Here is a 97,758-nt window from a genome sequence, read left to right as displayed (position 1 = left end):
GAAGGAGGCGAGGACCGCGAGGACCTTGCCGAGGGTCTTGCCGTTCTTGCCGAAGCGCTCGGCCAGACCCTTGGGCAGGTAGTGCATCGGGCCACCGGAGACGGTGCCGTCGGCGTGCACCTCGCGGTACTTCACGCCGAGGGTGACCTCGACGAACTTCGTCGCCATGCCGAGCAGACCGCACAGGATCATCCAGAACGTGGCGCCGGGGCCGCCGATCGAGACGGCGACGGCCACACCGGCGATGTTGCCGAGGCCGACCGTGCCGGAGACGGCGGCCGTGAGGGCCTGGAAGTGGTTGACCTCGCCGGCCGACCCCTCCTCGTCGTACTTCCCGCGCACCACGTCGACGGCCAGCTTGAACTTGCGGAGCTGGACGAGGCCGAACCAGCCCGTGAACACCAGACCGGCGACCACCAGCCAGGCGACGATGAGCGGAAGGTCCGTACCCCCGACGGGGACGGAGTAGAAGACGACTTCCACGAGCCAGGTGGCTATGGGCTCGAAGAATCCGCTGACAGCTGTGTCGACGGACGTGGTGATGGAGTCGAGTGACACTGTGGCTACCTCGATGGCGCAGTACCGGCGCAGGGGAGGCTGCGCCGGGAAGATGTGCGGTCTTTGAGCGAACGCCGTTGTCCGATCGGCGACACTGGGTGTGCGATCCGTGGACGCGGACCGTGATCACCCTGGTCGTGCAGCCGGCGTGTGTGCCGACGCTCCGCCGGGCGGCGAGGGGTGGTGCCACCAGCGGAGTTGCGCAGTTCTACCACAGGCCTTACGAGATCTTTAGTGATTCAAATCACATAACGGTCAGTAATCTTCGAAAGTGCCAGCAAGCGAGACCACACCGTTATACGGAGAGCACGGTCCGTTCATCGGACACCTATGTCGCGGGCAGGCTGGCTCCGGATGAACGGTCCTTCACGCCGCCACCGCCCGGCCGAGCGCATGCCTGGACGACCCGGTGCTCCACGCGGCGGACCTCTCGTGATGAGCCCCTGACGCGCGGCACCAAGGGTGACATGCGGGGGTCAGGCGTCTGCGACCGGCATCAATGAAGCGTAAAGATTGCCGGTGTACGGCAATGCGAGCCGGCGTACCGCCCTGTCAACATGACCCTGCCCGGGCTGTTGCGTGAGACGCATGCCGGAGACCGGAAAGCAGCACGCCGTGCTGTGGAACCAGGGGGAGAGTGTCGTGGTCGAGTTTCTGCGTGTCATCGCCGGCTTCCCCGCCCTGCCGTTCACGGCGGCTCTCGTGGTCGTCGTCGGGTTCTGGCTCCTGGTCCTGCTCGGCGCCGCCGGCCACGACAGTTTCGACGCGGACGTGGACACCGATGCGCTGAACCTGGGCGGGGTGCCCGTCTCGGTGTCCGCCTCCCTGCTGATCGTCACCGCCTGGCTTTTCACCGTCACCGGCTCCGTGCTCCTCGACCGTACGGGGTGGCCGGATGCCCTGGCTCATCTCCTCGGCACCGTCCTGCTGTGCGCCTCCGTCTTCGGCTCCTGGCGTCTGACCCGTGCGGCCGTGCGACCGCTGTCCAAGCTCTTCCCCGATGAATCCGGGCCGTCCCGGAACGACGTCATCGGTCCGACTCACACCCTCCGCACCGGCCGGGTGGACGCGGACTTCGGCCGGACGGAGGTCGCGGCCAGGGACGGCTCCACCGCCGTCGTCTTCGACACGGCGCTCGACCGGCGCGGCTGAACCCAGCGCCCACCCACTTCAGCTCCCACCCTTAGATCCGGGGATTACTCATGGATGCCATCACTCTGGGAATCGGCGTGCTCGTCGCCGTGGTCCTGCTCAGCGCCGCCGCCATGCTGTTCGTGATCAGCCGGCTGTTCCGCAAGGTGGAGCAGGGCAAGGCGCTGATCGTGTCGAAGATGCGCAAGGTCGATGTGACCTTCACCGGCCAGGTCGTGCTGCCCGTGCTGCACAAGGCCGAGGTGATGGACATATCGGTGAAGGCCATCGAGATCACCCGGACCGGCAAGGACGGGTTGATCTGCCAGGACAACATCCGGGCCGACATCCGGATCACGTTCTTCGTACGGGTCAACAAGACCGTCGAGGACGTCATCAAGGTCGCCCAAGCCGTGGGGACGGCCAGGGCGAGCGACCGGAACACACTTCAGGAGCTGTTCCACGCGAAGTTCTCCGAGGCGCTGAAGACGGTCGGCAAGCAGATGGACTTCACCGACCTCTACACCAAGCGCGACGAGCTGCGGTACCGGATCATCGAGGTCATCGGCGTCGACCTCAACGGCTACCACCTGGAGGACGCGGCGATCGACTACCTGGAGCAGACGCCGCTGACCCAGCTGGACCCGGCCAACGTCCTCGACGCCCAGGGCATTCGCAAGATCACCGAGCTGACCGCCGCCGAGCACGTACGCACCAACGAGGCGCAGCGCACCGAGGAGAAGGAGATCACCCGGCAGAACGTCGACGCCCGGGAGGCCATCCTGGAACTGGAGCGCCGCCAGGCCGACGCCGAGATCAAGCAGCGCCGGGAGATCGAGACCGTACGGGCCCGGGAGGAGGCCGAGACCGCCCGCGTGGCCGAGGAGGAGCGGCTGCGTGCGCAGAGCGCCTTCCTGAAGACCGAGGAGCAGCTGGGCATCCAGCGCGAGAACCAGGCGCGCGAGGTCGCCGTCGCGCAGAAGAACCGCGAGCGGGTCATCGCCATCGAAAGCGAGCGCATCGAGAAGGACCGGCTGCTGGAGGTCATCGCCCGGGAGCGGGAGACCGAACTGACCCGCATCGCCGCCGCCAAGGAGGTCGAGGCGGAGAAGCGGGAGATCGCCGAGGTGGTCCGCGAGCGGGTCGCCGTGGACCGGACGGTCGCCGAGCAGGAGGAGTCCATCAAGAAGCTGCGCGCCGTGGAGGAGGCGGAGCGGCAGCGCCAGGCCGTGATCATCGCCGCCGAGGCGGAGGCGCAGGAGCGGCTGGTCAAGGACATCAAGGCCGCCGAGGCCGCCGAGCAGGCCGCGATCCACCGGGCGGCGGAGGAGCTGACACTGGCCGAGGCACGTCACAAGGCCGCCGACATGGACGCCCGCGCCAAGGTCCGCCTCGCCGAGGGCATCCAGGCCGAAGCCGCGGCCGAGGGCCTGGCCGCCGTCCAGGTACGGGAGAAGGAGGCCGACGTCATCGAGAAGGCCGGCCGTGCGGAGGCCGAGGCCACCGAGGCACGCCTGCGCGCGGAAGCGGCCGGTACCCGCGAGAAGGCCCTCGCCGAGGCCACCGCCATCGGCGAGAAGCTCAAGGCCGAGGCCGCGGGTCTCACCGAGAAGGCCGCCGCGATGGCCGCGCTGGACGAGGCGTCCCGTACGCACGAGGAGTACCGCCTGCGGCTGGAGGCCGAGAAGGACATCAGGCTCGCGGGGCTGGACGTACAGCGACAGGTCGCCGAGGCACAGGCCACGGTGCTCGCCACAGGACTGCAGAACGCGGACATCAGCATCGTCGGCGGCGAGTCCGTCTTCTTCGACCGGCTCGTGCAGTCGATCTCGCTCGGCAAGGCCGTGGACGGGTTCGTGGACAACTCGCAGACGGCCCGGACGCTGGCCGGGCCGTGGCTGGACGGCTCCGCCTCCTTCACCGAGGACCTGACGAAGGTGCTCGGCTCGGTCTCCACCGCCGACGTGCAGAACCTGACCGTCTCGGCCCTGCTGATGAAGCTGATGCCGGCCGGGTCGGGGCAGCTGGACGAGCTGATCGGCAAGGCGCGGCAGCTGGGCCTGGCCGACATGCCGGTCGCCGAACTCGCCGGTCTGAACGGGGCGGTCAAGAGCTGACAGCCCGTTGACACAGCATCCGGAGCTGCCGCGCGGGGGGCGGCGGCTCCGGAGACCAATCCACCGAAACGAGGAGCGGAACAGTGACAGGGACCGGGACGGAAAGCGGTCTGGACGCCGGTACGTACGAGGTGCTGCGCGATCGCCTCCGGGCCCGGGCCGCTGAGCTGGCGCGGCGTGCCGACGCCCTCAACACCGCACGCGCGCGGACCTTCGGAGCCACCGAACTCGCCCTCGCCGGAACGCGGCACATCCGCACCGAGCGGAGCCTCGCCGCCCGCGACCTCGTCGCCGTCGGCGACGCTCTGCTCGTCGGCTACGAGGCCCCGGCCGCCGAGGTCTTCGCCCTGTACGACCGTGACCTGAACCGTCTTCCGGACGGCGCCGTGCCCGGCCTGCTCGACGACCCCGATTTCGTACGGGAACACGCGGCTCTGCACCGCTACTTCCAGGGTGCGCGGCTCCTTCAGCTCCGCCGCGTGGAGGGCAGGCTGCTCGCCGTCTTCCGGACAGGTGAGCAGGCGGACGACATCCGCGTCCTGCGCTGGTCCCTCTCCCCCTCGGGCGAGGTCCGCTTCCTCGACGCCCACGGCGAGCGCGACGACGTCCTGCCCGCCTCGCACGACGTCACCTGGGTCGACACGACCCGGGACGACCACATTCCGGGCCGGCATCCGCACATCGCCGTCGCCGACGGCACGGTCTTCGTCTCCACGGTCGGCGGAGCGCTCACCGTGAAGACCGAGGACGACACCGAGACGGCCGACGGCATCCACAGCGAGCCGGTCGACGAGCCCCTGCAGTCCCTCGCCGACGCCGAGGTGGCCTACGCGGTCGTCGGCACCCTGGTGCTGCTGCGCGTCCGTCCCTACAAGGAGGAGACCTGGCGGCACCTGGTCTTCCACACGCTCACCAGATCCGTCGTCCGGCTGGACGGAATCGGGCGGTCGTGCCGTCGGCTCCCCGACGACCAGGGCATCGTCTTCCCCGGCGGCTACTGCCTCGCCACGGGCGCCGTGAAGGCCTTCGACACAGACGTCTCGGGCCTGGAGTTCGAGCGTGCGATCCGCTCGCCCAACGGCGAGGACGTGCTGTTCGCCTTCCATGCCCGCGCGGCGGGCCGCACCCTTCTGCTCCCGTACAACCTGATCCGCGAGGAGATCGCCGCCCCGCTCTCCTGCCACGGATACGCCCTCTTCGACGACGGCACCCTCATCCTGCTGCGCGCTGAGTCCGGCGAGCCCGCGAGGATGCACCCGGTTCAGGTCTGGAGCACGCCGTACGTCTCCGAGACCCACACCGCGACGGTGGCCGACGGACCACTCGCCCGCATCGGCAACGCCGACCTCGTGCGCGGTCTCTCCGAATGCCTCGCCGTCTCCCGGCAGGCCGCCGAGACCACCGCCACCGCCGAACTCTACGAGGCGCTGGTCGCCGCCTGCACCCGGGCCGCCGACCGCTTCCACTGGCTGGGCGACGCGGACGCCGGCGATCTGCGCACCCCGCTGGAGGAGGTCCGGGCCACGGCACAGCAGGTGCTGGCGGAGTTCGCGTCCGTACAGTCCCTGACCCGGCAGGCTGCCGAAGCGCTCGCGGAAGCGGCCGACGAGCTGCGGCGCCTGGTGCGCCGGGTCCGCGGGGAGGCGCCCGCCTCCGCCGGGGAGTGGATCGATCGGATCACCGAACTGCGCCGGGCACAGGGCCGCTTGCTGACGCTCAAGGAGATGCGGTACGCGGACGCCGACGCCATCGACGCACTGGCCGAGGACGCGGAGACCCACATCGTCTCCACCGCGCAGCGCGCCGTGGATCTCCTCCGCCGCGAGGACGCCTTCACCGCCCACCACGCGGAAGTCGAGCGGCTCACCACCGAGGCCGGGACGATCACCACCGCTGCCGGGGCCGCACCGGTCGCCGAGCGGCTGGACGCCCAGGTCCTCGGGCTGCAGACCCTCACCGAGGTCGTGTCCGGCCTGGACATCGGGGACGCCACCGTGCGGACCGCCGTCCTGGAGCGGATCGCCGAGGTGCTGGGCGGACTCAACCGCGCCCGCGCGACCCTCGCCGCGCGCCGCCGCGATCTCCTGGACCAGGAGGGGCGCGCGGAGTTCGCCGCCGAGTTCGCGCTGCTCGCCCAGTCGGTCACCGGCGCCCTGGCCGCTGCGGACACCCCGGAGACATGTGACGCGCGGCTCGCCCGGCTGCTGCTCCAACTGGACACCCTGGAGTCACGCTTCGCCGACCACGACGGTTTCCTCGCCGAGATCACCGACAAGCGCACCGAGGTCCACGACGCGTTCTCGGCGCGCAGGCAGACCCTCCAGGACGCCCGGGCCCGGCGCGCGGAGCGTCTCGCCGCGTCGGCCGGGCGCGTCCTGGAAACCATCGCCCGGCGCATGGCCGGCCTGGACAGCCTCGACGCGGTCAACACCTGCTTCGCCTCCGACCCCATGGCCGCCAAGGTCCGGCGCACCGCCGAGGAGCTGCGCGAACTCGGCGACCAGGTGCGGGCGGAGGAGCTGGAGGGACGGCTGAAGGCGGCCCGCCAGGAGGCCGGCCGGGCACTGCGGGACCGCGCCGAGTTGTTCGCGGACGGTGGTGACACCATCCGCCTGGGCCCCCACCGGTTCGCCGTGAACACCCGGCCTCCGGAGCTGACCCTCGTACCGCACGCGGACGGAGGCCTGGCGTTCGCGCTGACCGGCACGGACTACCGGCGCCCGGTCGCAGATCCCGGGTTCGCGGACACCAGCGCCTACTGGGATCAGGTCCTGCCCTCCGAGAACGCCGACGTCTACCGGGCCGAGTACCTGGCTGCGCGGCTCCTGGCCGAGCACGGCGCCGGGACCCTGGTGGGGGCGGACCTGGCGACGCTCGTACGGGAGGCGGCCGAGGCCGCGTACGACGAGGGGTACGAGCGCGGCGTCCACGACCATGACGCGACCGCCGTCCTCTCCGCGCTGCTCGGGCTGTACGAGCAGGCCGGGCTGCTGCGTTACCCGGCCGCCGACCGCGCCGCCGCCCAGCTCTTCTGGGCCCACGGGACGGCCCCCGAGGCCCGGGAGGCATGGGCGCGGGAGGCCGCCTCGCTGGTACGGGCACGGGAGACGTTCGGCACCGCACCGGCGCTGGAGGCGCTGCGTGCCGAACTGGCCGAGGCGGGGCAGCTGTCCCACCGCGCCGCCGAGTACCTCGTCGAGGAGCTGGCCTCCGGCGAGTCCTTCGCCGCGGGCCCGGCGGCCCGCACGCTGCTGGACAAGTTCCGCATGGCGGCCGGCTCGTCGCCGTACGACGAGGATGTCCGCGCCCGCCTCTCGGCGGGCGACCCGGCGTCCGCGCGGCGTCTGGTGGAGGGCTGGCTCGCCTCGTACGCCGCCTCGTGCGGCGAGGTGGTCGATGACGGGGACCTCGCCGAAGCCGTGGCGATCGAGGTCTCCCGCGACCTGGACCGCTACGACCTGGACGGGCCCGTCGCGGCGCGTGTGGAGGGCCTGCTCGGTGCCCATCCCAGGATCGAGCGCCGTGCCCTGCCCCTGCGTCTCGACGAGTTCCTGGCCAGGACGGCGGACTTCACCACCCGCGTCGTGCCCGGGTTCCGCGCCTACCAGCGGCGCCGGAACGCGCTCCTCACCGCCGAACGCCGCCGTCTGCGCCTGGACGAGTACCGTCCGCGCGTCATGTCCTCCTTCGTGCGCAACCGTCTCGTCGACGAGGTGTACCTGCCGCTGATCGGGGACAACCTCGCCAAGCAGCTCGGGGCCGCCGGGGAGGGCAAACGAACCGACAACCACGGTCTGCTGCTGCTCGTCTCCCCTCCCGGCTACGGCAAGACGACCCTCGTGGAGTACGTCGCCGACCGTCTCGGTCTGCTCCTGGTGAAAGTCGACGGACCTGCCCTCGGACACGGTGTCACCTCCCTCGACCCGGCCCAGGCCCCGAACGCCACCGCCCGCCACGAGCTGGAGAAGATCCACTTCGCGCTGGCGGCGGGCAACAACGTCCTGCTGTACCTGGACGACATCCAGCACACCTCGCCGGAGCTGCTGCAGAAGTTCATCCCGCTGTGCGACGCCACCCGCACCCTGGGCGGTCACGACCTGCGGGGCAAGCGCTTCGCCGTCTGCATGGCCGGAAACCCTTACACCGAGTCCGGGCAGCGCTTCCACATTCCCGACATGCTCGCCAACCGCGCCGACGTCTGGAACCTCGGCGACGTCCTGACCGGCAAGGAGGACGCCTTCGCGCTGAGCTTCATCGAGAACGCCCTCACCTCCAACCCGGTCCTTGCGCCCCTCGCCGGGCGTGACCGCGCCGACCTGGAGCTGCTGGTGCGCCTCGCCGCCGACGACCCGACCGCCCTGCGGGACCGGCTGGCCCATCCCTACTCCCCCGCCGAGCTCGACCGCGTCATCGCCGTTCTGCGCCACCTGCTCACCGCCCGCGAAACGGTCCTCGCCGTCAACGCCGCCTACCTCGCCTCCGCCGCCCAGGCCGAGGGAGCCCGCGCCGAACCGCCCTTCCGGCTCCAGGGCTCGTACCGCAACATGAACAAGATCGCGGCACGGGTCTCCCCGGTCATGAACGACGCCGAGCTGGCCGCCGTGGTCGACGACCACTACTCCGGCGAGGCCCAGACCCTCACCACCGGCGCCGAGGCCGACCTCCTCAAGCTGGCGGCCCTGCGCGGCTCACTCACCGGCGAACAGGCGACTCGCTGGGCCACCATCACGTCGGCGTACGTCCGCACACAGGCCCTGGGCGACTCCGGCGACGACGCCCTCGGCCGGGCGGTCGCTGCCCTGGGCCTGCTCGCCGACCGCGTCGCGGCCGTCGAAACGGCCATCACCCGAGCCACGGACCCCCGCCACCTGCTCAGCCGCCCACTCGGCCGGCATGCGGTTCGCCCCGAAGGCCACGCGGGCTGATGCCACACCCTCCGCGAACCGTGTGCTGCCGGGAGGCCCAGGCGTAACGAGACTTCTCCTGCCCGGGAGACGTCCCATGCCCCGGCGGCGCGGGCCGGTCGAGCGCCCTCGGCCGGACAGTCAGTGAGGGGGACGGGCGGGGAGGGCGCCGGAGGCGGCGCCATCGGCCTCGGCTGCGTCAGCGACGGCCCTGGCAGCGGCTTCGGCGGCCTGCGCCGCGTCGTCGGCTGCCTGGGAAACGGTGTGGCCCGCGGACCGCTCGCGGGTGGCCGATGACTGGGGCAGCACCTCGCTGAAGGCGCGGGACACACCTTGGAGCGCGGACGTGACCTCGCTGGGGATCACCCAGAAGGTGCTGCCCGGGCCTTGGGCGAGCTGGGGCAGCATCTGCAGGTACTGGTAGGCGAGCAGCTTGGGGTCGGGGTCGTTGCGGTGCACGGCCTGGAAAACCTCATCGATGGCTCGGGACTGTCCCTCGGCCTGCAGGATGGCAGCCGTACGGTTCCCCTCGGCACGAAGGACAGCAGCCTGCTTGTCGCCTTCGGCGGTGAGGATCTGGGACTGCCGTTGCCCTTCCGCTCCAAGAATCGCGGCGCGCTTGTCCCGCTCGGCTCGCATCTGCTTCTGCATCGCGTCCTTGATGGACTGCGGGGGGTCGATCGCCTTGATCTCCACCCGGTTGACTCGCAGCCCCCATTTGCCGGTGGCCTCGTCCAGCACGCCCCGGAGCTGGCTGTTGATCGTGTCACGTGAGGTGAGAGTCTTCTCCAGGTCCATGGAGCCCACGACATTGCGCAGCGTGGTGACAGTGAGCTGCTCAACCGCCTGAAGGAAATTGGCGATCTCATAAAACGCCGCTCGCGGATCGGTGACCTGGAAGTAGAGAACGGTGTCGATCTCGACGACCAGGTTGTCTTCGGTGATGACCGGTTGCGGCCTGAAGGAGACGACCTGTTCCCTCAGATCGATCACCGGGTGCACACGGTCGATGTAGGGGATGACGAGGTTGAGGCCGGGTTTCAGTGTCCGATGGTACCGACCGAGTCGCTCGACGTTACGCGCGCGGGCCTGGGGCACGATGCGTACCGCCCGCACGACGGTGAACACCGCAATGAGTGCGACGATCAGGCCGGCGATGAGGAGCCCTGAGTTTTCCATGGTCTCAGTCCCGGGGGTAAACGAGCGCGGTTGCGCCGTTGATCTCTATGACGTCGACGGTCGTTCCGGCGGGAATTTCCAGCGTCTCGTCGTACGCGCGGGCCGTCCATTCCTCCCCGTCGATGCGAACCCTGCCGCCCTGGCCCGTCACCTCTGAGATGACATAGGCAGCCCTACCGACCAGTGCGTCTACGCCGAATCGCTCCGCCTGGGGGCGACGCACATGACGCAGCGCGAGCGGTCGCACAAACAGCACGCTGATCGTAGCCACCACGGTGAACACCAGAAACTGGAGGGGTAGTGGCAGCCCGAGCGCCGCAACGGCCGCCGTGATCAATGCGGCCGCCCCCAGCATGCCAAGTGCAGCGGTGAGCGTGAGGATCTCCGCCACAGCAAATACCGCCGCGACGATCAACCAGATGAGCCATAGATCCATTGTCGACCCCTCCAGGGAGATGGGGGCACAAACGGCTCGTCAATCAATTTCCACTCAGAGGGGCGGCGCCGACGATCCCAGACCTCGCCGAACGAGCTGAGAGGTGTCGGCGCGACGGAGGCGACCTTCTCCTTTTGTAGAATTTTACCCGCTGCTCCCGAAAGGCGCTTCTTTGGCCCAAGGGGATTCCCTCTGCCCCCGCTGCAGCGCCCTCTGCGGGTCCGCGGACACCTGGTGGGCCGCCTCCGGGATGACCGGTTCACTGACGGTGAAATTCGAAGGCGCTGTCGCGCTGCTGCAGAGATTGCGCCGCTACATGGATCGGGTGTTTCGGAGTCGGTCGAGGCGTGTGATGACCGGGCCGGCCGTGACGCCGTGCAGTACGACCGAGGCCAGCACGGTGAAGGTGACCACGGCCCACAGCTCCCGCTCCGGGACAGCGAAACCGTGCTGGCCCAGGGCGTAGGCAAGGTAGTACAACGAGCCGATCCCCCGGACGCCGTAGGCCGCGACGACCCAGCGCTCCCGGTTGTGCAGGGAGCTACGCAGCAGTCCGGCCCAGCCCGACAGCGGTCGGATCACCAGCAGCACCACGCATGCGATGGCCGCGCCCCGCCACGTAAGCGCGGACAGGCCGCCCTGTGCGATGAAGGCGCCCAGCAGGAACAGCACGGCCGCAGTCAGCAGGCGCTCCACCTGCTCCATGAAGTCGTGCAGGACGTTGTGGTAGCCGTGGGCTCGCTCGGCGGCCCGTATGGAGCACGCGGTGACGAACACCGCCAGGAAGCCATAACCGCCGGCGAGCTCCGTCACTCCGTAGGACAGGAAGGTGGCGCCCAGCGCGACGAAGCCCTCCCGGTGCTGAGACAGCCGCAGCACTCTTGATCGCGCCCGGAAGAACAGCCAGCCGAGCAACCGCCCCGCCAGTAGTCCGCCCAGCACACCGGCAGCGCACTTGTACGCGACGTCCTGCGCGGCCCAGGGACCGATCCACTCAGCCGACCAGCCGCTGCCCGCGGCGGCGGCCAGCCCCACGGCCGCGTACGTCAGCGGGAACGCGAGTCCGTCGTTCAGGCCCGCCTCACTGGTGAGAGCGAATCGCACCTCGTCCTCATCGTGTTCGTCGTCTGTGGGCTCCCCCACCCGCACTTCCGCCGCGAGAACCGGATCGGTGGGCGCCAGCACGGCCCCCAACAGCAGCGCGGCGGCCGGCGGCCAGTCCAGCAACCACCAGGCCATCAGCGCGGTGGTCAGGAACGTCAATGGCATGGTGACACCCAGCAATCGCCAGGTCGCGCCCCACCGGTGCCGCCCGACGGGTCGGTTGAGCGCCAGCCCCGCACCCATCAACGAGATGATCACCACGACCTCGGTGACATGCTCGGCCACCACCCGGTCGTCCACCGGATCGATCACGGGCAGCGGCAGAGGCAGCAGATACACGCCGATGCCGCAGAGCAGGAAGACCAGCGGCAGCGACAGCGGTCGTCCGGCCAGGGCCCGAGGCAGCACGGCCGCGAGCAACGCTCCGACCCCCAGCCACGCGAAAACTGCGTCCGCGCTCGTCACGTGTATGGCCCGCCCTTCTCGTCACCATGGATCTTGGGTGTGCTCCGCTGGGTACCCGGCCGGATACCCCACATCGCGCACGTCATGGACGACGACCAGCGGCCAGGCCAAGCCGTCGGCCGGGAGAGACGGCGGCCTCGAAGGGATCAGGGGACAGCCGGTCCCACCTTTCACGGTGAGCCCGTCTTCCCTCCTCTCCGGGTGTTCATGCGCTCCCATTCCGCAGCCCATCGCGCCATACGGTGGCACTCAAGCCCCTGACGCGCCGCCCAGGCGACAGCCAGCACGGCCCCACTCGCCCCTGACGCCGCCAGCACGCCTCCTGAGATCGCGTGCCACCGGGCCTCCTCATGGGTCAGCGGCTCAGCCGCGATCTTGCCGTTCGGATCCGTCCACACCGTGACCGTGTGCCCGGCCGGGGTCCCGGACGGCACTCTCGCCTCGTCCGTGTGCGTGGAACCTTCCGGCGCCGTCCAGCGCACTGTCGCCCAGACCCGATAGCCGCTCGGTGCCCGTTCGGGCAACCGGTCCTCCGCGTCCTCGACGAGTACGGCCGAGACCTCACGCCGCTCCGCCCGCTGCCGCTCGGCAGACTCTGCTATGGCATCCGCCGCTGCCAGGCCCGCCAGCAGGCCGCCGACCAGTGCCACCACCCACGAGGCGAGGAGCACCCACGCTTCGACGATGTCACTGCGCCGCCGCAGCGGATTGCGCCGCCACCGCCACCACCGCACCCTTCCGCGCTGTGACGCTCCCATCGGCCGACACCCCAACCCCTGCCACCTTCACCGGCTTTCCGTGCTGCGGAGTGCCTGGCGCCGGACGATCCGGGAGATGTCATCCGCGGTGATGATGCCCACCAGGTTCTGTCCCTCGGTGACGAGAACGGGCAGGGCCCGGCCCGGGGAGAGCTTTTCGAGCACGTCCTGCAGCAGGTCCTCCGGGGCGCAGCTGGCACAGCGCGCCCAGGGGGTCGCCACGTCGCGTACCCGAAGCGTCTCTCGTTGTGCGGCGGGAATCCTCGCGAGCCGCGGGAGGTGAACCAACCCGCTGGGGCGCCCTTCGAAGTCGATCAGGACCAGTGCGGAGTGCCGGGTCCGCACGGCCACGTCATCGATGCAGCGTTGCACCGTCATCCAGTCCTGGCACGTCTCCACGGGGCTCGTCATGGCATCCGCCGCTCGCATTCCGCGCAGGGCAGGAGCGAGCCTCGCGCGCTGGTGTTCCGCCCCGGCGACGATCATGACGAAGAAGCCGATGACCGCCAGCCACAGCCCACTCAGGGCGCCCCGCAGGACGACGGTCCAGCCGAGGCCGATCAGCACGACTCCGAGGACCTGGCCGGCTCGTGCGGCCGCTCGCTCGGCGCGGTCCTGGTCCCCGGTACCCCACCAGGTCAGCGCCTGTACCACCCGTCCTCCGTCGAGCGGGGCGGCGGGCAAGAGGTTGAACACGGCCAGGACGAGGTTCACCCAGCCGAGCCAGAGCAGGACGGCTGCGGGCACCTCCGCCCCGGACAAGGTGTCCAGCCCGATGCCCGCTCCGAGCGCCAGCGCACCGGCGAGCAGGCTGGTGAGCGGCCCGCTGACCGCTACCCAGAACGTCGAGCGTGCCGTGCGGGGCTTGCTCATCTGGGTCATACCGCCCAGGGCCCACAGTGTGATGCTCTGGACAGGGATGCCCCTCTTACGGGCCGTGATCGCATGGGCGGCCTCATGGGCCAGCAGGCTCACCAGGAGCATCAGGGCCCCAGCCAGGCCGGCGACGGTGTAGGTGGCGTTCGACTGATCCGGGACCATGGCCGGGAGGGTCTGGCTGCCCAGGCTGTAACCGAAGAGCATCACGAGAAGGGGCACCGTCCAGTGGATGCGCAGTGGCGCCCCGAGAAAGCGGCCCATCCGTACCGAGTTGTTCATGGCTCTCTCCTGCGGGCCAGAGCGGGCAGCCCCACGCGGGAACCGATGTGCCGCGGGGCCCACGGGTGGGCACCAGCACGGGTTCCGCCTACTGCCAGTATCACTCGGCGTGAGTGGCCGGCGGCGGGAGTCGTTCCCCGCGGAGCCGGCCGACGCCGCGGGTGTGTTCCGACGACGATGCGGGCGGGCGGTGGCGCGTCCGGCTGCCCTTTGGAGTGGGCCGCCGACCGCCCGGTTGTCCGCAGCGCCCGAGGGACCGTCCGGGGCCGGGAACCTCGGCCGTGGGTAACGGATACGGCCGGAGCACGGTTGTCCGGCGACATTTGATCGTCGCCGGCCGAGGGTGGCCTGTTGAAGACCGCCGTGAGGATCAGCCCCGCGACGGCGACGACGGCGAGGACGAAGCCGGTCTTCCCGCGCCGGCCGAGGCGTACGCCCTCGTCACCAGGCGTGTTCTCGTGTGCGCTGGCTTCCGTGGAGGCGAGGGCATCGGTACCGGCCTGCTCCTCGGGGAACTGATCGTTCAGCTCGCCGGCGCCTCCCCCGACAAACGACGACTGCGCCGCGATGAGGTGGGGCCGGGGTGGCTGACCCGTCTGTCGCCCCCCCCTGTCCGAAGCCAGTACCCCTGTCTCACCAGCCCACCGGCAGGCCTGCGATGAACGACGTAAGCCGGTCGGCGATGAGTCGGTCGTCGTGTGCCGAGTAGTGCCAGTGGCAGCCCTGGAAGTCCAGCCCGGAGTGGTCGAGGAACCAGGAGCGGACCCGGTTGTCGCCCGTGTCGTTGCGGGCCTTGACCACCTGCTGGACATGGGCGGCGTACGGGCCGGCGCCGACTGCCACGATGGTGGTCGTGGCCCCGTAGCGCTCGCGCAGCTTCTGGAGGAAGTCGCCGTAGGCGGTGCGGTAGGCGGCCGCGAGGCTGTCGGGTGTCCACGGCTCGCCGGGGCTGACGGCGGTCGAGAAGTCGTTGGTGCCGAGGTTGACCACCACGAGCTGGGGGCGCCAGGTGCCCGGGTTCTGCCAGACGTCGCCGGACACGTTCAGCAGGGCGCGGTCGTAGTAGGTGCGGTACGTGATGTCCGGCGAGCCTCCGTTGTAATTGCGCACCATGCCGAGGCCCGAGTAGCCGTTGATCTGGTAGTCGGCGTTCAGCCGCCGGGCGGTGAGGGCACCGTAGCTCAGGTCGGAGTTGGTGGTCCGCCTGAGCTGCTCCCCGGTGCAGTCGCGGGAGGTCGAGAGGTTGCCGTAGCCCGCGGTGAGGGAGTCTCCGATGAACTCGATCTGGCGGTCGCGGGCCCTCGGCCTGCTCAGTACGGCTCCGCCGGGCGCGGCCACGAAGCCTCCGAACGTGCTGGTGTCCCCCGGACTGTCGTTGCGCTTGACGAGCCGGACGGTGTGCTCACGGTTCTGCAGGCCGTTGATCCAGTGCGTGGTGTCGCCGGGCGTGACGAGTGTGGCGACGGTGGACCCGTCGATCTGGACGTCGTAGTCGGCGGCCGAGTCGTCGAGCACGATGCCCACGCCGGTGCCCCTGACGACGCCCTCGAAGTACACACCGGGCCAGCTGTACTGCACCGTGTCTCCGCCGTCCTTGACGCGGCCCGCGGTGTGTACCTGGGCCAGCACTCCGGTGGCGCGGACCAGCCGCCACTGCTGGTTGGTTCCGCCCCCGTCGGTGTGCTGCACGACCTTGGCGCCGTCCGCGGCGGAGGCGCCCTGGACCTCGACGGCCTTGCCGCTGTCGCGGTTGATCAGCCGGACGTGCCCGTCGGGGGAATCGGCCAGCCGGAACTGCTGGTTGGTGCCGTCGAGGTCGTTCCACTGCACGATGCCCGCACCGTCGGCGGTGGAGTAGTCGTAGACGTCCAGGACCTTGCCGGAGTGCTGGGCCTTGAGCCGGTAGTAGCCGCCGCCCGAATGCACGAACCGGAACCGCTGGTTGGCCCCGTCATGGCGGGTGTACTGCTGTATGGCCGCGCCGTTGCCGGTGTCCGCGCCGGACACGTCGAGCGCCTTGCCGCTGGCGCGGTTGACCAGCACGTACCAGGTGTTCGTGTCCACGGTGGCCGCCTGCGCCGTACCCACGGTCCCCAGCGCGGTCAGGAGCACCGCCAGTGACGCGGTCACCGTGACGAGCACCGCTGTCGGCCTCCGCCGGCTCCGCCACGACGCCCTGAGGGAGGCCGTCACGGACGCGGTGACCGTCAGCGCGGCGGCTGCGAGGAGGCGGAGCAGTCCGCCTGGTCGTCCGGGCACCTGGAACTCCTTTTCTGGGAGGGCGCCACACGGAAAAAGCGTACGAAATTTCGGACATCATTCGGAAAATCGCGCAGTCACGGATAGTAGAGGGGGGAGCGGAGATGTCAACACCTGCCACCGAATCGCCGCTTGACCTGGAGAGGCCCAGAAATCGAAGGGCCGAAACTTTCGATGACAGCGGCGAATCCCGCGAGAGGGATTGACGGCACCGACCGCCCGCCGTTATCCAGGTTGCTCAGACATTCGATCCATGTTCGACATCCCGAACCAGCGAGCCGCACCGCAAGGAGTACGCCGCCCATGGATCTGTCATGCTCTCGCCATTACCTGTCCCGTCGTCACGCGCTGACGGCCGCCGCCGGCCTGGCCACCGGAGCGATCCTGCCCCTGGCCGGAACCTCCCGCGCGGCCGCCGCGCAGTACGCGAACCCGGTGATCTGGCAGGACTTCGCGGACATCGACGTCATCCGGGTCGGCAACACCTTCTACGCCTCGGCCTCGACGATGCACTACTCCCCCGGCGCGCCCGTCCTGCGCTCGTACGACCTGGTGCACTGGGAGATCGCCGGCCACTCGGTGCCGGTCCTGGACTTCGGCGCCAAGTACGACCTGAACGGGGCCCGTGGCTACGTCAGAGGGATCTGGGCGTCGTCGCTGGCCTACCGCCCGAGCAACAGGACGTTCTACTGGCTCGGCCAGATCGACTTCGCCCGGACCTACGTCTACACCGCCACCGCGGTCGAGGGGCCGTGGAGCAGACTCACCACCATCAGCACCCCCTACTACGACGCGGGACTGCTGGTCGACAGCGACGACACCCTGTACGTGGCGTACGGCAACACCACGATCAGCGTGGCCCAGCTGTCGCCCGACGGCCGCACCCAGGTCCGCGCGCAGCCGGTGTTCACGGCCCCGTCGAGCGTCGGCACCCTTGAGGGCTCCCGCTTCTACAAGATCAACGGGCAGTACTACATCTTCCTGACCCGCCCCGCCAACGGCCAGTACATCCTCAAATCGTCGGGCGGTCCCTTCGGTCCGTACACGATGCGTCAGGTGCTCCTCGACCTGCGCGGGCCCATCCCCGGCGGAGGCGTCCCGCACCAGGGCGGACTGGTGCAGACACAGAACGGCGCCTGGTACTACCTGGCCTTCGTCGACGCCTACCCCGGCGGCCGGATGCCCGCGCTGGCACCGGTCACCTGGACCCCGGACGGCTGGCCCGTGGTCCAACTGGTGAACGGCGCGTGGGGAGCCTCCTATCCCAGCCCCGCTGTGCCCCCTCCTCCCCGACAGGTCACCCCCATGACCGGCGTCGACACCTTCGAGGGCACGACTCTCAAGCCGAGATGGGAGTGGAACCACAACCCGGACAACACCAAGTGGTCGGTCGGCGACGGCCTGACCCTGAGCACCGCGACCGTCACCGGCGACCTCTACTGGGCCCGCAACACCCTCACGCACCGCATCCAGGGCCCCACGTCCACCGCCACGGTCCAACTCGACCACTCCGCGATGCGGGACGGCGACCGGGCCGGACTCGCGCTGCTGCGTGACTCCTCCGCGTGGATCGGCCTCAAGCGCGACGGCGGCGTCACGCGGGTGGTGACGGTCAGCGGACTGACCATGGACACCAACTGGAACACCACGGGCACCGGCTACGAGCTCGCGAGCGCGGCCGCTCGGGGCAGCCGCATCTGGCTGCGCGCGAGCGCGGACATCCGCCCCGGCGCGGCACGTCCCGCAACCTTCTCCTACAGCACCGACGGCATCACGTTCACCCGCCTGGGGCCCGACTTCTCCCTGGGCAACGACTGGCGGTTCTTCATGGGATACCGGTTCGCCCTCTTCAACCACGCCACCCGGGCACTCGGCGGCGCGGTCCGCGTGACGCGGTTCGAGCTGTCCACGCCATGAGCCAACTCGACCTGATGACCGACGTGGAGCTCCCGGCTTCGACCCGGGGGCCCGCTGCAGCCGTCAGGCGCTGGAGCGGACGACCAGGCGGGTGGGCAAAATCAGCGGGGTGGGGTCGTCCCCGTTGACGAGCGCGGCGAGCATGCGCGCCATCTCCCGCCCGAAGGCCTGTACGGGCTGATGAACGGTGGTGAGTGGCGGATCCGCGGCCTCAGCGACGGTCAGGTCGTCGAAGCCGACCACGGCGACGTCGGCGGGGACCCTACGGCCGGCCCCGCGCAACGTGCGCAGTGCTCCCGCCCCCATGTTGTCGTTGGCGGCGAACACCCCGTCCAGGCCGGGGTGTTCGGCCAGCAGTGTGGCCATGACGGCGGCTCCGCTGCGCTCGGTGAAGTCCCCCTCCTTCGGCGGGAACGGATCGAGCCCGGCCGCCAGCATGGCGTCCCGGTAGCCGCGATAACGGGCGCGCGCCACCTCGGTGTCCAGCCGCCCGCAGATCGTGGCCACGCGCGTCCGGCCGCGCGAGATCAGGTACTCGGTCGCCTCGCGCGCTCCACCGAGATTGTCGACGTCCACGAACCACCGGGGAGCCGCACCGACCGGGCGTCCGCCGAACACGACGGGCATCGCCGCGTCCTCGGCCATCCGGGCCAGGTGATCGTCCTCGCGCAGTGCCATCAGCATGACACCGTCGGCGCCCTTCGACCGCAAGAGCTCCTCCACCCGCTTGCGGCCCCGGTCGGTAGCGGCCAGACACAGCATCAGGTACAGGTCGGCCTCCTCCAGGGCGGCCGACGCCCCGACGATCACCTGGGCGAAGAACGGGTCGGCGAAGATCGAGGGATCCTCTCCCGAGACGACCAGGGCGGCTGCTCCTGTCTGCCGGGTGGCCAGAGCCCGGGCGGTCGGGTTGGGTACGTAACCGAGTCGCCGAACGGCCCGTTCGACCGCCTCGCGTTTGGCGCGGCTGACGTGCGGGGCGTTGTTGAGGGCGCGGGAGGCCACGGAGCGCGAGACGCCCGCGAGTTCAGCCACCTCGTCGAGCGTCGGCTGCCGACGCGGCACACCCTCTGCCATGAACCATGAACCCTTCCCACTCGACCGGACGGGAATCGTCTCACCTCGGCCCTGCCGCTTCCACCCGCCGGGGACCCCCACGCGACGAAGGACCGGGAGCGCTTCCAGTCCGATACCGCTCCAGCCGCCTCATCCCCGCCCGCGAGAACCCTTGACAGCTCAACTACCGCGCCACACCATACCGATCACACCCCAAGAACCTCCCAGCGCTTTTGGAAACGCTTCCAGTGGGAGCGCTCCCAGTCAGCTCGTACCACCGCACTTCCTTCAGCGCGTCGCACGCTCGGGACGAGAGCGCGCGACGCATCCCTGCCAGGAAACCGAGGTACCGTCATGCGCCGCAGACTCCGCACCGTCGTGGCAGCGCTCCTCGCTCTGCCGCTGGCGCTCGCCGCCGCACCATCCGCCCACGCGGCCGACCCGACCACCATGACCAGCGGGTTCTACGTGGACCCCGACTCCAGCGCCAAGCGGTGGGTCACCGCCAACCCCGGCGACGGCCGGGCACCCGCGATCAGCTCCGCCATCGCCAACACCCCGATGGCGCGCTGGTTCGGCTCCTGGAGCGGCACCATCGGAACCGCCACGGGTGCGTACGTGGGCGCCGCGGACCACCGGGACAAACTGCCCCTCCTCGTCGCCTACAACATCTACAACCGCGACTACTGCGGCGGGCACTCGGCGGGCGGTGCCGCCTCGCCGTCCGCCTACGCGAGCTGGATCGCCCAGTTCGCCGGTGGGATCGCCGACCGCCCTGCCGTCGTCGTTCTCGAACCGGACTCCCTCGCGGACTACGGCTGCATGACGCAGGCCCAGATCCGCGAACGCCAGGGCATGCTCACCGGCGCCCTCGCCGAGTTCAGCCGCCAGGCCCCCAACACCTGGGTCTACATGGACGCTGGCAACCCGGGCTGGGTGAGCCCCGCGACCATGGCCCAGCGGCTGCACGAAGCAGGCCTGCGCCAGGCTCACGGCTTCTCGCTCAACGTCTCCAACTACTTCACCACGGCCGAGAACACCGCCTTCGGCAACGCCGTCAACAGTGAGCTCGGCGCCCGTTACGGCTACACCAAGCCGTTCGTCGTGGACACCAGCCGCAACGGCAGCGGCTCCAACGGCCAGTGGTGCAACCCCTCGGGCCGCCGCATCGGCACGCCCACCCGGCTGGGCGGAGGCGCGGAGATGCTCCTGTGGATCAAGACGCCGGGCGAGTCCGACGGCAACTGCGGCGCCGGAACCGGCACCTCGGCCGGACAGTTCCTCCCCGAAGTCGCCTACAAGATGATCTACGGCTACTGATCCCCGGCCTCCCGTGGCCCACTGCATCCCGGCCGCCAGGCGGGCCACGGGCAGCAGCCACCCCAACGCCGCGGGTCCCCGCTCACGCTTCCCCTGCGGGGCTGCAGACAGCCCCGCGGGGGATTCCCGCACCCACCATCGACCAGGCGCGGTCATGCCATCACGCGGCCCACGGCACCGCGCGGGCGCGGTTGTCGCGGCACTCACCGCCTGCGCCGCCCTCCTCGCAACCAGGCGCAGGCCCAGGCCGCACCCCGCACGACGTGGTCACCCCGGCCACGCCCCCGCTCTCCGGCTGCCACATTCTTCAGCCGACCGGAACCGGCACACCGTCTGGTGCGGTCACCGCGGGGATCTCCCTCGATCAGGCATTCCCGCAGGTCAACGTACCCGCCCTCGGGGTTTCAGCGGTGTCGCCGGCAGCTCAGGGGCCGACAGCGGATCTCCGTCGTACCCCTTCACCACCCCGAACCGCGTCCCTTCCATCCAGTCCCGCCGCGCCTGTTCGATCTCCTCCTGCGTCCGTCCGATCCAGTTCCAGAACATGATCAGCTCCTCCTCGAACGGCTCGCCGCCCAGCAGCATGAGGCCGGCGTCCGAGTCGGCGCGCAGGGGGAGTTCGGTGCGGCCGCAGCCGAGGTAGAGCAGGGAGCCGGGGAGGACGGGGACGCCGTCGACGTGGGCCTCGCCGGACATGGCGAGGACGGCGTACTCGAAGTCGGGCTCCAGGGGGAGGCGTACGTCCGCGCCGCGGGTGAGGGCGAGGTCGGCGCCGACGATCGGCGTGTACGCGGTGCCGGGCGAGGTCGCGCCGTCGAGGTCGCCGAGGACCAGGGTGGCTCGCAGGCCCGGTGCCGTGACCACCGGGAGGTGCGCGTGGTGCTCGAAGCGCGGGTCGGTGTGGCGGTGGGCGTCAGGGAGGGCGACCCAGAGCTGGGCACCGTGCAGGAAGCGGGCGTGCGAGCGGGGGCTTTCCTCGGAGTGGCTGATCGCCCGGCCGGAGGTCATCAGGCCCAGTTCACGCGGGCGGATCGTCTGGAGGCTGCCGGTGGAGTCGCGGTGCAGGACCTCGCCCTCGTGCAGCCAGCTGACGGTCTGCAGGCCCATGTGCGGGTGCGGGGGCACCTGCATGCCGGGTTCGTCGGCGATGTCGTCGGGGCCGTAGTGATCGACGAAGCACCAGGCGCCGACCATCCGGCGGCCCAGGTTGGGCAGCAGCCGGCGGACCTCCGTGGACTCGCCGAGCCGGACCCTGCGCGGGCTGAGGAGTTCGCGTACGGGTTCCGCCACCACGAAGCCGCGGCCGCCGCACACGCTCGGCACCGCCTGACGGTCGAGATTGCTCATGCCGCTCAACCTAGCCCGCCGGGGGCGCCGTCAGCAGGCCAACGCCCCGGACCGGACCAAGTAGTGGAATGTTTAACCACCTGCCGCTGTTGCAGCGCCCGAAGGAGGTCACCAGTGGAGACCACGTACTACGGCCACGGGACACCGGCGGAGCGCTGGGAGCGCGCGCGGATGTTCTTCGACGCCAAGGACTACGCCGCCGCGGCGCGCGTGCTGGACGGGCTGGTCGAGGAGGAGCCGGGGCAGACCGGCCCGCGCCTGCTGCTGGCCCGCGCCTACTACCACTCGGCCCAGCTGCGCCGCGCGGAGGCCGAGCTGCGGGTCATCGTGGAGCGCGACCCGGTCGAGCACTACGCCCGGCTGCTGCTGGGCCGCACCCTCCAGCGCCAGGGGCGGCCGGACGAGGCCGAGCCGCATCTGCGGATCGCCTCCGCCCTGGCCGGTGACTTCGAGCAGCTCTGAGGCACCGACGGCCGACACACGTACGGGCCCGGCTCCCCCCTGTGGAGCCGGGCCCGTCGTCCGTGCCGCGCGCGGCGTGGCCGTTTACCTCGCCGCGTACGTCCGTCTCCCCCGCCGGTGGGCGATCTCGCCGAGGACGATGTCCACGGCCAGGAACGCGGCCAGCGGGATGCCGAGCAGCGGCACGAAGTAGCCGACGACCGCGACGGCGGCCAGCAGCGGGACCAGGATCTGCGGGGGCACCTCGGCCCAGGCGCCGCGCGGGACCGGGCGGCCGAAGGCGGAGCCCCGGCCACGCTGCCACCACATGCGGTAGCCCCACAGGATCAGCACGATCAGGGACACGGCGAGCAGCATCAGCGCGATCTGGTTGACCAGGCCGAACAGGACGCCGGAGTGCAGGTCGATCCCCCAGCGGGTCAGCTTGGCGAGGACCGGGTAGTCGGCGAACCGCAGCACGTCCAGGACCTCGCCGGTGGCCGGGTCGACCGCCACCGAGTCCTGCTTCTGGGGCCAGCTGCGCTGCACCTGTTTGACGACGTACGCGGAGGAGGCGTCGGCGGGCGGCTGGATCTCGACGGGGTCGGTCAGTCCCTCGGCGCGCGCCGCGGCCAGCACCTTGTCCAGGCCGACGCCGGGCGCGGCCCGCTCCCCGCCGGCGGGCGCGGCGCCGCCGTGCTCCGCGTGGTCGCCGGCCACCGCCGCCGAGACCGTCGGGGTGGCGCCGCCGAGCGAGGTGCGCAGTTCGTCGATGTTCGCCCCGGCGTACGCGGACCAGGTGAGGCCGGTCGCCGAGAGGAAGAGGAAACCGGCCGCGGCCCAGGCGCCGAGGGTGCCGTGCAGGCCGAGGGTGCGGCGCCGTCCGCTGGTGCCGTGCAGCCTGCGCAGGGCGCGGCGACGGGAGAACCAGAGCACCAGGCCGCCGGCCGCGATCACCCACAGCCAGCTGGCGGCCAGTTCGCTGTAGAGGCGGCCGGTCTCGCCGAGGTGCAGATCGCGGTGGAGTTCGTCGATCCAGGTGCGCACCGGCAGCGCGCCGGACGCGCCGTACTGTTCCAGGGCGCCTTCGACCTTGGCGGTGTACGGGTCGACGAAGACGGCGAGGGTGTGGTCCGGGTCGACGCCGGGGACGCCGGACAGCAGCACCCTGGTGGTGGCGTCGGCCTCCGGCGAGGGCCGTACGGCTGTGACGGTGCCCTCGGGGTGGGCCGCGCGGGCGGCGGCGACCTGCTCGGAGACCGGCAGCACGGTGTCGCCGACGGAGACGGTCAGTTCGTCGGCGTAGACGATCTTCTCCGCCTCGAAGGAGGCGGCGTACAGCAGGCCGGTGACCGCGGCGACGAGCAGGAAGGGGGCGACGAGCACTCCGGCGTAGAAGTGCAGGCGCAGGATCAGCGGGCGCAGCGGCGCCCAGCCGCGGGGCGGCGCGGTCGGCGGGGCGGCCTGGGCCGGCGGGGCCGGCGGGGCGGCCTCGTCCGGGTGGGGCGAGGGAGCGGTGGTCATCGGTGGGTCTCTCCGGGGACGCGTGGTGTTCGGCCGTGGTGGTCCAGTAGTCGGAGGGTGACGGCCTTGAGTTCCCGGCGAATTGGGTGACCTACGTCACAGGCGCGCGGGGGCGTGGCATGCTGACGGAATGCCTACTCCCAGCCCTCGGGCGCCCCTTGCCGAGCAGGTCGAGCAACTTCTCACCACCGACGGGCCGTTGCCCGTCGTCGCGGCGGGGGATCCGGTGCTGCGGCGGCCGGCCGAGCCGTTCGACGGGCAGCTGGACCCGGCGCTGCTGGCCCGCTTCGTCGAGGCCCTGCGCCGCACGATGCACGCGGCGCCGGGTGTCGGGCTCGCCGCGCCGCAGGTCGGGGTGGCGCTGCGGATCGCGGTCGTCGAGGATCCGGCGCCGGTGCCGGATGAGGTGCGGCGGGCGCACGGGCGGGTGCCGCTGCCGTTCCGGGTGCTGGTGAACCCGGCGTACGAGCCCGTCGGGCCCGCGCGAACCGCGTTCTTCGAGGGCTGCCTGAGCGTGCCGGGCTGGCAGGCGGTGGTGGCGCGGCCCGCCCGGGTGCGGCTGACGGGCGCGGACGAGGACGGCCGTGCCCTGGACGAGGTGGTCTCCGGCTGGCCCGCGCGGATCGTGCAGCACGAGACCGACCATCTCGCCGGCGTGCTGTACCTCGACCGCGCCGAGCCGCGTTCGCTGTCGTCGAACCAGGCGATGGCCGAGCGCTGGACCCAGCCCACGCCGCACGAGGCCGCGCGGGCACTGGGGTTCGTCCTGCCGGAGTGACCGGGGTGGACCCTCGTCCGTACGTCACTTGTCCCGGTACGCCTCCAGCAACCGCAGCCACACCTCGCTGACCGTCGGGTACGACGGCACCGCGTGCCACAGCCGGCCGACCGGCACCTGGCCGGCGACCGCGATCGTGGCCGAGTGGATCAGCTCGCCGACGCCGGGGCCGACGAAGGTGACCCCGCGCAGGATCTCGTCCTCCAGGTCGACGACCATACGGGCCCGGCCCCGGTAGCCCTCGGCGTACAGTCCCGCCCCGGCGACCGAGGAGAATTCGACGTCGACCGCGCGGACGCGGTGTCCGGCCTGTTCGGCCTCGGCCAGGGAGAGCCCGACGGCCGCCGCCTCGGGGTCGGTGAAGACGACCTGGGGGACGGCGGCGTGGTCGGCGGTGGCGGTGTGCGCGCCCCAGGGGCCGGCTTCCAGGGTCGTCTCTCCGGAGGCGCGGGCGGCGATGGCGGCGCCCGTGATCCTGGCCTGGTACTTGCCCTGGTGGGTGAGGAGCGCGCGCTGGTTGACGTCACCGACCGCGTAGAGCCAGTCCGTGCCGGTGACCCGCAGGCTGTCGTCGACCGGCAGCCAGTCGCCCGGCTCCAGGCCGACGGTGTCGAGGCCGATGTCGTCGGTGCGCGGGGCGCGGCCGGTGGCGAACAGGATCTCGTCCGCCTCGATCCGGTCGCCGCCGTCGGTGACGGCCACCACGGTGCCGTTCTCGCGGCTGACGGACTCCACGGAGGTGCCGGTGCGGACGTCGGCGCCGGCCTCGGCCAGTGCCTCGGCGACGAGTTCCCCGGCGAACGGCTCCATCCGGGAGAGAAGGCCCTTGCCGCGCACCAGGAGGGTCACCCGGGAGCCGAGGGCCTGCCAGGCGGTGGCCATCTCGGTGGCGACCACGCCGCCGCCCACCACGATCAGCCGTCCGGGCACCGCCTTGGCGCTGGTGGCCTCCCGGCTGGTCCAGGGCCGGACGTCGGCGAGCCCGGGGAGGCCGGGCAGCTGGGCGCGGCTGCCGGTGCAGACGGCGACGGCGTGCCGGGCGGTCAGGGTGCGGTGGGTCCCGTCGGCCCCGGTGACGGTCACCGTGCGGGGTCCGGCGAGGCGGCCGTGGCCCCGGTACAGGTCGGCGCCGATGCCGTCCAGCCAGCCCGCCTGCCCGTCGTCCCGCCAGTGCGCGGTGTGGTCGTCCCGGTGGGCGAGCACCGCGGGCGCGTCGAGGGGGCCCCGCACCAGATGGCGCAGCCCGGGGACGCGGCGGGCGTCCGCGCGGGCGATGACCGGCCGCAGCAGGGCTTTGCTGGGCATGCACGCCCAGTAGGAGCATTCGCCGCCGACCAGCTCGTTCTCCACGACCGCGGTGGTCAGACCGGCCGCGCGGGTGCGGTCGGCGACGTTCTCCCCCACGGGTCCGGCCCCGAGGACCACGACGTCGTACGCGATGGAATCCGTTTCCGTCATGGAGTCAGTCTGGTGGGTGGTGTGCGGCGTGGCCACAGGGGTACGCGCGCGGATGCGTGACGGTGCGCGCGGGGACGTATGGCCGTGCGCGCACGGAATAGCCGCCCGCCGGGCAGTGTTGTCCGGACGGCTCGCCCCCGCAGCGGGGCTCCGCCCCACACCAGGAAGAGGGATACGCCATGAGCGGCACCGTGGAGCTGACCAAGGAGAACTTCGACCAGACGGTCACGGACAACGATTTCGTCCTGATCGACTTCTGGGCGGCCTGGTGCGGTCCGTGCCGGCAGTTCGCGCCGGTCTACGAGAAGGCGGCGCAGGAGAACCCGGATCTGGTGTTCGGCAAGGTGGACACCGAGGCGCAGCCGGAGCTGGCGGCGGCCTTCGGCATCCAGTCGATTCCCACGCTGATGATCGTCCGGGACCGGGTGGCCGTGTTCGCCCAGCCGGGAGCGCTGCCGGAGGCGGCCCTCGCGGATGTCATCGGGCAGGCCCGCGAGCTGGACATGGACGCGGTCCGCAAGGCGGTCGCCGAGCAGCAGGCACAGGCGGATGCGCAGGCCGAGCAGAACGGCCAGTGACTCCCCCGGCCCATCGCTCCCCGGCCCTTTCGGCGCTTCCGCCCGCTGGCTCTCCTGCCTGCTCCCCTCCCGTTGCGCATCAGTGATATGACGTGTCGTCAGCTGGAGTCGCGGTGCACCACCGCGGCTCCCAGCACCTCTCGGCGCTCCAGTGCGGCGCCCGGGTCGCGGACCGCCCGGTCGACGAGTTCGGCGAGGTCGCGGCCCGACGGCAGCTCGATGTGCACGGTGCTCAGGCGGGGCCGCAGCAGCCGCCCCACCATGAGGTCGTCGGCGCCGATCAGGGCCGTGTCACCGGGGACGGTCACCCCCTCGTCCTGGAGCGCGCGCAGGAGCAGCATGGCGTACTCGTCGTTGTACGCGAACACCCCGTCGAGGCCGAGGCCCGGCCAGCGCGCGGCGAGCCGGGCCGCCGCCTCCTCCTGGTAGGCGAGCGGCAGCTCGGTGACGGTGGCGCCGGTGCCCCGCAGGGACTGGCGTACGCCGTCCAGGCGGGGCCGGGAGAAGATCTCCAGGCCGGGCTCCGCGGGGACGACGACGCCGATCCGGCGCCGGCCGCGGGCGAGCAGATGGGCACCGGCGGCACGGCCGACCGCCGCGTGGTCCATGAGCAGGGCGTGCGCGCCCGGCACCGCCGCCGGCCCCAGGGTGACCACGGCGCGGGCGCCGGAGCGCTTGAGCAGGGCCACGCCCTGCGGGCCGAGGTCGAAGCCGGGCGCCAGGACGGCCACCGGACGCAGCTCGGCCCAGGCGCGCGCGGCGTCGTCGCCGGCCAGGCCGAGGCTGCCGTACTGCACGACCGTGTAGTCGAGGCGGCCGAGGGCCTGCTGGAGTTCGTTGATGAACCGGCTGTAGAGCGGTCCGACCGGTATGGCCGGGGCGGGCATCAGGACCATCCGGCTGTGCCCGGCGCGCAGACTGCGCGCCGCCGCGTGCGGTACGTATCCGAGTTCCTCCGCGGCCTCGCGGACCCGGCGCCGGGTGGGCTCGCTGATCCGTACGGCGCTGGTGTTGTTCAGGACGTAGGAGACGGTCGCCCGGGAGACGCCGGCCAGACGGGCCACATCGGCACTCGTGGGCACGGAGCGCTGCGCGGGCGCGGGCGTTTTCGGTATCTGCACCATGACGTACGGCATCTTGGCAGAAGCCGGGACGCCGGGATCGGGCACCCCCGGGAGCCCCTGGGCGCCCCAGGCGTCACCCTCGATGATCTCCGGTCGCGGCCGGTTCGGCGCCCGTGATCCGGGTGACCAGGTCGGTCCAGCCCGCCTCCAGGCGTTCCAGGGGCATCCCGCACTGCCGGGTGAGGTGCTGGACGGCGACCGGGTCGAGATAGCCCATCAGCGTCAGGGCGAGCAGTTCGCAGTCCGCGTCGGGGACCACCTGCCGCAGCAGCATCATGACGTGGCCACGCAGCAGCCGCCGGGGCGGTGCGGTGAAGCGGCGGTCCGGAGCGGGCTCGGCCGCGATCTGGAGTTCCAGCGCCTCGATCGCGTGGCGCAGGGTCGCGTGGCCGAAGGCGTTGAGCCGGTCCACGGGCGGGGCGCCGGGACCGAGCGGCGGGGGGCCGCTGAGGAACGAGGCCTGGAACTTGCGCTCGGAGTGGTCGAGCAGCGCGGTGAGCAGGCCGACCCGGTCGCCGAAGCGCCGGAAGACCGTCCCCTTGCCCACCTGGGCCGCCGCGGCCACCGCCTCCATCGTGACGCCGGCCGCGCCGTGCTCGGCGATCAGCCGGGCGGCGGCCTCCAGCAGCCTGGCCCGGTTGCGCGCGGCGTCGGCCCGCAGGCAGGGGTCCTGCCCGGGAAGGCCGAGTTCCAGCAACTCGGGAGCGGCGGGGGGCTCCTGGGGCGGCGGGAAGGGGGGCAGGGAGGCGGACATGAAGACAGCGTAAAGCATCGGGAATGAAACTGGACCGCGGTCCGGTTACCTGCTACAACATAAGCGGACCCCGGTCCGGATAGGGAGCACCGGGCCGCCCACCGCCGTTTCTTGAGTCATCGGGAGTACCCATGTCCGTTCGCATCCTCGCGCTCGTCGGCAGCCTCCGCGCCGGTTCGCACAACCGCCAGCTCGCCGAGGCGGCCGTGAAGCACGCCCCCGAGGGCGCCGACATCCAGCTGTTCGAGGGCCTGGCCGAGATCCCCTTCTACAACGAGGACATCGACGTCGAGGGATCGGTCCCGGCCGCCGCCCTCCGGCTGCGGGAGGCCGTGGCCGCCGCCGACGCGCTGCTGCTGTTCACGCCCGAGTACAACGGCACCATGCCGGCCGTGCTGAAGAACGCCATCGACTGGCTGTCCCGCCCGTACGGCGCCGGCGCCATCGTCGGCAAGACGGTCGCCGTGGTCGGCACCGCGTTCGGCCACTACGGCGGTGTCTGGGCGCACGACGACACCCGCAAGTCCGTCGGCGTCGCGGGCGCCAAGGTGCTGGAGGACGTCAAGCTCTCCATCCCGGGCTCGCTCCAGCGTTTCGCCGAGACCCACCCGGCCGATGACGCCGAGGTCGCCGCTCAGCTGACCGAGGTCGTCGCCCGGGTGCACGGCGAGGCCGTCGCGGCGGCCTGACCGCCCCCGCGCCCACGGCGAAGGGCCGGAGCCGACGCTCCGGCCCTTCGCCGTGCCGACCGCCTGGACCCCGGCGTCAGGCACCCGCCCCGGACTCCGCGGCGGACCGCGCCCCGAATCCCGCCGCCCACTCCGAGGTCGCCTTCAGACCGCCGAAGGTGTAGAAGTGCACCTTCAGATCGCCGTGCACCGCGGGGTCGTACCCGGCGTCCAGGGCCCGCAGGAACCGGTCGGGGCCGGCCGTGGCCACCAGGTTGGTGAGGGAGAACCCGTATTTGCGGGCGATGGAGGCGCTGGTGCCGACGCCGAAGCGGGTGGCGTACGCCATCAGCCGCCGGACCCCGGCCGGTCCGGGCACGCCGATCCGGACCGGCAGGTCGATCCCGCGCCTGCGCGTCTCGGCCACCCAGGAGAGCACCGGGTCGACGTCGAAGCCGAACTGGGTGATCACATGCCCGCCGAGCCGCCGCCGCGCGAGCGCCGCGGTCTTGTCGGCGAGCGCGGCCCACAGCACGGGGCCGGCGATCGCGGGGTGGCCCTCCGGGTAGCCGCTGACGCCGACGTGGCGGACGCCGTAGCGCTCCAGCAGCCCGGTGCGGATGACGGCGAGCGCGTCCTCGTACGGACCGTGCGGCCGGGAGGGATCTCCCGCGACCACGAACACGTGCTCCCCGGTGCCGTCGGCGCGCAGCCCGTCCAGGAACTCCTCCAGCGCCGCCCGGGAGGCCAGCCGGCGGGCCGAGAGATGCGGGACCGGCACGAAGCCCAGCCGTTTCACGGCCCGCGCGGCGGTCAGGCGCGTCCGCAGATCCTCGTTGCCGAGGAAGGTGACGTTGATGCGGGTGCCCGGCGGGATGAGGTGGTGGGCCTCCTCCAGGTGCGGCACGTCCTTGCCCGTCATCTCCAGGGAGAAGTCGTCCAGCAGTGCGGTGCGCACGGCACAGGGCGCGGTGGGGCCGGGGTTCATCGGGCTCCTTCGGCGTCGGGTACGACGGCTCGCCGGGCCGGGCGTCGCCTTGTGGGCGGCGTCCCGCCGGTACCGCGGACAGCGTACGCGGGCGACGCCACGGCCTCCGCCGCGGGAGATCTGCCGGAACTCGCCGTGACCCGCGTTACTCTGCGCCCGTCCGACGATTCACCCCCTTCATCCCGTTCACCCGGTTCCGGGAGGTCTCATGCCTTCGCGTCTCAATCCGTACCTCAGCTTCGACGGCGATGCCCGGCAGGCCATGGAGTTCTACAAGGAGGTGTTCGGCGGCACGCTCACGCTCAACACCTTCGCCGAGTTCGGCCGGGCGGACGCTCCGGAGGCCGACAAGATCATGCACGGAATGCTGGAGACCCCGGCCGGCTTCACACTGATGGGTGCCGACACCCCGCCCGGCATGGAGTACACCCCCGGCAAGGCCTTCGCGGTGAGCCTGAGCGGCGACGACGACGCCGAGCTGCGCGGCTACTGGGAGAAGCTGTCCGCCGGCGCCTCCGTCTCCGTGCCGCTGGAGAAGCAGATGTGGGGTGATGTGTTCGGCATGTGCACGGACCGCTTCGGAGTCTCCTGGATGGTGGACATCACGGAGCCACCGGCGAACGGCTGACGCGGATCTTGGACTGGCCGTGGGGCCGCCGCTCCCAGTCCTCCATGAACCTGCCGTGCAGACCGTGGCGGCGGGCGAGACCCAGCAGGGTGTCGGTGCGGTAGTAGAAGTCCTCGCGCAGGACCTGGTGTTCGGTGCCCTCGGTGCGATCGAAGGTGAAGTCGAAGAAGCCGTCCGGCTTCAGCACCCGGCCCACGTGCGCCAGGCACTCCTCGATGACCTCCAGCGGCGAGTGGGAGAAGACGCTGTGCGCGTGCACGACGTCGAAGTGCTCGTCCGGCAGGAAGTCCAGCGTCAGGTCCCCGGTGATGGTCAGGTGCGGCAGCTTGTCCTGAAGTCCGCGCTCGGCGAGGGTCTTCTTCGCCGCGATCAGGATGTCCGGGGAGATGTCGATGCCGTAGTAGTTGCCCGCGTCCAGATAGTCGATGAAGCGCCAGCCGCCGCGCAGGTTGCCGCAGCCGATGTCGAGCATCCGGTGCCCGGGCCGCAGGCCGTGCTCCAGGAGGTAGTCGAACTGCATCCGGCCGAGCGCCAGCCAGCGGTCGTGACTGCGGCTGCCGACCGCGGCCTCCGGGTCGCGGCGGGTGTCGGAGGCCATGACCGCCCGGTAGTAGCCGACGTGGTCGGGGTGCTTCAGGCGCAGCCAGGCGTCCCGGCCGGCCCGGCGCACATAGGGCGCAATCCGGCCGGGGTGACGCAGCGCGTAGCCGACCTTGTGGGGCAGCGCGGCGCGGTTGCTGCGCAGCTTGCTCGAAGAGGTGGCGTGCTGTGGCATGGCGGTGTGCCCTCCGTCCGACGGCTTCCACACCATTCTGGGATCAATCGGTCACAGCGCGCCATCGGGCCTCCGCTCCCCGGCGGGCGGAGGCTCCGGTCATGCCCAGGCCGTCACCGGCACGAACGAGCTGTCCTGGCGGAACAGGCCGGTGCCGTCGGAGGGGTCGACCCGGAGCTGGTAGTCGTAGTGGCGCAGATAGTGGCCCGGATAGTTGTACGACTCGAAGCGCACCGAGCCCGACGCGGTGCCGGTGCGGGCGATGAAGGTGGCGTCGCGGGCGAAGGCGGCCGTGCCGTCGTTCGGGTCGAGCCGGGCGCGGAGGCCGTAGTGGCGCACGTAGTTGCCCGCGGAGTCGCGGAACGAGCAGGCACCCGCGTCGGCCAGGCCGGGGACGACGGTGAAGGTGGCCGCCTGCTTGTCGGCGGTGGTGCTGGAACCGGTCACGACAGGCAGGTTCAGCAGGCCGGACTGCCGCTGCCAGTGGCGGGTGGGGAAGTTCGCCGAACGCAGGGAGCGGGTGACGTTCCTCGCGAGGGCCACTCCGCCCGGCACGGTTTCCTTGACCACGGTGAAGTGGCGGGCGGTGCCCGAGATGCCGGGCAGTCTCCTGGGGGCGGTCCACGTGGCGAAGGTGTCGTGACTGTCGCTGTAGTAGTAGCCGCCGTCGCCGTAGCCGTCGAAGAAGATCCGCCAGCCGCCGTTGTCCAGTGGGACGAGCGCGGGGCCTTCGCGGTAGCTTCCCCAGCCGGCCCAGTCGCCGGTGCGGCGGATCGTGTAGGGACCGGCGAGGCTGGTGGCGGTGGCGTACTCGATGTACTTGGTCGTCTCGTTCTTCGGAAAGGCATGGTAGGTCGAGCCGGTCCGCACGATGAACGTGTCGATGTGGTTGGCGCCGATGCCGGACAGGGGCACGGGGGCGGTCCAGGCGGTGAGCGCGGAGTTGGCGGCCCGGAGCAGATACGGCGTGAAGATCCACTCGTCGTCGGTGGTGGAGCAGGAGACGATGAGGTGCACGCTGCCGTCGCCGTCGACGAACCACTCCGGCGCCCAGGCGCGGGAGAGGCGCGCGATCGGCACCGGGTGGTCGTAGAGGAAGGTCCAGTTGACCCGGTCGGCGCTGCGGGCGAAGCCGATGGTGGTGCTGGGGTCCTGCCACGTGTGGGTGGTGTAGGTGAGGTAGTAGTAGCCGTCGGTGTGCCGGAGGATGCTCGCGTCGCGGATGCGGTTGCGCGGCGGGGTGTAGGCGGAGGTCTTCACCGGGCGGAAGTCGGTGGCGTCGTCGGACTGGTAGACGTCGACGGTGCCGTCGTCGCTGTTGCGGAACGGGACGATGGTGTACCGGGTGGCGGAGCCGGCCGGCGGGGCGGCGGCCCGGGCGGCGCCGAGGAGGCCGGGGGCCGGGCCGAGGACGGCCGCGGCGGCGGGCAGCGCGGCCAGCGCTCTGAGCAGCGTGCGGCGGGCCGGGGCGGCGGGGGGACGTGCGGGCATGGCGCGGCTCTCCCTCGACTCGGGGGTGGGGATTCGATACAGGTGTTGCGGCATGTTCGACGAGTCGAACCTGGTTCGGGAAGTCGGTCAGAAAGTAGGGGCGGGACAGGAGCGCGTCAATGGTTTGGACAGGGCCGTTCGCGCCTACCGGGAACGCCGTGGCGCGCGGTGAACGGCCGCTCCCCGCAAAGGCGTTCCCTGTGCGGCCACAAGGGGTTACCGTTCGGTAGACAACGCTCCCGGAGGTGTCCGCGCATGACGCTCGCCCCTGCCGCAGGCCTGGCGGAGACCGCTCGCGCACTGGCCGCCGGGGAGGTGACGTCCCGTACGCTCGTCGCCGAGGCGCTGGCCCGCGTCGAGGCGAGCCAGGCGTCCCTCAACGCCTTCCGGATCGTCCGCGCCGAGGCGGCGCTCGCCGAGGCCGAGGCGGCGGACCGGGAACTGGCCACGGGCGTGCGCCTGCCGCTGCTCGGGGTGCCCGTCGCCGTCAAGGACGACATGGACGTGGCGGGCGAGCCGACCGCGTTCGGGTGCCGGGGGACCTTCCCGCCGGCCGCCGAGGACGGCGAGGCGGTACGGCGGCTGCGGGCGGCCGGCGCGGTGATCGTCGGCAAGACCAACACCTGTGAGCTGGGGCAGTGGCCGTTCACCGAGGGACCCGCGTTCGGCGCGACGCGCAACCCGTGGAGCCTGGACCACACGCCGGGCGGCTCCTCCGGCGGCAGCGCGGCGGCGGTCGCGGCGGGCCTGGTGCCGGCCGCGCTCGGCTCGGACGGGGCCGGTTCGGTGCGCATTCCCGCCTCCTGGACCCATCTGGTCGGCATCAAGCCGCAGCGCGGGCGGATCTCGACCTGGCCGCGCGGCGAGTCGTTCCAGGGCATCACGGTCAACGGCCCGCTCGCCCGCACGGTCGCGGACGCGGCCCTGCTGCTGGACGCGGCGAGCGGCAACCACGCGCGTGACCCGCACCGGCCGCCGGCGCTGCGGATCTCCGAGGCGGCCGGCCGCGACCCCGGCCGGCTGCGCATCGCCCTCTCCCTCAGGCCGCCGTTCACCGCGCTGCCCGCCCGGCTCGACCCGGAGATCCGCGCCCGGGTCACCGAACTGGCCGAGAGGCTGGGCGCGTTGGGCCACACGGTCGAGGAGGCGGACCCGCCGTACGGGCAGATCGGGCTGGCCTTCGTCCCCCGGGCCACCGCGGGGATCGCCGAGTGGGCGCGCGAGGCGCCCGATCCGGCGCTGCTCGACCCGCGCACCCGGAGCGCCGCCCGGCTCGGCCGGGTGCTCGGCGGGGCTCCGCTGAAGACGGCGCGGCGGGCGGAGGCGGTGCTGCACCGCCGTATCGGCCGGTTCTTCACGGCGTACGACGTGGTCCTCGCGCCCACGACGGCCACTCCCCCGCCCCGGATCGGCGCCCTGCTCGGGCTGGGTCCGCTGGCCACCGACCGGGCGATCATCGCCGCGTGCCCGTACGCCTGGCCGTGGAACGTGCTGGGCTGGCCCGGTGTCGGTGTGCCCGCCGGTTTCGTCCGCGGCGGGCTGCCCGTCGGGGCGCAGCTGCTCGGCCCCGCGCACAGTGAGCCCCTGCTGGTGTCGCTCGCCGCCCAGCTGGAGGCGGAGCTGCGCTGGCACGAACGGCGCCCGCCGCAGCGGTCGGTGACGGAGTCCCCGGCGGTGTGAGCCAGTCGGCGCCGCCGTCCGGGCCGCCGCAAACGTGGCCCCGTGACAGCGCTGACCGACGACACCACCCCGGGCCGCCGCGGCCCCTTCGCGACCACCGAGGCCGATCCGCGCGCCCGTCGGCCCGGTGCGCACCGAGTACTCGCCCGCGCACGACGGGGATCCCGATCCCGGGGAGGTCGTGTGGACGTGGGTGCCGTCGAGGAGAACGACGGCCGGGGCAAGGACCGTCCGGTGCTGGTGGTGGGCCGGGAGGCGGCGGGGACGTTCCTCGCCGTGCGGCTGCCGAGCAAGCGGCACGACGGCCGGCGGGACTGGGTGCCGATCGGGCACGGGCCGTGGGACCGGTCGGGGCGGGACTCGTGGGTGGACGTGGACCGGGTGCTGCGGCTGCATGAGAAGGGCATGCGGCGGGAGGCCTGCGCGCTGGACCCGACGCGGTTCGGCCTGGTGCGGCAGCGGCTGCGGGAGCGTTACGGCTGGAGCTGACGCGGCGCGGCGGGGAGAGCGCCGCGCTCCCTGTATTGACCGTGCCCGGACAGGGCGCTAGCTTCCCCCTCACTGTAAGGAAACTTTCCTAACCGCTGTGCGACATCGGTCGACCCCCCAGGGAGGATGTCATGCGCAGAACAATCCGCACGGTCCCCACTCTCCTCGCCGGCGCCCTGATCGGCGCCCTCGGCCTCTCCCTCACCCCGCCCCCGCCCCCCGCGGCCGCCTCCGCCGCCGGCGCCACCGCCGGCACCCCCGCCGCGGTGAACGGCCGCCTCACGGTGTGCGGCGTCAAGCTCTGCAACCAGCACGGCAAGCCCGTCCAGCTGCGCGGAATGAGCAGCCACGGCCTCCAGTGGTACAGCCAGTGCCTCACCGACGGCTCCCTGGACGCGCTCGCCCACGACTGGAACGCCGACGTCCTGCGCATCTCCCTCTACGTCCAGGAAGGCGGCTACGAGACCGACCCGCGCGGGTTCACCGACCGGGTGCACCGGCTCATCGAGAAGGCCACCGCCCGCGGCATGTACGCCCTCGTCGACTGGCACCAGCTGACCCCCGGCGACCCGCACCACAACCTGGAGCGCGCCAGGACGTTCTTCACGGAGATCGCCCGGCGCCACCGCGGCAAGACCAACCTGTTGTACGACATCGCCAACGAGCCCAACGGCGTCAGCTGGTCACGGATCAGGTCGTACGCCGAGCAGCTCATCCCCGTGATCCGCGCCCAGGACCCGGACACGCCGATCCTGATCGGCACCCACGGCTGGGGCTCGCTCGGTGTCTCGGACGGCCGCGACGAGAGGGATGTCGTCGACAACCCGGTCCGAGCGAGCAACATCATGTACACGTTCCACTTCTACGCCGCCTCGCACGGCCAGGAGTACCTGAGCGCGCTCGACCGGGCCTCCGACCGGATCCCCGTCTTCGTCACCGAGTTCGGCACCCAGGAGGCCAGCGGCGACGGACCGAACGACTTCGGCCGCGCCCAGCAGTACCTCGACCTGATGGCCCGCAAGAAGATCAGCTGGGTCAACTGGAACTACTCCGACGACCACCGCTCCGGCGCGGTGTTCAAGCCCGGCACCTGCGCCGGCGGCGGCCCCTGGGCGGGGAAGACCTCCCTCAAGCCGGCCGGCGTCTGGATCCGCGACCGGATCAGGACTCCGGACGACTTCCCGGCGAACTGAGCGACGCGCCCCGGAGCCGGGGCTCCGGGAACGTCCGGGCGAACGTCTCGCGGACGACCGCGCCTCTCGTCCGGTCCAGCACCGCGAACACCACGTGCTCGAAGCGGTCCGCGAACCGGCCGCCGGGCCCGAGGAGGCCATGGAAGGCACCCGCCACCTGGTCCGGGTCGTTCTGGAAGACGCCACAGCCCCAGGCGCCCAGCACCAGGCGCCGGTACCCGTGGGCGGCGGCCGTCTCCAGGACCCGCTCGGCGCGGGTGGCGAGGGCATGGGGCAGCTCGGCGGCCCGGTGCGGTGCGGTGCGCCGGACGACTCCGGCGTTCGGCGCCGCCGCGGCCAGGAACCCGGCGGCGAACGGCTCGCCGAGCAGCCGGCCGCGGTCGTCGCGGAAGACGGGGACGGCGGGCGCGTGGACGACCCGGTCCGTGTAGAACGGGTCGCGATGGGTGCGGTGGTGGTCGTAGAACTCCGCGGCCCGCAGCAGGCAGGTGTACAGGGCGGAGGCGCGGCACAGGGCCTCCTCCTGGGCCTGGGCGCCGTTGAGATAGCCGCCGCCGGGGTTGCGGGCGGAGGCGAAGTCGAGCACCGCCGTTCCGGGGCCGAGGCGGCGGGCGGCCTGGAGGCTGCTCTCGCCGGTGACCTCGATCAGGGTGGTGTGCGTACCCGGCGCGGGCGGCACCGGCACCGGGTCCGGGCCGTGGGTCCGCGTGCCCGCCCGGGCCGCCTCGACCGCGTCCGCCAGGAACACCTCCCGGCCGTCCGGCGCCCGGTAGGCCCCCGCCGCCACGATCTGCTCCGTCTCGCGGGCGATGCCGCGCAGGCGCGCGCTCACGGCGCCACCCCCGTAGCCGCCGCGACCGCGCGCCCCGCGGCCTCCCCCGTCGTGCTCATGAACGCATCCTGAGCGATCCTGGTCCTGCGGTGCAACGGAGTTTCCCGGCCCCGGCAACAGCGGGCATCCCGCCGGAAAACGCCGGTTTCCGGCCCCGAACCGCCCCGACACCCGTCCCGGACCTCCGGATTTGCCCCCTTGTGCGAGCGAGCCCGAACGTCTTGGGTGGGACAGGTGTGCCGGCCCGGGCGCCCGCGGCCCCGGACCGGCGGCAGGAGGAACCTCAGAAGGGATCCCGATATGTCCGATGCGGCAAGCGACTGTACGCGGACCCGCGCCACCGTCACCGAGGCGGAGGTGGAAGGGCTGGTCCGCGGTATCTGCTTCAAGACCGGGCCGCCGCGCTCCGTCGGTGTCGAGCTGGAGTGGCTCGTCCACGAGCTGCGGCGACCGCAGCTGCCCCTGACGTCCGAACGACTCGAAGCGGCCTTCGCCGCCGCGCGTGCCGCGCCCCTGGCGTCCGCGCTCACCGTGGAACCCGGCGGCCAGCTGGAGCTGAGCTCGCCGCCCGCCGCCTCCCTCATGGAGTGCGTGCGCACCGTCTCCGCCGACCTGGACGCCGTCCGCGCGGCCCTGCGCGAGCGCGGCCTCGGCCTCGCCGGCATCGGCCACGACCCGTGGCACGCGCCCCGCCGGTTCCTGCGCGAGCCGCGCTACGACGCGATGGAGACCGCCCTCGACCGCACCGGACCGGCCGGCCGCGCCATGATGTGCGCGTCGGCCTCCGTGCAGGTCTGCCTGGACGCCGGGTACGAGGAGCCCGGCCCGCTCGGGCATGTGCGGCGCTGGTGGCTGGCCCACCAGCTGGGCGCGGTGCTGGTGGCCGCGTTCGCCAACTCCCCGATGGCCGGGCACCGGCCCACCGGCTGGGTGTCCACCCGACAGCTGCGGTGGGCGGAGATCGGCGCCGGACGGGCGGGCGCGCCGGCGCTGGACGCCGATCCGCGCGGTGCCTGGGCCCGCCGGGTCCTGGACGCGCCGGTGATGTGCGTGCGGCGCGAGGGCGGCCCGTGGGACGTGCCGGACGGACTGAGCTTCCGGGACTGGACCCGGTCGGGCGCCCCCCGGCCGCCGACCCCGGACGATCTCGACTACCACCTGACGACGCTGTTCCCGCCGGTCCGGCCGCGCGGCCATCTGGAGCTGCGGATGATCGACGCGCAGCCCGGCGACGACGGCTGGATCGTGCCGGTCGCCGTGACGACGGCGCTCTTCGACGACCCGGAGGCCGCCGAGACCGCCTATCGCGCGGTGAAGCCGCTGGCCGAGCGCTCCCTCGGGCTGCCCGCGCCGCACAATCCGCTGTGGCTCGACGCGGCCCGCCACGGGCTGGCCGACCCGGAGCTGCGCGAGGCGGCCGCGGTGTGCTTCGCGGCGGCGCTGGAGGCGCTGCCCCGGCTGGGCGCCGCGCCCGAGGTGACGGACGCCGTCGGGGCGTACCGCGATCGCTATGTGGTGCGGGGCCGCTGCCCCGCCGACGACCTTTTGGACCGGCTGCTCGGGACGGACCGCTCCGGGTCCGGGCCACGCCCGGCCGGCGAGCTGCCCCTGCCGCACGGGAAGGACCTGCGCTGATGACCGACACCGCCCCCGAGATGGCCTCGGACATCGATCCGGAGGCGTTCCGCGAGCGGGCCCTGGCCTCGCTGACCACCGCCCGCGACCGCACCACGCTGCTGACCACCTGTGTCGACGAACCCGATCTGACCGCCCAGCACTCCCCGCTGATGTCCCCGCTGGTCTGGGACCTCGCGCACATCGGCAACCAGGAGGAGCTGTGGCTGCTGCGGGCGGTCGCCGGGCAGGAGGCGATCCGGCCCGAGATCGACACCCTGTACGACGCCTTCGAGCATCCGCGCGCGGAGCGGCCGTCGCTGCCGCTGCTGCCGCCCGCCGAGGCCCGCGCCTACGCCGCGCAGGTGCGCCGCCGGGTCCTGGACGTGCTGGAGGGCACCGCCCTCCACGGCACCCGGCTCACCGAGGCGGGGTTCGCCTTCGGGATGGTCGCGCAGCACGAACAGCAGCATGACGAGACGATGCTGATCACCCATCAGCTGCGCAAGGGCCCGCAGGCGCTCACCGCGCCCGACCCCGAGCCGGTCGCCGTGTTCACCGGGCCGTCCGAAGTGCTCGTGCCCGGTGGCCCGTTCACCATGGGCACCTCCTCGGAGCCGTGGGCGCTGGACAACGAACGGCCCGCGCACCGGCGGGAGATACCGCCCTTCTTCATCGACACCACTCCGGTCACCAACGGTGCCTACCTGGCGTTCATCGAGGACGGCGGCTACGAGGACCCGCGCTGGTGGACGGCCGAGGGCTGGACGCACATCCGCCGCCACTCCATCTCGGCCCCGCTGTTCTGGCGCCGGGACGGCGGGCAGTGGCTGCGCCGCCGGTTCGGGGTGACCGAGGTGGTGCCGCCGGACGAGCCGGTGCTGCACGTGTGCTGGTACGAGGCGGACGCGTACGCCCGCTGGGCCGGGCGGCGGCTGCCCACGGAGGCCGAGTGGGAGAAGGCGGCCCGGTACGACCCCGTGACCGGTGGCTCGATGCGCTACCCGTGGGGCGACGCCGACCCGGGGCCCGAGCACGCCAACCTCGGCCAGCGCCATCTGCGCCCGGCCCCCGCCGGGAGCTATCCGGCCGGCGAGTCCCCGCTGGGCGTACGGCAGTTGATCGGTGACGTGTGGGAGTGGACGGCGAGCGACTTCCTGCCGTACCCCGGGTTCCGGGCGTTCCCGTACAAGGAGTACTCGGAGGTGTTCTTCGGGTCCGACCACAAGGTGCTGCGCGGCGGTTCGTTCGCCGTGGACCCGGTGGCCTGCCGGGGCACCTTCCGCAACTGGGACTATCCGATCCGGCGGCAGATCTTCTCCGGCTTCCGCACGGCCCGCTCGCAGGACGTCTGATGTGCCGACATCTCGCCTACGTGGGCCCCGCCGAGCCGCTCGGCGCCCTGCTGGTGGCGCCGCCGCACGCGCTGTACCGGCAGTCGTGGGCGCCGCGGCACCAGCGGTACGGGACGGTCAACGCCGACGGCTTCGGCGTGGGCTGGTACGCCGACGGCGACCCCGTACCGGCCCGCTACCGGCGCGCCGGGCCCATCTGGGCCGATCTGTCGTTCGCGGATCTGGCCCGGGTCGTGCGCACCCGGGCCCTGCTCGCCGCCGTACGGGACGCCACCCTGGCGGGCGCCGACGCCGAGGCCGCGGCCGCGCCGTACACCGCGGGCCGGTGGCTGTTCAGCCACAACGGTGCGGTGCGGGGCTGGCCCGGGTCCCTCGCCGCGCTCTCCCGGAGCCTGCCGCCCGAGGATCTGCTGTCCCTGGAGGCCCGCAACGACTCGGCGCTGGTCTGGGCGCTGGTCCTGGCCCGGCTGCGGGCCGGGGACGACCCGGGCCGGGCGCTCGCCGACACCGTCCCTGAGGTCGCCGCGGCGGCCCCCGGCTCCCGGCTCAACCTGCTGCTGACCGACGGCACGTCCGTCACCGCCACCACCTGGGGCGACACCCTGTGGCACCTGGTCCGGCCGGGCGGCGGCACGGTCGTGGCGTCCGAGCCCTACGACGACGACCCCCGCTGGACCGAGGTCCCGGACCGCACCCTGGTCACCGCGAGCCCCACCGAGGTGCGCCTCGCCCCGCTCAAGGAGCCGAGCCACTCCCCGGCCCCCGCACCGCTCAAGGAGCCCCACACGTGAGCCCGTTCCATCTCACCCGCACCCTCCCCGAGGACGCCACGGACGCCGCCCTGCGCGCGGACGTCCTGCACGGCCTGACCGCCGACCCCAAGACGTTGCCGCCGAAGTGGTTCTACGACGCGCACGGCAGCGAGCTGTTCGAGCGGATCACCGAGCTGCCCGAGTACTACCCGACGCGCGCGGAGCGGGAGGTCCTCATCGCCCGCGCCGCCGACATCGCCGCCGCGACCGGCGCCCGCACCCTGGTGGAACTGGGCTCCGGATCCTCCGCCAAGACCCGGCACCTCCTGGAGGCGTTCCCCGGCCTGAACGTCTATGTGCCGGTCGACGTCAGCGAGAGCGCCCTCACCCAGGCCGGGCAGGCACTCGTCGCGGAGCGGCCCGGCCTGGCCGTGCACGCGCTGATCGCCGACTTCACCGCCCGCCTGGAGCTGCCGGATACACCGGGGCCCCGGCTGCTGGTGTTCCTCGGCGGCACGATCGGCAATCTGCTGCCCGCCGAGCGGGCCGAGTTCCTGGCCTCGGCGCGCGCCCTGCTCGCCCCCGGCGACGCCCTGCTGCTCGGCACCGACCTGGTCAAGGACGAGGAGGTGCTGGTCCGGGCGTACGACGACGCCGCGGGGGTGACGGCCGCGTTCAACCGGAACGTGCTGTCCGTCGTCAACCGGGAGCTGGGCGCCGACTTCGATCCCGGCGCCTTCGAGCATGTGGCGCTGTGGGATCCCGAGCGGGAGTGGATCGAGATGCGGCTGCGCTCCCGGCAGGCGCAGACGGTGAAGATCCCGGCGGTCGGCCTGGCCGTCGAGTTCGCCGCGGGCGAGGAGCTGCGCACCGAGGTGTCGGCGAAGTTCCGCGAGGAGGGGGTGCGCGCCGAACTGGCCGCCGCCGGGCTGGAGCTGACGCACTGGTGGACGGACGGCGAGGGCCGCTTCGCGCTGTCGCTGAGCGTCGCGCGGTAGGCCGGGAGTCCACGCGCCGGGCCGGGCCCGTGCGGCAGGCCGTGGGTTCAGCTCGCGGGAACCGTCAGCGCCTCGGTGATCCGCTGCGAGGCGCGCCGGGCCTCGGTCGCCGGGTCGGCGCCGGTGAGCACCTTGGTCATGTACTCCTTGATGGGGTTGTCCGCCTCGACGTTCGCCCAGTCGGGTGTGGCGGGCGTCGCCCGTCCCCGTGCCGCCCCGGCGGCCATGGCGGCGACGCCCTCCTCGGCGGCGACCCGGCCGGCCAGCGTGGTCTTGTTGGGCACGTAGTTCATGGTGCGGGCCAGCTCGGTGTTCCACTCGGCCCCGGCGAGGGCCTCCACGACGGCGACCGCGCCGTCGCGGACGTCGGTGTTCTTCGGTACGACGAGGTCGGAGCCGCCGGTGAAGACGGCGCCGGGCCGGCCGGCGCTCTTGCCGGGCACGGGGAAGAAGCCGAGCTTGCCCTCCAGGCCGGGGTTCTGCCGCACGACGGCCCGGGCGAGCCCCGGCACCGCGACGATCTGCGCCACCCGTCCCCCGGCGAACACCCCGGCTTGCGGCGGGTGTTCCTCGTCGGCGTCGACCGGGCCCGCGCCGAGCGCCTGGAGGCGGCGGTAGAAGTCCATGCCGCGCAGGGCGGCCGGGGTGTCGAGGGAGCCGCGCCAGCTGCCGCCGTTCTCCTCGGCCAGGTCGCCGCCCTCGTCCCAGATGAGCCCGGCGAGCGTGTACCAGTCCTGGCCCGCGAGGTAGATGCCCTGGTCGCCGCCGGAGTTCAGCTTCCGTGTGACCTCCAGCCACTCCTCGCGGGTCCTGGGCGGGGCGGTGATCCCGGCCTGCTCGAAGAGGTCCTTGCGGTAGATGACGACGCGGTTGGCGGCGTACCAGGGGATGCCGTACTGCGCCGACAGCTGCTGTCCGGGCTCGGCGAGGCCGGGCAGCCAGTCGCGCATGCCCCAGTCCCGCATCGACTCCAGGGTGAGGTCGAGCAGCCCGCCGCCCTCGATGTACTGCGGGACCTGTGTGTTGCCGACCTCGATCACATCGGGCGCGTCCGCGGCGTCGGACTCCAGCGCGGTGTGCACCTTCTCGCCGATGCCGGTCCACTCCTGGATGCGGATGTCCAGGTCGAGGTCGCCGTGGGCGCGTTCGAACTCCTCGGTGAAGCGGTCCAGGAACTCCTCGGAGGCGCTGTCCTTCATCAGCCAGACGACGACGGTGCGCCGCTCCTGCCCGGTGTCGCCCGGCAGCACACCGCAGCCGGTGACGAGCGAGGCGGTCAGGGCGCCGGAGAGGGCGAGCAGGCGGCGACGTCTCACGAGGGGTCCTGTTCTGTCTGGGGACAGGGCTCTGTCCGGGGACAGGGCGACGGAAGCCCGACGTGGGGGGACGAGCCGGGGCTCGTACGGGTGTGCGTGGGATTTTGGTATGGACCAATGCGGAGGTCAAGGGATTGGCGGCGGGAGTCCGACGCCTCGCGGTCCGCCGCGGCTTGGGGCACGGTGGAGTGACGCGTGACACAGCCGTCACGGCGGAGAGGAGCACTCCATGTCGAACCACACCTACCGGGTCACCGAGATCGTCGGCACCTCCCCCGAGGGCGTGGACCAGGCCGTCCGCAACGGCGTCTCCCGCGCCTCACAGACCCTGCGCAATCTCGACTGGTTCGAGGTGACCCAGGTGCGGGGGCAGATCGAGAACGGGCAGATCGCGCACTGGCAGGTGGGCCTGAAGGTGGGCTTCCGGCTGGAGGACGCGGACTGACGCGAGGACGCGGACCGACGGGCCCGGGGCCCGTCAGGTCCGCCCCTCCCGCTCCTGGGCGGCCTTCAGCTCACCGGAGGGGGTGGCCCAGCGCGCCCGCAGGACGGTGAACCCGGCCCGCTCGGCGTCCTCGCACACCAGTTCGTCATCGTCGACGAGCACGCGGATCTCACGGGTCCGGGCGAGGCGGCGCAGGACGTCCAGCTTGGTGAAGCGGGCGGGCCTGCGGTCTCCCCTCCCCCCGCCCTCCGGCCCGGCGTCCCGCCGCATGTACACCCGCCCCTCGGGCAGGCCGTGCGCGGCCAGCCAGTCGAGCGTGTCGCGGCGGCACCGCTCGGGCCGCCCGGTCAGATAGACCACCTCGCACTCGCGGGCGCTCTCCAGCGCCAGCGCGACCCCCTCCGGGAGCGGCGGGTCCTGCGGCGCGGCGGCGAAGAAGGCGTCCCAGTCCCGGGGCCTGCGTTCCAGGAAGTGCTGCCGGTGCGCGGTGTCGGCGAGGGTGTTGTCCAGGTCGAACACGGCCAGCGGAGCCTTGGTGCGGTGCGTCACGCTCTCCACCCTAGACACATCGGGAATGCGCGCGCGGCGCAGGCGTTGAACCGGAGGTGAGCTCCGTGATCGCCGCGACCCGTTTCTCCGTGCTCGACCGCTCCCGCACCCGTGAAGGGCGCCCGGACGGCGAGGCGCTGCGCGACACCGTGCGCTTCGCACGGGAGGCGGAGCGGCTGGGCTACCACCGCTTCTGGGTGTCGGAGCACCACGGGGTGCCCGGCGTCGCCGGTTCCGCGCCGACCGTGCTGGCCGCCGCCGTGGCCGGCGCGACCCGGACCATCCGGGTGGGCACCGGCGGCGTGATGCTGCCGAACCACCGACCGCTCGTCGTCGCCGAGCAGTTCGGGGTACTGGAGTCGCTGTTCCCCGGGCGGATCGACATGGGTCTCGGCCGCTCGGTCGGCTTCACCGACGGGGTGCGCAAGGCGCTGGGCCGCGACAAGGGGGACGCCGAGGACTTCGCGGCCCAGCTCCAGGAGCTGCTGGGCTGGTTCCGCGGCACGTCGCCGACGGGCGTGCGGGCCCGGCCGTCCGAGGGGCTGAGCGTGCCGCCGTTCGTACTGGCCATGGGCGAGGGCGCCACCATCGCGGCCCGCGCGGGCCTGCCGATGGTCATCGGCGATCTGCGCGACCGGGAGAAGATGCGGCGCGGCGTCGACCACTACCGCGCGCACTTCCGCCCCTCGCCCTGGGCGAGCGAGCCGTATGTGGTGATCTCCGGCACCGTCGCGGTCGCCGCCACGCCCGAGGAGGCCCGGCGGCTGCTGATCCCCGAGGCCTGGTCGATGGCGTACTCCCGCACCCACGGCACCTTCCCACCGCTGCCGCCGGCCGGGCGGGTGGACGCGCTGGAGATGAGCGCGAAGGAGCGGGGGTTCTACGAGTCCGGTCTCGCCGGACAGCTCGCGGGCACCGAGGAGGAGGTCGCCCACGAGCTGGAGACGGTGCTCAAGGAGACCGGCGCGCAGGAGGTGCTGGTCACCACCAGTACGTACGACCGCGAGGCGCTGCTGGACTCCTACCGGCGGCTGGCCCGGATCGCCGGAATGTCCCCGGCGTGGAATCGCGGGGTTTGTCCCACCCAGACGCGCACGGAGTTCCCCGGATGACCAGCCCGCACGATCCGTACGTCCGCGTCCGCGGTGCCCGCGAGCACAATCTGCGGGACGTCGACGTCGACATCCCCCGGAACGTGGTCGCGGTGTTCACCGGCGTGTCGGGCTCCGGGAAGTCGTCGCTGGCGTTCGGCACGGTCTACGCGGAGGCACAGCGCCGTTACCTCGAGTCGGTCGCCCCGTACGCCCGCCGGCTGATCCACCAGGCCGGCGCGCCGAAGGTCGGCGAGATCACCGGACTGCCGCCGGCCGTCTCGCTGGAGCAGCGCCGCTCGGCGCCCACCTCCCGCTCCTCCGTCGGCACCGTCACCCATCTCTCCAACTCGCTGCGGATGCTGTTCTCCCGGGCGGGCGACTGTCCGCCGGGCGCCGAGCGGCTGGACTCGGACGCCTTCTCCCCCAACACGGCGGCCGGAGCGTGCCCGGAGTGCCACGGGCTGGGCCGGGTGCACCGGACGACGGAGGAGCTGCTGGTCCCCGACCCCTCGCTGTCGATCCGGGACGGCGCGATCGCGGCCTGGCCGGGCGCCTGGCAGGGCAAGAACCTGCGGGACATCCTCGACACCCTCGGCTACGACGTCGCCCGGCCGTGGCGCGAGCTGCCCGCCGAGCAGCGGGAGTGGATCCTCTTCACCGACGAGCAGCCGGTGGTCACCGTCCACCCGGTGCGGGACGCTGACCGTATCCAACGGCCCTACCAGGGCACGTACACGAGCGCCCACCGGTACGTGATGAAGACGTTCGCCGACTCCAGGAGCCCCACCCTGCGGGCCAGGGCGGAGCGGTTCCTGACCAGCGCGCCCTGCCCCGGGTGCGGCGGCAGCCGGCTGCGCCCCGAGGCACTCGCGGTGACGTTCGGCGGCCGCACCATCGCCGAGCTGGCGGCGCTGCCGCTCGCGGAGCTGGCGGGCGTGCTGGACGGCACCTCGCAGACCGCGCGTGTGCTCACCGGCGACCTGAAGTCCCGTATCGCGCCGGCGGTCGAACTGGGCCTCGGCCATCTGAGCCTGGACCGGGCGACCCCCACCCTCTCCGCGGGCGAACTCCAGCGGCTGCGGCTGGCCACCCAGCTGCGTTCGGGGCTGTTCGGCGTGGTGTACGTCCTGGACGAACCGTCCGCGGGACTGCACCCGGCGGACACGGAGGCCCTGCGCACAGTGCTGGAGCGGCTGAAGGCGGCCGGGAACTCGGTCTTCGTGGTCGAGCACCACCTCGACGTCGTGCGGGGCGCCGACTGGATCGTGGACGTGGGCCCGCGCGCGGGCGAGCACGGCGGGCGGGTGCTGTACAGCGGGCCGGTGGCGGGACTGGCCTCGGTCGCCGAGTCGGCCACGGCTCGTTTCCTCTTCGACGGCTCCCCCGCCACGGCGCGCCCGGTGCGGGAGCCGCGCGGGCGGCTGAAGGTCGGTCCCGTCACCCGGCACAATCTGCGCGGTGTGACGGCCGAGTTCCCGCTCGGGGTGTTCACGGCGGTCACCGGGGTGTCGGGTTCCGGGAAGTCGACGCTGATCGCCGAGATCACCGAGGAACTGCCGGGCGTCGGGCGGCTGCTGTCGGTCGACCAGAAGCCGATCGGCCGGACCCCGCGCTCCAACCTGGCGACCTACACCGGACTCTTCGACGTGGTGCGCAAGGTGTTCGCGGCGACCGACGCGGCCCGGGAGCGGGGGTACGGCGTCGGCCGGTTCTCCTTCAACGTGGCGGGCGGACGCTGCGAGACCTGCCAGGGCGAGGGGTTCGTCAGCGTCGAGCTGCTGTTCCTGCCGGGCACCTACACCCCGTGTCCCGACTGCGGCGGGGCCCGCTACAACGCGGAGACGCTCCAGGTGACGTACCGCGGCCGGACCATCACCGAGGTGCTGGACCTGACGGTCGAGGCGGCGGCGGACTTCTTCGCCGACACCCCGCCGGTGGCCCGCAGCCTCGCCGCCCTGCTCGACGTCGGCCTCGGCTATCTGCGGCTGGGACAGCCCGCGACCGAGCTGTCCGGCGGCGAGGCCCAGCGCATCAAACTGGCGAGCGAACTCCAGCGCGGGCGCCGGGGCCCCACCCTGTACCTCCTCGACGAGCCGACGACCGGACTCCACCCGGCCGACGTCGAGGTGCTCATGCGGCAGCTGCACGGCCTGGTCGACGCCGGGCACACCGTGATCGTCGTCGAGCACGACATGTCCGTGGCCGCGGGCGCCGACTGGGTGATCGACCTGGGCCCGGGCGGCGGCATCGAGGGCGGCCGGATCGTGGCGGCGGGACCGCCGGCGGAGGTGGCGCGGACCCCGGAGAGCCGGACGGCGCCGTACCTGGCCCGCGCACTGCCGTAGGCCGCCTCACGCCACCAGAGCCGCATGCGTCCAGCACGGCTGCGCGGTCCGGACCGGCTGGGCGGCCCGGGCCAGGGAGCGGCGGTCCGGATACGCGCCGGGCGGGACGAGAGGACGTACGGCGACCTCGGCCACCACGTGCCGGGCCGCGGCCACCCGCCACAGGGAGGCGAGCAGCGAGTCGTCGCCGACGAAGGCCGGGGCGGTCGTGGCGGGGCCGTCGGCGAGGCGGTAGCGGATGCCGACCGGCTGGACGGGCACGCCCGCGTCCAGCGCGGCCTGGAAGACGGCCCGCCGGAACTCCCCCTGCGCCCGCCCGCACCAGGTGCTCCCCTCGGGGAAGACCCCGACCGCAGCCCCGGCCCGCAGGGCGCCCGCGATCCGGGCCACCGTCTCCGGCAGCGCGCGCAACCGGTCCCGCTCGATGAACAGCGCCCCGCGCGCGGCCAGCGGCCCGGCGACCGGCCACCGCCGTATCTCCGTCTTGGCGAGCATCCGGGCCGGGCGGACGGCGGCGAGCAACGGGACGTCCAGCCAGGAGATGTGGTTGGCGACCAGCAGCAGCCCGCCGTCGGGCGGTGCGGCCCCGGTGATCCGGACCCGCACCCCCGCCGCCCGCACCAGCGCCCGGCACCACCGGCGCACCAGGCACGCCGGAACGCGGCCGCCGAGCGGGGACAGGGCGATCCCGGCGAGCAGCAGGGCCGTGACCGCCGTGAGCCGCAGCACGGCGCGCGGTACGGCCCGCAGGCGGGCCGTCGCCTCCACGCAGGCGCCCGGGGTGCACGGCGCGCTCGGCAGCCAGGCGCTCATCAGGCCGGGACGAGGGAGAGGAAGTGCCGCAGATAGCGCGGGTGGATCCGGCGCATCGACAGCAGCACGTACAGGTCGGCGACACCGAAGGCCGCGTCGTGCGCGGGCTCCCCGCACACCCAGGCGCCGAGCCGGACATAGCCGCGCAGCAACGGCGGCAGCTCGGTGCGGCCGGCGGGGCGGGCCACGCCCTCGGCCGGCCAGGGCAGCAGCGGACGTATCCGGTACTCCTCGGGCGCGAGGTGCCGCTCGCGCACGCGGTCCCAGGCGGCCGCCGCGAGCGCGCCGCCGTCGGCCAGCGGGATCGAGCAGCAGCCCGCCAGCCACTCGTGGTCCCGGTCGGCCATGTAGCGGGCGATCCCCGCCCAGATCAGCCCGATCACGGCGCCGTCGCGGTGGTCGGGGTGCACGCAGGAGCGGCCGACCTCGACCAGGCCGGGCCGGATCGCGGCCAGCGGGGCGAGGTCGAACTCACCCTCGGAGTAGAGCCGGCCGGCCACCGCGGCCCGCTCGGGCGGCAGCAGCCGGTAGGTGCCGACGACCTGGCCGGTGGTCTCCTCACGGACCAGCAGATGGTCGCAGTAGGCGTCGAAGGCGTCGATGTCCAGGCCCGGCTGCGGGCTGGTCAGCAGGGCACCCATCTCCCCCGCGAAGACGTCGTGCCGCAGCCGCTGCGCGGCCCGCACGTCCTCCTCGTCACGGGCGAGGGACACGGCGTAACGGACGGACGCCGCGGGCTGCGGGGGACGGTCGAGCGTGGACACACCGGTCATGGCTCACTCCTGGTGGGGCCGGAAGGGGGGACGGAGGTGCTACCCCCGTTTCTTCCGGGCCCGGTTGGCGTGCACGTGACCGGCCGCTGAACGCGCCCCGAAGGGGCGCGGGGCACTGCGCGACCGGCCACACCGGTCCCGCGCACCCCGGCGACGGCCGCACCCCCACGGCGCTACCGCTTCACCTTCCGCGTGGCCCGCAACCACTCCTTGTTCATGCCGGTGATGGACATCAGCGGAATGCCCTTCGGGCAGGCGGTCGCGCACTCGCCGGCCAGCGTGCACCCGCCGAAGCCCTCCTCGTCCATCTGCGCCACCATGTCCAGCACCCGCGTCTCCCGCTCGGGCGCGCCCTGCGGCAGCACGTTGAGGTGGTTGACCTTCGCCGAGGTGAACAGCATCGCCGCGCCGTTGGGGCAGGCCGCCACACACGCCCCGCAGCCGATGCACTCGGCGTGCTCGAAGGCGAAGTCGGCGTCCGGCTTCGGCACCGGCGTGGCGTGCGCCTCGGGCGCGGAGCCGGTCGGCGCGGTGATGTAGCCGCCGGCCTGGATGATCCGGTCGAAGGCCGAGCGGTCCACGACCAAGTCCTTGATCACCGGGAACGCGGCGGCCCGCCACGGCTCGATGTCGATGGTGTCGCCGTCCTCGAAGGACCGCATGTGCAGCTGGCAGGTGGTGGTGCGCTCGGGTCCGTGCGCGTCACCGTTGATCACCAGCGAGCACGCGCCGCAGATGCCCTCGCGGCAGTCGTGGTCGAAGGCGACGGGGTCCTCCCCCTTGAGGATGAGTTCCTCGTTGAGGGTGTCGAGCATCTCCAGGAAGGACATGTCGGGGGAGATGCCGTCCACCTCGTACGTGGACATGGCGCCATCGGCGTCGGCGTTCTTCTGCCGCCAGACGCGCAGGGTGAGCTTCATGCGTAGCTCCGCTGGGTGGGGTGGACGTACTCGAAGACCAGGTCTTCCTTGTGCAGAACGGGCGCCTCGCCGGTGCCGGTGAACTCCCAGGCCGCGGCGTAGGAGAACTCCTCGTCCTTGCGGGCCGCCTCGCCGTCCGGGGTCTGGGACTCCTCGCGGAAGTGGCCGCCGCAGGACTCGGTGCGGTGCAGCGCGTCGAGGCACATCAGCTCGGCGAGCTCCAGGTAGTCGACGACGCGGTTGGCCTTCTCCAGCGACTGGTTGAACTCCTCGCCGGTGCCGGGCACCTTGATCCGCCGCCAGAACTCCTCGCGGATCTGCGGGATCCGCTCCAGTGCCTTGCGCAGCCCGGAGTCGGTGCGGGCCATGCCGCAGAACTCCCACATGAGTTCGCCGACCTCGCGGTGGAAGGAGTCGGGGGTGCGGTCGCCGTCGACGGCGAGGAGCAGGTTGATCCGGTCCTCGGTCTCGGCCAGCACCTCCTGCACGACGGGGTGTTCGTCGGTCACCTCGTCCTGGTGCGGGTGGCGGGCGAGGTAGTCGTTGATGGTGGCCGGCAGGACGAAGTAGCCGTCGGCGAGGCCCTGCATGAGCGCCGACGCGCCGAGCCGGTTGGCGCCGTGGTCGGAGAAGTTGGCCTCCCCGATGGCGAACAGTCCGGGGACGGTGGTCTGGAGGTCGTAGTCGACCCACAGGCCGCCCATCGTGTAGTGCACGGCCGGGTAGATCCGCATCGGGACCTCGTACGGATCCTCGTCGGTGATCCGCTGGTACATGTCGAAGAGGTTGCCGTACTTCGCCTCGACGGCCTTGCGGCCCATCCGCTGGATGGCGTCCGCGAAGTCGAGGTAGACGCCCTGCCCGCCGGGGCCGACGCCGCGCCCCTCGTCGCAGACGTTCTTCGCGGCGCGGGAGGCGATGTCCCGCGGGACCAGGTTGCCGAAGGACGGGTAGATGCGCTCCAGGTAGTAGTCGCGCTCGTCCTCGGGGATCCGGTGCGGCGGCCGGGTGTCGCCCTTGGCCTTGGGCACCCAGATCCGGCCGTCGTTGCGCAGCGACTCGCTCATCAGGGTGAGCTTGGACTGGTGGTCGCCGGTGCGCGGGATGCAGGTGGGGTGGATCTGGGTGAAGCACGGGTTGGCGAACCAGGCGCCGCGCCGGTGCGCCCGCCAGACGGCGGTCGCGTTGGAGTTCATGGCGTTCGTCGACAGGTAGAAGACGTTGCCGTAACCGCCGGAGGCGATGACGACGGCGTCCGCGAAGTACGTGTCGATCTTCCCGGTGATCAGGTCGCGGGCGACGATGCCGCGCGCCCGCCCGTCGACGACGATCAGGTCCAGCATCTCGGTGCGCGGGTGCATCTCGATGTTGCCCGCCGCGATCTGCCGGCTCAGCGCCTGGTAGGCGCCGAGGAGGAGCTGCTGGCCCGTCTGGCCGCGGGCGTAGAAGGTCCGCGAGACCTGGACGCCGCCGAACGAGCGGGTGTCGAGCAGGCCGCCGTACTCGCGGGCGAACGGCACGCCCTGCGCGACGCACTGGTCGATGATCTCGACGGAGATCTGCGCGAGCCGGTGCACATTGGACTCGCGGGCGCGGAAGTCGCCGCCCTTGACGGTGTCGTAGAAGAGGCGGTGGACGGAGTCGCCGTCGTTGCGGTAGTTCTTCGCCGCGTTGATGCCGCCCTGCGCGGCGATCGAGTGGGCGCGGCGCGGGGAGTCCTGGTAGCAGAACTGGACGACGTGGTAGCCCTGTTCGGCGAGGGTGGCGCCGGCCGAGCCGCCCGCGAGCCCGGTGCCCACGACGATCACCGTGTGCTTGCGCCGGTTGGCGGGGTTGACCAGCTTGGCCTCGAAGCGGCGCCTGTCCCAGCGCTCGTGGATCGGGCCGGACGGGGCCTTGGTGTCGGCGACCGGCTCGCCGGTCGGGTAGTCGGCGTAGGTAGTCATGGTCAGTTCACCACTCCGGTCATGACGCCCACGGGTACGGCGATGAAACCGGCCGTGAGCAGCAGCGCGAGGACGTTGGCGATGGTCTTCAGGGCGCGGTCGCGGGTGCGGCTGCCGACACCGAGGGTCTGGGCGGCGCTCCAGAAGCCGTGCCGGATGTGCAGGCCGACGGCGAGCATCGCGACGATGTAGATGACGTTGCCGTACCAGGTGGAGAAGGTGTCGACGACGTTCTCGTAGGGGTGGCCCGCCTGGAAGCCGCCCGGGTGGACGTGCCCGGTGGTCAGGTCCAGGACGTGCCAGACGATGAACAGGCCGAGGATGATCCCGCCCCAGCGCATGGTGCGCGTGGCGTAGGAGGCCCGCGGCTTCTTGTGCACGTACTTGCCGGGGCGCGCCTTGATGTCGCGGCGGCTGAGCTGGTACGCGGAGACGGCGTGGGCGACGACCGCGACGAGCAGGACGATCCGGACGAGCCAGAGCGTCCACTCGTAGTGCATGAACGGTTCGCCGACCGTGCGCAGCCAGTGCCCGTAGTGGTTGAACTCCTCCGGGCCGAAGAAGATCTTCAGGTTGCCGATCACGTGGGCGACCAGGTACAGCAGCATGATCACGCCGCTGACGGCCATCACTGTCTTCTTGCCGACGGAGCTGTCCCACATCGCGCGTGCCATGGACGGCCGTCGGCCCGTCCGCGTTGCCAGAGCCATGTGACAGCACGCTAGGCGGGGCACCCCTGATCGGTCCAAGACATGGTCCGGCTCGTTCCCATAGAGCGGGCCTATGCTGAGAGGATGCAGTTCCAGCAGCTCCACTACTTCGTGGCCGTCGCGGAGACCCGGCACTTCACCCGGGCCGCCGAGCTGGTGCACGTCGCCCAGCCCTCGCTGTCGCAGCAGATCAAGGCGCTGGAGCGGGAGCTGGGCGCCGATCTGTTCCTGCGGGCGCGGGGCAACATCACGCTGACGGACGCCGGGGAGGCGCTGCTGCCGCTGGCCCGGCGGATCCTCGCCGACGCGGACACGGCGCGGCACGAGGTGCAGGAGCTGGTGCAGCTGCGGCGCGGCCGGGTGCGGCTGGGCGCCACCCCGAGCCTGTGCACGGGTCTGCTGCCCGACGTGCTGCGCGCCTTCCACGACCGCTACCCGGGCATCCGGTTGCTGATCGAGGAGGGCGGCTCGCACGATCTCGTACGGCATCTCGCGCGCGGCGCCCTCGACCTCGCCCTGGTCGTCCTGCCGCTGCCGACGGCGTCCCCGGCCCTGACCACGGTGGAGCTGCTGCGCGAGGACCTGGTCGTGGTGTCCTCGCCGGAGGCGCCCCGCCCGGGCGACGGGCGGCGCACCGTGCGCGTCGCCGACCTGGAGGGCGAACGTCTGGTGATGTTCCGGCACGGCTACGACCTGCGGGAACTCACGGTCGCCGCGTGCCGTGCCGAGGGCTTCGAACCGGATTTCGCGGTGGAGGGCGGGGAGATGGACGCGGTGCTGGGGTTCGTGCGGGCGGGCCTGGGCGTGGCGGTCGTACCCCGGATGGTGGCGGCGCGGTCGGGGCGCGGGCTGCGGGTCACTCCGCTGGCTCGGCCGGGGCTGCATCGGACGATCGCGCTGGCTCACCGCAGCGATGTGGCTCCGCCTCGGGCCGCCAGGGAGTTGCAGCGGATGTTGCTTGAGCGGTGAGCGTTCGAGCGGTGAGCGTTCGAGGCGGTGCGCGTCGGCGCCGTCGCGGGTCGGCGCCGACGCGGGTCGGCGCCGACGCGGGTCGGCGCCGACGCGGGTCGGCGCCGACGGCGTCCGCGGGTTCGTCGGGGTTGCTCGCGCAGTTCCCCGCGCCCCTTACGGCCGGCGGTGTGCCGCCGCCTGCCGGATCTCCCCCAGCGGGATCTTCGCCTGTTCACAAAGGGTGGCCAGGTCGAAGTAGATGGCCTCGCCCGCCATCAGCCCGTCCCGGAAGGGGACGACGTTGGCGAAGGGCACCTCGAAGGACCCGCCGCCCGGGGGGACCCCGAGCCAGTCACCGCGGCTGGTGCCGCGCAGCGTTCCCCAGACGGCGATGACGTCGTCGCCGTAGGCGATGCCCTCGTCCTCGGGGGCGAGGTCCGGGAACGCGGTGAAGTACTGCTGCTGGTAGGCGGCGCGCACGGCGTCCGTGCCCTGGCTGCGCAGCCCGAGCGCCTTCGTCTCCAGGAAACAGCCGCTGACGAACGTCCTGAGGATGCCGTCGATGTCCCGGGCCGCCTCCGCGGCGCGATGGGCCTCGAAGAGGCGGCGCATCTCGGTGGTGTCCATACCCGTGCTCCCAGCCGTGCCCCGTCGGGTCCTCTCCGTCGATCGTAGGAAGCGTCCGCCGGGGCGACCACCGGGCCGGCGCCACCGTCCTGCCGCTCAGCCCGTCGTGTCCGCCATCGCCAGTTCGTGCAGGCGCTCCGGCGGGCCCGGGCGGGCGTAGTACCAGCCCTGCGCCGTGTCACAGCCCAGTATCCGCAGTTGTTCGGCCTGGACGCCGGTCTCCACGCCCTCGACCGTGACCGCGAGGTTCAGGCTGTGGGCGAGGGAGACGATCCCGTCGACGATCTTGAGGTCGACGGGATCGGCCGGGAACTGCTGCATGCTCTGGGTGAAGGAGCGGTCCAGCTTGAGGATGCTCACCGGGAGACGCCGGAGGTTGGCGAGGTTGGAGTAGCCGGTGCCGAAGTCGTCCAGGGCGATGTCCACGCCCATCTCGGCCAGCCTGCGCAGCGGCTTGAGCAGATCGTCGTCGGCGCCGATCAGAGCGGATTCGGTGACCTCCAGGCAGAGCGCGTCGGGGTTGACGCCCGCCGTCTCCAGGATGTTCACCGTGTCCTGGACCAGCCCGGGGTGGGTGAGCTGGCAGGGCGAGAGGTTGACGTTGATCCGCAGCGGGGCGGTGGCCGTGCCGGCGTAGCGTTCGCGCCACTCCTTGGCCTGCCGCACCGACTGCTCCAGCACCCAGCGGCCCAGCGGCACGATCAGGCCGGTGTGCTCGGCGAGCGGGATGAACCGGTCGGGGCCGAGCACGCCGTGCTGCGGATGCAGCCAGCGCACCAGGGCCTCGGCGCCCCGCACGCTGCCGTCGCCGAGGTGGACCAGCGGCTGGTACTCGATGAAGAACTCGCCGCGCTCCAGGGCGGTGGGCAGCGCCGTGGTGAGCCCGTGCCGGGTGATGGCGCGGGCGTCGGCCTCGGCGTCGGCCAGCTCGAAGCGGTTGCCGCCCGCCGACTTCGCCCGGTACATGGTGATGTCGGCGCTGCGCAGCACCTCCGCCGCGCTGCGCTCCCCCGCCGGGCCCTCGACGATGCCGATGCTGCCGCGCACGGTCAGCTCCCGGCCGTCGACGCTGATCGGGGCGACCAGCGCGTTCATGATCCGGGAGGCCAGCTCGTCGACCTCGCGCTGGGTGTCGGGGCCGGTGGTCAGCGCCACGAACTCGTCGCCGCCGAGCCGGGCGACCATCTCACCGGGCGCGGTGGCGCAGGACTGGAGCCGGTCGGCGACCTCCACGAGCAGCCGGTCACCGGCCGCGTGGCCGAGGCTGTCGTTGATCGTCTTGAAGCCGTCCAGATCCAGGTAGCACAGCCCGAAACGCTGCCCGGGGCCCGCGTTCAGCACCTTCTCCAGGCGTTCGAAGAACAGGGTGCGGTTGGGCAGCCCGGTGAGGGCGTCGTGAGTGGCCTCGTAGCGCAGCCGCAGGTTGAGCAGCCGGCGCTCGGTGGTGTCCTCCATCAGCGCGAGCTGGTACTGCGGGTTGCCGTCGGCGTCGCGCAGCAGGGAGACCGTGAGGTTGGTCCACAGGACCGTTCCGTCGGGCCGGTAGAAGGCCTTCTCCACGTGGTAGTGCTCGCGTTCGCCACGCACCAGCTCCTCGTAGAGCCGCCACAGGTGGGGCGAGTCCTCGGCGTGCGTCCAGTCCCGGACGTTGCGGCCACGCACGTTCTGCTCGCCGCCGCCGAACATCCGCAGCAGGGCGCCGTTCACCTCCAGCACGTTGCCGTCCAGGTCGGCGATGCCGATCCCTATCGCCGCGCCCTCGAACACCGCGCGGAACCTGGCCTCGCTGGCGTGCAGCGCCTGGGCGACCACGCCCTGGGCGCGCAGCGCGGCCTGCGCGATGGACTCCTGCTCCGCGAGGGTACGTTCGCGCAGCGCTTGGGCGAACCCGGCGGCCATGGCGTGCTGGAGCCGCGCCGAACGGGCCCGCAGGTCCTCCTGGTCCCCGCCCTCGCCGCAGTAGAGCACCAGGTAGGCGTCCACGCAGTCCAGCGTGCGGCTCAGCGCGTCCGGGTCGGTGCAGTGCGCGGCGACGAGCGCGGCCCCGACGGCCTTGCCCTCGGCCGCGTCGAACGCCCTGGCCCGCAGCGCCCGGCTGAGCCGCCGGGCGAGCGGCAGCAACCGCTCCTCGAACTCCGGCCGGGTCAGGGACGTGAGGGTCACCGGGAAGACCGCCCGGCTCCAGATCGTGGCGAACCGGCGAAGTCTGTCCTCCGGCCCGTCCGGCTCCGCGCTCACGCCGTACGCCCCACGCCCGCGAAACCGGAGAAGGCATACGGATCCTCGTCCTCCGGTGCGGTGTCCGGCCGCCAGTGCGGCATCGGCACCAGTCCGGGTTCCACCATGTCGTACCCCTCGAAGAACTGCGCGATCTCGTCGCGCGAGCGCATGATCAGCGGGTTGCGAATGTCCTTGTATACGTCCACCGCGCCCCCTGCCCGCTCCGCCGTCAGGGGGATTCCCTCGTACGAGGCATGCGTGAGTACCAGCATGCTGCCGGGCGCCAGTGCGTCGCTCAACTGTGCCACCGCGGCGTACGGGTCGTCCGCGTCCTCCACGAAGTGCAGTATGGCGACGAGGAGCAGGGCCACCGGCCGGTCGAGGTCCAGCAGCCGGTCGACCTGGGGGCTGGTCAGGATGTCCTGCGGCTTGAGCAGATCCGCGGCGGCCACGTCCGCGTGCGCGTTGCCCTCGAGGACCGCCTGGCTGTGCGCGACGGCCACCGGATCGTGGTCGACGTAGACGACGCGGGCGCCGGGACTGGCCGCCTGGGCGACCTCGTGGACGTTCCCGAAGGTCGGGATGCCGGAGCCGATGTCCAGGAACTGGGTGACGCCCTGGTCCACGGCGTAGCGGACCGCGCGGCGCATGAAGGCGCGGTTCGCCTGCATGATCTTGGGGAGGCCCGGCATGAACTCCATGGCCCTGCGGGCCGCTTCCCGGTCGACCTCGAAGTTGTGCGAACCGCCCAGGTAGAAGTCGTAGATGCGCGAAACGCTCGGCACCGAGATGTCGATGCTCCGTGGGGCCCAGGCGGGACGCTCCATCTAGCTCTCCAAGGCATAGGCGATCCGGTGTTCGAGCAGAGGCTACTGATCGCCCGCCAAACGAGCGAGCTGAAACGGAAATTGACCATCCGTTCCCGGTCACTGCCTGCTTCACGTGCCGAATCGCGGGTCCGCGAACCTCTACGCGACGTATCAGACGCATTCCGGAGAGTTCCCATGCCGGGAGAAAGAAGACGAGAGGACGGAGATGGGTCCGCCCCCGCCGCGGGGAGCGGCGGGGGCGGACCGGTGGGGCGCGGCGGACCGGGGCGGGCCGTTGGGCCGCCGGTTCTCGTGGGCGCTACTCCTTCTCCGGCGCACCGATCGGCTTGCCGTCGGGCGCCACGGCGAACCAGGTGCCGCCCACGCCCTGCCCGTTGGTGTCGCCGGGGGCGTTGTCACCGCTGAAGGTGTAGATCGGCCAGCAGTTGACGGTCTGCTGCTTGGTCCCGTCCGGGCGGGTGAAGCTCATCAGGCCCTTCTTCTGCACCCCTTCCGTGTCGTTCGCCTCGACCGGCGCGACGGCCGGCCAGTTCTCCAGGCAGGCACCGGTGCAGGCGGAGACCGGCTCGGGCCAGGCCTCGTCCTTCATGAACCGGTAGACCGTCATGCCGTTCTTGTCCACGACGATCTCGCCGAGCTTGGGGTCCTTGCGGGTGGACAGTCCGGGCAGATCGGCGAGCGCGGCCTTCTTGCCGTCGGGGGCGAGGGCGTACCAGGTGCCACCGACGCCCTGGCCCTTGGTCTCACCGGGGCCGACATCCTTGGCGTAGCGGTACGCGGGCCAGCCGCCGACGGTCAGCTGCTTGGTGCCGTCGGCGCGGGTGACCTCGCCGAGCAGGCTCTTGTCGATGCCCGCGCCGGCCGAGGCGTCGTCCGCGGGGACCGGGGGCCAGGCGGTGGCGCACTCGCCCTCGCAGTTCGACTTGGGGGGCTCGGCGGTGTCCTCGTCGAAGCGGTAGAGGGTACGGCCGTCGGCGTCGGTGAGGACCCGGCCGAGTTCCGCGTTCGCGGAGACGCCCAGCTCGCCGGCCGGGGCGGCCGGGGCCGCGGCGCCCTGCTGATCCGCCGCCTCCGCACCGGCACCCGCCCCCGCGCCGTTGCCGATACCCGTGCCGCCGTAGCCGCCGGCCGCGGCCGTCGCGCCGACGTTCTGACTGGCCGGCTGGGTTCCGCCGCCGTCCTGGCCGCACGCCGTCGTCAACGCCAGCACGACCACGGCACCCGCCGCGAGTGAGGCGCTCCGCCAGGAGGTCTTCATTGCCAACTCCCCATCATCACCAGGCTTTTGCAGTCACAGCGCCTGCTGCGCCGCCGCTCGACAAGGGGTACGGGCGCGGGTGCGGGTGTGTTCAACGGGCGGGCGGTTTTCTTCCCGGGCGGGTCGGACCCGTACGACCCGCTCGAGGGAATTCGAACACGCGACGGAACGGGCGTCCGAACCCGCGCGAGGCGGCTTCCCTCCTTCGGGGTATTCCCCCGGCCCCCTGGCGTGTCGATGCCGGGCAGGCCTCATGATCTCCGGCGTGCATGGATCCATACCGACTCATTTCCCCGTGACCTCCAGGGTGTTGGCTCTGACGGCGCTGACGTGGGCCCTCGTCGGCGCGCCGAGCGGCGTCGCGGTCGCCGACGCCTGCGCCTGGGCCTCGACCGGGCCGGGCGGCACGGAGGCGGTGTCGGTCGCGGGAAGTCTCACGTGCCCGACACCGGCCCCGACCCCCACACCGACGCCCACCCCGACCCCGACGCCCACCCCCGAGCCACCCCCACCGAAGCCCACCCCCACTCCGCCCCCCACACCCAAGCCGCCCCCACCGAAGCCCCCACCGAAACCCGCCCCGAAACCACCCCCGGAACCAGCGCCCCCACCTGCGCCCGAGCCACCGCCCCCACCGCCACCACCGCCGCCACCACCGCCACCACCGCCACCACCACCGCCACTGACTCCTCCCCGGCCCGTGCCGCCGCCCGCACCGGCGCCCCCGCACTCGCCCGGCCCCACCCCGAAACCCACGCCGCGCCCCTCCGCAACCCCGGTGACCTACCCGGAGTACCGCACTCCGCCGCGCCCGCGGCAGACCCGGCACGCTCCCTCGCCGGTCACCTATGTCCTGCTCATCACCGTCCCCGCGGTGGTCGCCGTCGCCGCGCTGCGTCCACGCTGATCCTGGAGGAATCCGTTGCCGGAATGGCTTGTTCTCACCCTCGCGATGGTGGCCGCCTGCGTGGTGGTGGTCGCCATCACCCTCGTACGCCATCGCGCCGCGAGCGAAGACGAGGATCCCAGCGAGACGCCGGACGTCATCGAGTACATGACGATGTGGATCGGCGTGATCTACGCCATCGTGCTGGGCCTGGCCATCGCGGGTGTCTGGGAGGCGCGCGGCGCCGCGCAGGATCACGTGCGCGCCGAGGCCCAGGCGCTGCACGAGATCTCGGAGCGGGTGCGGGTCTATCCGCCCGAGGTCCGCGACCGGATCCGGGAAGATGTCAACACCTACGTCGGACACGTCGTCACCACCGAGTGGAAGGCGATGGCCGACCAGGGCAAGGTCACCGAGCGCGGTGACGAGCTGCTGCGGCGCATCCGCGTGGACCTCACCGACTACCAGCCGCGCAGCGACTTCGAGGCCCAGGCCTACCAGCCGCTCATCGACCAGATCAGCGCCGCCGACCAGGCGCGCAACGCCCGCGCGGACTCGACCGAGCCGACCATGCCGGGCGTGGTGTGGTTCGGCCTGATCACCGGGGCCGTGATCACCATCGGGATGATCCTCGCCCTGCAGATCCGGCGCACCCCCCGGGAACTGATCCTGGCCGTGCTGTTCTCCGCGCTGATCGCCTTCATGCTGTTCCTCATCTGGGATTTCGACGCGCCGTACAGCCGGGGCATCACGGCGACGGCGGACCCGTTCTTCGACCTGTTCCCGGGCGCGGGACGCTGACGGGACCGCAAGGGCCCGCGACCGGGGGACGGCGACCGCCACGCCGATGCTGTCCCCCGGTCGTGGGAACGCGATTCCCCTGAGCGGCCCACCCGCGTGCCCCATTCGCGCGCCTGCGATCGCGCCCTCGTACCGCTGTTCCTACCGTTTCGGTCATCGAGGTGCATTTCTGGCACGAGCGGAAAAGGTCCGCAGCTGCTCCTCGGGGACCGGAGGATTCACCATGCGCGCGATACGCGTCGCCTCGGCCGCACTGCTGGGCCTCACCGCCCTCGGCCTCACCGCTCCCGCCGCGCACGCGCGCGGTGACGAGACCGGCTTCCAGGGCGCCGTGCTGCCCCAGACCATCGCGGCCGGCGGCCAGGTGACGCTGCAGGCCGTCGGGTGCACCACGGACGTCCGCATCAGCTCGGGCATCTTCGAGGACGTCGTCATCCGCAAGGGCGAGTCGTCGGCCAAGGCCGTCGTCGACTGGGACGTCAAGGTGGGCGCCAGCTACGAGATCACGTTCTACTGCGGCACCTTCTGGCAGACGACGAACGTCACCATCGCGGGCGGCCGGCACAGCCACGCCCCCACCCCGGCGCCCATCGTGCCCAGCCGGGGTGCGCACGCCGGTGAGGGCGGCACCGTGGCCGGATTCGACCTGAAGGAGGTCGGGCTGGGCGCCCTGCTCATCACGGGTTCGATCGGCGCCGCGTACCACCTCTCCCGCCGCCGCACCGGCGACGACGGCGCCTGACCGCCCCAGCCCCCCGCTTCCAGGCCTTCGCCCCGGATCCCTGAGGGACCGGGGCGAAGGCCTGTGCACGTGCGCGTCGTCCGGACGGTGCCGTCCGAGGGGGTGCGGCCGGATCCGCTCGCCGGATCAGATCCGCTTCTCGGAGCGGCGCCGCATCCAGAACAGCCCGCCGCCGACGACGGCCGCCGCGACCAGCCCGCCGCCGATGGCGATGTCGGTCGGCGTGGCGCCGCTGGAGCTGCTGCCGCCGATACCGCCGCGGACGCCGCCGAGGACGGTGAAGGCGGCCGGCCGGGTCAGGGTCCGGCCGGAGCAGTGGACCGTGATGTCGTACGAGCCGGGGCGGGCGTTGCTGTGGATCGTGGCGGTGCCCCGGGCGGTCTCGTTGGCGCCGTGGATCGGGGTGAGGGTGGTCGACGGGAACGCGGCCGACGTGGCCGTGCCGCCGCGCGGGCAGCCGTCCACGGTGATCGTCATCTGACCGCCGCGGGCGATCACGCTGGGCAACGCGACGATGTTGCTCGGGGACTTGCCGTGATGGTCCCCGTCGCCGCCCTGGCCTCCACCGTTGCCGCCTTGGCCACCACCATTCCCACCCGGGCCACCGCCGTTCCCACCCGGGCCACCGCCGTTCCCGCCCTGGCCACCACCATTCCCACCCTGGCCACCGCCGTTGCCGCCCCAGTTCCCGCCCCAGTTGCCGTGGCCGCCGTTGCCGCCGCCGTTGCCGCCACCGTTGCCGCCTTGGCCGCCGCCTCCCTGGTTTCCGTCGCCTCCCTGGTTTCCGTCGCCTCCCTGGTGGCCGTTCCCGCCCTGGCCGTCACCCCCATTGCCGCCCTCGTTGCCGTTGCCGCCCCCGTTCCCGTTGCCGCCCCAGTTCCCGCCCGAGTTGCCGCCCGGGTTGCCGCCCGTGTCGTCCCACGCGACGGCCGCCGGGGCGGTGAGACCGAAGGCGGCGACCGCGGCAGCGGAGACCGCCAGGGCACGATAGTTACGCATGTGATCCTCCGCGGAAGACGCCCCGGGGCCCGTCCCCGGTCGATCGGCGAGAAAGCGCCTCCCGGGAAAGACCCTCAGTTGCCCTGCCGGGGCCCGCATTTCGGCGATGGTCCGTCCTGGTGAGGCAACACGCCGAACGAAAACCGCACAATCGGATATCGCCGCAGGTCACGGACTGTCAGAAAATTCCTGCTCACGGCAACTCGGATGGCTCACCTGCTCTTCTCGGGCGCCACCCGATCGCCACTGCCCCGTCGCCGGTTTCACGGACGGCACTTAGCGTTCTCGTATGCGCGAATGACGTGGCGACGGCCGCGTCGAGAGGGGATGGCGAATGTCTGCATCCGAGCTGTCCGCCGAGCTGGCCGAAGAGGAGGAGCGGCGGAAGAAGCGCGCCCCGTGGGGCGTGATAGCTCTTGTTCTGCTGACCGGTCTCGCGCTCATCCGGAACGGTTCGGGGGAGTTCGACGTGGGCCCGCCCCAGCCCGCGTCGGCGGCGGCCGCGGACAGCGTCGTCACGCGTGACGCCTTCGGACAGGCCGTGCAGTCACTGCCGTACGCCGCCCCGGACCGGGTGCGGATCCCGGCGATCCAGGTCGACGCGCCGATGATCCCGGTCGGTCTGGACGCGGAGGGCTGGGTGGACGCGCCGCCGCCGGAGGACCCGAATCTGGCGGGCTGGTTCACCGGTGCCGTATCGCCCGGCGAGAAAGGCACCGCCGTTGTCGTCGGCCATGTCGACAATCAGCAGGGACCCGCCGTCTTCTACGGTCTCGGCGCGCTGAAGAAGGGAAATCACGTCGAAGTCGCGCGCGGGGACGGAAAGACGGCCGTATTCGAGATCTACGGCATCGAGGTCTTCGACAAGAACAACTTCCCCGGGGACCGCGTCTACGCCTCCAAGGGCGCCCCGGAACTCCGGGTCATCACCTGCGGAGGCGGTTTCTCCCAGCAGAACGGCTACAACGGGAACGTGGTGGCCTTCGCCCGCCTGGTCGAGGTCCGCTGAGACGGACCCCGGCCCGGCGGGCGGCGGGTCACACCTGGTGCCCGCGGGGGACGCTGATGCGGTAGCCCGCGTCCAGCAGTTCCGGCAGATACGAGCGCAGCGCCCGCACGCTCTGCGAACGGTCGCCCCCGGCGTCGTGGGAGAGCACCACCACCCCGGGGGCGGCACCGTCGGCCACTCGGTCGACGATGGTGCGCGTGCCGGGCTCGGTCCAGTCGAGGGTGTCGACGGTCCAGGCGAGGGGTTCCATGCCGAGTTCGGCGCCGATCCGGAAGGCCGCCCGGTTCCAGGCGCCGTAGGGCGCGCGGAACCAGCGGGGCCGGTCCCCGTAGGTGTCCTCGATGACTTCGCAGGTGCGTTCCATCTCGGTGCGGATCCGGCTGCCGGTGAGCCGGGTGAGCAGGGGGTGGGACCAGGTGTGGTTGCCGACGACATGGCCCTCGTCGGCCATCCGCGCGAGCAGCTCCGGGTGGGCGGCGGCCATCTCGCCGCAGACGAAGAACATCGCGCGCACGTCGTAGTCGCGCAGGGTGTCCAGGATGTCCGGGGTGTAGCGGGGGTCGGGTCCGTCGTCGAAGGTGAGCACCATGGTGCGGCCGAGGCCGGAGACGCTGAGCAGCGGCCTGCGCCGTACCGGGGGGCGGCGGGGCACGGCCCGTGGCGGGCCGTAGCCGGTCAGGGGCTGGAGGCGGTAGGCGGACGGTTTCAGCGGGCGCCGTGCCGGGGGGCCGAGGGCGGCGGGGGCGGCGGAGCGGACGGCCTCCTCGCCCGCGCCGAGGCCCAGCAGCCCGGCGGTGCCGGCCGCGCTCACCGCGGCGGCACCGGCGAGCAGGGCCCCGCGTCGGCTGAGCAACTGATCCTTCTTCATGACTCATCAGTCGCCCGGCCCGGCCCCGGCGCACCACGGCGGCACCGGTGCGGCGGCATGAAAACACCCGAGCGGCCGATGACGGACCGTCAGCCGGCCGCCGTCCGCGCCGACGGCGGGAATCCCTGGTTCCGGTAGCCTCGGGCCGTGACGGAACAGCACTCGAACCAGTTCGAACGGGGCACGGACGGGCCGAAGGTCGTCCTGGTCGGCGTGGACGGCTCCGACTCCTCACTGCGGGCGGCGGCCTACGCGGGCGGCCTGGCCCGGCGGCAGCGCGCGCTGCTCGCCGTCGTGTACGTGCAGCCGGTGCTGGCGGCGGGCGCGGCCCTCGGGGCACCGGTCGCCGCCACGACCGACGAGATCGCCGAGGATCTGGTGGCGCAGATCCGGGAGGCGGCCGAGCGGGTCAAGGGGATATTCGAGGTGCGGTGGGAGTTCCACACCTTCCGCGGGGACCCTTACAACGGCCTGGTGAAGGCCGCGGACGAGCTGAAGGCCGACGCGGTGGTCGTCGGTGCCTCCGAGCAGGCGGGCCACCGGATCGTGGGCTCGGTCGCGGTGCGGCTCGTGAAGGCGGGTCGCTGGCCGGTGACGGTGGTGCCGTAGCCCCCGCCGTTCCCCGCCGGTCCTCCGTGCGTGGCGCCTTCCCTCGGAATGTCGGCTGCGCCATCATGATCCGCCGTCAGCGTTTGCCGATCGCGAAGAGGTGAGGCGCATGGCCGGTCTCCGGGCGGGCGAAGGGATTCTCCGCCGCAAACCAATCGAACACATCGAGGAGACGGAGGTCGCCGAGGGCACCCGCCTGGACCGCTCCCTGGGACTGGGTCAGCTGACCGCGATCGGGGTCGGCGGCATCATCGGCGCGGGCATCTTCACGCTCGCGGGCACGGTGGCCAACGGCACGGCGGGGCCGGCGGTGCTCGTCTCCTTCCTCATCGCCGGTGTGGCGAGCGCCGCGGCGGCGCTGTCGTACGCCGAGTTCGCGGGTCTGATCCCGAAGGCGGGCTCCGCCTACACGTACGGCTACGCGGTGCTGGGCGAGCTGGCGGGCTGGTTCATCGGCTGGGACCTGCTGCTGGAGTACACGGCGATCGTGGCGGTGGTCGCGATCGGCATCTCCGGCTACTTCAGCTTCCTCATCGGGGAGATGGGCGCCGATCTGCCCGCCTGGATGCTGGGGGCGCCCGGCACCGGCGAGGGACACCGGATCGACCTGTTCGCGGCGCTGCTGTGTCTGCTGATCGCCTATCTGCTGACACTCGGCATCAGGAACGCGGCCCGCTTCGAGACGGTGGTCGTGATCCTGAAGGTGCTGGTGGTGCTCCTGGTCATCGGCGTCGGGGTGTTCCACATCGACACCTCCAACTACAACCCGTTCTTCCCGTACGGCGTGGGCGGCGCGTTCACCGGTGCGGCGACGGTGTTCTTCGCGGTGTTCGGCTACGACGCGATGTCGACGGCCGCCGAGGAGGCGAAGGACGCCCAGCGGCACATGCCGAAGGCGATCGTCTACTCGCTGGTGATCTCGATGGTGCTGTACGTGGCGGCCTGTCTGGTGCTGACCGGGATGCAGCATTACAGCGAGATCGACAAGGAGAGCGGGTTCTCCACCGCGTTCAAGTCGGTCGGGATGGGCGGGCTGGCGAATGTGATCGCGGTAGGCGCGATCGTCGGCATCCTGACTGTCATGTTCACCTTCATGCTGGGCGTGACGCGGGTGTGGTTCGCGATGTCCCGGGACGGGCTGCTGCCGCCGTGGTTCGCCAAGACGCACCCGACCCGGCATGTGCCGACCCGGGTGACCTGGATCGTCGGGGTGGCGTCGGCCGCCATCGCCGGGTTCCTGCCGATCGGCGAGGCGGCCGAGCTGACCAACATCGGCATCCTGCTGGCCTTCGTGGTGGTGTGCGTGGCGGTGATCGTGCTGCGCTACCGGCAGCCGGAGCTGCCCCGCACCTTCCGGACGCCGTGGATGCCGTTCGTGCCGGCCGTGGGCGTGGTGTTCTCGATCTGGCTGATCACGTTCCTGCAGTGGCAGACCTGGGCGCGGTTCGCCGTGTGGTTCGCGATCGGGCTGGTGCTCTACTTCGCCTACTCGTACCGGCACTCGAAGCTGGCGGGTGCTACAGAGAGCTGAGGAAGTCGAGCAGGACGGCGTTGTACTCCTGCGGCTTCTCCAGATTGAGGTAGTGGCCGACGCCCTCGAGGGTGACGGAGCGGCCGCCGGGTGCCGCGGCGGCGAGCCGCTCCGCCGCGACGAGCAGGTCGGTGGGCTCCAGGGTGCCGTTGACGGTGAGCACCGGAACCCGGATGCCGGGCACGCGGGGCCAGCTGCCGGTCGAGTGGACGAGCCAGTCCTTCTCGCCGGGCGTGTGCTTGGCGATCGTGTGCAGGGCCATCTCGCGCAGCCGGCGCGGGACGGCCGGGTCGAGCTGGTCGGCGGTGCGGTGCTCACCGGGCGCGATCCGGACGAAGGCGTCGAGCCAGCCCTCGATGTCACCGGCGCCCAAGGTGCGGGCGTACTCGGCCAGGACCTCCTGGTGCCAGGGGTCCGTGTACTGCCAGTCGGCGGTCGCGGAGCCGCTGACGACGGCCGCGCGCACGAGGTCCGGGTGCTCCAGCAGGGTGTCGGTGGCGATCGCCCCGCCCATCGACACCCCGACCAGGACCGCGGGCCCGGCGTCGAGGTGGCGCAGCAGGGCGGCCAGGTCGCCGGCCCAGGTGAACGGCCGGGAGGCGTTGGCCGACCAGCCGTGGCCACGGACATCGGGGGCGATCACCCGGTACCCGGCGGCCAGGGCGGGGATCTGGTCGTTCCAGAACCGGTGGTCGGTGAACCCGGAATGGATCAGGACCACGGGATCCCCGGAGCCCGTGTCGAGGTAGGCGAGGTCACCGTCGGCAGAAGGGAAGAAGCGGAGGCCCGCGGCAATAGTCATGACAACCAAGGTGTCATCATCCCCGCAGTTTGACAACCGAGGTGTCATAATGACGGAGTGAGTGACACCGGCGCACCCCTCCCTCCCGACGAACTCGGCCATCGCCTCACCGAGGTGTTCGACCTGGTCGGCCCGCTGTACCGGCGGGTGCAGCGCGCGGTCGAACAGGGCGAGGCCGTCGAAGGCCTGTCCGTCGGCGTGCGGGCCGTGCTCGGCCTGCTGCACAAGCACGGGCCCATGGCCGTCCCCCAGATGGGCCGCGCCCAGGCCATCAGCCGGCAGTTCGTGCAGCGCATGGTCAACGACGCGGCGGCGCGCGGCCTGGTGGTTAGCATGCCCAACCCCGCGCACCAGCGGTCCTCGCTGATCCGGCTCACGGACGAGGGCCGGGCGGCGATCACCGCCGTCCTCGCCCGGGAGCACACGGTGATGCGCGAGGTGGGCGGCGGGCTGACCGAGGCGGAGGTGGCGGCCTGCCTGCGCGTGCTCGGCGAGATGCTGAACGTGTTCGACCACGTGGACGTGAACTGAACCGCCGCCCGCCGCACTGGCCCCGCCGCACCGAGGCCCGCCGCACCGAGGCCCGCCGCGGGGCCTACTCCCCCATCACCAGCCCGTCCTCGGCCGCACCCCGGCTGAGCACCACATCCCGGATGCGGTCGCGTACCCCGCGCACGTCGGCCCCCTGGGCGAGGGCCCGGTTGAGGTCGACCACCCGGCCGGCGTCGATGTCGAACAGCTGGGGGACGAACTCCGCCCGGGTCACCTCCCAGCGTCCGCCCGGCCGGACGGGCGGGGCGAAGGTGAAGCGGCCGACGGTGGACTGGTTGCCCCGCGGGTCGGGGGCGCCGGCGTGGTTGTACATCTGGCCGGCGATCTGGTCGCCCATGCCGTAGACCACCCAGGTGCCGTTGACCTTCTCGTACGCCTGCGGGACATGGGCATGGGTGCCGAGGATCAGGTCGATGTCGGGGCGGCCCCGGGTGGTGGCGGCGGTGAGCCGTTCGGCCAGCGAGAGCTGCTGCCCGTCGGGCTCGTCCTGCCATTCGGTGCCCCAGTGCAGGGAGACCACGACCACGTCCGCACCCGCCTCGCGGGCGGCCCGCGCGTCGGCGAGGATCCGGCCCTCGTCGATCAGGTTGACCGCCCAGGGTTGTCCGACGGGCAGCGGGTGGCCGTTGGTGCCGTAGGTGTAGGCGAGATGGGCGACCCGCGCGGCACCGGCGTGGAGCAGCGTGACGGCGCGCGCCTCGGCCTCGGCGCGCGCCGATCCGGCGTGTCGTACGCCCGCCCGGTCGAGGGCGTCCAGGGTGCGGCGGATGCCCTCGGCGCCGTCGTCGAGGCTGTGGTTGGAGGCGGTGGAGCAGCCGTCGTAGCCGGTGGCGGCGAGCCCCTGGGCGATCTGGGGCGGGGACTTGAAGGACGGGTAGCCGCTGTAGTCGCCGTTCGCGCCGAACACCGTCTCCATGTGGCACAGCGCCAGATCGGCGCGGGTGACGACGGGGCGGATGCCGGAGAGCATCGGCCGGAAGTCGTACCCCTGGCCGCCCGCGTCGAAGCGCGCCCGGTCGATGACCGAGCTGTGCGGCAGGACGTCGCCGGAGGCGACGAGGGTGAATCCGCGGGGGTCGGTGGCGGAGGGCGCGGGGCGGCCGGGCCGCGTGGGCTGTTCCTGGTGCTGGGCCTGACAGGCGGCGCCCGCGGCGAGTAGGGCCGTCAGGGCCAGGGCCACCTGCCGTCTGCGTGCGATGCGTACGATCATCAGCTTCCCCAGTGCGGTGGTATTTACCCACAAATAGGTACGAAGCTGTACGAGACGGCAAACAGTCCCAGGGGTCCCTTTAACCCGTCCGGTGTGCGCGGTCGGACGCGCGGCGAGGCGTCCGGGACCGTTCGTCGAACCGTTCGTCGACGCGTTCGACCGTCCGTCGCAGAGCCGTGCGCGCGCCCTGTCCCGCGGCGGCGCCCTGCGATGCCATACGGCCATGACGGCCGGAACCACGCTCACCCACCAGACCACCGCCGAGCACGAGCTGGCCGCGCTCCAGCGGGAGCACGGCCGACCGCTCTTCGCGCTGCTGCTGCGGCTCTGCGACGGCGACCGGCAGCGCGCCGAGGACCTGGTCCAGGAGACCCTGGTGCGCGCCTGGCAGCACCCCGAGGCGCTGCGCGCCGACGACTTCGACTCCGTACGGCCCTGGCTGCTGACCGTGGCCCGGCGGCTCGCCATCGACGCCCGGCGGGCACGGCAGGCACGGCCCCCGGAGGTCGGGGACGCGGTGCTGGAGAACGCCCGGGTGATGTCCGATCACGCCGAACGGGCCGCGGCGATGCTGGATGTGCGGGAGGCTGTGAAGACACTCACTCCCGAGCACCGTGAAGTCCTGGTGCTGGTGTATTTCCAGGGGGCGAGTGTGGCGGAAGCGGCGCACACGCTGGGGATTCCGCCCGGTACCGTGAAGTCCCGCGCGTACTACGCGCTGCGCGCCCTGCGCCGGGTGCTTCCGGGCTACGCACCCGACCTGCGGTGAAACCGACGGCCGAGTCAAACCTCCGTAAAGCGCCTTGCCGACGACCCCCGTTGAGTAATCGGCTGTCCTCATCCGTGTTCCGGACGGGGACAGGTCCCGCGCGGGCCCGGGGTCGGGCCACGCGCACGCACCGGAGGAAGGCAGGAAGGGATGCTCCACAGAGGTCATCAGAGCACGGACGGCACCGGCGGCGGTGGGCTCACCGTCCCCATGGCCTGGTTGTACGCCGAGTACATCGCCGACGAACTGCTGCGGACCGGCGATCTCATGCCGCCGACGTCGTTCGAGTTCCGGGCGGGCCGGGACGCGCTGGCGCTCACCATCTTCCTGTCCGACATCGACGGTGAGCTGCCCGGCATCCGGGTCGTCTCCCAGTTGGACACCTGGCTCTCGCTGACCGCGTACGACCAGCCCTGGCAGGGCTGGGTGCGCGAGCGCATGGCGCAGGTCGCGGCGGAGGCCGCCGAGCAGGGCGGGCCCGCGCCGGACCTGGAACTGGCGGAGGCGGCCTGGCGCTGGCTGGAGGAGACCGAGCTGCTCGCGCCCGATCTGAACGCCGTGCCGGGCGGCGGGCCGGTGACCGGCGAGGACGACGGGCCCAAGGTCTGGACCCCCGCCTGGCAACTGGGCCTCCCCCTGGGCCACCTCGCCATCCACCTGTTCTAGCCTCTCGCCCCCTGACCCGCGCGGGGCTTACTCGACCCTCGCGAGCCGCGCAGGCCCCCCTCGCACACGGCCGGCGCCCGGCCCGGAACGCAGGAGCCGGGCAGGACGCGGTTCCTGCACCGCAGCCACCGGACCAAAAAAATCGCCGCTCGAACCAATCCTCGTGCCCGGTGGCTCCGAATCACCTGGCCGTGATTGCGGCCACGGCTTGAGTGATTCGGGCGTGGCGTGCGTACCGGTGGGAGCACGGAGTCACCCCACCCCCACCCCACGGCACGAGGATGCGGCATGTCCCTGGAGAGGCATCGCGACGTCGGCGCGTACGCGCTCGGCGTGCTGGACGAGGCGGAGGCCTTCCACTTCGAGGACCACCTCATGGAATGCTCCCGCTGCACGTCCCAGGTCACCGAATTCGGGCCGGTGACCCGGCAGTTGATGCTCTACCGGCGGGCGACCCCGCGCGCGGTGCACCCGGCGCCCGTGCCCGGTGCGCGGCTGCTGGACCGGCTGCTCGGCGAGGTGCGGGCCCGGCACCGCGCCCGGCGCCGCAGGACGCTGTACGCCGTCGCCGCCACGGTCGCCGCGGCGGTGGCCGGACCGTGGATCACGCTCGCCGCCCAGGCCGGGGGCCCGGCGGTGGCGCGGGTGGAGGCGACCGACGCGCGGTCGGGGGTGTGGGCTCGGGTGACCGCCGAGGACGCCGCGTCGGGCAGCCGGGTGCAGCTGAAGGTCGCGGACGGGGCGGGGCCGCGCGTCTGCCGGCTCGTCGCCGTCGGCCACGACGGCTCGGAGGAGACCCTCGCCACCTGGGCGGTGCCCCGGCACGACGCCCGGGAGACGACCGTGGAGGGCTCGGCGGCCCTGCACCCGGACGAGACCGACCGCTACGAGGTGCGGACGGCGGCCGGGGAACAGCTGGTGGTGCTCGACCCGCCGTGACCCGTCTCGCACCCCCCGGGCAGAGAGTTTCTTCCCGCAGCCGGGCGCGGGAAGCGCAGGTGGAGGAGGGCCCGCTCGCGGTACGGCAGCCGGCGCACGGCGTCCTTGACGCTCTCGCGGCCCACCACGAGCTGGAAGCCGTGGTCGGGTTCGCCGAGGAAGTCGGCCCGGCTGGTGCCGACGGCGTCGGGCTCGGCGTTCGAGGCCTCCGGGGACAGGGCGCTGTAGCTCTCCAGAGCCTCCACGCCTTCGCGGGCGGCCGGGTGCGGTGACACGGCGGGCCGGGCGGCGGTGGGGATGGAGGCCGGCATGGTGCATGTCCTCGACGTCGACTCGGTCCGGTGTCCCGGCGTACACGCACTGTGCGCACGGTGCCGCATTCGGGACTTCGGTCCCTTTGCGGCCGGGACCTCTCACCCGTGCGGCGGTGTCGCCGGTCCCGCCGCCCCGGCCGCCGGGCTGGCCGCGGGCGACGGTGTGAGACTGCTGAGGGACGCGACCCGACCGCGCCCGCGGTCCCGACGAGGGGAGAGACGTGGCGACGGCAGAGACCGGTGACGGTCTGCTGGAGGAGTTCCTCGCCGACCCGCAGACCCCGGCGCTGGACCTGACCGCCGCGGTGGCCCGCTGCTCCAAGGCGCTAGGGCTCCAGCACTCCGTGGTCTACCTCGCCGATCTCCAGCAGCGCCGGCTGGTACCGCTGACCGATGTCGCCTCCGCGCTGCCCATCGACGAGTCGCTGGCCGGCTGGGCGTACCGCACGCAGTCCCTGCGCGTGGAGGAGTCCGAACACGGCGGGATGACGGCGTGGCTGCCGCTGGTGGACGGCGCCGAGCGGCTGGGCGTCCTGGCGGTGCACCATCCCTCCCTCACCCCGGCCACGCTGCGCCGCAGCCGCAGCCTCGCCACCCTGCTGGCGATGATGGTCACCTCCAGACGGGCGTACAGGGACTCCTTCGTACGGCGGACCAGGACCGAGCCGATGCGGCTGCCCGCGGAGATGCTGCGCGCCTTCCTGCCGCCCCGCACGATCGGCACCGCGCACGTGGTGTCCACGGCCGTCCTGGAGCCCGCCTACGACCTCGGCGGCGACGCCTTCGACCACTCGCTCACCGAGACCACCCTGCACGCCTCGGTCTTCGACGCCATGGGCCACGACCTGGCCTCCGGGCTGACCACCGCGGTGTCGCTGTCCGCCTGCCGCAACGCCCGGCGCGTCGACGCCGATCTGCCGGAGCTGGTCAAGTGCGTCGACGACGCGCTGACGCACTGGCTGCCGGACCAGTTCTGCACCGGAGTGCTCGCCCAGCTCGACCTCGCCGGCGGACGGCTGCGCTGGGCCAACTGCGGGCACCCGGCGCCGCTGCTGATCCGGGACCAGCGGCTGCTGGTCGACGCGATGGAGCGGGAGGCGGATCCGCCGATGGGGCTGCCGTCCCTGTTCACCGAGCGGCAGCGGAGGCCCCATGAGATCGACCTCCAGCCCGGTGACCGGGTGCTGCTGTACACGGACGGCGTCACCGAGGCGCGCACCCGCGACGGCGAGCTGTTCGGTCTGGAGCGCTTCGCCGACGAGGTCATCCGGGCCACCGCCGCGGGCGAACTGGCGCCGGAGACGCTGCGCCGGCTGATCCACTCGATCCTCGACGCCCAGCCGGGCCGGCTGCGGGACGACGCGACGATCGTGCTGATCGAGTGGTGGCCGCCGACGCGGTGAGCCCGCCTCGGGACCGCTCCGGGCCCCGGGTCACTTCAGCAGCCGGGAGAGTCTGCGGTCGGCCAGCGGCTTGCCGCCGGTCTGGCAGGTCGGGCAGTACTGGAGCGAGGAGTCGCTGAAGGAGACCTCGCGGACGGTGTCGCCGCACACGGGACAGGGTTCGCCGGTGCGGCCGTGGACCCGCAGCCCGCTCTTCTTCTCGGCCTTCAGCCGTCCGGCGGCCAGGCCCCGGGAGCGTTCGACCGCGTCGGTGAGGGTGGTGCGCAGCGCCTCGTACAGCCGGGTGGTCTCCTGGGCGGTGAGGGCACCGGCCAGTTTGAACGGGGACATCTTCGCGGCGTGCAGGATCTCGTCGCTGTAGGCGTTGCCGATGCCGGCGATCAGGCCCTGGTCGCGCAGCGCTCCCTTGAGCTGCCGCCGCTCTCCGGCCAGCAGGGCGGCCAGGCGGGCCTCGTCGAAGTCGCCGGCGAGCGGGTCGGGGCCGAGCCGGGCCACGCCGGGCACCTCCTCGGGGTCGTGGACGACGTAGACCGCGAGCCGCTTCTGGGTGCCCGCCTCGGTCAGGTCGAAGCCGGCGCCGGTCTCCAGCGCCACCCGCAGCGCCAGGGGGCCCTTGCCGGGGCGGGGCGGGACGTCGGGCAGGCGGTCCTTCCACTGGAGCCAGCCCGCGCGGGCCAGGTGGGTGACGAGCTGCGGGCCGCCGTCCGTGGCGAGGGCGAGGAACTTGCCGTACCGCCGCACGGCGGTGACCTCGCGGCCCTGGAGGGCGGTGAGCGGTGGGTCGTACGTCTTCAGGACGCTGATCGCGACCGGCAGCACCCGGACGATCTCGTGTCCCACCAGGTGCTCGGTCAGGAAGTCCTTGAGCGCTTCTACCTCGGGCAGTTCCGGCATACGTCCAGACTGCCACCCGGCACCGACAGCCTCACCCCGGCCGGGACCGGTGTGCCCCGCTCAGCCCCGTTCGGCCCGGTCCGGCACGATGAACTCGCACCAGACGCACTTGCCTCCGCCGCGCGCCTCCACGCCCCACACCTCGGCCAGCAGGTCGACCAGGAGCAGTCCGCGGCCGGAGACCCCGGACTCCCCGGCCTCCCGGCGGCGCGGCAGGGCGCTGGAGGAGTCCTCGACCTCGACCCGCAGCCGGCGTTCGGTGCCGGTGAGGACCCTGAGGGTGACGATCGCGGCGCCCTCGGTGTGCATGAGGGCGTTGGTGATCAGCTCGTCGGCGACCAGTTCCACCTCGTCGGCGCGGTCCCCGGCGCCCCAGGCGCGGACGGCGGCGCGGATCATGTGGCGGGCGCCGGCCAGGGCCTCGGGGTCGCCCGGGGCGACATGCTGCTGGAGGCGGCCCCCGGTCCGGGGGGCCTCCACGCCGCGGCGGCGCAGCAGGAGCAGGGCCACGTCGTCGTCGCCGCCGCGCTCCTCGGCGACCTCGATCAGCCGGTCGGCGAGTTTCCGGACGTCCGGGGGGCCGGTGGCGACCAGTCCGATGAGGGCCTGCATCCCGTCGTCGAGGTCGGCGCCGGGGGTCTCGACGAGGCCGTCGGTGAGCAGCAGCAGGGTGTGGCCGGGGTCGAGTTCGAGGGTGCCGACGGGGTAGTCGAGGCTGCCGAACTCGGCGGACAGGCCGAGCGGCAGACCACCCTCGACCGGGACCCGGCGGCAGCTGCCGTCGGCGGCCCGCAGCAGGGGGTCGATGTGCCCGGCGCGCACCACCTGCACCACCCCGGTGGCGAGGTCGGCCTCCGCGTACAGGCAGGTCGCGAAGCGGTCCGTGTCCAGTTCGTGCAGGAAGACCGAGGCGCGGGCCATCACGGTGGCCGGGGTGTGGCCCTCGGCGGCGTAGGCGCGCAGCACGATCCGCAGCTGGCCCATGACGGCGGCGGCGTGCGTGTCGTGTCCCTGGACGTCGCCGATGACGGCGCCGACCCGGCCTCCGGGCAGCGGGATCAGGTCGTACCAGTCGCCGCCGATGTCCCGGCCGAGGGTGCCGGTGGCGCTGCCGGAGCGGTAGCGCACGGCGACGTCGGCGCCGGGGACGCTGGGGATGGTGCGCGGCAGCATGGCCTGCTGGAGGCCGGTGGCGAGGTCCTTCTCCTGCTCGTAGAACATGGCCCGTTGCAGGCTCTGCGCGATGCTGGTGCCGAGCGCGACGAGGATGTCCCGCTCCTCGGAGCTGAAGCCGCGCCGGTCGTCGTAGAGCAGGCCCATGGCGCCGATGGGGCGGGCCTGGACGATCAGCGGCAGATAGGCGGCCGAGGTGATGCCGAGGCCGGTGATGTGCGGCCACAGGATGGGGTAGCCGGCCGCGAACTCCTGCGGGGACTCGATGAAGCGGGGGCTGAGGGTGCGGACGACCTCGCTCATCGGGTAGGGCTCGTCGATCCGGGTGACGTCGGTGCCGGGCACCCGGCTGCCCACGGGGCCGTCGGCGATCAGCCGGATCCGGCCGGCCTCGACCAGTCCCATGACCAGGCTGGTGGCGCCGAGATGGGTGACGCCGTCGGAGTCGCTGAGCACGTCGATGACGTCCTGCACGGTGCGGGCGTGGGCGAGGGCGGCGGTGGTGGCCTGCACGACGGTGCCCTGGTCGGACCGTCCGCGCCCCGGGACGCCCCGCGGGGCCCGGGACTCCAGTTCGCGCAGCTCCATGGTGGCGTCCCGGACGATGCCGACGATCCGGCGCGGGCGGCCGGTGCCGTCGCGCCGGAGGTAGCCCTGGGTGTGGGTCCAGCGCAGGCGGCCGTCGCGGCAGCGGAGCCGGAAGTAGGCGCCGTAGTTCTCGCTGCCGTCCTTGATGGCCTGGGCGACCAGGGCGTCCAGGCGCAGCGCCTCGTCCGGCGGGACCCGGACGGACAGGGACTCGGGGCGGCCGTCGTACTCGTCCGGGCGCAGGTCGAAGACCTCGTGGGCCTGGGCGTCCATGTGGAACAGGCCGCTGTCCAGATCCCAGTCGAAGCTGCCCATGCGGTTGAGCGCCAGGATCGGATCCGGGTGGGCGGGCCAGTCGTCCGGGAGTGACAGGGCACTCGCTCCCCGATCAACCATGCGCCCACCTTGCCAGGAATCGACCGATTCTTCGACTTGTCCGTTCAGGCGACCGACGGGCCTCGTCAGCTGACGGACACATCCGCCGGACTGCCGAAGATACTGCCGGCGGCCTCCGTCGCCTCCGGGACCAGACCGCCGCCGTCGGGCACGTCCGCGGTGTCCGGAACCGTCTCGGGGCCGGTCTCCGCCGAGGAGCCCGAGGAGGACTCGGGCTCCGGCCGGGACCCCGGCTCGGACGGCGGCTCCGGCTCGGACGCGGGCGGGTCCGCGGTGACGGTGGCCGGTGGACAGCCGGCGGGGCCGGACGGGCCGGCCTGCGGGGGGAGACCGGGGGTGACCGTCACGGTCGGCGTGGCACAGTCGGGGAGCGGTTCGTGCGGCGCGGACTCCTCCCGCCGGGACGCGTCCGGGGGGACACCGGGCTCGCGGTCGCGCGGGTCGCGCCCGTGCGGGTCGCGCCCGGAGGGGCCGGCACTCGACGGCGGCGGGGTGGACGGCGACGGGCCCGTGGGAGGCGTGCCCGACGGACTCGGGGTCTTCGTCACCACGTCGGGCGGCCGTACGGCCTTGTCGTGGCGCGGGTCGTGGCCGATCCGCCGCTCGATCCAGGTGCTGTCGACGACGTCGATGATGGTGATCTCGGTGATCACCTGCGGCGCCGGTGTCACCACGATCACCTCGGCCGGCCGGTAACCGGGCCAGGGCGTGCCCCGGTGGCCGGGCGCGCCGTGCCTCCGCGTCTCCTCGCTCTCGGGCGGGGTGAGCGGGTTGCCGCAGGCGCAGCGCAGGCGGGGCACGCCTCGGTTGTCGACCAGGACGGCGGTGCCCGCCTGGAGCACGGACTGGTAGCCGGCGGCCCGGCCCTCGCGGTAACCGTGGTCGGTGACCCGGGTGTCGGCGCGCAGCGTGACCGGGGCCAGTCCCCGCACATAGGCCGGGACGGCGTCCTGGGAGACACCCACCACGTCGGCGAAGGCCCGCTGCTTGGCGCGGTCGGCGGTGAGGTGGCCGATCTGCCGCTCGACGTCGCAGCTGCCGGCGCGTTCGGTGCCGGCGTAGAGGCCGGGGGTGGATCCGGGGAAGGAGCGGGTGCCCTGGCCGGGCGGGGATGCGGTGGTGCCGGGCGTACGGCTCACGGGCGGCGGTGCGGCCGGGGAGGTGGCCGTGGAAGGGGTGAAGGGGTCCGGGCCCTCGGCCGCGAGGGGTTCGAGGACGATCTCTCCGCTTGCCCGGGTGTGCCGCTCACCGTCGCCGCCGCAGCCGGCGGCGAGGAGCGCCGCCGAGAGCGCGCAGGCCGTGGCGAGGGTTCCGGTGGATCTACGCGCCACGTTCACCACGTTCTCCCGCCTTGTCCGGGTCGGTGACCCTGTTCAGGGCAACTCGTCACCATTGTCTGCTTCACTCACTTGGGTCACGCAAGCGGAGCACGCGGCTACGGACGGTCGTCACCGCCGCCGCGCCACCATGGAAGGAGAGGAGTGTGCGAGGGCCGTGGACTGGTTCACCGCATCCGACTACTGGCTGAGCCGGCTGGTCTTCCAGCGGGCGCTGGCCGCCGTCTACCTGGTCGCGTTTCTCACCGCGGCCCTGCAGTTCCGGGCGCTGCTCGGCACCCGCGGGATGCTGCCGATCCCCCGCTTCGTCGCGCGGGTTCCCTTCCGGCAGGCGCCGAGCCTGTTCCAACTGCACTACTCGGACCGGTTCTTCGCCGGGTGCGCCTGGGCGGGGGCGGCGGTGTCGGCGGCGCTGCTCGCCGGGCTCGACGGGTGGCTGCCGCTGTGGGCGGCGATGCTGCTCTGGCTCGTTCCGTGGCTGCTGTACCTGTCGATCGTCAACGTCGGCCAGACCTGGTACGGCTTCGGCTGGGAGTCCCTGCTGCTGGAGACCGGGTTCCTCGCGGTCTTCCTCGGCAACGACGAGGTGGCCCCGCCGGTCGTGGTGCTGTTCCTGCTGCGCTGGATCCTGTTCCGGGTGGAGTTCGGCGCGGGGCTGATCAAGCTGCGCGGGGACGCCTGCTGGCGGAAGCTGACCTGCCTCGACCACCATCACGAGACCCAGCCGATGCCGGGCCCGCTGAGCTGGTTCTTCCACCATCTGCCGAAGCCGCTGCACCGGGTGGAGGCGGCGGCGAACCACGTCACCCAACTCGCCGTCCCGTTCCTGCTGTTCACCCCCCAGCCGGTCGCCACGGCCGCCGCGTCCCTGATGATCGTCACCCAGCTGTGGCTGGTGCTGTCCGGCAACTTCTCCTGGCTGAACTGGATCACCATCGTGCTGGCCCTGTCCGCGGTCCGCTTCCCCGCCGACCCGCCGCCGGTGCCCGGCGCCCCGCTCTGGTACGTGGTCGTGGTGCTGGCGGTGGCCGCGCTGCTGCTGTTCCTGAGCCACCGCCCGGTGGCGAACATGATCTCCCCCCGCCAGGTCATGAACCGTTCCTTCGACCCGCTCCACCTGGTGAACACCTACGGCGCGTTCGGCAGCGTCAGCCGCGTGCGGTACGAGGTGGTCATCGAGGGCACCACGGACGCCGTGCCGCGCGAGGACTCCGACTGGCGGGAGTACGAGTTCAAGGGCAAGCCCGGTGATCCCCGGCACTGGCCGCGCCAGTTCGCGCCGTACCATCTCCGGCTGGACTGGATGATGTGGTTCGCCGCCCTGTCGCCCGCCTACGCGGGGTCCTGGTTCGGCGCGCTGGTGGAGCGGCTGCTGGAGAACGACCGCGACACCCTGAAGCTGCTGCGCCGCTCCCCCTTCCCGCCCGGCGAGCCGCCCCGCCACATCCGCGCCCGGCTCTTCCGCTACCGGTACACCACCTGGCGGGAGCTGCGGGAGACCGGCGCCTGCTGGCACCGGACCCATGTGCGGGAGTACCTGCCGCCGACCCGGCTGGCGGGGGCGGCTCAGAGGCCGTAGACGCGGGTGGCGGTGGACCGGAAGACCGCGTCGCGTTCGGACTCGCCGAGCCCGGCGGTCAGCTCGGCGGCCGTCGCCAGCACCTCGCCGTAGGCCGCCGCCAGGGTGCACACCGGCCAGTCGGAACCGAACATCAGCCGGTGCGGTCCGAAGGCGTCCAGGACGGTCTCGGCGTACGGCCGCAGGTCGTCGACCGTCCAGGACACCGGGTCGGCCTCGGTGACCAGGCCGGACAGCTTGCACACGGTGTTCGGCAGGGCGGCGAGGGTACGTACGGCGCTCGCCCACGGTTCGGTCGCGCCGGAGGCGACGGGCGGTTTGCCGAGGTGGTCGAGGACGAAGGTGACCCCGGGGTGGCGGGCGGCGGCCCGGACACAGGCGGGCAGCTGGTGGGGCCGGACCACGAGGTCGTGGACGAGCCCGGCGTCCGCGAGGGCGAGCAGGCCGCGCCGAACGTCCGGACGCAGCAGCCACTCCGGGTCGGGTTCGGCCTGGACCTGGTGGCGAATGCCCTTGAGGTGGCGGCCGCCGGGGAGGGCGCGCAGCCGGGCCAGTTCGTCGGCGACGCCGGGGCGGGTCAGGTCGGTCCAGCCGACGACGCCCGCGATCAGGTCGTGCCGGTCGGCGAGGGCCAGCAGCTCCGGGGTCTCCTCGGGCACGGTGACCGTCTGGACGAGCACCGTGCGGCCGACTCCGGCGGCGGTCGTTTCGGCTCGCAGGTCATCGACGGTGAAATCGCGGCGCAATGGCGCGAGTCGCGGGCCGGTGATCCAGTCCTGGTCACGGACGGACAGGTCCCAGACGTGGTGGTGGGCGTCGACGATCACGCGCGGTCCGCGCCGGGGAGGGGGGCGTCGGCGGGCAGCAGACCGGTCTCCCGCAGTTCCTGCCAGAAGGCCGCCGGTACGGGGGTGCGGAACTGCTCGGCGCAGTCGTCGACCTCGGCGGCGGAACGGGCGCCGACGAGGACGGCGGTGACGGCCGGGTGCGCGGCGCAGAAGGCCAGGGCGGCGGCGCGCAGGGTGGTGCCGTGCCGCTCGGCGAGCGCCTTCAGCCGCAGGGCGCGCGCCAGCAGGTCCGCCGGTGCCCGCCGGTAGTCGTAGGCCGCCGTCGGCCCGGGGTCGGCCAGCAGGCCGGAGTTGAAGGGGCCGCCGAGGACGACGGACGTGCCGCGCTCCCGCGCGGCGGGCAGCAGGCCGGTGAGGGCGCTCTGGTCGAGGAGGGTGTAGCGGCCGGCGCACAGCACCACGTCCACGTCGGTGTCCCGGACGAAACGGGTGAGCATCGAGGTCTGGTTCATGCCGGCGCCGATCGCCCCGACGACGCCTTCCGCGCGCAGCCGCTCCAGCGCCGGATAGCCCTCGCGGAAGGCTTGTTCGGCGTGGTCGTCGGGGTCGTGGAGGTAGACGGTGTCGACGCGGTCGAGGCCGAGCCGGGCCAGGCTCGCGTCGAGGGTGCGGCGGATGCCGTCGGCGGTGAAGTCCCAGACGCGGCGGTGGGTGGCGGGCACCGCGAAGCCGTGCGCGAGGTCGTCGCCGGTGCCGTCGGCGGGTTCCAGCCGGCGGCCGACCTTGGTGGAGAGCGTGTACGCGGTGCGCGGGTGCTCGCGCAGGGCGGCGCCGAGGCGGCGTTCGGACAGGCCGAGGCCGTAGTGGGGTGCGGTGTCGAAGGCGCGGATGCCGTGGCGCCAGGCGGCGGCCACGGCGGCGTACGCCTGCTCGTCGGTGACCTCGGTGTACAGGTTGCCAAGGGCGGCGGCGCCGAGGGCGAGGCGGCTCATCGGGCCGCCGGGCGCGGGCGCAGGCCCTGCATGCCGCCGTCGACGGCGAGGGCGGTGCCGGTGGTGGCGCCGGACAGCGGGCTCGCCAGGTAGGCGATGGCGCCCGCCACTTCGGCCGCGCTGACCAGGCGGCCGGTGGGCTGACGGGCCTCCAGGGCGGCGCGTTCGGCGGCCGGGTCGTCGGCGGCGTCCAGGAGGCGGCCGATCCACGGGGTGTCCGCGGTGCCGGGGTTGACGCAGGTGACGCGGATGCCCTCGTGGACGTGGTCGGCGGCCATGGCCAGGGTGAGGGAGTACACGGCACCCTTGGTCGCGCTGTAGAGGGCGCGCCGCGGCAGGCCGGCGGTGGCGGCGATGGAACAGGTGTTGACGACGGCCGCGTGGGCCGAGCGGCGCAGATGCGGCAGGGCCGCGCGGGCGACCCGGACCATGCCGACCACGTTCACGTCGAGGACGCGGTGCCATTCGGCGTCGTCGTTGTCCTCGACGGTGCCCTGGGCGCCGACGCCCGCGTTGTTGACGAGGACGTCGAGCCCGCCGAGGTCCGCCGCGGCGGCCGAGACCGCCCGGCGTACGGAGATGTCGTCGGTGACGTCGGCGCGGTAGCCGAGCAGGGGCTTCTCGACCGCCGCGGTGTCCAGGTCGAGGACGGCGACCCGGGCGCCGCGCTCGGCCAGCAGGCGGGCGGTGGCCCGGCCGATGCCGGAGGCGCCGCCAGTCACCAGGGCCCGCAGGCCCTCGAAATCGCTCATGCCGGCTGTCCCTTCCGCGTGCGCTCGGTGAGATCGGCGGCCCAGAAGGCGCCGCCGGGGAACGTGTACCGCGCGATCGACTCGGGCCGCAGGGCCGCCGAGAAGCCGGGCGCGGTGGGGGCGGTGTAGTGCCCGTCCCGGATGACCACCGGGTCCAGGAAGTGGTCGTGGAGGTGGTCGACGTACTCGATGACGCGATCCTCTGCGGTGCCGGAGACCGCCAGCCAGTCGAACATCGCGAGGTGCTGGACGAGTTCGCACAGTCCGACGCCGCCCGCGTGCGGGCAGACCGGGACGCCGAAGCGGGCGGCGAGCAGCAGGATCGCCAGGTTCTCGTTGACGCCGCCGACGCGGGCCGCGTCGAGCTGGAGGACGTCGACCGCGCCGGCCTGGAGCAGCTGCTTGACGACGATCCGGTTCTGGGCGTGCTCGCCGGTGGCGACCTTCACCGGGGCGACGGCCCGGCGGATCGCCGCGTGGCCGAGGATGTCGTCGGGGCTGGTGGGCTCCTCGATCCAGTACGGGTCGAACTCGGCGAGGGCCCCGGTCCAGCGGATCGCCTCGTCGACGTCCCAGCGCTGGTTGGCGTCCACGGCCAGGCGGATGTCCGGGCCGACGGCGGCGCGCGCGGTGCGGCAGCGGCGGATGTCGTCGTCCAGGTCGGCGCCGACCTTCAGCTTGATCTGGGTGAAGCCGTCGGCGACGGCCCGGCGGGCGAGCCGGGTGAGCTTGTCGTCGTCGTAGCCCAGCCAGCCGGGCGAGGTGGTGTAGGCGGGGTACCCGCGCTCCAGAAGCCGGGCCCGCCGCGCCCCGGCGCCCTCCCGGCCGCGGCGCAGCAGGTCCAGCGCCTCGTCGGGGGTGAGCACGTCGGTGAGGTAGCGGAAGTCGATCTGGCCGACCAGCCACTCGGGGTCGGCGTCGGCGAGGAGCCGCCACAGCGGCTTGCGGGCGCGTTTGGCGGCGAGGTCCCAGACGGCGTTGACGACGGCGCCGATCGCCATGTGCATCACGCCCTTCTCGGGACCGAGCCAGCGCAGTTGGCTGTCGCCGGTCAGGTCCCGGTAGAGGGTGCCGGGGTCGGCGCACAGCGCGTCGACGGAGCGTCCGGTCAGGTGCCCGCGCAGCGCCTCGACCGCCGCGACCTGCACGTCGTTGCCCCGCCCGATGGTGAAGGCGAAGCCGTGGCCCTCGTGCCCGTCGGCGGCGTCGGTGCGCAGCACGACATAGGCGGCCGAGTAGTCGGGGTCGGGATTCATCGCGTCGGAGCCGTCCAGCTCGCGCGAGGTGGGGAAGCGGATGTCGTAGGTGTCTACGGCGGTGACGCGGGCGGAGGTCTGGGACGCCATGCCGCTTATTTATCAGACCACTTGACGAAAGGGACACCCCCTCACGTGAAAAGGGCGACCTTCAGGCCGGATTGGTCGGACCACTTCGCTGGCTAGACTGCGGCGCACCGACGACGGGAGCAGCAGGCGTGGACGGGACGGGGGCGGCCCCGCGGAAGGGCACGGTGACGCAGCGCGCCATCGAGCGGATCAAGGCGATGATCGCCGAGGGACGGCTGGAACCCGGCCAGCGGCTGCCGGCCGAGCGGGACCTCGCGTCGGACCTGGGCATTTCGCGCAGCTCGGTGCGCGAGGCGATCCGCGCGCTCACGGTGCTCGGCGTGCTGGAGGCGCGGCACGGCTCCGGCATCTACGTCACCCGGCTCCGGGCCGGTGATCTGCTGGAGACCTTCGGTGTGGTGGCCGACCTCTCCCGGGGCGAGCGGCTGGCCGAACTCCTGGAGGTGCGCCGGGTCCTGGAATCGGCGGCGACGGCGCTGGCCGCCGCCCGCATCACCCCGGACCGGCTGGCGGAGGCCGCGGAGCACCTGGCGGCGATGGACGCCACCGACGATCCGGACGAACTCCTCGCCCATGACCTGGCCTTCCACCGGGTGATCGCCGTGGCGGCCGGCAACGAGACGATGGCCGCCCTGCTGGAGGGCCTGTCCTCGCGGACCTTCCGCGCGCGCGTCCGGCGCGGCTACGAGGAGGACGGCGCGATCGCCCGCACCCGCCACGAGCACGCCGCGATCCACCGCGCGCTGGCCGCCCGCGACCCGGAGGCGGCGCGCGCGGCGGCGGCCGCGCACGTGGGCGGCGTGGAGCAGTGGCTGCGCGGGCGGCTCGGGTGGTAGCCGGGGGCGTCACCCCAGCAGCCGCCACCACACGGTTCGCGCATCTCCTCCGGGCCTTCGGGTCCGCCGCAGCCGCGGCGCCATGAGCTGGAACGGCCGCAGCCGTACGGTGATCCGCTCACCGTCACTCGGCGTACGCGCCGATGACCCCCGCCGTGGAACCTCGCCCGTGGCAGCGGATCGCGCCGCTCGGCTAGGGAGACTCGGCGCCGGCCGACCCGCGGGGCTCCCGCACCGGTCCCAGTGCCTTGTACATGATGTGCAGCCCCACCGGGCCGTGCCGGGGGTGGTCGAAGGCCTCCGGCACGGTGCCGAGGATGGTGAAGCCGAGGGACGTCCAGAGCCGCACGGCGGGGTTCGTCTCGACGACGGCGTTGAACACCATGCCCCGGTAGCCGTGTGCCACCGCCTCGGACAGGACGTGCTCGGCGAGGGCGCGGCCGATGCCGCGGCCGCCCTGGTCGGGGTCGACCATGAAGCCGGCGTTGGCGATCCGGGCGGCGGGTCCGCCGTAGTGGGGGGTGAGATACGCGGAACCGACGACGGCGCCGGAGGCGTCCTCGGCGACGTAGACGCGTTTGGCCGGGCTCATCCAGAGGGCGCGGGCCGCTTCCTCGCCGGTGTCGGGGTCCCAGCTGTAGGTCTCGGCGGCGGCGACGATGCGATGCCAGAACGGCCAGATGCGTGGCCAGTCGTCGGCGGTGGCGTCTCTGATCAGCATGGGCGTGAGTCTCGCACGCCCAGCTGACCGGTGATCGCGGCAGGCTGCCCGTCGTTCAGTCGACGCTGGGCAGGATGTGCGGCTCGGCGAGGTCGTCCTCGTAACCCGCGAGGCGGATCGGGGCCGAACGGGCCCAGACGTCGAGGCTGCCGATCTCTCCCGGGCGCCGGCCCGCGCGCTCGGCGCGCTCCTTGGGGCGCTGCTCGCGATTCTTCTTCTCCGGTGTCACCGCGCACTCCTTATGTGTCGGGTCACCCTCGGGCTCGCCGGTGGGTCCGCGGTCCGCGACCGACGCGCACTCGGGTCTGGGTGGAATCCGTCCGGACGCGGTGGCGTCGACAAGTCGCGGGAGGGCAGGCCGTTGTGCACCGGCTGATCCCGGGACGGACGATGGGTGTGGGTAGGGACCCGTGCTGCTGTCCGTCCGCTTCAGACTAACCACATGAGCGAGCGTCCGCTCGATGGCGCCCAAAACCAAGGGAGATCGGGGGTGACTGTGCCAAGTCATCCCTCATGCGCGACACAACCCCTTGGAGCGTTCTGCCAGATGATGCCCCGTTCGCACCTCACCCGCTCGGCCTAATGAGCCGTACAGATGTCCGGGCGGAGCGCGAGCAGAAGAGGGCGTCCGCCCCGGTACGCGCGCACCCGTTCGGCCGAACAGGCGTTGCGGGCGGCGAGTCGGTGGTGCATCGGACCGGGCGGCTGACGTCACGTCACCGGACGGCGCCGCCCGGCGCGGTCACCACTTGCCCGGCGCGTAGTCCTTCAGGAAGACGCCGTACAGGTCCTCGCCCGCCTCGCCGCGCACGATCGGGTCGTAGACCCGGGCCGCGCCGTCGACCAGGTCGAGCGGGGCGTGGAAGCCCTCCTCGGCCAGGCGCAGCTTGTCGAAGTGCGGTCGCTCGTCGGTGATCCAGCCGGTGTCGACCGACGTCATGAGGATGCGGTCGGTGTCGAACATCTCCTGGGCGCTGGTCCGCGTCACCATGTTCATCGCGGCCTTCGCGGCGTTGGTGTTCGGGTGCCCGGCGCCCTTGTAGCCGCGGCTGAAGACGCCTTCCATCGCCGACACGTTGACGACGTAGGAGCGTCCGCTGGACGCCTTCCGGGCGGCCTCGGCCATCGCCGTGCGCAACTTGCTGATCAGGATGAACGGCGCGGTGTAGTTGCACAGCTGGGTCTCCAGCAGCTCCACGGGGGAGATCTGCTCGATGGTCTGCACCCAGGTGTTGGTGTCCACGACGTCCGGCACCAGGCCGCCGGCGTCGATGGCGGTGCCGTCGAGGTGGCGGGCGACGCTGGCGTTGCCCGCCACCAGGGCGAGGTCGGCGACCTGCTGCGCGTCCAGGCCGCTGGTCCCGACGGGCAGCGCGGCCAGGCCGTCGACCGCGCCGGAGTTGAAGGCGCCGATGACGTGGTGGGCGGGCAGCTCGCCTGCGGGCAGCGGGGCGCTCTCGCCCTCGACCAGGGCGGCGTAGGCGGAGGGCAGCCGGCGCACGGTCTGCGTCGCGTTGTTGATCAGGATGTCGAGCGGACCGGCCTCGGCGACCTGGTCGGCGAGGGCCACGGCCTGGGCGGGATCGCGCAGGTCGATGCCGACGACCTCCAGGCGGTGGATCCAGTCCGCCGAGTCGTCCATGGCCTTGAAGCGGCGGATGGCGTCCTTGGGGAACCGGGTGGTGATCGTCGTGTGGGCGCCGTCACGCAGCAGCCGCAGCGCGATGTACATGCCGATCTTGGCGCGGCCGCCCGTGAGCAGCGCGCGCTTGCCGGCCAGGTCGGCGCGGGCGTCGCGCTTGGCCCGGTTCTCGGCGGCGCAGTCCTGGCAGAGCTGGTGGTAGAAGTAGTCGACCTCGACGTACCGCGTCTTGCAGACGTAGCACGAGCGCGGGCGCTGGAGTATGCCGGCGATCCGGCCCGCCTCGATCTTGGAGGAGGGCAGGATGCCCTCGGTCTCGTCGTCGATGCGCTCGGCGGAGCCGGTCGCGGTGGCCTCGGTGACCTGCCGGTCGTGGGCGGTCTTCGCGGCCCGGCGCTCCTGGCGGCGGCGCTGCTTGACCGTGCGGTAGAGGCTCGAGGTGGCCCGGCGCACCGTGATCGCGTCGGGGTGGTCGACCTCCAGCTTGTCCAGCTCTTCGAGCACGCTGAGGCAGATCGCCAGGCGCTCGGGGTCGATGCCGGGCCCGTAGACCACCTCGTCCGTGGTCTGGGTGCCGTCTTCTGTGACCGTCATCGCCCCTGCGTTCCCTGCTTCTGCCCTGGCGGCGCTCCGACTCGCGCCCGCATTCGAACGTCGGATTTTACGGAGCGCGGGGCCGCACCGCCAAACCCGTGCCGATCAGGGCGTACAGACCATGATCAGCGTGCGTACCTCGTCGGTGAGGGCCCGGGCGAGCCGGTCGAGGTCGGGGACGGCCTCGGCGTCGGCGACGAGCCCGTAGTGGACGGCGCCGCGATAGGTGGAGACGGCGACCGCGAGGGAGTGGCCGTGGGCCAGCGGGGCGTACGGGTAGACCTCGGCGAGCGGGGCGCCGCCGAGCCGCAGGCCGAGGGAGGGCAGCGGCACGCTGGTGACGAGGACGTCGAACCAGAGCCGGGCGGCCTGGGCGGCCAGCGGCCCGCCGAGCCGGTGGCCGAGGGCGGGCACATGGTCGGCGAGCAGGGCGACGGCACCCGCGCCGCGGTGCGGTCCGGCGTCCTTGTTGGTGTCCATGGCGGTGCGGACCGCGCCGAGCCGCAGCAGCGGGTCCGGTTCGCCGACGGGAAGCCGTACGAGGTAGCCGGAGAGCCGGTTGCCCTGCGGGTGCGCGGTGCGGGGGCGGCGGGTGGAGACGGGGATGAGGGCGCGGGGCGCGACGCCCTCGCTGCCGTCGCCGCGGTCGTCGAGCCAGCGCCGCAGGGCGCCCGCGACGACGGCGATCAGTACGTCGTTGACGGTACCGCCGACGGCCTTGCGGACGCGGTGGACGTCGTCGAGGTCGATGACCGCTCCGGCGGTGCGACGGGTGCCGGACGGCGCGCAGGCGAGGGCCGGGGAGGAGCGGACGTCCAGGGCGGAGCGGGCGACGCCGGCGCCGATGCCGAGGGCCCGGCCCGCGTCGGACAGGGCGCCGCGCAGCAGGGCGGGCAGGCGGCTCACGTCGGGCAGCGGTCCGGGGCTGCCGTCGAGGCCGGTCAGCGGGCGGCGCGCGGGCTCGGCGCGGCGGGGACGGGGCGGCGGCAGGTCCATCGGGTCGAGGATCGCCGCGGCGAGGGTGAGGGCGCGCAGCCCGTCGGCCAGGGCGTGGTGGAACTTGAACAGCACGGCGAAGGAGACCCCGTCCTCGCCGGGCAGCACATGCGCCTCCCAGGGCGGCCTGTCCCGTTCCAGGGGCCGTTCCATGAGCCGGCCCGCCGCGGCCTGGAAGTCGTCACCAGAGGTGTGCAGCCGGACGTGGTGCAGGGGGTCGAAGCCGGGGTCGGGCTCGCGGGCGGCGCCGCCGAACGACAGCGACGGCCTGAGGCCGGACGGGAAGGGCCGGCGGGGGTCGAGCGGCGTCCAGACGTCCCGGATCCGCATCCTGAGTCCGGGCACGGCGGCGGCCCGGGCGGCGAGCAGCTCGACGGCGTGGGCGCCCGCGGTGGGCGAGTGCGCGGTGAAGACGCCGAGGGCGCCCAGATGCATGGGGTGCCGCTCGGACTCGATGTTCCAGAACGCCAGGTCGAGGGGTGCGAGCAGGTCGTCCGAAGTCAATGGCTTGCCTCGCGTCGAGGACGGGTGGACAAGCAGTCAATCCCCCGCGAGCGATCACGGTCAAGGACCGTCCGGCCACACTCGGTTAACTTCCGATCAAGTTACGAGACGCGCTGCCCTTTCCCGAGGGCGATCACCCCGCCCTGGGAGACGGTGTACAGCTCCGCGTCCCGTTCGGGATTCACGCCGATCGTGGCGCCCGGCGGCACCTCGACGTTCTTGTCCAGGATGGCCCCGCGCACCACCGCGCCCCGGCCGATGTGCACGTTGTCGTGCAGCACCGAGCCCTGCACCACCGCGCCGGGGTCGACGACCACCCCCGGGGAGAGCACGGACCGGGTCACCTGTCCCCGGATCAGGCAGCCCGAGCTGATGATCGACTCGCCCGCGATGCCGCCGCCGTTGAAGCGGGCCGGGGAGAGCTGGTTGGAATGGGTGTAGATGGGCCAGCGGCGGTTGTAGAGGTTGAAGGCGGGGCGCTCGGCGATCAGGTCCATGTGCGCCTCGTAGTACGCGTCGAGGGTGCCCACGTCCCGCCAGTACCCCTGGTCGCGGGTGGTCTCCCCGGGCACGTGGTTGTCGCCGAAGTCGTACAGCTGGGCCTCGCCGCGCGCGGTGAGCTGGGGCAGGATCGAACCACCCATGTCGTGCACCGAGCTCTCGTCCCCGGCGTCCCGCTGAAGCGCCTCGATGAGGACCTTGGTGGTGAAGAGGTAGTTGCCCATCGAGGCGAAGACGCAGTCGGGGGCGTCCGGCAGGCCCGGCGGATCGGCCGGCTTCTCCAGGAACCGCTGCACCGTCCGCCCGTCCGAGCCGGGGGTGATCACCCCGAAGGACGGGGACTCGGCGCGCGGCACCCGGATGCCCGCGACGGTCACCCCGGCCCCGGAGTCGATGTGCTGGGCGAGCATCTGCCGCGGGTCCATGCGGTACACGTGGTCGGCGCCGAACACCGCGACGTACTCGGGCTGTTCGTCGTACACCAGGTTCAGCGACTGGAGGATGGCGTCCGCGCTGCCCAGGTACCAGCGCGGGCCGAGGCGCTGCTGGGCGGGGACCGGGGTGACGTAGTTGCCGAGCAGGCTGGACATCCGCCAGGTGGTGGTGATGTGCCGGTCCAGCGAGTGCGACTTGTACTGCGTCAGCACACAGATGCGCAGGATGTCGGCGTTGACGAGGTTGGACAGGACGAAGTCGACGAGCCGGTAGGTGCCGCCGAAGGTGACCGCGGGTTTGGCGCGGTCCGCGGTCAGGGGCATCAACCGCTTGCCCTCGCCTCCCGCCAGGACGATTCCGAGCACCGAAGGCCCCCCACGACGCATGGCCGCTCCCCTCACGCTGGTTGCCAGAAAACCTGCCCGGGCGCCGCCGGGACATTCCTGTACGCGGAGCGCCCCGGTGTATCACGTCCCGCCGGCGACCCGTTCGTAGAGCCGCGCCGTGCGCCGGGCCACCGTGTCCCAGCCGAACTCCCCGACCGCCCGCTCCCGCCCCGCCTCACCCATCCGCCGGGCGCCCTCCGGGTCGCCGAGCACCGCGTCCAGGGCCCGGGCGAGACCCGCCTCGAAGTCGTCGTCCACCGGCACCAGCAGGCCCGTCCTGCCGTCCGCGACGACCTCCGGGATGCCGCCGACCCGGGAGGCGACGACGGGGGTGCCGCAGGCCATCGCCTCCAGGTTGACGATGCCCAGCGGCTCGTACACCGACGGACAGACGAACGCGGCGGCGTGGGTGAGGAGCTGGATCACCTCGGGGCGCGGCAGCATCCGCGGGATCCAGTGCACGCCCTCGCGCACCCCGCTCAACTCCCGGTACAGCTCGCGGAACTCCCGGTCGATCTCGGGGGTGTCGGGCGCGCCCGCGCAGAGCACGACCTGGGCGGCCGGCTCGATGTCCCGGACGGCGCGCAGCAGATGCGGCACGCCCTTCTGGCGGGTGATGCGGCCGACGAAGAGGACGTAGGGGCGGGCGGGGTCCACACCCAGGCGGTGCAGCACGTCGGTGGCCGGATCGGGGCGGTACAGCTCGGTGTCGATGCCGTTGTGGACCACGTGGACCCGGGCCGGGTCCAGGACCGGATAACAGGCGAGGATGTCCTCGCGCATGGCGCCGGAGACGGCGATCACCGCGTCGGCCGCCTCGATCGCGGTGCGCTCGGCCCAGCTCGACAGGGCGTAGCCGCCGCCCAGTTGCTCGGCCTTCCAGGGACGCAGCGGTTCCAGGGAGTGGGCGGTGAGCACGTGCGGGACGCCGTACAGCAGTTTGGCGACGTGGCCCGCCAGGTTGGCGTACCAGGTGTGGGAGTGGACGAGTTCGCGGCCTTCGAGCGCGGCGGCGATCGCCAGGTCCACGGAGAAGGTGCGTAACGCGTCGTTGGCGCCGTCCAGGGCGGGCCAGGGGCGGTGGCGCACCACACCGGCCGCCCGCTCCGCCCGGGAGGCCTCGCCCCAGCAGTGCACCTCCAGGTCGACCAGGGAGCGCAACTCCCGGGCCAGGAACTCCACATGGACGCCCGCGCCGCCGTAGACGTCCGGCGGGTACTCCCGGGTCAGCAGTCCCACGCGCACCCGCGAACCCCCTGTCTCAGCGGCTGGTCCCCTCATGGTCACCCAGATGCGGCGCGCGGGGAAGACCGCGGTGGCCGGATGAAGCAGCAGTCGCCGCACACCCCGGAGCCGGGCACCCGGTAGTAGAGGCAGCAGCTGCGGCGCCGGAAGGCGGTGCCGGTGAGGGTGCCGGTGCCGGCGAGGAGCGGGTCGGCGAGCAGGCCGGAGGTGAGGGCGCGGGTCCGGGCGGCGACCTCGGTACGGCCGTGCGCCCGCGCCCACTGCTCCAGCGCGCGGGCGGCGCCGGCCAGCGCGGAGGCGGCGTTGCCGCGCAGCAGACCGGGGGCGAGCCGGTGCCGGGCGCGCACCGCGGCGGCCAGCGGGGCGAGATGCGCGTGCAGCACGGCGTCGGCGAGGGCCGCCGCGTCGGCTTCCCGCCCCGAGGGGCGCGCCTCGGGGAGCCACAGGTCGTCCGGGGCGCTGCCGTCGGGATCCCAGTGGAGCCGCCGAGGATCGAGCGCGGGGAGGCGGCCGTAGAGCGCGGCGCAGCCCAGGGCGACGGACCAGAGGCGGGCGGCGAGTCCCAGGTGGGCCACGGAAGCGGCGATCCGCGGCTCGGGGGCGCGCAGGGCGGCGGCGGCCTTCCGGACGCGGAAGTCCAGGGGATCGCTTTGAACGTCCCGGGGCCGCCCCGCGTACACCTCCGCGAGGGTCGGCAGTGGCCGGGGCGGTGTTTCGGCGGCGCGCAGCGGGAAGAAGCCGCCGAGCGGGCGGAGCGCGGCGAGTTCGGGGTCGAGGTCCACGAAGAGCAGTAGTACCAAGGCCCCTGGGGGTCCGTTCCCAGGGGTCTCCCCCGGGCACACCCGTCTTGGGGATGACCGCACGCCGTCCGTACTCCATCGGCAGTAGTACGCATTGCGTGCTCAAGTACGACGACGGGGAACAGGTCGGCAGGGCATCGTGTTGGCATGGATGCCGACCGCTTGCCGCGCCGGGCCCCGTGCCCCCGCCTCGCGCAGAGGAGCAGCTCATGAGCGCCCTCGCGTTGTCCGTTCTGCTGTCGCTGGTGTCCGCCGTCGCCTACGCGGGCGGGGCGATCGTGCAGGAGCGGGTCGCGGAGTCCTCGCCGGGCGGGCAGTACGCGCCGCTGCGGCGGCCGGGCTGGTGGGCGGCGGTGGCGCTCAACGGTCTCGGCGGACTGCTGCACGTGGTGGCGCTGGCTTACGGCCCGCTGAGCCTGGTGCAGCCGCTCGGCGCCCTCACCATCGTCTTCGCGCTGCCCATGGCGGCGCTGTTCGTCGGCCGCAGGGCCGGGGCGACCGCCTGGCGGGGCGCCGTCATGGCGGCCGTCGGTCTGGCCGGACTGCTGTCCCTGGTCGGCGCGTCCAGGGCCCAGTCGCTGGGCGGGCCGCAGCAGGTGGCCGTGTTCCTGGCGACCGCCGGGGCGGTGCTGGCCCTGATGATCGCGGGCCGGGCCGCGCAGCGGCACCCGGCGATGCGCGCCCTGCTGCTCGCCACCGCGTCCGGCATCGCGTTCGGCGTCTCCTCGGTCTTCACCAAGACGGTCGCGGTCGACTGGAGCGGCGGGGTGTCGGCGGCCGATCTGCCGTCGCTGGCCGCGATCGGCGTGCTCGCCACGGCCGGTCTGCTGCTGTCCCAGGCCTCCTACCGGGGCGCCGGGCTCGCCGCCCCGCTGGCCACGCTCACCGTGGTGAACCCGGTGGTGGCGGCGGCGGTCGGCATCACGATGTTCGGCGAAACCTTCCGCTACGGCATGACGGGCACCGCGCTCGCCCTGAGCTGCGGTGTGGTCGCGGCGGGCGGCCTGATCCTGCTGACCACCGAGCGCATCGCCCGCGACCGGAGCGGCGCCGAGCCGTCGCCCGCGGCCGGGGTGCCCGCCCCCGCGGCGTCCCCGGAGACGCTTTCGGCCGCGCCGGTGTCCGAGCCGGCCCCGCCCTCCCGGCCCGCGCCGAAGCCGCGCGCCGATCTCGTCGGCGAGCCCGCGGCGCGGCGGGAGGAGCCGGACTCCGTACCCCGCCCCAGGGCGGAGGACGGACACGACAACCGGGCACCGGCCGGCGGCCCGTTCCCGTACGCGCCGTACGGGAACTCGCTCCACGGCGTCTCCTACGTACCGCTGCCCGTCCTCGACCGGCACCGCATGCGGGTCAGATCCTGACCCCGCCGGCCCGGAGATAGGCCACCGGGTCGACGTCCGAGCCGAACCCCGGTCCGGTCCGCACCTCGAAGTGCAGGTGCGGGCCCGAGCTGTTCCCGGTGGAGCCCGCGCGGCCGATGCGCTGCCCGCCGCCCACCGACTGCCCGGCCTTCACGGAGATCGCCGACAGGTGGGCGTACTGGGTGTAGCGGCCGTCGCCGTGCCGGATGACCACCTCGTAGCCGAAGGAACCACCCCAGCCGGCGCTCACCACGCGGCCCGGCGCGACGGCCTTCACCGAGGTCCCGGTGGGCACCGGGAAGTCGACACCCGTGTGGTAGCCCTTCGACCAGCTGGAGCCCGTCGCCCGGTACGGAGTGCCGAGGGCGCCGCTCACCGGGGCGACGAGGGAGCCGTCCCGCTCCTGCGCGGCACCGGACGCCGTGCCCGGCGACGCCGGTCTGGGCTCTTCCTCGGCCTCTTCCCTCGGCTCGGCCGCGGGGGCGGTCGCCGCGCTGCCGGACGTCTTGCCGCGCAGGCTGAGCCGCTGACCGGGGACGATCAGGTCGGGATCCGTCCCGATGGTGGTGCGGTTCGCCGCGTACAGGCCCTGCCAGCCGCCCTTGACGCGCCGCTCCTCGGCGATCGCGGAGAGCGTGTCGCCGCGCACCACCGTGTACATCTCGGCCCGGCCTGCCCGGGACTGGGGCGTGGTCTGCGGCTGCACGTCGGCGACCGAGGTCCGCGCGGTCCGCGGCGAGACGCCGCCGTCGGGCCGGATGCCGGGACTCTCTCCGCCGCGCGTCAGCCCGGCCTCCTGCGAGCAGACCGGCCAGGCGCCCGGGCCCTGCCCGTCGAGCACCTTCTCGGCCACGGCGATCTGCTGGTCCTTGGTGGCCAGGTCCGCGCGCGGCGCGTACGCCGTGCCGCCGTAGGCCTCCCAGGTGGACTGGCTGAACTGCAGTCCCCCGTAGTGGCCGTTGCCGGTGTTGATGTTCCAGTCGTTGGTCGACTCGCAGGCGGCGACCTTGTCCCAGGTCGCCACGTCGGCCGCCTGTGCGGGGCCGGTACCGACGAACGGAAGGGCCATCCCGGCCCCGCCCGCCGTGACGGTGAGTGAGGCGCGGTTGATCCTGTTCGGCTGATACCGGCGGTGCCGGCCGCGTACGGCCATGAAGTGCCCCCCTAGACGCGCGTCAGGAGGGCCAAAAGTATGCGCCCGTAACAGGCCATGGCAAGACAGCAATCGGCCGCGTCCCGCCCGTCCGGAAGCACCCGCCGAAGAGGGATTTGACGCCGGGTCAGGCGCCCCGCCGGCCGTGCGCGCCCCGTCTCACTGAGCGTTCCGGCCTTCCCTCCCGTATCTGCCGAAGTCCCCCGCACGGCAAGCCCCCGGTGTGCGGTCGACGGACCGGCACGTCAGGATGGCCGGAGGCAACGTCGAGCACCACCGTCACCATCGATGTCGGACGACCAGGAGCCCAGCGTATGAGCATGTCAGCCCAGATCGGCGTCACGGGACTCGCGGTCATGGGCCGCAATCTCGCCCGCAACTTCGCGCGCAACGGCTACCCGGTCGCGGTGCACAACCGGACGGCGGCGCGGACCCGCGCGCTGGTCGAGGAGTTCGGCGGCGAGGGCGAGTTCGTCGCGGCCGAGACCGCCGAGGAGTTCGTGGCGGCGCTGGAGCGGCCCCGCCGGCTGGTCGTCATGGTGAAGGCGGGCGAGCCCACCGATGCCGTGATCCAGGAGTTCGCCCCGCTGCTGGAGCCGGGCGACATGATCATCGACGGGGGCAACGCGCACTTCGCCGACACCCGGCGCCGGGAGGCCGAACTGCGCGAGCGTGGCATCCACTTCGTCGGCACCGGCATCTCCGGCGGCGAGGAGGGCGCGCTCAACGGGCCGAGCATCATGCCGGGCGGCTCGAAGGAGTCGTACGCCTCGCTCGGCCCGATGCTGGAGAGAATCTCCGCGAAGGCGGCGGACGGGGCGCCCTGTGTGGCCCATGTCGGCCCCGACGGCGCCGGGCACTTCGTGAAGATGGTGCACAACGGCATCGAGTACGCCGACATGCAGCTGATCGGCGAGGCGTACCAGTTGCTGCGCGATGTCGCCGGGTACGAGCCGGCGCGGATCGCGGAGATCTTCCGCACCTGGAACACCGGCCGGCTGGACTCCTACCTGATCGAGATCACCGCCGAGGTGCTGTCCCACGTGGACGCCGCCACCGGCCGGCCGTTCGTGGACGTGGTGATGGACCGGGCGGAGCAGAAGGGCACCGGCCGCTGGACCGTTCAGATCGCCCTCGACCTGGGGGTACCGGTCTCGGGGATCGCGGAGGCGGTCTTCGCGCGGTCGCTGTCCGGGCACGCGGCGCTGCGCGCGGCCTCGCGCGGGCTGGCGGGCCCCACGCCGTCCCCGCTGGGCGAGGCGGACGCCGCCGCCTTCGCGGACCGGGTGGAGCAGGCGCTCTACGCCTCCAAGATCGTCTCGTACACCCAGGGCTTCCACGAGATCGCCGCGGGCAGCGAGGAGTACGGCTGGAGCATCGACCTCGGCCGGGTCGCCGCCATCTGGCGCGGCGGCTGCATCATCCGCGCGGCCTTCCTGGACCGGATCCGCTCGGCGTACGACGCCCGCCCCGGCCTGCCGAACCTGCTGTCCGACGAGACGTTCGCGCGGGAGATCGCGGCGGCGCAGGACGACTGGCGGGACGTGCTGGTCGCGGCGACCCGGCAGGGGGTGCCGACGCCGGGGTTCGCGGCGGCGCTGGCGTACTACGACGCGCTGCGCGCGGAGCGGCTGCCCGCGGCGCTGACCCAGGGGCAGCGTGACTTCTTCGGGGCGCACACGTATCGGCGGATCGATCGGGAGGGGGCGTTCCACACACTGTGGGGCGGGGATCGGTCGGAGGTTTCCGCCTAGGGTCCGGGGGCCCTCGGCCGTGTGGCGGGTGCGGGTGAGCGGGGGAGGTCTCGCGCGCTTCCCCGCGCCCCTTGGGGAGGGGTGGTGGGCGGTGTCCATCACGCGCCCGTCGCTCTGAGGGAGTCGCGGTGGGCGGTGTGCCTCACGCGCCCACCGCTTTCTCCCGTCCTGCTCAGCTCAGGGGTGGGCCGGGTTCCGGGTTCGGGACCGGTTCCGGACCCGGCGGGATGGGGGACGGGTCGGGCCCGGGGACGGGTCCGGGTCCCGGCGGCGGGCCGGGCGCGGGGGGCTGCGGGGCCGGGCCGGGGCCGGGAACCGGGCCCGGAGGCGGCTCGGGCGCCGGGGGCGGCTCCGGTGCCGGTACCGGGCCCGGAGGCGGCTCGGGGGTCGACGGATCGGGGCCTGGGGTCGGCGGGGGCTGTACGGGATCCGGATACGGGTTGGTCACGGTGGTCCTCCAGCCAGTCGGTGAACGGTGGCTCTGGACTATTGCCCCGCATACCCGGCCTCCGGTCCGGCACTCACCCGGGGGCGTCAATACGGCGGTCCAGGTGGGCTCACCCGGCGAGCGCCGCCTCGGCAGCCGCCGCGAGGCCCGGACGCGGACTGGACAGGACGGGCACGGCCGTCGTGGTCAGCCGCTGGGCCGGCGCCATGGAGGCCTGGGCGAGCACGATCGCGTCGGCGTCGGCGGAGGTCAGCGCGTCGGCCGCCGCCGCCACCCGCCGGGCATACCCCTCGGTGTCGCCCGCCTCGAAGCGGGACCAGGCGCCGTCGACGAGCACGGTGCGCACCGCGACGACGCGTCCGGCCCGGCGGGCCTCCTCCTCGATCAGCCCGGCCGTCGGCCCGAGCGTGCTCTCCAGCGCGGCGAGCACCACCACGCGCGGGCCCTCCGCCACCGCGGCGGCCGCCATCGGACGGTCGACGCGCAGCACCGGCACCCCGGCATCGGCGGCGGCCGCCTCCGCGACGCCGCCGATGGTCGAGCAGGTGCACAGCACCGCGCGGCCCCCGTCACCGGCGGCCCGCGTCAGCACGGCCCGCACCTCGTCGGCCACCGCCTCGGGACCGTCCCGCCGGGCCCGGTCCAGCAGATCCTCGCGGACCAGGTGGCGCAGCCGGAGACCCGGCAGGTCGGCGTCGCGCAGCGCGTCGAAGACCGGGATGTGGACGGGCGAGGTGTGCAGCAGGGCGAGCACGGTGCGGGCTCCCCGGCTCAGAACCGCTCCGGGTGGGCCGCCAGCCACTCCTTCGCCGCGCGCAGCAGCTCCGGGTCGGCCGGGGGCGCCTCGTCGGGGTGGCGTTCGGCCCACTTGACGACGTACGGGCACAGCGGGGCGACGGGGACGCCCTCCCGCTCGGCGAGACCGTACAGCTCACGCGCCAGCGAGCCCGCGATGCCCTTCCCCTCGTGGGCCGGTTCCACGAGGGTGTGGACGGGGACCAGGGCGCGGGCCGGCGAGTCGAGGACGAAGTACTCGATGTGCCCGACGACCTCGCCCTCCCCGAAGGCCTCCAGGCGGCCCGCCGCCCGGTCGTCGCGGATCTGTGTCTCGCTCATGGCACGCTCCTGGTGCGTCGGTCAGACCCGCACGGCCTGGGGACTGCGCAGCTGGTCCGAGCCCGGCACCGGCTCGCCCGGGTCGCTGCCGAGGTCCACGATCCGGTTGTCGCGGTCCACGTGCACCACCCGGGGCTTCAGCGCCCGCGCCTCGGCATCGGTGACCTGAGCGTAGCTGATGATGATCACCAGGTCTCCGGGGTGGACGAGGTGCGCGGCGGCCCCGTTGATCCCGACGACCCCCGAGCCTCGCTCACCTTCGATGACGTACGTCTCCAGACGGGCGCCGTTGGTGACGTCGACGATGTGGACCAGCTCCCCGGGGAGCAGGTCGGCGGCGTCGAGCAGATCCGCGTCGATGGTGACCGATCCCACGTAGTGCAGGTCGGCCTGGGTGACGGTGGCGCGGTGGATCTTGGACTTGAACATTGTACGCATCATCGAGGTACTCCTGGAGCTAGGCTCCCTGCCTGCGTTTTGCAGGTCAAGGGCGTTTCCCTACCTTATGACGAGTCGCATGTCCGGTCAGCTTTCGCCAGGTTTCTGAGGACTGATGCTGACCAATTGCCGACTTTTCTGACACACCGTCAGGTGTTGCAGGAGAGCTTTCGCCGGCCCTCCTGGACCTCACCGCGATGACTGCACAAGCCTACGCAGCAGCCTCCGAAGGGTGTCCGTGATCACCGTCACTCTGG

Annotated in this window: 86 protein-coding genes and 3 pseudogenes; 37 read left to right on the top strand and 52 right to left on the bottom strand. The window is 72.7% G+C overall.

The window, feature by feature from the left end:
- Positions 1 to 558: alanine:cation symporter family protein (locus VE614_RS09355; RefSeq protein ID WP_324934617.1), on the bottom strand; the 558-nt coding region annotated here is incomplete at its 3' end.
- Positions 559 to 1,146: 588 nt separating this feature from the next.
- Here VE614_RS09355 and VE614_RS09350 point away from each other — a divergent pair.
- From VE614_RS09350 to VE614_RS33705, 4 genes and pseudogenes are all read left to right on the top strand, one after another.
- On the top strand, positions 1,147 to 1,710 hold the full coding sequence (locus tag VE614_RS09350; protein ID WP_324934616.1) for a hypothetical protein: 564 nt from the start codon (positions 1,147 to 1,149) through the stop codon (positions 1,708 to 1,710).
- A 50-nt stretch (positions 1,711 to 1,760) separates the two neighbouring features.
- Positions 1,761 to 3,806, top strand: a complete 2,046-nt coding sequence (locus tag VE614_RS09345; protein ID WP_324934614.1) for a flotillin family protein — start codon at positions 1,761 to 1,763, stop codon at positions 3,804 to 3,806.
- 83 nt (positions 3,807 to 3,889) lie between these two features.
- Positions 3,890 to 5,212 (top strand): annotated as a pseudogene (locus VE614_RS33710) (DNA repair ATPase); the annotation flags it as partial.
- A gap of 1,860 nt (positions 5,213 to 7,072) precedes the next feature.
- Positions 7,073 to 8,731, top strand: coding sequence for an ATP-binding protein (locus VE614_RS33705; RefSeq protein WP_414719550.1), 1,659 nt, complete (start codon positions 7,073 to 7,075; stop codon positions 8,729 to 8,731).
- A gap of 120 nt (positions 8,732 to 8,851) precedes the next feature.
- Here VE614_RS33705 and VE614_RS09335 read toward each other — a convergent pair whose 3' ends face one another.
- From VE614_RS09335 to VE614_RS09310, 6 genes are all read right to left on the bottom strand, one after another.
- Positions 8,852 to 9,889, bottom strand: a complete 1,038-nt coding sequence (locus VE614_RS09335; RefSeq protein WP_324934610.1) for an SPFH domain-containing protein — start codon at positions 9,887 to 9,889, stop codon at positions 8,852 to 8,854.
- A gap of 4 nt (positions 9,890 to 9,893) precedes the next feature.
- Positions 9,894 to 10,325: an NfeD family protein gene (locus VE614_RS09330; RefSeq protein ID WP_324934607.1), complete on the bottom strand. Its 432-nt coding sequence runs from the start codon at positions 10,323 to 10,325 to the stop codon at positions 9,894 to 9,896.
- Between the two features lie 312 nt (positions 10,326 to 10,637).
- The gene (locus VE614_RS09325) at positions 10,638 to 11,894 is read right to left on the bottom strand and encodes a cation:proton antiporter (RefSeq protein WP_324934605.1); all 1,257 of its coding nucleotides are present in this window, start codon (positions 11,892 to 11,894) and stop codon (positions 10,638 to 10,640) included.
- Positions 11,895 to 12,064: 170 nt separating this feature from the next.
- On the bottom strand, positions 12,065 to 12,652 hold the full coding sequence (locus tag VE614_RS09320) for a hypothetical protein (protein WP_324934603.1): 588 nt from the start codon (positions 12,650 to 12,652) through the stop codon (positions 12,065 to 12,067).
- A gap of 27 nt (positions 12,653 to 12,679) precedes the next feature.
- Positions 12,680 to 13,810: a site-2 protease family protein gene (locus VE614_RS09315; protein ID WP_324934601.1), complete on the bottom strand. Its 1,131-nt coding sequence runs from the start codon at positions 13,808 to 13,810 to the stop codon at positions 12,680 to 12,682.
- 633 nt (positions 13,811 to 14,443) lie between these two features.
- Entirely contained in the window at positions 14,444 to 15,940 is a 1,497-nt protein-coding gene (locus VE614_RS09310; protein WP_324934623.1) for an RICIN domain-containing protein, read from the bottom strand.
- A gap of 432 nt (positions 15,941 to 16,372) precedes the next feature.
- Here VE614_RS09310 and VE614_RS09305 point away from each other — a divergent pair, with 432 nt between their 5' ends.
- Complete coding sequence (locus VE614_RS09305; RefSeq protein ID WP_324934599.1) at positions 16,373 to 17,986, top strand: glycoside hydrolase 43 family protein; 1,614 nt, start codon at positions 16,373 to 16,375, stop codon at positions 17,984 to 17,986.
- A 63-nt stretch (positions 17,987 to 18,049) separates the two neighbouring features.
- Here VE614_RS09305 and VE614_RS09300 read toward each other — a convergent pair whose 3' ends face one another.
- Entirely contained in the window at positions 18,050 to 19,063 is a 1,014-nt protein-coding gene (locus VE614_RS09300) for a LacI family DNA-binding transcriptional regulator (protein WP_324934597.1), read from the bottom strand.
- A 333-nt stretch (positions 19,064 to 19,396) separates the two neighbouring features.
- On the opposite strand from VE614_RS09300, the gene VE614_RS09295 reads away from it, so the two are divergent.
- On the top strand, positions 19,397 to 20,362 hold the full coding sequence (locus VE614_RS09295; RefSeq protein WP_324934595.1) for a glycoside hydrolase family 6 protein: 966 nt from the start codon (positions 19,397 to 19,399) through the stop codon (positions 20,360 to 20,362).
- A 381-nt stretch (positions 20,363 to 20,743) separates the two neighbouring features.
- Here VE614_RS09295 and VE614_RS09290 read toward each other — a convergent pair whose 3' ends face one another.
- On the bottom strand, positions 20,744 to 21,709 hold the full coding sequence (locus VE614_RS09290) for a pirin family protein (RefSeq protein ID WP_324934593.1): 966 nt from the start codon (positions 21,707 to 21,709) through the stop codon (positions 20,744 to 20,746).
- Between the two features lie 114 nt (positions 21,710 to 21,823).
- On the opposite strand from VE614_RS09290, the gene VE614_RS09285 reads away from it, so the two are divergent.
- Positions 21,824 to 22,171: a tetratricopeptide repeat protein gene (locus VE614_RS09285; protein ID WP_324934591.1), complete on the top strand. Its 348-nt coding sequence runs from the start codon at positions 21,824 to 21,826 to the stop codon at positions 22,169 to 22,171.
- An 84-nt stretch (positions 22,172 to 22,255) separates the two neighbouring features.
- On the opposite strand, the gene VE614_RS09280 is transcribed toward VE614_RS09285, so the two are convergent.
- Complete coding sequence (locus VE614_RS09280; protein ID WP_324934589.1) at positions 22,256 to 23,674, bottom strand: PepSY domain-containing protein; 1,419 nt, start codon at positions 23,672 to 23,674, stop codon at positions 22,256 to 22,258.
- A gap of 130 nt (positions 23,675 to 23,804) precedes the next feature.
- Between VE614_RS09280 and VE614_RS09275 the strand changes: the two genes are divergently transcribed.
- Positions 23,805 to 24,452, top strand: coding sequence for a peptide deformylase (locus VE614_RS09275; protein ID WP_324934587.1), 648 nt, complete (start codon positions 23,805 to 23,807; stop codon positions 24,450 to 24,452).
- Between the two features lie 24 nt (positions 24,453 to 24,476).
- Here the strand turns inward: VE614_RS09275 and VE614_RS09270 are convergent, their stop codons facing one another.
- A complete protein-coding gene (locus VE614_RS09270; protein WP_324934585.1) occupies positions 24,477 to 25,910 on the bottom strand; it encodes an NAD(P)/FAD-dependent oxidoreductase in 1,434 nt (477 codons plus the stop codon).
- 179 nt (positions 25,911 to 26,089) lie between these two features.
- On the opposite strand from VE614_RS09270, the gene trxA reads away from it, so the two are divergent.
- Positions 26,090 to 26,488: a thioredoxin gene (gene trxA / locus VE614_RS09265; RefSeq protein WP_324934583.1), complete on the top strand. Its 399-nt coding sequence runs from the start codon at positions 26,090 to 26,092 to the stop codon at positions 26,486 to 26,488.
- Positions 26,489 to 26,586: 98 nt separating this feature from the next.
- On the opposite strand, the gene VE614_RS09260 is transcribed toward trxA, so the two are convergent.
- Together VE614_RS09260 and VE614_RS09255 are read right to left on the bottom strand one after the other, a co-directional pair.
- Positions 26,587 to 27,612: a LacI family DNA-binding transcriptional regulator gene (locus VE614_RS09260; protein ID WP_414719549.1), complete on the bottom strand. Its 1,026-nt coding sequence runs from the start codon at positions 27,610 to 27,612 to the stop codon at positions 26,587 to 26,589.
- Positions 27,613 to 27,685: 73 nt separating this feature from the next.
- Positions 27,686 to 28,384 carry a helix-turn-helix domain-containing protein gene (locus VE614_RS09255; protein WP_324934579.1) on the bottom strand — a complete coding sequence of 233 codons (699 nt, stop codon included), beginning with the start codon at positions 28,382 to 28,384 and terminating at the stop codon, positions 27,686 to 27,688.
- 113 nt (positions 28,385 to 28,497) lie between these two features.
- Here VE614_RS09255 and VE614_RS09250 point away from each other — a divergent pair, with 113 nt between their 5' ends.
- Complete coding sequence (locus VE614_RS09250; RefSeq protein ID WP_324934577.1) at positions 28,498 to 29,055, top strand: NAD(P)H-dependent oxidoreductase; 558 nt, start codon at positions 28,498 to 28,500, stop codon at positions 29,053 to 29,055.
- A 76-nt stretch (positions 29,056 to 29,131) separates the two neighbouring features.
- On the opposite strand, the gene VE614_RS09245 is transcribed toward VE614_RS09250, so the two are convergent.
- Positions 29,132 to 30,022 carry a methylenetetrahydrofolate reductase gene (locus VE614_RS09245; protein WP_324934575.1) on the bottom strand — a complete coding sequence of 297 codons (891 nt, stop codon included), beginning with the start codon at positions 30,020 to 30,022 and terminating at the stop codon, positions 29,132 to 29,134.
- A 208-nt stretch (positions 30,023 to 30,230) separates the two neighbouring features.
- Here VE614_RS09245 and VE614_RS09240 point away from each other — a divergent pair, with 208 nt between their 5' ends.
- Positions 30,231 to 30,650, top strand: a complete 420-nt coding sequence (locus VE614_RS09240) for a VOC family protein (RefSeq protein WP_324934573.1) — start codon at positions 30,231 to 30,233, stop codon at positions 30,648 to 30,650.
- Here the strand turns inward: VE614_RS09240 and VE614_RS09235 are convergent.
- Together VE614_RS09235 and VE614_RS09230 are read right to left on the bottom strand one after the other, a co-directional pair.
- Complete coding sequence (locus VE614_RS09235) at positions 30,625 to 31,425, bottom strand: class I SAM-dependent methyltransferase (RefSeq protein ID WP_324934571.1); 801 nt, start codon at positions 31,423 to 31,425, stop codon at positions 30,625 to 30,627. The two genes, VE614_RS09240 and VE614_RS09235, sit on opposite strands and share 26 nt — an antisense overlap.
- 99 nt (positions 31,426 to 31,524) lie before the next feature.
- Positions 31,525 to 32,916, bottom strand: coding sequence for an AbfB domain-containing protein (locus VE614_RS09230; RefSeq protein ID WP_324934569.1), 1,392 nt, complete (start codon positions 32,914 to 32,916; stop codon positions 31,525 to 31,527).
- A gap of 255 nt (positions 32,917 to 33,171) precedes the next feature.
- Between VE614_RS09230 and VE614_RS09225 the strand changes: the two genes are divergently transcribed.
- The 3 genes and pseudogenes from VE614_RS09225 to VE614_RS09215 all read left to right on the top strand — a co-directional run bounded on the left by VE614_RS09225 (position 33,172) and on the right by VE614_RS09215 (position 36,278).
- Positions 33,172 to 34,596 carry an amidase gene (locus VE614_RS09225; RefSeq protein ID WP_324934567.1) on the top strand — a complete coding sequence of 475 codons (1,425 nt, stop codon included), beginning with the start codon at positions 33,172 to 33,174 and terminating at the stop codon, positions 34,594 to 34,596.
- A gap of 42 nt (positions 34,597 to 34,638) precedes the next feature.
- Positions 34,639 to 35,085, top strand: a pseudogene (locus VE614_RS09220) (type II toxin-antitoxin system PemK/MazF family toxin).
- 131 nt (positions 35,086 to 35,216) lie between these two features.
- Positions 35,217 to 36,278, top strand: a complete 1,062-nt coding sequence (locus VE614_RS09215) for a glycoside hydrolase family 5 protein (RefSeq protein WP_324934565.1) — start codon at positions 35,217 to 35,219, stop codon at positions 36,276 to 36,278.
- Here the strand turns inward: VE614_RS09215 and VE614_RS09210 are convergent.
- Complete coding sequence (locus VE614_RS09210) at positions 36,247 to 37,110, bottom strand: TIGR02452 family protein (protein WP_324934562.1); 864 nt, start codon at positions 37,108 to 37,110, stop codon at positions 36,247 to 36,249. The two genes, VE614_RS09215 and VE614_RS09210, sit on opposite strands and share 32 nt — an antisense overlap.
- Before the next feature lie 300 nt (positions 37,111 to 37,410).
- Here VE614_RS09210 and egtA point away from each other — a divergent pair, with 300 nt between their 5' ends.
- From egtA to egtD, 4 genes are read left to right on the top strand one after another with little or no spacing between them, the layout of a single operon-like run.
- Complete coding sequence (gene egtA / locus VE614_RS09205) at positions 37,411 to 38,745, top strand: ergothioneine biosynthesis glutamate--cysteine ligase EgtA (protein WP_324934560.1); 1,335 nt, start codon at positions 37,411 to 37,413, stop codon at positions 38,743 to 38,745.
- A complete protein-coding gene (egtB, locus tag VE614_RS09200) occupies positions 38,745 to 40,079 on the top strand; it encodes an ergothioneine biosynthesis protein EgtB (RefSeq protein ID WP_324934558.1) in 1,335 nt (444 codons plus the stop codon). Before egtA ends, egtB begins: the two co-directional genes overlap by 1 nt.
- Positions 40,079 to 40,870, top strand: coding sequence for an ergothioneine biosynthesis protein EgtC (gene egtC, locus VE614_RS09195; RefSeq protein ID WP_324934556.1), 792 nt, complete (start codon positions 40,079 to 40,081; stop codon positions 40,868 to 40,870). Before egtB ends, egtC begins: the two co-directional genes overlap by 1 nt.
- Complete coding sequence (gene egtD, locus VE614_RS09190; RefSeq protein WP_324934553.1) at positions 40,867 to 41,829, top strand: L-histidine N(alpha)-methyltransferase; 963 nt, start codon at positions 40,867 to 40,869, stop codon at positions 41,827 to 41,829. Before egtC ends, egtD begins: the two co-directional genes overlap by 4 nt.
- A gap of 47 nt (positions 41,830 to 41,876) precedes the next feature.
- Here egtD and VE614_RS09185 read toward each other — a convergent pair whose 3' ends face one another.
- Positions 41,877 to 43,145 (bottom strand): extracellular solute-binding protein, encoded by a 1,269-nt coding sequence (locus tag VE614_RS09185; RefSeq protein ID WP_414719548.1) that lies wholly within the window; start codon positions 43,143 to 43,145, stop codon positions 41,877 to 41,879.
- A gap of 229 nt (positions 43,146 to 43,374) precedes the next feature.
- Between VE614_RS09185 and VE614_RS09180 the strand changes: the two genes are divergently transcribed.
- Positions 43,375 to 43,590, top strand: a complete 216-nt coding sequence (locus VE614_RS09180) for a dodecin (RefSeq protein ID WP_324934551.1) — start codon at positions 43,375 to 43,377, stop codon at positions 43,588 to 43,590.
- Between the two features lie 33 nt (positions 43,591 to 43,623).
- Here VE614_RS09180 and VE614_RS09175 read toward each other — a convergent pair whose 3' ends face one another.
- Entirely contained in the window at positions 43,624 to 44,139 is a 516-nt protein-coding gene (locus tag VE614_RS09175; protein WP_324934549.1) for a hypothetical protein, read from the bottom strand.
- Positions 44,140 to 44,195: 56 nt separating this feature from the next.
- Between VE614_RS09175 and VE614_RS09170 the strand changes: the two genes are divergently transcribed.
- On the top strand, positions 44,196 to 45,251 hold the full coding sequence (locus VE614_RS09170) for an LLM class flavin-dependent oxidoreductase (protein ID WP_324934547.1): 1,056 nt from the start codon (positions 44,196 to 44,198) through the stop codon (positions 45,249 to 45,251).
- A complete protein-coding gene (locus VE614_RS09165; protein ID WP_324934545.1) occupies positions 45,248 to 47,578 on the top strand; it encodes an excinuclease ABC subunit UvrA in 2,331 nt (776 codons plus the stop codon). Before VE614_RS09170 ends, VE614_RS09165 begins: the two co-directional genes overlap by 4 nt.
- Before the next feature lie 6 nt (positions 47,579 to 47,584).
- Here the strand turns inward: VE614_RS09165 and VE614_RS09160 are convergent, their stop codons facing one another.
- The 5 genes from VE614_RS09160 to VE614_RS09140 all read right to left on the bottom strand — a co-directional run bounded on the left by VE614_RS09160 (position 47,585) and on the right by VE614_RS09140 (position 52,704).
- On the bottom strand, positions 47,585 to 48,391 hold the full coding sequence (locus VE614_RS09160; RefSeq protein WP_324934543.1) for a lysophospholipid acyltransferase family protein: 807 nt from the start codon (positions 48,389 to 48,391) through the stop codon (positions 47,585 to 47,587).
- Positions 48,391 to 49,164, bottom strand: coding sequence for a GNAT family N-acetyltransferase (locus tag VE614_RS09155; protein WP_324934541.1), 774 nt, complete (start codon positions 49,162 to 49,164; stop codon positions 48,391 to 48,393). Before VE614_RS09155 ends, VE614_RS09160 begins: the two co-directional genes overlap by 1 nt.
- A gap of 173 nt (positions 49,165 to 49,337) precedes the next feature.
- A complete protein-coding gene (locus VE614_RS09150) occupies positions 49,338 to 50,084 on the bottom strand; it encodes a succinate dehydrogenase/fumarate reductase iron-sulfur subunit (protein WP_324934539.1) in 747 nt (248 codons plus the stop codon).
- Positions 50,081 to 52,030 carry a fumarate reductase/succinate dehydrogenase flavoprotein subunit gene (locus VE614_RS09145; RefSeq protein ID WP_324934537.1) on the bottom strand — a complete coding sequence of 650 codons (1,950 nt, stop codon included), beginning with the start codon at positions 52,028 to 52,030 and terminating at the stop codon, positions 50,081 to 50,083. The genes VE614_RS09150 and VE614_RS09145 overlap by 4 nt, the downstream gene beginning before the upstream one ends.
- A 2-nt stretch (positions 52,031 to 52,032) precedes the next feature.
- The gene (locus VE614_RS09140) at positions 52,033 to 52,704 is read right to left on the bottom strand and encodes a succinate dehydrogenase (RefSeq protein WP_324934619.1); all 672 of its coding nucleotides are present in this window, start codon (positions 52,702 to 52,704) and stop codon (positions 52,033 to 52,035) included.
- A 120-nt stretch (positions 52,705 to 52,824) separates the two neighbouring features.
- Between VE614_RS09140 and VE614_RS09135 the strand changes: the two genes are divergently transcribed.
- A complete protein-coding gene (locus VE614_RS09135) occupies positions 52,825 to 53,709 on the top strand; it encodes a LysR family transcriptional regulator (protein ID WP_324934535.1) in 885 nt (294 codons plus the stop codon).
- A 156-nt stretch (positions 53,710 to 53,865) separates the two neighbouring features.
- On the opposite strand, the gene VE614_RS09130 is transcribed toward VE614_RS09135, so the two are convergent.
- From VE614_RS09130 to VE614_RS09110, 5 genes are all read right to left on the bottom strand, one after another.
- Entirely contained in the window at positions 53,866 to 54,318 is a 453-nt protein-coding gene (locus VE614_RS09130) for an ester cyclase (protein ID WP_324934533.1), read from the bottom strand.
- 96 nt (positions 54,319 to 54,414) lie between these two features.
- A complete protein-coding gene (locus VE614_RS09125) occupies positions 54,415 to 56,556 on the bottom strand; it encodes a putative bifunctional diguanylate cyclase/phosphodiesterase (protein ID WP_324934531.1) in 2,142 nt (713 codons plus the stop codon).
- Positions 56,553 to 57,365: an SAM-dependent methyltransferase gene (locus VE614_RS09120; protein ID WP_324934529.1), complete on the bottom strand. Its 813-nt coding sequence runs from the start codon at positions 57,363 to 57,365 to the stop codon at positions 56,553 to 56,555. Before VE614_RS09120 ends, VE614_RS09125 begins: the two co-directional genes overlap by 4 nt.
- A 301-nt stretch (positions 57,366 to 57,666) precedes the next feature.
- A complete protein-coding gene (locus VE614_RS09115; RefSeq protein ID WP_324934527.1) occupies positions 57,667 to 58,626 on the bottom strand; it encodes an SCO0930 family lipoprotein in 960 nt (319 codons plus the stop codon).
- Between the two features lie 285 nt (positions 58,627 to 58,911).
- Entirely contained in the window at positions 58,912 to 59,064 is a 153-nt protein-coding gene (locus tag VE614_RS09110) for a hypothetical protein (protein WP_324934524.1), read from the bottom strand.
- Between the two features lie 340 nt (positions 59,065 to 59,404).
- On the opposite strand from VE614_RS09110, the gene VE614_RS09105 reads away from it, so the two are divergent.
- From VE614_RS09105 to VE614_RS09095, 3 genes are all read left to right on the top strand, one after another.
- Positions 59,405 to 59,533 (top strand): hypothetical protein, encoded by a 129-nt coding sequence (locus tag VE614_RS09105; RefSeq protein WP_324934522.1) that lies wholly within the window; start codon positions 59,405 to 59,407, stop codon positions 59,531 to 59,533.
- Positions 59,534 to 59,548: 15 nt separating this feature from the next.
- On the top strand, positions 59,549 to 60,313 hold the full coding sequence (locus VE614_RS09100; protein WP_324934521.1) for a hypothetical protein: 765 nt from the start codon (positions 59,549 to 59,551) through the stop codon (positions 60,311 to 60,313).
- 223 nt (positions 60,314 to 60,536) lie between these two features.
- Complete coding sequence (locus VE614_RS09095) at positions 60,537 to 61,055, top strand: hypothetical protein (RefSeq protein WP_324934519.1); 519 nt, start codon at positions 60,537 to 60,539, stop codon at positions 61,053 to 61,055.
- Between the two features lie 126 nt (positions 61,056 to 61,181).
- Here VE614_RS09095 and VE614_RS09090 read toward each other — a convergent pair.
- Positions 61,182 to 61,645, bottom strand: a pseudogene (locus VE614_RS09090) (hypothetical protein).
- 743 nt (positions 61,646 to 62,388) lie between these two features.
- On the opposite strand from VE614_RS09090, the gene VE614_RS09085 reads away from it, so the two are divergent.
- Entirely contained in the window at positions 62,389 to 63,063 is a 675-nt protein-coding gene (locus tag VE614_RS09085) for a class F sortase (RefSeq protein WP_324934517.1), read from the top strand.
- Positions 63,064 to 63,091: 28 nt separating this feature from the next.
- Here the strand turns inward: VE614_RS09085 and VE614_RS09080 are convergent, their stop codons facing one another.
- Positions 63,092 to 63,931, bottom strand: a complete 840-nt coding sequence (locus VE614_RS09080; protein ID WP_324934516.1) for a polysaccharide deacetylase family protein — start codon at positions 63,929 to 63,931, stop codon at positions 63,092 to 63,094.
- Positions 63,932 to 64,078: 147 nt separating this feature from the next.
- Here VE614_RS09080 and VE614_RS09075 point away from each other — a divergent pair, with 147 nt between their 5' ends.
- Together VE614_RS09075 and VE614_RS09070 are read left to right on the top strand one after the other, a co-directional pair.
- Positions 64,079 to 64,540, top strand: a complete 462-nt coding sequence (locus tag VE614_RS09075; protein WP_324934514.1) for a universal stress protein — start codon at positions 64,079 to 64,081, stop codon at positions 64,538 to 64,540.
- A gap of 109 nt (positions 64,541 to 64,649) precedes the next feature.
- The gene (locus VE614_RS09070) at positions 64,650 to 66,071 is read left to right on the top strand and encodes an amino acid permease (protein ID WP_324934513.1); all 1,422 of its coding nucleotides are present in this window, start codon (positions 64,650 to 64,652) and stop codon (positions 66,069 to 66,071) included.
- On the opposite strand, the gene VE614_RS09065 is transcribed toward VE614_RS09070, so the two are convergent.
- The gene (locus VE614_RS09065; protein ID WP_324934511.1) at positions 66,058 to 66,873 is read right to left on the bottom strand and encodes an alpha/beta hydrolase; all 816 of its coding nucleotides are present in this window, start codon (positions 66,871 to 66,873) and stop codon (positions 66,058 to 66,060) included. The two genes, VE614_RS09070 and VE614_RS09065, sit on opposite strands and share 14 nt — an antisense overlap.
- 57 nt (positions 66,874 to 66,930) lie before the next feature.
- Here VE614_RS09065 and VE614_RS09060 point away from each other — a divergent pair, with 57 nt between their 5' ends.
- The gene (locus VE614_RS09060; RefSeq protein ID WP_324934509.1) at positions 66,931 to 67,404 is read left to right on the top strand and encodes a MarR family winged helix-turn-helix transcriptional regulator; all 474 of its coding nucleotides are present in this window, start codon (positions 66,931 to 66,933) and stop codon (positions 67,402 to 67,404) included.
- 64 nt (positions 67,405 to 67,468) lie between these two features.
- On the opposite strand, the gene VE614_RS09055 is transcribed toward VE614_RS09060, so the two are convergent.
- Positions 67,469 to 68,635: a CapA family protein gene (locus VE614_RS09055; RefSeq protein ID WP_324934507.1), complete on the bottom strand. Its 1,167-nt coding sequence runs from the start codon at positions 68,633 to 68,635 to the stop codon at positions 67,469 to 67,471.
- Between the two features lie 223 nt (positions 68,636 to 68,858).
- Here VE614_RS09055 and VE614_RS09050 point away from each other — a divergent pair, with 223 nt between their 5' ends.
- The 3 genes from VE614_RS09050 (at position 68,859) to VE614_RS09040 (ending at position 71,009) form a co-directional block, all read left to right on the top strand.
- On the top strand, positions 68,859 to 69,404 hold the full coding sequence (locus VE614_RS09050; RefSeq protein WP_324934504.1) for a sigma-70 family RNA polymerase sigma factor: 546 nt from the start codon (positions 68,859 to 68,861) through the stop codon (positions 69,402 to 69,404).
- Between the two features lie 150 nt (positions 69,405 to 69,554).
- The gene (locus tag VE614_RS09045) at positions 69,555 to 70,070 is read left to right on the top strand and encodes a hypothetical protein (RefSeq protein WP_324934503.1); all 516 of its coding nucleotides are present in this window, start codon (positions 69,555 to 69,557) and stop codon (positions 70,068 to 70,070) included.
- A gap of 288 nt (positions 70,071 to 70,358) precedes the next feature.
- Positions 70,359 to 71,009, top strand: a complete 651-nt coding sequence (locus tag VE614_RS09040) for a zf-HC2 domain-containing protein (RefSeq protein WP_324934500.1) — start codon at positions 70,359 to 70,361, stop codon at positions 71,007 to 71,009.
- On the opposite strand, the gene VE614_RS09035 is transcribed toward VE614_RS09040, so the two are convergent.
- On the bottom strand, positions 70,955 to 71,320 hold the full coding sequence (locus VE614_RS09035) for a hypothetical protein (RefSeq protein WP_324934498.1): 366 nt from the start codon (positions 71,318 to 71,320) through the stop codon (positions 70,955 to 70,957). The genes VE614_RS09040 and VE614_RS09035 overlap by 55 nt on opposite strands.
- 224 nt (positions 71,321 to 71,544) lie before the next feature.
- On the opposite strand from VE614_RS09035, the gene VE614_RS09030 reads away from it, so the two are divergent.
- Entirely contained in the window at positions 71,545 to 72,726 is a 1,182-nt protein-coding gene (locus tag VE614_RS09030) for a SpoIIE family protein phosphatase (protein WP_324934496.1), read from the top strand.
- A gap of 30 nt (positions 72,727 to 72,756) precedes the next feature.
- On the opposite strand, the gene VE614_RS09025 is transcribed toward VE614_RS09030, so the two are convergent.
- From VE614_RS09025 to VE614_RS09015, 3 genes are all read right to left on the bottom strand, one after another.
- Entirely contained in the window at positions 72,757 to 73,620 is an 864-nt protein-coding gene (locus tag VE614_RS09025) for an Fpg/Nei family DNA glycosylase (protein WP_324934494.1), read from the bottom strand.
- Positions 73,621 to 73,680: 60 nt separating this feature from the next.
- Positions 73,681 to 75,777 carry a SpoIIE family protein phosphatase gene (locus VE614_RS09020; RefSeq protein WP_324934492.1) on the bottom strand — a complete coding sequence of 699 codons (2,097 nt, stop codon included), beginning with the start codon at positions 75,775 to 75,777 and terminating at the stop codon, positions 73,681 to 73,683.
- Positions 75,778 to 75,842: 65 nt separating this feature from the next.
- Positions 75,843 to 77,108 carry a DUF6777 domain-containing protein gene (locus VE614_RS09015; protein WP_324934490.1) on the bottom strand — a complete coding sequence of 422 codons (1,266 nt, stop codon included), beginning with the start codon at positions 77,106 to 77,108 and terminating at the stop codon, positions 75,843 to 75,845.
- Positions 77,109 to 77,271: 163 nt separating this feature from the next.
- Here VE614_RS09015 and VE614_RS09010 point away from each other — a divergent pair, with 163 nt between their 5' ends.
- Entirely contained in the window at positions 77,272 to 78,693 is a 1,422-nt protein-coding gene (locus VE614_RS09010) for a lipase maturation factor family protein (protein ID WP_324934489.1), read from the top strand.
- Here VE614_RS09010 and VE614_RS09005 read toward each other — a convergent pair.
- From VE614_RS09005 to VE614_RS08990, 4 genes are read right to left on the bottom strand one after another with little or no spacing between them, the layout of a single operon-like run.
- Positions 78,681 to 79,520, bottom strand: a complete 840-nt coding sequence (locus VE614_RS09005) for an amidohydrolase family protein (protein ID WP_324934487.1) — start codon at positions 79,518 to 79,520, stop codon at positions 78,681 to 78,683. The two genes, VE614_RS09010 and VE614_RS09005, sit on opposite strands and share 13 nt — an antisense overlap.
- Positions 79,517 to 80,473 carry an aldo/keto reductase gene (locus VE614_RS09000; RefSeq protein WP_324934485.1) on the bottom strand — a complete coding sequence of 319 codons (957 nt, stop codon included), beginning with the start codon at positions 80,471 to 80,473 and terminating at the stop codon, positions 79,517 to 79,519. Before VE614_RS09000 ends, VE614_RS09005 begins: the two co-directional genes overlap by 4 nt.
- Positions 80,470 to 81,225: an SDR family oxidoreductase gene (locus tag VE614_RS08995; protein WP_324934483.1), complete on the bottom strand. Its 756-nt coding sequence runs from the start codon at positions 81,223 to 81,225 to the stop codon at positions 80,470 to 80,472. The genes VE614_RS09000 and VE614_RS08995 overlap by 4 nt, the downstream gene beginning before the upstream one ends.
- A complete protein-coding gene (locus tag VE614_RS08990) occupies positions 81,222 to 82,571 on the bottom strand; it encodes an L-fuconate dehydratase (RefSeq protein ID WP_324934481.1) in 1,350 nt (449 codons plus the stop codon). Before VE614_RS08990 ends, VE614_RS08995 begins: the two co-directional genes overlap by 4 nt.
- A gap of 128 nt (positions 82,572 to 82,699) precedes the next feature.
- On the opposite strand from VE614_RS08990, the gene VE614_RS08985 reads away from it, so the two are divergent.
- The gene (locus tag VE614_RS08985; protein ID WP_324934479.1) at positions 82,700 to 83,407 is read left to right on the top strand and encodes a FadR/GntR family transcriptional regulator; all 708 of its coding nucleotides are present in this window, start codon (positions 82,700 to 82,702) and stop codon (positions 83,405 to 83,407) included.
- A gap of 193 nt (positions 83,408 to 83,600) precedes the next feature.
- On the opposite strand, the gene VE614_RS08980 is transcribed toward VE614_RS08985, so the two are convergent.
- The 7 genes from VE614_RS08980 to VE614_RS08950 form a co-directional block, all read right to left on the bottom strand.
- Entirely contained in the window at positions 83,601 to 84,128 is a 528-nt protein-coding gene (locus tag VE614_RS08980) for a GNAT family N-acetyltransferase (RefSeq protein WP_324934477.1), read from the bottom strand.
- Between the two features lie 55 nt (positions 84,129 to 84,183).
- On the bottom strand, positions 84,184 to 84,357 hold the full coding sequence (locus tag VE614_RS08975; protein WP_324934475.1) for a hypothetical protein: 174 nt from the start codon (positions 84,355 to 84,357) through the stop codon (positions 84,184 to 84,186).
- Positions 84,358 to 84,870: 513 nt separating this feature from the next.
- Complete coding sequence (locus VE614_RS08970) at positions 84,871 to 86,364, bottom strand: SDR family NAD(P)-dependent oxidoreductase (RefSeq protein ID WP_324934473.1); 1,494 nt, start codon at positions 86,362 to 86,364, stop codon at positions 84,871 to 84,873.
- A gap of 105 nt (positions 86,365 to 86,469) precedes the next feature.
- Positions 86,470 to 87,864, bottom strand: coding sequence for a wax ester/triacylglycerol synthase family O-acyltransferase (locus VE614_RS08965; RefSeq protein ID WP_324934471.1), 1,395 nt, complete (start codon positions 87,862 to 87,864; stop codon positions 86,470 to 86,472).
- 101 nt (positions 87,865 to 87,965) lie between these two features.
- The gene (gene glgC / locus VE614_RS08960; protein ID WP_324934469.1) at positions 87,966 to 89,186 is read right to left on the bottom strand and encodes a glucose-1-phosphate adenylyltransferase; all 1,221 of its coding nucleotides are present in this window, start codon (positions 89,184 to 89,186) and stop codon (positions 87,966 to 87,968) included.
- Positions 89,187 to 89,267: 81 nt separating this feature from the next.
- On the bottom strand, positions 89,268 to 90,431 hold the full coding sequence (gene glgA / locus VE614_RS08955; protein WP_324934467.1) for a glycogen synthase: 1,164 nt from the start codon (positions 90,429 to 90,431) through the stop codon (positions 89,268 to 89,270).
- Between the two features lie 38 nt (positions 90,432 to 90,469).
- A complete protein-coding gene (locus VE614_RS08950) occupies positions 90,470 to 91,231 on the bottom strand; it encodes a (2Fe-2S)-binding protein (RefSeq protein WP_324934465.1) in 762 nt (253 codons plus the stop codon).
- 209 nt (positions 91,232 to 91,440) lie between these two features.
- On the opposite strand from VE614_RS08950, the gene VE614_RS08945 reads away from it, so the two are divergent.
- Positions 91,441 to 92,592: a DMT family transporter gene (locus VE614_RS08945; RefSeq protein ID WP_324934463.1), complete on the top strand. Its 1,152-nt coding sequence runs from the start codon at positions 91,441 to 91,443 to the stop codon at positions 92,590 to 92,592.
- Here the strand turns inward: VE614_RS08945 and VE614_RS08940 are convergent.
- Entirely contained in the window at positions 92,582 to 93,745 is a 1,164-nt protein-coding gene (locus VE614_RS08940; RefSeq protein ID WP_324934461.1) for a transglycosylase family protein, read from the bottom strand. The genes VE614_RS08945 and VE614_RS08940 overlap by 11 nt on opposite strands.
- Positions 93,746 to 94,059: 314 nt before the next feature.
- Between VE614_RS08940 and gndA the strand changes: the two genes are divergently transcribed.
- Positions 94,060 to 95,499 (top strand): NADP-dependent phosphogluconate dehydrogenase, encoded by a 1,440-nt coding sequence (gene gndA, locus VE614_RS08935; protein WP_324934459.1) that lies wholly within the window; start codon positions 94,060 to 94,062, stop codon positions 95,497 to 95,499.
- A gap of 557 nt (positions 95,500 to 96,056) precedes the next feature.
- On the opposite strand, the gene VE614_RS08930 is transcribed toward gndA, so the two are convergent.
- Genes VE614_RS08930 through panD form a run of 3 tightly spaced genes read right to left on the bottom strand, consistent with a single transcriptional unit; the run spans position 96,057 to position 97,504 of the window.
- Positions 96,057 to 96,701 carry an aspartate/glutamate racemase family protein gene (locus VE614_RS08930; RefSeq protein WP_324934457.1) on the bottom strand — a complete coding sequence of 215 codons (645 nt, stop codon included), beginning with the start codon at positions 96,699 to 96,701 and terminating at the stop codon, positions 96,057 to 96,059.
- A gap of 17 nt (positions 96,702 to 96,718) precedes the next feature.
- Positions 96,719 to 97,063, bottom strand: coding sequence for a GNAT family N-acetyltransferase (locus tag VE614_RS08925; protein ID WP_324934455.1), 345 nt, complete (start codon positions 97,061 to 97,063; stop codon positions 96,719 to 96,721).
- A gap of 21 nt (positions 97,064 to 97,084) precedes the next feature.
- Positions 97,085 to 97,504: an aspartate 1-decarboxylase gene (gene panD / locus VE614_RS08920; protein WP_324934453.1), complete on the bottom strand. Its 420-nt coding sequence runs from the start codon at positions 97,502 to 97,504 to the stop codon at positions 97,085 to 97,087.
- Positions 97,505 to 97,758 lie beyond the last annotated feature (254 nt).

The organism is Streptomyces sp. (genome assembly GCF_035645055.1).
GTDB lineage: Bacteria > Actinomycetota > Actinomycetes > Streptomycetales > Streptomycetaceae > Streptomyces.
Note: the sequence above shows the minus strand (reverse complement) of the source record. Positions and strands in the feature narration are given on the sequence as shown.

Excerpts from the sequence above, each read along its gene's own strand:
- VE614_RS09350 (WP_324934616.1), top strand. The coding sequence starts at position 1,147 with ATGCCGGAGACCGGAAAGCAGCACGCCGTGCTGTGGAACCAGGGGGAG.
- VE614_RS09345 (WP_324934614.1), top strand. The coding sequence starts at position 1,761 with ATGGATGCCATCACTCTGGGAATCGGCGTGCTCGTCGCCGTGGTCCTG.
- VE614_RS33705 (WP_414719550.1), top strand. The coding sequence starts at position 7,073 with ATGGCGGCCGGCTCGTCGCCGTACGACGAGGATGTCCGCGCCCGCCTC.
- VE614_RS09335 (WP_324934610.1), bottom strand. The coding sequence starts at position 9,889 with ATGGAAAACTCAGGGCTCCTCATCGCCGGCCTGATCGTCGCACTCATT.
- VE614_RS09330 (WP_324934607.1), bottom strand. The coding sequence starts at position 10,325 with ATGGATCTATGGCTCATCTGGTTGATCGTCGCGGCGGTATTTGCTGTG.
- VE614_RS09320 (WP_324934603.1), bottom strand. The coding sequence starts at position 12,652 with ATGGGAGCGTCACAGCGCGGAAGGGTGCGGTGGTGGCGGTGGCGGCGC.
- VE614_RS09315 (WP_324934601.1), bottom strand. The coding sequence starts at position 13,810 with ATGAACAACTCGGTACGGATGGGCCGCTTTCTCGGGGCGCCACTGCGC.
- VE614_RS09305 (WP_324934599.1), top strand. The coding sequence starts at position 16,373 with ATGGATCTGTCATGCTCTCGCCATTACCTGTCCCGTCGTCACGCGCTG.
- VE614_RS09300 (WP_324934597.1), bottom strand. The coding sequence starts at position 19,063 with ATGGCAGAGGGTGTGCCGCGTCGGCAGCCGACGCTCGACGAGGTGGCT.
- VE614_RS09295 (WP_324934595.1), top strand. The coding sequence starts at position 19,397 with ATGCGCCGCAGACTCCGCACCGTCGTGGCAGCGCTCCTCGCTCTGCCG.
- VE614_RS09290 (WP_324934593.1), bottom strand. The coding sequence starts at position 21,709 with ATGAGCAATCTCGACCGTCAGGCGGTGCCGAGCGTGTGCGGCGGCCGC.
- VE614_RS09280 (WP_324934589.1), bottom strand. The coding sequence starts at position 23,674 with ATGACCACCGCTCCCTCGCCCCACCCGGACGAGGCCGCCCCGCCGGCC.
- VE614_RS09275 (WP_324934587.1), top strand. The coding sequence starts at position 23,805 with ATGCCTACTCCCAGCCCTCGGGCGCCCCTTGCCGAGCAGGTCGAGCAA.
- VE614_RS09270 (WP_324934585.1), bottom strand. The coding sequence starts at position 25,910 with ATGACGGAAACGGATTCCATCGCGTACGACGTCGTGGTCCTCGGGGCC.
- trxA (WP_324934583.1), top strand. The coding sequence starts at position 26,090 with ATGAGCGGCACCGTGGAGCTGACCAAGGAGAACTTCGACCAGACGGTC.
- VE614_RS09260 (WP_414719549.1), bottom strand. The coding sequence starts at position 27,612 with ATGGTGCAGATACCGAAAACGCCCGCGCCCGCGCAGCGCTCCGTGCCC.
- VE614_RS09255 (WP_324934579.1), bottom strand. The coding sequence starts at position 28,384 with ATGCTTTACGCTGTCTTCATGTCCGCCTCCCTGCCCCCCTTCCCGCCG.
- VE614_RS09250 (WP_324934577.1), top strand. The coding sequence starts at position 28,498 with ATGTCCGTTCGCATCCTCGCGCTCGTCGGCAGCCTCCGCGCCGGTTCG.
- VE614_RS09245 (WP_324934575.1), bottom strand. The coding sequence starts at position 30,022 with ATGAACCCCGGCCCCACCGCGCCCTGTGCCGTGCGCACCGCACTGCTG.
- VE614_RS09240 (WP_324934573.1), top strand. The coding sequence starts at position 30,231 with ATGCCTTCGCGTCTCAATCCGTACCTCAGCTTCGACGGCGATGCCCGG.
- VE614_RS09235 (WP_324934571.1), bottom strand. The coding sequence starts at position 31,425 with ATGCCACAGCACGCCACCTCTTCGAGCAAGCTGCGCAGCAACCGCGCC.
- VE614_RS09230 (WP_324934569.1), bottom strand. The coding sequence starts at position 32,916 with ATGCCCGCACGTCCCCCCGCCGCCCCGGCCCGCCGCACGCTGCTCAGA.
- VE614_RS09225 (WP_324934567.1), top strand. The coding sequence starts at position 33,172 with ATGACGCTCGCCCCTGCCGCAGGCCTGGCGGAGACCGCTCGCGCACTG.
- VE614_RS09215 (WP_324934565.1), top strand. The coding sequence starts at position 35,217 with ATGCGCAGAACAATCCGCACGGTCCCCACTCTCCTCGCCGGCGCCCTG.
- egtA (WP_324934560.1), top strand. The coding sequence starts at position 37,411 with ATGTCCGATGCGGCAAGCGACTGTACGCGGACCCGCGCCACCGTCACC.
- egtB (WP_324934558.1), top strand. The coding sequence starts at position 38,745 with ATGACCGACACCGCCCCCGAGATGGCCTCGGACATCGATCCGGAGGCG.
- egtC (WP_324934556.1), top strand. The coding sequence starts at position 40,079 with ATGTGCCGACATCTCGCCTACGTGGGCCCCGCCGAGCCGCTCGGCGCC.
- VE614_RS09180 (WP_324934551.1), top strand. The coding sequence starts at position 43,375 with ATGTCGAACCACACCTACCGGGTCACCGAGATCGTCGGCACCTCCCCC.
- VE614_RS09165 (WP_324934545.1), top strand. The coding sequence starts at position 45,248 with ATGACCAGCCCGCACGATCCGTACGTCCGCGTCCGCGGTGCCCGCGAG.
- VE614_RS09160 (WP_324934543.1), bottom strand. The coding sequence starts at position 48,391 with ATGAGCGCCTGGCTGCCGAGCGCGCCGTGCACCCCGGGCGCCTGCGTG.
- VE614_RS09155 (WP_324934541.1), bottom strand. The coding sequence starts at position 49,164 with ATGACCGGTGTGTCCACGCTCGACCGTCCCCCGCAGCCCGCGGCGTCC.
- VE614_RS09150 (WP_324934539.1), bottom strand. The coding sequence starts at position 50,084 with ATGAAGCTCACCCTGCGCGTCTGGCGGCAGAAGAACGCCGACGCCGAT.
- VE614_RS09145 (WP_324934537.1), bottom strand. The coding sequence starts at position 52,030 with ATGACTACCTACGCCGACTACCCGACCGGCGAGCCGGTCGCCGACACC.
- VE614_RS09140 (WP_324934619.1), bottom strand. The coding sequence starts at position 52,704 with ATGGCACGCGCGATGTGGGACAGCTCCGTCGGCAAGAAGACAGTGATG.
- VE614_RS09135 (WP_324934535.1), top strand. The coding sequence starts at position 52,825 with ATGCAGTTCCAGCAGCTCCACTACTTCGTGGCCGTCGCGGAGACCCGG.
- VE614_RS09130 (WP_324934533.1), bottom strand. The coding sequence starts at position 54,318 with ATGGACACCACCGAGATGCGCCGCCTCTTCGAGGCCCATCGCGCCGCG.
- VE614_RS09120 (WP_324934529.1), bottom strand. The coding sequence starts at position 57,365 with ATGGAGCGTCCCGCCTGGGCCCCACGGAGCATCGACATCTCGGTGCCG.
- VE614_RS09115 (WP_324934527.1), bottom strand. The coding sequence starts at position 58,626 with ATGAAGACCTCCTGGCGGAGCGCCTCACTCGCGGCGGGTGCCGTGGTC.
- VE614_RS09095 (WP_324934519.1), top strand. The coding sequence starts at position 60,537 with ATGCGCGCGATACGCGTCGCCTCGGCCGCACTGCTGGGCCTCACCGCC.
- VE614_RS09085 (WP_324934517.1), top strand. The coding sequence starts at position 62,389 with ATGTCTGCATCCGAGCTGTCCGCCGAGCTGGCCGAAGAGGAGGAGCGG.
- VE614_RS09080 (WP_324934516.1), bottom strand. The coding sequence starts at position 63,931 with ATGAAGAAGGATCAGTTGCTCAGCCGACGCGGGGCCCTGCTCGCCGGT.
- VE614_RS09070 (WP_324934513.1), top strand. The coding sequence starts at position 64,650 with ATGGCCGGTCTCCGGGCGGGCGAAGGGATTCTCCGCCGCAAACCAATC.
- VE614_RS09065 (WP_324934511.1), bottom strand. The coding sequence starts at position 66,873 with ATGACTATTGCCGCGGGCCTCCGCTTCTTCCCTTCTGCCGACGGTGAC.
- VE614_RS09055 (WP_324934507.1), bottom strand. The coding sequence starts at position 68,635 with ATGATCGTACGCATCGCACGCAGACGGCAGGTGGCCCTGGCCCTGACG.
- VE614_RS09050 (WP_324934504.1), top strand. The coding sequence starts at position 68,859 with ATGACGGCCGGAACCACGCTCACCCACCAGACCACCGCCGAGCACGAG.
- VE614_RS09045 (WP_324934503.1), top strand. The coding sequence starts at position 69,555 with ATGCTCCACAGAGGTCATCAGAGCACGGACGGCACCGGCGGCGGTGGG.
- VE614_RS09040 (WP_324934500.1), top strand. The coding sequence starts at position 70,359 with ATGTCCCTGGAGAGGCATCGCGACGTCGGCGCGTACGCGCTCGGCGTG.
- VE614_RS09035 (WP_324934498.1), bottom strand. The coding sequence starts at position 71,320 with ATGCCGGCCTCCATCCCCACCGCCGCCCGGCCCGCCGTGTCACCGCAC.
- VE614_RS09025 (WP_324934494.1), bottom strand. The coding sequence starts at position 73,620 with ATGCCGGAACTGCCCGAGGTAGAAGCGCTCAAGGACTTCCTGACCGAG.
- VE614_RS09020 (WP_324934492.1), bottom strand. The coding sequence starts at position 75,777 with ATGGTTGATCGGGGAGCGAGTGCCCTGTCACTCCCGGACGACTGGCCC.
- VE614_RS09000 (WP_324934485.1), bottom strand. The coding sequence starts at position 80,473 with ATGAGCCGCCTCGCCCTCGGCGCCGCCGCCCTTGGCAACCTGTACACC.
- VE614_RS08995 (WP_324934483.1), bottom strand. The coding sequence starts at position 81,225 with ATGAGCGATTTCGAGGGCCTGCGGGCCCTGGTGACTGGCGGCGCCTCC.
- VE614_RS08990 (WP_324934481.1), bottom strand. The coding sequence starts at position 82,571 with ATGGCGTCCCAGACCTCCGCCCGCGTCACCGCCGTAGACACCTACGAC.
- VE614_RS08980 (WP_324934477.1), bottom strand. The coding sequence starts at position 84,128 with ATGCTGATCAGAGACGCCACCGCCGACGACTGGCCACGCATCTGGCCG.
- VE614_RS08970 (WP_324934473.1), bottom strand. The coding sequence starts at position 86,364 with ATGACGGTCACAGAAGACGGCACCCAGACCACGGACGAGGTGGTCTAC.
- glgC (WP_324934469.1), bottom strand. The coding sequence starts at position 89,186 with ATGCGTCGTGGGGGGCCTTCGGTGCTCGGAATCGTCCTGGCGGGAGGC.
- VE614_RS08945 (WP_324934463.1), top strand. The coding sequence starts at position 91,441 with ATGAGCGCCCTCGCGTTGTCCGTTCTGCTGTCGCTGGTGTCCGCCGTC.
- VE614_RS08940 (WP_324934461.1), bottom strand. The coding sequence starts at position 93,745 with ATGGCCGTACGCGGCCGGCACCGCCGGTATCAGCCGAACAGGATCAAC.
- gndA (WP_324934459.1), top strand. The coding sequence starts at position 94,060 with ATGAGCATGTCAGCCCAGATCGGCGTCACGGGACTCGCGGTCATGGGC.
- VE614_RS08925 (WP_324934455.1), bottom strand. The coding sequence starts at position 97,063 with ATGAGCGAGACACAGATCCGCGACGACCGGGCGGCGGGCCGCCTGGAG.
- panD (WP_324934453.1), bottom strand. The coding sequence starts at position 97,504 with ATGATGCGTACAATGTTCAAGTCCAAGATCCACCGCGCCACCGTCACC.